Origin of the sequence: Chitinophaga sp. YIM B06452, assembly GCF_039655965.1 — a bacterium.
GTDB lineage: Bacteria > Bacteroidota > Bacteroidia > Chitinophagales > Chitinophagaceae > Chitinophaga.
Genome location: NZ_JAWLKY010000003.1, coordinates 346,029 through 461,371, shown reverse-complemented (window position 1 = coordinate 461,371; position 115,343 = coordinate 346,029). Strand labels below are relative to the sequence as shown.

112 protein-coding genes and 1 tRNA gene (2 of these 113 cut by a window edge) are annotated in these 115,343 nt (G+C 47.1%); 35 read left to right on the top strand and 78 right to left on the bottom strand.

Annotated elements, in window-relative coordinates:
* Together R3I13_RS18760 and R3I13_RS18755 are read right to left on the bottom strand one after the other, a co-directional pair.
* Positions 1-357, bottom strand: partial view of a TonB-dependent receptor gene (locus tag R3I13_RS18760; RefSeq protein ID WP_346319496.1) — the start only. The gene continues 2,010 nt to the left of window position 1, outside the view; 357 of the gene's 2,367 nt are visible here — the first part of the coding sequence; it begins with the start codon at positions 355-357; its stop codon lies off the left edge, out of view.
* A 104-nt stretch (positions 358-461) separates the two neighbouring features.
* Entirely contained in the window at positions 462-1,226 is a 765-nt protein-coding gene (locus tag R3I13_RS18755; RefSeq protein ID WP_346319495.1) for an alpha/beta hydrolase-fold protein, read from the bottom strand.
* Between the two features lie 73 nt (positions 1,227-1,299).
* Here R3I13_RS18755 and R3I13_RS18750 point away from each other — a divergent pair, with 73 nt between their 5' ends.
* From R3I13_RS18750 to R3I13_RS18720, 7 genes are all read left to right on the top strand, one after another.
* Positions 1,300-1,734 (top strand): DUF695 domain-containing protein, encoded by a 435-nt coding sequence (locus tag R3I13_RS18750; protein ID WP_346319494.1) that lies wholly within the window; start codon positions 1,300-1,302, stop codon positions 1,732-1,734.
* 87 nt (positions 1,735-1,821) lie between these two features.
* Positions 1,822-2,589 carry an alpha/beta fold hydrolase gene (locus R3I13_RS18745; RefSeq protein WP_346319493.1) on the top strand — a complete coding sequence of 256 codons (768 nt, stop codon included), beginning with the start codon at positions 1,822-1,824 and terminating at the stop codon, positions 2,587-2,589.
* 2 nt (positions 2,590-2,591) lie between these two features.
* A complete protein-coding gene (locus tag R3I13_RS18740) occupies positions 2,592-3,542 on the top strand; it encodes a hypothetical protein (protein WP_346319492.1) in 951 nt (316 codons plus the stop codon).
* A 34-nt stretch (positions 3,543-3,576) separates the two neighbouring features.
* Positions 3,577-4,680, top strand: a complete 1,104-nt coding sequence (locus R3I13_RS18735) for a carboxylate-amine ligase (protein WP_346319491.1) — start codon at positions 3,577-3,579, stop codon at positions 4,678-4,680.
* A gap of 178 nt (positions 4,681-4,858) precedes the next feature.
* Positions 4,859-5,683: a GMP synthase gene (locus R3I13_RS18730; RefSeq protein ID WP_346319490.1), complete on the top strand. Its 825-nt coding sequence runs from the start codon at positions 4,859-4,861 to the stop codon at positions 5,681-5,683.
* Positions 5,680-6,873 (top strand): hypothetical protein, encoded by a 1,194-nt coding sequence (locus tag R3I13_RS18725; RefSeq protein ID WP_346319489.1) that lies wholly within the window; start codon positions 5,680-5,682, stop codon positions 6,871-6,873. The genes R3I13_RS18730 and R3I13_RS18725 overlap by 4 nt, the downstream gene beginning before the upstream one ends.
* Before the next feature lie 11 nt (positions 6,874-6,884).
* The gene (locus R3I13_RS18720) at positions 6,885-7,277 is read left to right on the top strand and encodes a RidA family protein (protein ID WP_346319488.1); all 393 of its coding nucleotides are present in this window, start codon (positions 6,885-6,887) and stop codon (positions 7,275-7,277) included.
* 72 nt (positions 7,278-7,349) lie between these two features.
* On the opposite strand, the gene R3I13_RS18715 is transcribed toward R3I13_RS18720, so the two are convergent.
* The 4 genes from R3I13_RS18715 to R3I13_RS18700 all read right to left on the bottom strand — a co-directional run bounded on the left by R3I13_RS18715 (position 7,350) and on the right by R3I13_RS18700 (position 9,967).
* Entirely contained in the window at positions 7,350-7,658 is a 309-nt protein-coding gene (locus R3I13_RS18715; protein WP_346319487.1) for a rhodanese-like domain-containing protein, read from the bottom strand.
* Between the two features lie 31 nt (positions 7,659-7,689).
* Positions 7,690-8,514 carry a PASTA domain-containing protein gene (locus tag R3I13_RS18710; RefSeq protein ID WP_346319486.1) on the bottom strand — a complete coding sequence of 275 codons (825 nt, stop codon included), beginning with the start codon at positions 8,512-8,514 and terminating at the stop codon, positions 7,690-7,692.
* Between the two features lie 15 nt (positions 8,515-8,529).
* Positions 8,530-9,528 carry a D-alanine--D-alanine ligase gene (locus R3I13_RS18705; protein ID WP_346319485.1) on the bottom strand — a complete coding sequence of 333 codons (999 nt, stop codon included), beginning with the start codon at positions 9,526-9,528 and terminating at the stop codon, positions 8,530-8,532.
* A 91-nt stretch (positions 9,529-9,619) separates the two neighbouring features.
* On the bottom strand, positions 9,620-9,967 hold the full coding sequence (locus R3I13_RS18700) for a 4Fe-4S dicluster domain-containing protein (RefSeq protein ID WP_346319484.1): 348 nt from the start codon (positions 9,965-9,967) through the stop codon (positions 9,620-9,622).
* A 92-nt stretch (positions 9,968-10,059) separates the two neighbouring features.
* On the opposite strand from R3I13_RS18700, the gene R3I13_RS18695 reads away from it, so the two are divergent.
* Both R3I13_RS18695 and R3I13_RS18690 read left to right on the top strand, forming a co-directional pair.
* Positions 10,060-11,076, top strand: a complete 1,017-nt coding sequence (locus R3I13_RS18695) for an acyl-CoA reductase (protein ID WP_346319483.1) — start codon at positions 10,060-10,062, stop codon at positions 11,074-11,076.
* 245 nt (positions 11,077-11,321) lie between these two features.
* The gene (locus tag R3I13_RS18690) at positions 11,322-12,857 is read left to right on the top strand and encodes a trypsin-like peptidase domain-containing protein (protein WP_346319482.1); all 1,536 of its coding nucleotides are present in this window, start codon (positions 11,322-11,324) and stop codon (positions 12,855-12,857) included.
* 333 nt (positions 12,858-13,190) lie between these two features.
* On the opposite strand, the gene R3I13_RS18685 is transcribed toward R3I13_RS18690, so the two are convergent.
* The 3 genes from R3I13_RS18685 to proS all read right to left on the bottom strand — a co-directional run bounded on the left by R3I13_RS18685 (position 13,191) and on the right by proS (position 18,383).
* Positions 13,191-13,952 carry a LytTR family DNA-binding domain-containing protein gene (locus R3I13_RS18685; RefSeq protein WP_074237512.1) on the bottom strand — a complete coding sequence of 254 codons (762 nt, stop codon included), beginning with the start codon at positions 13,950-13,952 and terminating at the stop codon, positions 13,191-13,193.
* Positions 13,949-16,834: a histidine kinase gene (locus R3I13_RS18680; protein ID WP_346319481.1), complete on the bottom strand. Its 2,886-nt coding sequence runs from the start codon at positions 16,832-16,834 to the stop codon at positions 13,949-13,951. The genes R3I13_RS18685 and R3I13_RS18680 overlap by 4 nt, the downstream gene beginning before the upstream one ends.
* A gap of 73 nt (positions 16,835-16,907) precedes the next feature.
* Entirely contained in the window at positions 16,908-18,383 is a 1,476-nt protein-coding gene (gene proS / locus R3I13_RS18675; protein WP_346319480.1) for a proline--tRNA ligase, read from the bottom strand.
* Between the two features lie 321 nt (positions 18,384-18,704).
* Between proS and R3I13_RS18670 the strand changes: the two genes are divergently transcribed.
* Positions 18,705-19,739 (top strand): hypothetical protein, encoded by a 1,035-nt coding sequence (locus R3I13_RS18670; RefSeq protein ID WP_346319479.1) that lies wholly within the window; start codon positions 18,705-18,707, stop codon positions 19,737-19,739.
* 96 nt (positions 19,740-19,835) lie between these two features.
* The gene (locus R3I13_RS18665; RefSeq protein ID WP_346319478.1) at positions 19,836-21,419 is read left to right on the top strand and encodes a hypothetical protein; all 1,584 of its coding nucleotides are present in this window, start codon (positions 19,836-19,838) and stop codon (positions 21,417-21,419) included.
* 52 nt (positions 21,420-21,471) lie between these two features.
* Here the strand turns inward: R3I13_RS18665 and miaA are convergent, their stop codons facing one another.
* The 5 genes from miaA to R3I13_RS18640 form a co-directional block, all read right to left on the bottom strand.
* Complete coding sequence (gene miaA, locus R3I13_RS18660) at positions 21,472-22,377, bottom strand: tRNA (adenosine(37)-N6)-dimethylallyltransferase MiaA (protein WP_346319477.1); 906 nt, start codon at positions 22,375-22,377, stop codon at positions 21,472-21,474.
* Positions 22,378-22,503: 126 nt separating this feature from the next.
* On the bottom strand, positions 22,504-23,079 hold the full coding sequence (locus R3I13_RS18655; protein ID WP_346319476.1) for a hypothetical protein: 576 nt from the start codon (positions 23,077-23,079) through the stop codon (positions 22,504-22,506).
* Positions 23,080-23,114: 35 nt separating this feature from the next.
* Complete coding sequence (locus R3I13_RS18650) at positions 23,115-24,533, bottom strand: HD domain-containing protein (RefSeq protein WP_346319475.1); 1,419 nt, start codon at positions 24,531-24,533, stop codon at positions 23,115-23,117.
* Positions 24,534-24,565: 32 nt separating this feature from the next.
* The gene (locus R3I13_RS18645; RefSeq protein ID WP_346319474.1) at positions 24,566-25,138 is read right to left on the bottom strand and encodes an L-threonylcarbamoyladenylate synthase; all 573 of its coding nucleotides are present in this window, start codon (positions 25,136-25,138) and stop codon (positions 24,566-24,568) included.
* Positions 25,135-26,265: a glycosyltransferase family 1 protein gene (locus tag R3I13_RS18640; protein ID WP_346319473.1), complete on the bottom strand. Its 1,131-nt coding sequence runs from the start codon at positions 26,263-26,265 to the stop codon at positions 25,135-25,137. The genes R3I13_RS18645 and R3I13_RS18640 overlap by 4 nt, the downstream gene beginning before the upstream one ends.
* 192 nt (positions 26,266-26,457) lie before the next feature.
* On the opposite strand from R3I13_RS18640, the gene R3I13_RS18635 reads away from it, so the two are divergent.
* The 6 genes from R3I13_RS18635 to R3I13_RS18610 all read left to right on the top strand — a co-directional run bounded on the left by R3I13_RS18635 (position 26,458) and on the right by R3I13_RS18610 (position 31,239).
* Positions 26,458-26,640, top strand: coding sequence for a microviridin/marinostatin family tricyclic proteinase inhibitor (locus R3I13_RS18635; RefSeq protein WP_346319472.1), 183 nt, complete (start codon positions 26,458-26,460; stop codon positions 26,638-26,640).
* 70 nt (positions 26,641-26,710) lie between these two features.
* Complete coding sequence (locus tag R3I13_RS18630) at positions 26,711-27,673, top strand: MvdC/MvdD family ATP grasp protein (protein WP_346319471.1); 963 nt, start codon at positions 26,711-26,713, stop codon at positions 27,671-27,673.
* The gene (locus R3I13_RS18625; protein ID WP_346319470.1) at positions 27,666-28,655 is read left to right on the top strand and encodes an MvdC/MvdD family ATP grasp protein; all 990 of its coding nucleotides are present in this window, start codon (positions 27,666-27,668) and stop codon (positions 28,653-28,655) included. The genes R3I13_RS18630 and R3I13_RS18625 overlap by 8 nt, the downstream gene beginning before the upstream one ends.
* Positions 28,656-28,709: 54 nt before the next feature.
* Entirely contained in the window at positions 28,710-29,522 is an 813-nt protein-coding gene (locus R3I13_RS18620) for a 2,3,4,5-tetrahydropyridine-2,6-dicarboxylate N-succinyltransferase (protein ID WP_346319469.1), read from the top strand.
* Positions 29,523-29,661: 139 nt separating this feature from the next.
* A tRNA-Leu gene (locus tag R3I13_RS18615) sits at positions 29,662-29,748 on the top strand.
* Between the two features lie 378 nt (positions 29,749-30,126).
* Positions 30,127-31,239: a site-specific integrase gene (locus R3I13_RS18610; protein ID WP_346319468.1), complete on the top strand. Its 1,113-nt coding sequence runs from the start codon at positions 30,127-30,129 to the stop codon at positions 31,237-31,239.
* On the opposite strand, the gene R3I13_RS18605 is transcribed toward R3I13_RS18610, so the two are convergent.
* From R3I13_RS18605 to R3I13_RS18590, 4 genes are all read right to left on the bottom strand, one after another.
* Positions 31,234-31,467, bottom strand: coding sequence for a hypothetical protein (locus tag R3I13_RS18605; protein WP_346319467.1), 234 nt, complete (start codon positions 31,465-31,467; stop codon positions 31,234-31,236). The genes R3I13_RS18610 and R3I13_RS18605 overlap by 6 nt on opposite strands.
* 189 nt (positions 31,468-31,656) lie before the next feature.
* Positions 31,657-33,015 (bottom strand): hypothetical protein, encoded by a 1,359-nt coding sequence (locus R3I13_RS18600; protein WP_346319466.1) that lies wholly within the window; start codon positions 33,013-33,015, stop codon positions 31,657-31,659.
* Between the two features lies 1 nt (position 33,016).
* Positions 33,017-37,834 (bottom strand): hypothetical protein, encoded by a 4,818-nt coding sequence (locus tag R3I13_RS18595; protein WP_346319465.1) that lies wholly within the window; start codon positions 37,832-37,834, stop codon positions 33,017-33,019.
* Positions 37,835-38,624: 790 nt separating this feature from the next.
* On the bottom strand, positions 38,625-38,879 hold the full coding sequence (locus R3I13_RS18590) for a hypothetical protein (RefSeq protein WP_346319464.1): 255 nt from the start codon (positions 38,877-38,879) through the stop codon (positions 38,625-38,627).
* A 158-nt stretch (positions 38,880-39,037) separates the two neighbouring features.
* On the opposite strand from R3I13_RS18590, the gene R3I13_RS18585 reads away from it, so the two are divergent.
* The gene (locus R3I13_RS18585) at positions 39,038-39,457 is read left to right on the top strand and encodes a hypothetical protein (protein ID WP_346319463.1); all 420 of its coding nucleotides are present in this window, start codon (positions 39,038-39,040) and stop codon (positions 39,455-39,457) included.
* A gap of 281 nt (positions 39,458-39,738) precedes the next feature.
* On the opposite strand, the gene R3I13_RS18580 is transcribed toward R3I13_RS18585, so the two are convergent.
* The 3 genes from R3I13_RS18580 to R3I13_RS18570 all read right to left on the bottom strand — a co-directional run bounded on the left by R3I13_RS18580 (position 39,739) and on the right by R3I13_RS18570 (position 41,549).
* A complete protein-coding gene (locus R3I13_RS18580) occupies positions 39,739-39,903 on the bottom strand; it encodes a hypothetical protein (RefSeq protein ID WP_346319462.1) in 165 nt (54 codons plus the stop codon).
* A gap of 70 nt (positions 39,904-39,973) precedes the next feature.
* Positions 39,974-40,246: a hypothetical protein gene (locus R3I13_RS18575; protein ID WP_346319461.1), complete on the bottom strand. Its 273-nt coding sequence runs from the start codon at positions 40,244-40,246 to the stop codon at positions 39,974-39,976.
* A gap of 505 nt (positions 40,247-40,751) precedes the next feature.
* Complete coding sequence (locus R3I13_RS18570) at positions 40,752-41,549, bottom strand: hypothetical protein (RefSeq protein WP_346319460.1); 798 nt, start codon at positions 41,547-41,549, stop codon at positions 40,752-40,754.
* Positions 41,550-42,096: 547 nt separating this feature from the next.
* Here R3I13_RS18570 and R3I13_RS18565 point away from each other — a divergent pair.
* Entirely contained in the window at positions 42,097-43,008 is a 912-nt protein-coding gene (locus R3I13_RS18565) for a hypothetical protein (RefSeq protein ID WP_346319459.1), read from the top strand.
* Positions 43,009-43,152: 144 nt separating this feature from the next.
* Here R3I13_RS18565 and R3I13_RS18560 read toward each other — a convergent pair whose 3' ends face one another.
* Complete coding sequence (locus R3I13_RS18560; RefSeq protein WP_346319458.1) at positions 43,153-43,740, bottom strand: hypothetical protein; 588 nt, start codon at positions 43,738-43,740, stop codon at positions 43,153-43,155.
* A 268-nt stretch (positions 43,741-44,008) separates the two neighbouring features.
* Between R3I13_RS18560 and R3I13_RS18555 the strand changes: the two genes are divergently transcribed.
* Positions 44,009-44,539 (top strand): hypothetical protein, encoded by a 531-nt coding sequence (locus R3I13_RS18555; protein ID WP_346319457.1) that lies wholly within the window; start codon positions 44,009-44,011, stop codon positions 44,537-44,539.
* 245 nt (positions 44,540-44,784) lie between these two features.
* Here R3I13_RS18555 and R3I13_RS18550 read toward each other — a convergent pair whose 3' ends face one another.
* Positions 44,785-45,609, bottom strand: a complete 825-nt coding sequence (locus R3I13_RS18550; RefSeq protein WP_346319456.1) for a PoNe immunity protein domain-containing protein — start codon at positions 45,607-45,609, stop codon at positions 44,785-44,787.
* 25 nt (positions 45,610-45,634) lie between these two features.
* Positions 45,635-46,150 carry a hypothetical protein gene (locus R3I13_RS18545; RefSeq protein WP_346319455.1) on the bottom strand — a complete coding sequence of 172 codons (516 nt, stop codon included), beginning with the start codon at positions 46,148-46,150 and terminating at the stop codon, positions 45,635-45,637.
* Between the two features lie 648 nt (positions 46,151-46,798).
* Here R3I13_RS18545 and R3I13_RS18540 point away from each other — a divergent pair.
* Complete coding sequence (locus R3I13_RS18540) at positions 46,799-47,077, top strand: hypothetical protein (protein WP_346319454.1); 279 nt, start codon at positions 46,799-46,801, stop codon at positions 47,075-47,077.
* A gap of 403 nt (positions 47,078-47,480) precedes the next feature.
* Here R3I13_RS18540 and R3I13_RS18535 read toward each other — a convergent pair whose 3' ends face one another.
* From R3I13_RS18535 to R3I13_RS18525, 3 genes are all read right to left on the bottom strand, one after another.
* A complete protein-coding gene (locus tag R3I13_RS18535) occupies positions 47,481-48,857 on the bottom strand; it encodes a RagB/SusD family nutrient uptake outer membrane protein (RefSeq protein WP_346319453.1) in 1,377 nt (458 codons plus the stop codon).
* An 11-nt stretch (positions 48,858-48,868) separates the two neighbouring features.
* On the bottom strand, positions 48,869-52,414 hold the full coding sequence (locus tag R3I13_RS18530; RefSeq protein WP_346319452.1) for a SusC/RagA family TonB-linked outer membrane protein: 3,546 nt from the start codon (positions 52,412-52,414) through the stop codon (positions 48,869-48,871).
* Between the two features lie 162 nt (positions 52,415-52,576).
* Positions 52,577-53,167, bottom strand: a complete 591-nt coding sequence (locus R3I13_RS18525; protein WP_346319451.1) for a sigma-70 family RNA polymerase sigma factor — start codon at positions 53,165-53,167, stop codon at positions 52,577-52,579.
* 570 nt (positions 53,168-53,737) lie between these two features.
* Here R3I13_RS18525 and R3I13_RS18520 point away from each other — a divergent pair.
* A complete protein-coding gene (locus R3I13_RS18520; protein ID WP_346319450.1) occupies positions 53,738-54,874 on the top strand; it encodes a FecR domain-containing protein in 1,137 nt (378 codons plus the stop codon).
* Positions 54,875-55,496: 622 nt separating this feature from the next.
* Here R3I13_RS18520 and R3I13_RS18515 read toward each other — a convergent pair.
* Positions 55,497-56,429 (bottom strand): NUMOD1 domain-containing DNA-binding protein, encoded by a 933-nt coding sequence (locus R3I13_RS18515; protein WP_346319449.1) that lies wholly within the window; start codon positions 56,427-56,429, stop codon positions 55,497-55,499.
* 346 nt (positions 56,430-56,775) lie between these two features.
* Here R3I13_RS18515 and R3I13_RS18510 point away from each other — a divergent pair, with 346 nt between their 5' ends.
* The 5 genes from R3I13_RS18510 to R3I13_RS18490 all read left to right on the top strand — a co-directional run bounded on the left by R3I13_RS18510 (position 56,776) and on the right by R3I13_RS18490 (position 59,746).
* Positions 56,776-57,252 carry a MauE/DoxX family redox-associated membrane protein gene (locus tag R3I13_RS18510; protein WP_346319448.1) on the top strand — a complete coding sequence of 159 codons (477 nt, stop codon included), beginning with the start codon at positions 56,776-56,778 and terminating at the stop codon, positions 57,250-57,252.
* 112 nt (positions 57,253-57,364) lie between these two features.
* On the top strand, positions 57,365-57,802 hold the full coding sequence (locus R3I13_RS18505) for a hypothetical protein (RefSeq protein WP_346319447.1): 438 nt from the start codon (positions 57,365-57,367) through the stop codon (positions 57,800-57,802).
* Positions 57,803-58,099: 297 nt separating this feature from the next.
* Positions 58,100-58,534, top strand: a complete 435-nt coding sequence (locus R3I13_RS18500) for a hypothetical protein (protein WP_346319446.1) — start codon at positions 58,100-58,102, stop codon at positions 58,532-58,534.
* 275 nt (positions 58,535-58,809) lie between these two features.
* Positions 58,810-59,238, top strand: coding sequence for a hypothetical protein (locus R3I13_RS18495; protein ID WP_346319445.1), 429 nt, complete (start codon positions 58,810-58,812; stop codon positions 59,236-59,238).
* Between the two features lie 46 nt (positions 59,239-59,284).
* The gene (locus R3I13_RS18490) at positions 59,285-59,746 is read left to right on the top strand and encodes a hypothetical protein (RefSeq protein ID WP_346319444.1); all 462 of its coding nucleotides are present in this window, start codon (positions 59,285-59,287) and stop codon (positions 59,744-59,746) included.
* 157 nt (positions 59,747-59,903) lie between these two features.
* Here the strand turns inward: R3I13_RS18490 and R3I13_RS18485 are convergent, their stop codons facing one another.
* Positions 59,904-61,247: a redoxin domain-containing protein gene (locus tag R3I13_RS18485; RefSeq protein WP_346319443.1), complete on the bottom strand. Its 1,344-nt coding sequence runs from the start codon at positions 61,245-61,247 to the stop codon at positions 59,904-59,906.
* Positions 61,248-61,259: 12 nt separating this feature from the next.
* Positions 61,260-62,318 (bottom strand): TlpA disulfide reductase family protein, encoded by a 1,059-nt coding sequence (locus tag R3I13_RS18480; protein WP_346319442.1) that lies wholly within the window; start codon positions 62,316-62,318, stop codon positions 61,260-61,262.
* 800 nt (positions 62,319-63,118) lie between these two features.
* Between R3I13_RS18480 and R3I13_RS18475 the strand changes: the two genes are divergently transcribed.
* From R3I13_RS18475 to R3I13_RS18455, 5 genes are all read left to right on the top strand, one after another.
* A complete protein-coding gene (locus tag R3I13_RS18475) occupies positions 63,119-63,490 on the top strand; it encodes a hypothetical protein (protein ID WP_346319441.1) in 372 nt (123 codons plus the stop codon).
* 1,186 nt (positions 63,491-64,676) lie between these two features.
* The gene (umuD, locus tag R3I13_RS18470; protein ID WP_346319440.1) at positions 64,677-65,108 is read left to right on the top strand and encodes a translesion error-prone DNA polymerase V autoproteolytic subunit; all 432 of its coding nucleotides are present in this window, start codon (positions 64,677-64,679) and stop codon (positions 65,106-65,108) included.
* Positions 65,105-66,367: a Y-family DNA polymerase gene (locus tag R3I13_RS18465; protein WP_346319439.1), complete on the top strand. Its 1,263-nt coding sequence runs from the start codon at positions 65,105-65,107 to the stop codon at positions 66,365-66,367. Before umuD ends, R3I13_RS18465 begins: the two co-directional genes overlap by 4 nt.
* Entirely contained in the window at positions 66,364-66,591 is a 228-nt protein-coding gene (locus R3I13_RS18460) for a hypothetical protein (protein WP_346319438.1), read from the top strand. The genes R3I13_RS18465 and R3I13_RS18460 overlap by 4 nt, the downstream gene beginning before the upstream one ends.
* Before the next feature lie 273 nt (positions 66,592-66,864).
* Complete coding sequence (locus R3I13_RS18455; RefSeq protein ID WP_346319437.1) at positions 66,865-67,386, top strand: hypothetical protein; 522 nt, start codon at positions 66,865-66,867, stop codon at positions 67,384-67,386.
* Between the two features lie 20 nt (positions 67,387-67,406).
* On the opposite strand, the gene R3I13_RS18450 is transcribed toward R3I13_RS18455, so the two are convergent.
* The 13 genes from R3I13_RS18450 to R3I13_RS18390 form a co-directional block, all read right to left on the bottom strand.
* On the bottom strand, positions 67,407-68,000 hold the full coding sequence (locus tag R3I13_RS18450) for a hypothetical protein (RefSeq protein WP_346319436.1): 594 nt from the start codon (positions 67,998-68,000) through the stop codon (positions 67,407-67,409).
* Positions 68,001-68,025: 25 nt separating this feature from the next.
* A complete protein-coding gene (locus tag R3I13_RS18445) occupies positions 68,026-68,304 on the bottom strand; it encodes a hypothetical protein (protein ID WP_346319435.1) in 279 nt (92 codons plus the stop codon).
* A gap of 67 nt (positions 68,305-68,371) precedes the next feature.
* A complete protein-coding gene (locus R3I13_RS18440; protein WP_346319434.1) occupies positions 68,372-69,112 on the bottom strand; it encodes a hypothetical protein in 741 nt (246 codons plus the stop codon).
* Entirely contained in the window at positions 69,105-69,488 is a 384-nt protein-coding gene (locus tag R3I13_RS18435; protein ID WP_346319433.1) for a hypothetical protein, read from the bottom strand. The genes R3I13_RS18440 and R3I13_RS18435 overlap by 8 nt, the downstream gene beginning before the upstream one ends.
* A 12-nt stretch (positions 69,489-69,500) precedes the next feature.
* Positions 69,501-71,162 carry a hypothetical protein gene (locus R3I13_RS18430; protein ID WP_346319432.1) on the bottom strand — a complete coding sequence of 554 codons (1,662 nt, stop codon included), beginning with the start codon at positions 71,160-71,162 and terminating at the stop codon, positions 69,501-69,503.
* Between the two features lie 546 nt (positions 71,163-71,708).
* The gene (locus tag R3I13_RS18425; protein WP_346319431.1) at positions 71,709-72,518 is read right to left on the bottom strand and encodes a PRTRC system ThiF family protein; all 810 of its coding nucleotides are present in this window, start codon (positions 72,516-72,518) and stop codon (positions 71,709-71,711) included.
* Positions 72,515-73,228 (bottom strand): PRTRC system protein B, encoded by a 714-nt coding sequence (locus R3I13_RS18420; RefSeq protein ID WP_346319430.1) that lies wholly within the window; start codon positions 73,226-73,228, stop codon positions 72,515-72,517. Before R3I13_RS18420 ends, R3I13_RS18425 begins: the two co-directional genes overlap by 4 nt.
* Positions 73,225-74,328 (bottom strand): hypothetical protein, encoded by a 1,104-nt coding sequence (locus R3I13_RS18415; protein ID WP_346319429.1) that lies wholly within the window; start codon positions 74,326-74,328, stop codon positions 73,225-73,227. Before R3I13_RS18415 ends, R3I13_RS18420 begins: the two co-directional genes overlap by 4 nt.
* 64 nt (positions 74,329-74,392) lie before the next feature.
* Positions 74,393-74,614 (bottom strand): PRTRC system protein C, encoded by a 222-nt coding sequence (locus tag R3I13_RS18410; RefSeq protein WP_346319428.1) that lies wholly within the window; start codon positions 74,612-74,614, stop codon positions 74,393-74,395.
* Between the two features lie 19 nt (positions 74,615-74,633).
* A complete protein-coding gene (locus R3I13_RS18405) occupies positions 74,634-75,152 on the bottom strand; it encodes a PRTRC system protein E (protein WP_346319427.1) in 519 nt (172 codons plus the stop codon).
* A gap of 48 nt (positions 75,153-75,200) precedes the next feature.
* A complete protein-coding gene (locus R3I13_RS18400; protein WP_346319426.1) occupies positions 75,201-75,698 on the bottom strand; it encodes a hypothetical protein in 498 nt (165 codons plus the stop codon).
* Positions 75,699-75,797: 99 nt separating this feature from the next.
* Positions 75,798-76,175: a single-stranded DNA-binding protein gene (locus R3I13_RS18395; RefSeq protein WP_346319425.1), complete on the bottom strand. Its 378-nt coding sequence runs from the start codon at positions 76,173-76,175 to the stop codon at positions 75,798-75,800.
* A 41-nt stretch (positions 76,176-76,216) separates the two neighbouring features.
* Complete coding sequence (locus R3I13_RS18390; RefSeq protein ID WP_346319424.1) at positions 76,217-77,077, bottom strand: hypothetical protein; 861 nt, start codon at positions 77,075-77,077, stop codon at positions 76,217-76,219.
* 938 nt (positions 77,078-78,015) lie between these two features.
* Here R3I13_RS18390 and R3I13_RS18385 point away from each other — a divergent pair.
* The gene (locus R3I13_RS18385; RefSeq protein ID WP_346319423.1) at positions 78,016-78,489 is read left to right on the top strand and encodes a hypothetical protein; all 474 of its coding nucleotides are present in this window, start codon (positions 78,016-78,018) and stop codon (positions 78,487-78,489) included.
* A gap of 106 nt (positions 78,490-78,595) precedes the next feature.
* Here the strand turns inward: R3I13_RS18385 and R3I13_RS18380 are convergent, their stop codons facing one another.
* From R3I13_RS18380 to R3I13_RS18255, 26 genes are all read right to left on the bottom strand, one after another.
* Positions 78,596-79,177, bottom strand: coding sequence for a hypothetical protein (locus R3I13_RS18380; protein WP_346319422.1), 582 nt, complete (start codon positions 79,175-79,177; stop codon positions 78,596-78,598).
* A 772-nt stretch (positions 79,178-79,949) separates the two neighbouring features.
* Positions 79,950-80,195 (bottom strand): hypothetical protein, encoded by a 246-nt coding sequence (locus tag R3I13_RS18375; RefSeq protein WP_346319421.1) that lies wholly within the window; start codon positions 80,193-80,195, stop codon positions 79,950-79,952.
* Positions 80,196-80,522: 327 nt separating this feature from the next.
* Entirely contained in the window at positions 80,523-81,575 is a 1,053-nt protein-coding gene (locus R3I13_RS18370; RefSeq protein WP_346319420.1) for a hypothetical protein, read from the bottom strand.
* A gap of 93 nt (positions 81,576-81,668) precedes the next feature.
* Complete coding sequence (locus R3I13_RS18365; protein ID WP_346319419.1) at positions 81,669-82,169, bottom strand: hypothetical protein; 501 nt, start codon at positions 82,167-82,169, stop codon at positions 81,669-81,671.
* Between the two features lie 204 nt (positions 82,170-82,373).
* Positions 82,374-83,648, bottom strand: coding sequence for a hypothetical protein (locus R3I13_RS18360; protein ID WP_346319418.1), 1,275 nt, complete (start codon positions 83,646-83,648; stop codon positions 82,374-82,376).
* 50 nt (positions 83,649-83,698) lie between these two features.
* A complete protein-coding gene (locus R3I13_RS18355) occupies positions 83,699-84,763 on the bottom strand; it encodes a hypothetical protein (protein WP_346319417.1) in 1,065 nt (354 codons plus the stop codon).
* A 33-nt stretch (positions 84,764-84,796) separates the two neighbouring features.
* Positions 84,797-85,477, bottom strand: a complete 681-nt coding sequence (locus R3I13_RS18350; RefSeq protein ID WP_346319416.1) for a hypothetical protein — start codon at positions 85,475-85,477, stop codon at positions 84,797-84,799.
* A 39-nt stretch (positions 85,478-85,516) separates the two neighbouring features.
* Positions 85,517-86,257, bottom strand: coding sequence for a hypothetical protein (locus R3I13_RS18345; RefSeq protein ID WP_346319415.1), 741 nt, complete (start codon positions 86,255-86,257; stop codon positions 85,517-85,519).
* A complete protein-coding gene (locus R3I13_RS18340) occupies positions 86,235-86,798 on the bottom strand; it encodes a hypothetical protein (RefSeq protein ID WP_346319414.1) in 564 nt (187 codons plus the stop codon). The genes R3I13_RS18345 and R3I13_RS18340 overlap by 23 nt, the downstream gene beginning before the upstream one ends.
* 15 nt (positions 86,799-86,813) lie before the next feature.
* Positions 86,814-87,620, bottom strand: coding sequence for a conjugative transposon protein TraN (gene traN / locus R3I13_RS18335; protein ID WP_346319413.1), 807 nt, complete (start codon positions 87,618-87,620; stop codon positions 86,814-86,816).
* 78 nt (positions 87,621-87,698) lie between these two features.
* Positions 87,699-88,367 (bottom strand): hypothetical protein, encoded by a 669-nt coding sequence (locus tag R3I13_RS18330; protein WP_346319412.1) that lies wholly within the window; start codon positions 88,365-88,367, stop codon positions 87,699-87,701.
* 65 nt (positions 88,368-88,432) lie between these two features.
* Positions 88,433-89,755, bottom strand: a complete 1,323-nt coding sequence (traM, locus tag R3I13_RS18325; protein ID WP_346319411.1) for a conjugative transposon protein TraM — start codon at positions 89,753-89,755, stop codon at positions 88,433-88,435.
* Between the two features lie 14 nt (positions 89,756-89,769).
* On the bottom strand, positions 89,770-90,219 hold the full coding sequence (locus R3I13_RS18320; RefSeq protein WP_346319410.1) for a hypothetical protein: 450 nt from the start codon (positions 90,217-90,219) through the stop codon (positions 89,770-89,772).
* A gap of 3 nt (positions 90,220-90,222) precedes the next feature.
* The gene (traK, locus tag R3I13_RS18315) at positions 90,223-90,843 is read right to left on the bottom strand and encodes a conjugative transposon protein TraK (RefSeq protein WP_346319409.1); all 621 of its coding nucleotides are present in this window, start codon (positions 90,841-90,843) and stop codon (positions 90,223-90,225) included.
* A 71-nt stretch (positions 90,844-90,914) separates the two neighbouring features.
* A complete protein-coding gene (gene traJ, locus R3I13_RS18310) occupies positions 90,915-92,102 on the bottom strand; it encodes a conjugative transposon protein TraJ (protein ID WP_346319408.1) in 1,188 nt (395 codons plus the stop codon).
* A 22-nt stretch (positions 92,103-92,124) separates the two neighbouring features.
* A complete protein-coding gene (locus R3I13_RS18305; protein WP_346319407.1) occupies positions 92,125-92,760 on the bottom strand; it encodes a TerB family tellurite resistance protein in 636 nt (211 codons plus the stop codon).
* Complete coding sequence (locus tag R3I13_RS18300) at positions 92,760-93,416, bottom strand: hypothetical protein (RefSeq protein WP_346319406.1); 657 nt, start codon at positions 93,414-93,416, stop codon at positions 92,760-92,762. The genes R3I13_RS18305 and R3I13_RS18300 overlap by 1 nt, the downstream gene beginning before the upstream one ends.
* A gap of 8 nt (positions 93,417-93,424) precedes the next feature.
* The gene (locus R3I13_RS18295; RefSeq protein WP_346319405.1) at positions 93,425-94,105 is read right to left on the bottom strand and encodes a conjugal transfer protein TraI; all 681 of its coding nucleotides are present in this window, start codon (positions 94,103-94,105) and stop codon (positions 93,425-93,427) included.
* A gap of 85 nt (positions 94,106-94,190) precedes the next feature.
* Positions 94,191-94,583 carry a hypothetical protein gene (locus tag R3I13_RS18290; protein WP_346319404.1) on the bottom strand — a complete coding sequence of 131 codons (393 nt, stop codon included), beginning with the start codon at positions 94,581-94,583 and terminating at the stop codon, positions 94,191-94,193.
* A gap of 23 nt (positions 94,584-94,606) precedes the next feature.
* Positions 94,607-97,198, bottom strand: a complete 2,592-nt coding sequence (locus tag R3I13_RS18285) for a TraG family conjugative transposon ATPase (RefSeq protein ID WP_346319403.1) — start codon at positions 97,196-97,198, stop codon at positions 94,607-94,609.
* Between the two features lie 354 nt (positions 97,199-97,552).
* Positions 97,553-97,891, bottom strand: coding sequence for a DUF4133 domain-containing protein (locus tag R3I13_RS18280; RefSeq protein ID WP_346319402.1), 339 nt, complete (start codon positions 97,889-97,891; stop codon positions 97,553-97,555).
* A gap of 8 nt (positions 97,892-97,899) precedes the next feature.
* Positions 97,900-98,187 (bottom strand): DUF4134 domain-containing protein, encoded by a 288-nt coding sequence (locus R3I13_RS18275; protein WP_346319401.1) that lies wholly within the window; start codon positions 98,185-98,187, stop codon positions 97,900-97,902.
* Positions 98,188-98,328: 141 nt separating this feature from the next.
* Positions 98,329-98,880, bottom strand: a complete 552-nt coding sequence (locus R3I13_RS18270; RefSeq protein ID WP_346319400.1) for a hypothetical protein — start codon at positions 98,878-98,880, stop codon at positions 98,329-98,331.
* Positions 98,881-98,982: 102 nt separating this feature from the next.
* Positions 98,983-99,801: an RteC domain-containing protein gene (locus tag R3I13_RS18265; RefSeq protein WP_346319399.1), complete on the bottom strand. Its 819-nt coding sequence runs from the start codon at positions 99,799-99,801 to the stop codon at positions 98,983-98,985.
* Positions 99,802-100,041: 240 nt separating this feature from the next.
* Complete coding sequence (locus R3I13_RS18260) at positions 100,042-101,337, bottom strand: hypothetical protein (RefSeq protein ID WP_346319398.1); 1,296 nt, start codon at positions 101,335-101,337, stop codon at positions 100,042-100,044.
* A 988-nt stretch (positions 101,338-102,325) separates the two neighbouring features.
* Positions 102,326-104,143 carry a sugar-binding domain-containing protein gene (locus tag R3I13_RS18255; RefSeq protein WP_346319397.1) on the bottom strand — a complete coding sequence of 606 codons (1,818 nt, stop codon included), beginning with the start codon at positions 104,141-104,143 and terminating at the stop codon, positions 102,326-102,328.
* A 520-nt stretch (positions 104,144-104,663) separates the two neighbouring features.
* Between R3I13_RS18255 and R3I13_RS18250 the strand changes: the two genes are divergently transcribed.
* Together R3I13_RS18250 and R3I13_RS18245 are read left to right on the top strand one after the other, a co-directional pair.
* Positions 104,664-108,164 (top strand): SusC/RagA family TonB-linked outer membrane protein, encoded by a 3,501-nt coding sequence (locus tag R3I13_RS18250; RefSeq protein ID WP_346319396.1) that lies wholly within the window; start codon positions 104,664-104,666, stop codon positions 108,162-108,164.
* 88 nt (positions 108,165-108,252) lie between these two features.
* Positions 108,253-108,513 carry a hypothetical protein gene (locus tag R3I13_RS18245; protein ID WP_346319395.1) on the top strand — a complete coding sequence of 87 codons (261 nt, stop codon included), beginning with the start codon at positions 108,253-108,255 and terminating at the stop codon, positions 108,511-108,513.
* A 222-nt stretch (positions 108,514-108,735) separates the two neighbouring features.
* On the opposite strand, the gene R3I13_RS18240 is transcribed toward R3I13_RS18245, so the two are convergent.
* The 9 genes from R3I13_RS18240 to R3I13_RS18200 all read right to left on the bottom strand — a co-directional run.
* A complete protein-coding gene (locus R3I13_RS18240) occupies positions 108,736-109,074 on the bottom strand; it encodes a hypothetical protein (RefSeq protein WP_346319394.1) in 339 nt (112 codons plus the stop codon).
* Positions 109,075-109,132: 58 nt separating this feature from the next.
* The gene (locus tag R3I13_RS18235; protein WP_346319393.1) at positions 109,133-109,585 is read right to left on the bottom strand and encodes a hypothetical protein; all 453 of its coding nucleotides are present in this window, start codon (positions 109,583-109,585) and stop codon (positions 109,133-109,135) included.
* 15 nt (positions 109,586-109,600) lie between these two features.
* Positions 109,601-109,972, bottom strand: coding sequence for a response regulator (locus tag R3I13_RS18230; RefSeq protein ID WP_346319392.1), 372 nt, complete (start codon positions 109,970-109,972; stop codon positions 109,601-109,603).
* A gap of 28 nt (positions 109,973-110,000) precedes the next feature.
* Complete coding sequence (locus R3I13_RS18225; protein ID WP_346319391.1) at positions 110,001-110,669, bottom strand: hypothetical protein; 669 nt, start codon at positions 110,667-110,669, stop codon at positions 110,001-110,003.
* A 66-nt stretch (positions 110,670-110,735) separates the two neighbouring features.
* Positions 110,736-111,452 carry a hypothetical protein gene (locus R3I13_RS18220; RefSeq protein ID WP_346319390.1) on the bottom strand — a complete coding sequence of 239 codons (717 nt, stop codon included), beginning with the start codon at positions 111,450-111,452 and terminating at the stop codon, positions 110,736-110,738.
* 134 nt (positions 111,453-111,586) lie between these two features.
* Positions 111,587-112,255: a sigma-70 family RNA polymerase sigma factor gene (locus R3I13_RS18215; RefSeq protein ID WP_346319389.1), complete on the bottom strand. Its 669-nt coding sequence runs from the start codon at positions 112,253-112,255 to the stop codon at positions 111,587-111,589.
* Positions 112,256-112,663: 408 nt separating this feature from the next.
* Complete coding sequence (locus R3I13_RS18210) at positions 112,664-113,767, bottom strand: FecR domain-containing protein (protein ID WP_346319388.1); 1,104 nt, start codon at positions 113,765-113,767, stop codon at positions 112,664-112,666.
* A 5-nt stretch (positions 113,768-113,772) separates the two neighbouring features.
* Complete coding sequence (locus R3I13_RS18205; protein WP_346319387.1) at positions 113,773-114,303, bottom strand: sigma-70 family RNA polymerase sigma factor; 531 nt, start codon at positions 114,301-114,303, stop codon at positions 113,773-113,775.
* 180 nt (positions 114,304-114,483) lie between these two features.
* Positions 114,484-115,343 carry the 3' portion of a FecR domain-containing protein gene (locus R3I13_RS18200; protein WP_346319386.1) on the bottom strand. The gene runs 268 nt beyond the window's last position, so the window shows 860 of its 1,128 coding nt (coding positions 269-1,128); its start codon lies off the right edge, out of view; the stop codon is at positions 114,484-114,486.

Sequence of the window (115,343 nt, the reverse complement as noted above, 5' to 3'; positions counted from 1 at the left end):
GCCGCCGGTGATGGTAAACTCTTTCAGCTGGGTGCTGGATACCTGCAATTGCAGGTTTACGGCGGCGGTCTGGCCTTTTTCCACGGTTACGTCGTGGCGGAGCGTTTCGTAACCTACCAGCGACACTTCCAGCTGGTATTTGCCCGCAGGCACGCGGTTGATATAAAATTTGCCGTCTTCGCTGGTAATGGCATGTTTCCCGGTGCCTTTCACCACTACGGTCACCGCTATTGCCGGCCTGCCTTCATTTGTCAGTATGGTTCCTTTGATAGATCCATATTCCGGCTCATTATTCCCCTTGAACGCAAAAGCGGCCAGGGGTAGCAACAGGAACAGGGATTGTATAAGCTTCTTCATCGTTCGTAAATAATTTCCGCAAAGGTTGCTATCGCCGGAAGCGATAGTTTTAACATTCGGGAATTTTATTTACGCGATACGGAAATTTATAAGGGTAGACAAGTTCAGCTTTTCACCACCCACTCCAAAAACCCCGGCATTACGCCCGCCCAGGTGGCCATATCGTGCCGGCCGCCCTGCACCAGCTCGTAGCGGATGTGTTTCCCCTGCTCATACCCTTTTTCTTCGAGGAGGTGCACCAGGTCTTCGGTATCGTCTACCGCATCCACCACACCGTTCACATTGCGGTCGGATTCTTCGTCCTGCGTGCCTGCTTCGAAAAAGAAACGCAGGTCCGGGTGAAAGCGTCCTTCCTGCACCTGGCGGTGCATGATGCGCTGTGCGGGGTTACTATCTGAACTGCGCCACCAGAGCGAGCCCGAGAATACGCCTGCTTTGTGAAATTCCCGCGGGTTGTTCCACACGATGTCCAGCGCGGAGAGGCCGCCCATGGAAAACCCGGCGAATGTTTTATCCGGGAAATGCCGGTGGTAGCGGCTTTCGAGGAAAGGCAACAGTTCTTTCAGGATAAACCGCGTGTAAAGCGCTGCTTTACAGCCGCGGCCCTGGTAATCGATATGCCTTGCCGTGCCGTACTCCTGCATGCGCTGCGGGCCGGCGTGCACGGCCACTACCCAGAGGGAAGGATGGCTCGTGTCCTGCAGGTGTTCCAGCATAGCCGGGAAGCCCAGCTGCTCAAGGTCCTGGCCGTCGTTCATCAGCAGCAGGTGCGGCGTGTCTTTCGTATTGGCAGGCAGGTATACGTCGAAAGTGACCTCCCTTTGCAGGAAAAGAGAGTATTGTCCGAAGGATTCTTTTCTGGGAAGCATATGCGGCGGGTTTCCTTACTAAGTTAAGGAAATACGGCCAGAAATGTTATTTTACAGGATTGAAAGCTGTATTATGAAATTGTCCCATCTCTGCATATTGCCTTTTTTATTGTTGTTCCAGCCAGCCTTTGGCCAGAAGGCGCCGAAGTACGAAGCGGACCGTTCCCTGAAGGCCGGCGCGCCGGATGCAGCTTATCCCTTCCTGCTGGTGACGGACCTGACCATTCCCGGCTGCAAACCGGGAGCTGAATTATCTGAAACACAGGCGTCCATTGCAGATGCCGCCGGCACGCAGCTGCGGCTGCTGATGAGCAGCATACATGCGGGCGCCGTGATGCAGGAATGCCGCCGCACGGATTACTACTATGTGAAAGACACGGCAGACGTACGGGTGGTAATGGAAACCTTCTACCAGGACAACTTTTCCAGCTACCAGCGCAGCATCGCCATCCGCCCCGATCCCGCCTGGAAAGCTTACCTGGATACCCTGCTGCCGAACGCCAGGTAACTGCCGCCAGGCCGCTGACATGCATGAGAAAAATTCAAACTATGAAATACCGATTCCCTGACCACCTTTGAGAACCCGTAAATTTTCATGAAATTCGTAACATATCCTTCGCCGTACAGGCGTGTATCCATAAAACCCGAGCCGTTGACTGAAAACTTCCATACCTGGCACTCCCCGCACCTGGGCCGCGAATTCGAAATGCTCGTATTCGGCGATGCCGGCTACCCGCTGATCCTCTTCCCCACCTCCATGGGCCGTTATTACGAAGGGAAAGACCGGGGGCTGATAGACGCCGTGGCCTGGTTCGTCAGGAACGGGAGGGTGAAGATCTACTGCCCGGACGGGATAGACACCCTCAGCTGGTACAACAAACAGGCGCACCCGGCGGAAAGGGCGCATAATCACTCCCTGTACGACGCTGCTATCCTTCACGAACTATTGCCGCGCATTGAAGCCGAAACAGGCCACAGCCGCGTAGCCGTGGCAGGCTGCAGCTTCGGCGGCTACCACGCGGCCAACTTCGCCTTCCGGCATCCCGAAAAAGTAGCCTACCTGTTCTCCATGAGCGGCCTGTTCGACATCCGGAGCAGAACGGACGGGCATTACGACGACAACATTTACTTCAATAATCCCATGGACTTCATGCCGGACAACGCGCACCCCGACCTCTGGCGGATGGGCATCGTGCTGGGCGCGGCCGAGCGGGACATTACCCGCGGGCAGAACGAGCAGTTTTCCGGCATCCTTCAAACCAAATCCATACAGCACTGGCTGGACGTAAGGCCCGATACAGAGCACGACTGGCCTGCGTGGAGGCAGATGCTGCCGCACTATTTGTCTTTACTAAAGCACTGAGCGTGAAAAAGATCGGGATCCTTTACGGGCAGGAGAACACGTTTCCGCAGGCATTCACCGCCCGTGTGAACCGCTACTGCGGCGCGGGCATCATGGCCGAGCCTGTGCAGATCAGCAAAGCATTGCAGGGCGGCCAGCCAGAATATGCCGTAGTGATAGACCGCATTTCGCACGACGTGCCCTTTTACCGCGCCTGGCTGAAGAATGCCGCCTTGCAGGGCACGGCGGTGATCAACAATCCTTTCTGGTGGAGCGCGGATGAGAAGTTCTTCAACAACGCCATCGCATTACATACAGGCGTGCCCGTGCCCGCTACGGCTCTACTGCCCAGCTTCGAGCTGCCGGACGATACCACCGGCAACAGTTTCCGCAACCTGAGTTACCCGCTGGACTGGGAGGCCATTTTCGCGGAAACCGGTTTCCCCGCTTACATGAAACCCTTTGCGGGCGGCGGCTGGAAGCATGTGTACCGCATCAGGAACAGGGAAGAGTTCTTCGAGGTCCATGCCCAAACCGGGCGGCATGTGATGCTGCTGCAGGAAGAGATCATTTTCCAATCCTACTTCCGCTGCTACTGCATCGGCGGTAAACACGTGCACATCATGCCCTACGAGCCCCGCAATGCGCCGGACAAACGGTATGACGCAGATTTCCACCTGGATGAAAGACTGAAGAATACCATCACCCAATACACCCTGCTGCTCAACCGCGCGCTGGGCTACGATTTCAATACTGTTGAATTTGCCGTGAAAGAGGGCGTTCCCTATGCCATCGACTTTTGTAACCCCGCACCCGATGCAGACCTGCGTTCCGTTGGCGAAGCCAACTTTGAATGGGTGGTGGAGCATGCCGCCCGTTATGCCATAGAAAGGGCCGTGGAACAGGAAAACGGCAAAGACAACCTCACCTGGGGCACCTGGCTGAAGCATGCCGTGCAGCAGGATCACAAATAATTACGAACTTCACCACTGAAACGCATGATAAGACATGAATTACGGAGCCTTTACACTCGGAATTGAAGAAGAATACATGGTAATGGACCCGCAAACGCGGGAACTGCGCTCGCATGAACAAAAGATCGTGGAGCAGGCGCAAAAAGTGATCAAGGATAAAGTGAAAGCGGAAATGCACCAGGCCGTGGTGGAAGTGGGCACGCAGATATGCGCCAACATCGAGGAAGCCTACCAGGACGTGCTGCTGCTGCGCAAAACGATCACGCAGATCGCGGGAGACCTGGGCTTCAGCATCGGCGCGGCCGGCACGCATCCCTTCTCCAAATGGGAAAAGCAACTCATCACCGACCACCCGCGGTATTTTGAGCTGGTCAATGAAATGCAGGACGCCGCGCGCTCCAATCTTATTTTCGGACTGCATGTGCACGTAGGCATGGAGAACCGTGAAATGGCGCTGCACATCGCCAACAGCGTGCGGTATTTCCTCCCGCATGTGTTCGCGCTCAGCACCAACTCGCCTTTCTGGGAAGGCCGCAACACCGGCTTCAAATCCTTCCGCACCAAGGTGTTCGACAAATTCCCGCGCACCGGCATCCCCGATTATTTCACGAGCATCGAAGAATACGACAACTTCATCAAACTGCTGGTAAAAACGAACTGTATAGATAATGCGAAGAAAGTATGGTGGGACCTCCGCGTGCATCCTTTCTTCAACACCGTGGAGTTCCGCATCTGTGACGTGCCGCTTACGCTGCAGGAAACCATCACGCTCGCGGCGCTGTTCCAGGCTATTTGCGTGAAGATCTATAAGCTGCGCACGCAGAACCTCAACTTCATTATTTACAACCGCGCGCTGGTGAACGAGAACAAATGGCGCGCGTCGCGTTATGGGATAGACGGGAACCTGATCGATTTCGGGAAGGAAATGGAAGTGAATACCCGCGCGCTCATCTACGAGCTGCTCGATTTCGTGGACGATGTGCTGGATGACCTCGGCACCCGCTCCGTTGTAACAGACGGTGTGAACCGCATCCTGGCGGAAGGCACGGGGGCGGATAAACAGCTGAAAGTATTCGAAGAAACCGGCGGCGACCTGGTGAAAGTGGTGGATTACATACAATCGCAGTTTCTGCCGTAATTTTGTAAAAGTGCGTCATTGCGAGAAGCGGCGCAGGGGATTGTGCAGAAGGCGCGACGAAGCAATCCCCAACATAGCGCATATCAGTTCAACGCAGGAGATTGCTTCGTCGCCCCTCCCGCTTTGGCCCGGCTGCTCCTCGCAATGACGTAAGCAATTAAAAAGACATTATGAACGAATGAAGATCGCGATATTAGATATGTACGATGGCGTCCCCAACGAGGGCATGCGCTGCATCCGGGAGCTGCTGCTGCAATTCGCGGAGGCGGCGCAGGTGCCGCTGCAGATCAATGAATTTGATGTGCGCGGGCAACAGCAAACGCCGGACCTGCAATACGACGTATATATCTCCACCGGCGGGCCCGGCAGTCCTGTAGACAGTGAAGGCAGCGAATGGGAAAAGGCCTATTTCCGCTGGCTGCACAACGTGCTGGAGTGGAATGAAAAACCGGGCAGCCGCAAAAAACACATCTTCCTCATTTGCCATTCCTTCCAGGTGGTGTGCCGCTATTTCCAGCTGGGAACGGTTTGCCGCCGGCGGTCTCCCGCATTCGGCGTGTTCCCCGTCCACAAAACAAAAGCAGGCGAAACAGAACCTGTATTCACCGGCCTGCCCGATCCATATTTTATCGTAGACAGCCGCAACTGGCAGGTGATCCAGCCCAACGAAGCAAAGCTGGCCGCCATGGGCGCCGAAGTGCTCGCCATCGAAAAAGAAAGGCCGCATGTGCCGCTCGAAAGAGCCACCATGGCCATCCGCTTTAACCCGTATATGCTGGGCACACAGTTTCACCCTGAAGCCGATGCGCCCGGCATGCGCAAATACCTGCTCACGCCCGCCAAAAAACAACGCATCGTGGAAGAGCACGGGCGCGAGAAATTTGATAACATGCTGGAGCTGCTCACTGAGCCGGATAAGATCCTGCTCACGCACAACACGCTGCTGCCCAACTTCCTCGAAGAAGCGCTCGCGTACCAGTTTTCCCAAACCAGACCAACATGATCCCGGAAATACGCCAGGCTTATATACAGCAATTCTCACCCGCCAGGTATGCGGACCTCCTGGCAAACCTGACCGTGGAAACGGGCGTCACGCCTGCTTTCAGGGTAGCGGAAACGCCGGTGTTCGTTCCGAAAGAATTACAGGAACAACTCATAGCCGCCGGCGACGCGGTGATTGAAACAATCCTCCGGCCGGACCTGCTCAGTCTTACAGAGGCCTCCATTCCAGGCGGGCAGCTGGTGCCGAAAGAAAATCATCATCCCCAGTTCATCATCATCGACTTTGCCGTGACCCGCAACGAAGCCGGCGAACTTAGTCCGCAACTCATAGAACTGCAGGGCTTTCCCAGCCTGTTCGGTTTCCAGGAACTGCTGGCGCGGCAATACCGCCTGCATATGCCCGTGCCGGAAACATTCACCACCTTCGGCCCCGGGCTGGACCAGCAGGCTTACGTGGAGCTGCTGCGCCGATGCATACTCGGCACGCATCAACCCGCCAACGTGATATTGCTGGAAGTGCTGCCGCAGCAACAGAAAACGCTGATCGATTTTGTATGCACCGAGGCCATGCTGGGCATCCCGGCCGTTTGCGTGTCTGAGCTGATCCAGGAAGGGAAAAAACTCTATTACCTTAAAGACGGCGAAAAGGTGCGCGTACAGCGCATCTACAACCGCATGATATTCGAAGACCTTGCAAAATATAAAGAGCAGCTGGGCACGGTGATCAATTTCCAGCACGAGCTGGAAGTGGAATGGGCCACGCATCCCAACTGGTACTACCGCGTCAGCAAGTTCCTGCTGCCCTATATCCATGGCCCGTTTGCGCCCAAGGCCTGGTTCCTGCACGAGCTGCCCGTGCTGCCGCAGGACCTGGAGAATTACGTATTGAAACCCCTGTTCTCCTTCGCGGGCCAGGGCGTGATCATAGACCCCACGCCGGCGGATGTGGAGAAAATCGAAGACCCGGAGAACTGGATATTGCAGCAGAAAGTGCAGTACGCCCCGGTTGTTGAAACGCCTACCGGCCCCGCCAAATGCGAAATACGCCTCATGTACTGCTGGCCGGACGATGCGCCCGCGCCCGTGCTGGCGCAGAACCTGGCCAGGCTCAGCAAGGGAAAGATGATCGGCGTGAACTTTAACCGCGACCTGGATTGGGTGGGCGGCAGCAGTTGTTTTTTCGAACCTTAAATACACAACATATGCAAAGGTTAAACATCAGTTCAGGCGCTCCCTGGGAGGCCAAGGTGGGCTATTCCCGGGCAGTGCGGATCGGCAATGTGGTGGAAGTTTCCGGCACCGTATCGCAGGACGGCGATAAGGTGATCGGCATCGGCGATGCATACGAACAGACCAAACATGCGCTGGCCAAAATTGAAGCGGCACTGGTGAAAGCGGGCGCTTCCCTGCACGATGTGGTTCGTACGCGCATGTACGTTACCGATATAAAAAAATGGGAAGAGATAGGCCGCGCGCACGGGGAATTTTTCCAGGCCATCAGGCCCTGCACCACCATGGTGGAAGTAAGCAGCCTCATCAGCCCGGAGCTGCTCGTGGAAATCGAAGCCACCGCGGTAGTGCCGGTGAAAGGATGATCTTCCGAAAGGCATGCATAAAAAAAGCCACCCCTTGAAGGATGGCTTTATGTTGTGTGCAATGTAACCGTTTTATTGACCCACTTTCTCCTGCCAGGCCAGCATGCCGCCGGTAAGGTTCACGAGGTTGGTGAAACCCATGGTTTCAAGAACCATACATGCCTGCCCGCTGCGGTTGCCGCTCCTGCAATACACGATCAGTTCCTTGTCTTTATAGTCTTCCAGCTCGTCTACCTGCATGGCGCGGATGTCTCCCAGTGGAACATGTATCCCGCCGATGTTGAACTCCTCTCTTTCATGCGGCTCGCGCACGTCTACCAGTGTAACGTCTTCCCCGCTGTCCAGGCGTTTTTTCAGTTCTTCGGGTGTGATTGTCTGCATGATGCGAATATTTTTTACAAATGTAAAGATTCTATTGTTCCGCCGGCGGGTTTTGCACCGGGGCTGTGGAGTCTTTCACGGGCCTGGTGGCGCTCAGCCAAAGATCCACGCTTTCTCCCGCGCGTATCAGGTTCAGCTCGCCCAGCTCATTCCTGCGCGGAGGGCTCTGCCTGAACACGAATGCGCCCAATGTATCCGTCACCCCGCCGTCTATCAGCACGGTGCCGATGTTCAGGTTGCTGGCGGCCAGCACTTCGCGGGCTTCCATATAGGTCATGCCCACGGTCTCGGGCACAGGGTTTTCCATGCTGCCGGTGCCGCTGCTCAATACCAGCGTGATATTGCTGCCTTCGGGTATCTCCTTGCCCGGCTTGATGGGCTTGCCGTTGAGCAGTTGCTGCAAAACGGTGTTGGTGGCGAAGTCCGGCTTATAGATAGTATCCCCGATGTTCAGCCTGCGGGCGCGGAGCGTCATTTCGGCGCTGCGGTAGGTAAGCCCTTCCAGGTCCGGCATGGGCACCATGGGCGGTACCACTTTGTTTACCGTGAGGTAAATGGTGCGGTGGCTTTTCACAACGTCGCCGCGTTCGGGCGTTTGCTCGTATACCAGCAGGGCCGGCATCGTATCGATATAAATGGAGTCGCGCACTTCCACTTCAAAGCCCAGCCCCTCCAGCGCGGTGGTAGCGTCTTTGATGCTTTTGCCGCGAACGTCGGGCACGGTTACCTCTTCGCCATGGCGGGTGAGGAAGCCGAGGGACATGAAGAAAAGTATTCCCAGCAGCACAACCAGCCCGAAAATGACGAGGATATTGAAGCCGAAGGAACGCTTTGTGATATTGTGAAACATTTTCATATTAGCAAAGTATACTTAATTTTTTACAGCCGCAAGGCATTCTTCAATAAGCATGCCGTAAAAGGCCCTGAGTGTAAGGCCCGCAGCCCGCACCTGCTGCGGCACCAGGCTGTTCTCGCTCTGGCCGGGCATAGTGTTCACCTCCAGGAAATATACTTTGCCGGTGCCTTCTTCCAGGATAAAATCCGCCCGCGCAATGCCCTTGCAGTTCAGGCGGTTATACAGTTCCTGCGCCGCGGTCCGGATAGTGTCCGCCGCTGCGGGGTCTATTTCAGCCGGGGTCACTTCGTTGGTGACGCCGGGAGTGTATTTGGCTTCATAGTCGAAGAACTCCTTCGTGCTGCGGATCTCCGTGAGGGGCAGCACGGTCAGCCTGCCTTCGGCGCGGAAAAGCCCGCAGGTTACCTCGGTGCCTTTGATGAACTCCTCGATCAGCACCTGGCTGTCTTCGTTGAACGCTTTTTGAATGGCCGGTTCCAGTTCCTCCGCCTTATTCACCTTGCTCATGCCGATGCTGCTGCCGCCTTCGGCTGGCTTTACAAAAACAGGAAGGCGCAGCTGGCTGAGGATCTCCCCCGCATTGTAAGGCTGGTTCCGGAAAATATGCACGGAACGGCTTACGTTCACCACGTTGAGGGCCGCCACTACTTTGTTGCAATAGCTTTTGTTGAAGGTAAGCGCGGAAGTGACCATACCGCAGCTGGTGTAAGGGATGCCCAGCATCTCGAAATATCCCTGCAGGCGCCCGTCTTCACCCGGCGTGCCATGGATGCCGATGAACACGGCGTCGAAGCTGATCTTCCGGCCGTCCAGGGTAAGGCTGAAGTCATTCTTGTCCACCTGCACGGCGGCGCCTTCAGGGGAAGTGTAGGTCCAGCTTTCTTTGGTGATGATGATCTTGTAAACGTTGTAGCGCGCGGGATCGATGTTCTTTTCGATGACTGCTGCGCTTTGCACGGAAATCACGTATTCTCCGGAGTACCCGCCGGCTACCAGGGCTATATTCTTCTTCATAAATGGCAAAATAACAAAAAAGGAAGGCCCAACATACCGCTGGTACTTCCTTTTCGTTGAATTATTTCAATTTGAAAACTGTGTTTGCTGGTTAGATATGCAGGCGGGCTTTCTTTTCCATCAGCTCGTCCACGGTTTCCTGGTACATTTCATCGGGCACACAGCAGTCTACCGGGCATACCGCCGCACATTGCGGCTCTTCATGGAAACCCTGGCACTCGGTACATTTATTGGGTACGATATAATAAGTATCAACGCTGATGGGGGCATTGCGCTGGTCTGCATCCATGGGGCTGCCGTCCATCAGGGTATATGTTCCTTTTACAGTGGTTCCGTCTGCAAGCGCCCACTCAACTCCACCTTCATAGATCGCATTATTGGGGCATTCAGGTTCACAAGCTCCGCAGTTTATACATTCATCTGTTATCTTAATTGCCATATTGTAAACTTTTTGTTTAGGATGTAAGCCATTAATTTTGCTTCAAAAATAGAATTTCTACAATTTAAATACTCAAAATATTTTTCGGGGATATGATGGAATTATCGCAAAAATTAGCAGTACTGGGCCGGCTGGAGGCGTATCTGAGCGGGAAAGGCACTGAAGAGGAGCAGGAAAGCCTCCGTTTGGCAAAGCAGCGCGCTTTTGCGCATAACGGCTGGTTCACCCCCGAATTCATCGACCTTGCCCTGCACAACATCTGTAAATATTACCTGGCGCCTGGAAAGCTGGAGGCCTGGGTGACGCAATATCCCGGCTTCGGCAGGCCGGCCAGCCGGAAGAAAGTGGGGATCGTTGCGGCGGGGAATATCCCCCTCGTAGGGTTCCACGACTGGCTCACGGGTTTCCTGAGCGGGCACGAGATCAGGATCAAGCTGTCGTCTAAAGACAATATGCTGCTGCCCCATATTTTCGGAAAGATCGCGGAATGGGCGCCGGAAGCCGCGCAGGACACCGTGGTGGCGGAAATCCTCAAAGACTGCGACGCCTACATCGCCACGGGCAGCAATAATTCCGCCCGTTATTTCAACTATTATTTCGCCAAATACCCGCATATCATCCGCCGCAACCGTACTTCCGCCGCGGTGCTCACCGGCGCAGAGAGCCCGGAAGAGCTGGGCGCGCTGGCAGACGATGTGATGCTGTACTTCGGCCTGGGTTGCAGGAACGTTACCAAAGTTTACGTGCCGGAAGGCTACGATTTTGAACCCCTGCTCACTGCGCTGAAAAAATACGACCGCCTGGCGGACCATCACAAGTACAAGAACAATTACGATTACAACCTCGCTTTGTACCTGCTCAACCTCAGTCCGTACCAAACGAACGGCAGCCTGCTGCTGCATGAGAACGAATCGCTCTTCAGCCCGCTCAGCGTGCTGCACTACGGCTTCTACCGCAACCGGGAGGAACTGGAGGCGCAGCTGCGGGAAAACCAGGACCTGCAATGCCTCGTAGCGAAGGATGCCATTCCTTTCGGGCAGGCGCAATATCCTTCGCTGACAGACTACGCGGATGGCGTGGATACCGCTGCCTTCCTGGCTTCGCTCTGATTGGCGGAGTTAACAAAATGTCATTCCACATTGTTATCTTGACAGGCATTGCCATACTTTTGGCAGTGCCTGTGCCGTTTAATTAAGGAGCTTTTAACGATTGGTATAAAAATCTGTTAAATACTTCCGTGTTACAACTTACATCCTACGTTCTCCGTTAAATTTGTATGGAAAGGCATGTAATTTGACCTTAGGTTGTCTGAGAACATTAATTCTATCAACCCTTTTTAAAAACCAGTGCAAATATGAAAATTTCGCAAGTTGCGGGTACCATCCTGATAAGCGCGGCCACTGCGTTTGGGAGCATATTTGTTTACAGTAAGTACTTTCAGAAGGAGCAACAAGGCTTTTTCCAGAACGGCTCCGATACGATCCCTGTAAATTATGCCAGTTACATGCCCGGATCAGCCGGCAACACCAATCTCACGCCTCCTACTGATTTCCAGCAGGCAGCGAAGATAGGCACGCCGGGAGTGGTTCATATAAAAACGAAGATCAATCCCAAGCAGCTGGGGAATAATCTCCAGAAAAGGAGAAGCCTCCTGGAAGAGTTTTTCGGGGAGGATTTTGACGAAGGAGATGGCGGCCGCCGGTATTACACGCCGGGCCAGATGGCTTCCGGCTCCGGGGTATTGATCTCCGACGACGGGTATATCGTTACCAACAACCACGTGGTGGACGATGCGGATGAGATCTCCGTGACCCTGAGCAACAATAAATTCTATACTGCCACCGTGGTGGGAACCGATCCCAGTACGGACCTGGCATTGATCAAAATAAAGGCCAACGGCCTCCCCTACCTCCTGTACGGCAATTCAGACGATGTGCAGGTGGGCCAGTGGGTGCTGGCGGTAGGTTACCCGCTTAACCTGGAAACCACCGTTACGGCAGGTATCGTAAGCGCCAAAAGCCGCGCCATTGGTATCAACCGCCGCAACAGCCGCAGCGCGATCGAATCGTTCATCCAAACGGACGCGGCGGTGAACCAGGGCAACAGCGGCGGCGCACTGATCAACACAGCCGGCGAACTGATCGGCATCAACTCAGCCATCGCATCCCCCACCGGGGCTTACGCAGGGTATTCCTACGCCATCCCGGTGAACCTGGTGAAGAAAGTGGTGAACGACCTGATGAAGTTCGGCAACGTGCAGCGCGCCTACCTGGGGATTGAATATAAAGATCCCAACACGATGACGGACGAACAGCTCAAAACCCTGGATATGAGCCGCGATATGGCCGGCATCAAGGTACTGGGCGTGCCGTCTACCGGCGCAGCCGCGCAGGCAGGTATTAAAGAAGGAGACGTCATAACCAAGATAAATGGTGTAAATACTTCATCAATTCCGGAATTGATGGAACAGATCAGCCGATACAAACCAGGTGATAAAGTCAGCGTTAACTATTTACGCGGCAATAAAGAGTATACCGCGAACGCAATTCTGAAGAACCTCGACGGGAATACGGAAATTGTAAAGCTGGGTGTACTCGATTACCTGGGGGCTGATTTCAGATCACTGCCCAAAGAACTTTCAGAGAACTTTGGCGTTGAAGGCGGCGTACTGGTGGAAAGCATCGGCAGCGGCCTGATCAAAAAGCAAACGAACATGAAGCCTGAATTCATTATCCTGAAGGCAGGCAACACCAAGGTGAGGAACCTGGACGAGCTGAAAAAGGCCCTTAACGGCCAGAAGCAGGCAAGACTGGAAGGTTTCTACGCGCGCGACCGGTACGCGAACATCTACTACTACGATCTGAACCTTGCCAACAGCACTGAGTTCTGACGCAGTTAAATATTACAGACATTAACATGTGTTTTCATATAGGTTTTATAGGTTAGGATTAAAGGGCTCCTGTTTCCAGGAGCCCTTTCTTTTTGCGTTTCAGGAATCATAATAAAACAAAGGCCCCGGCATACGCCGGGGCCTTATTATGGCCATTGTTGTAAAGGCTCACAAGAATGACCATATATCCTATGAAAACCCTATACTAAATTTAGTATTATATGTAATAACCGTATTCCGCGAATTGGTAAACGCACAGAAATGGCTCGTTAACGATCGTAAAGCTGCGGTAAATGATATCCGGGTAAACGGTAAATGGACGGAAACCTGGGGTTACAGGTTGATCACACCTTTGAGTTGTGTGAAGAACTCATCCTTTTTGCGGGAGGAAATAGGGATATTCTTCTGGTCGCTCATGATCACGGCGGTGCCTAAGCCCTTGATGATCTTGACAATATGGTGGATATTGATGAGGAAGGACTTGTGCACACGGTAAAAACCCTTATCGGAGAGCATTTCTTCGTACTCTTTGAGGGATTTGGAGATCAGGTGGGAAACGTTGTTGATCAGCTGGATCTTGGTGTAGCTGTCAAAAGCTTCACAGTAGATAATATCTTTAAGATCAATGACATTATACCCGTCGTTGACAGGTATTACGATCTTGGAGAAGGCATTATCATTGTTTTTAACATAGTCTTTGAGAATGGAGGCCAGTTCGTTCAGGCGGCCTTTTTTGCTGCGCTTCACTTTCTCCAATGCATCTTCCACCTCGCTCACCTTGATAGGCTTGAGGAGGTAGTCCAGCGCGGCGAATTTGATCGCCTGGAGCGCGTATTCCTGGAAAGCAGTAATGAAAATCACTTCGAAGTTAAGGACAGGGAACATTTCCAGTAACTGAAAACCGTTATGTGGGGGCATCTCAATATCCAGGAACAAAACATCAATAGGGTTATTCTTGATCATTTCCGCGGCCTCATGGATATTTTGTGCTTCGCCTATCACCTTAACATCCTTGCAGTAATTTTCCAGAATGTTTCGCAGGATATGAATGTTGCGGACCTCGTCGTCAACAATGGCAGCTTTTATAATACTCATAACATCTTTACAATGGGAATCAGGATTTCAACCAAGGTACCTTCCTTGTTGCCGAATCCAGACTTAAATTTATCAATAATTTCTAACTTTCCAACGCTTCCATTAAAAGATTTAATAATCTGGAGCCTTTCTTTTATAACACTAAGCGCTGTAGATTCATGTTTGGCAAGCCTTCCGGTCTTAATGCTGTTCGCATGTTCCCAGCCTATCCCATCATCGTCCACCGCGCAAAACAGCAGGTCTCCCTGCATCTCCAGCCGCACCAGCAGGTGGCCGCTCCCGTTTTTGGGCGCCAGCCCATGCTTGATGGCGTTTTCCAGTATAGGCTGTATCAGCATCGGCGGGATATAGACCGTATATTCCTTTAATTCCTGGCTTAACTCGAACCGGTATACGAAAGAATTGGCGAAACGGATCTTCTCCAATTCCAGGTACCTTGCCAGGAAAGCGATCTCGTCTTCCAGCGAAATATAACTTTTCCGGCTATTGTTCAGCATTTGCCGCATCAGCGTCGCGAAATCGGCGAGAAAGTTCAGCGCCTGCTTCTCTTCTTTCTCTAAAATGAGATGCTGCACAGAATTGAGCGAATTGAAGATGAAATGCGGGTTCATCTGGTTGGTGAGCGCCTTGGCCTCCAGTTCCGCAATGCGCCGGTTGTATTCCGTTTTTCGTTTCTCCCCGCCCTTCACCCGGTTGATGATATACCGGAGAATAAGCAGGATGGCCATTACAGCCAGCAGCACGAGTATGCCCCTCGCCCACCATTCCTGGTACCATTGCGGCAGGATGTAGACCCGCAGGGCCACCGGCTTGCTCCAACCGCTTTTGTACTTGCGCGCCCTGATCAGCAGGGTGTAATCGCCGGGCTGCAGCTTGGGGTACGGCACGATGTTGCTCATGGTGGTGACCCAGCCGGAAGCGGTATCGCTGGAAAAATTATACTGGTACTCCACCATTTCGGGCAGGTCGTATGCAATGGCGCCGAATTCCACCTCGAAGGAGGCGCCGCGGCGGTAAATATGCTGAAAGTAAGCCCTGGGCAGGTAGTTGCTGTCGCCATAACGGATGGCGTTGAGGTAGACCGTCGGCGGCACCGTGTCTACGGGAATATGATCGCGGGAGAAATAACAGAGGCCGTTGGAAGTGGCGATGTACAGGGTATCTCCCGCGTGGCTCAGGCCGCGGATGTCGTCGCTCATGAGCCCGTCGTTGGAGGTGAGATTGCGCAGCAGTGCGCGCCTGCGTGTATCTATAACCGATACGCCGCGGTTGGTGGCCACGTAGAGGCGGCCATCGCCGTCGTAATAAAGCCGCTGGCAGATGTCGCTCACAAGGTTGTCCACCATCCTGAAATGGCCGATCACCTGGTTATTCTGCAGCACAAAAATGCCCTGGTCGCTGGTGCCGATCCAGAGGAAGCCGTCTATCCACTGCAGGTCTTTGATGCTCTGGCTCAGCCGCTGATCGCCCTGAAGGGGAACGGGCTGGCGGTTTCCCTCGCCGTAATACAGGCCGGTACCGGTGCCCAGGTAATAGGATGTATCGTTTATACAGGCCACGGAGGACACCTGTGTTTCGAGATTACTGAGGTCCAGGGGACGGGCATCCAGGCCGTTTACCACTTTGTTTCTCGCCACCACCCTTACTTTGCCGGAAGGCGTCACGTCCAGGTCTTTGATCCCCCGCATCCTGAGCGTTTCCCGCGGCTTGCGCATACCCGGGGCAAATTCATAAATGGCATTGTCTGTACCGATCACGGCGGCGCCCCTGGGCAGCGGCAGTATGCTGAGCACGCTGTTGCGCCCGCCGGTGGAGTCCAGCGGGTAACGCTGGATGCGGCCCGAGGGGTCCATGATGTTCAGCATGCCGGCATTCTCGCCGATGTAAAGCAGGCCATTGCGGCGGTCTTTGAACACGCTGTAAACGGAATGTGAATAAAGCCCGTTCGTATTGTCGAGGTAAGCGAAATAGAAATTCTTGAAAGGGATATGATACACACCGTCCCCATAGGTGGTGATCCAGATATTACCGTCGCGGTCGTTGAGGATAGAGGTGACAAAGTGATTGTTAAGCAGCTTGTTGAGCTTGCGTTCGCCTTTAAAGAAATCCTTGATATGGTACAGCGAGCGCGGGGTGCCTATCCAGAGGTCATCCTTGTCTATGCTCATGCAGCTGATCTCTTCGGTGATGCCCCACTCAGGCCCTTTGAAAAAAGGAATAATGTCTGCCGGGGTGAAGGAATACAACGTATTGTTCACGATCACTACCGGGTTCCGGCGGATGCGGGCACTGAAACGTTCGTCCTGCACGGAAAATGCGGGCGTGAGAAATATTTTCTGGGATTCGTTGGCGCTGTCTTTAACATTCTGAAGATGGAAATATTCCTGGAGTGGATGGAATAGCCCCGGCCTCCCAAGCAGCCACATGAGGTCGAAGGGCATGTTTCCCAGCTTATAGGCGGTTTGCCGGCCGTTGTATTGCGCTACACGGCCGGCGGTGTTGAGAAACCAGATGTTCCGCGTAGTGTCTTCGAAAGCATACTGCATGTAATGACTTCCACTGGCGTATACAAGGCTGGTATCGTTCTCGTCGTTGTGCAGGATGTGCCGGTAGTAGTAGGAAAGACGGCCGTTGTTGGTAAAAAACCAGATCCTGCCGCGCGAATCGGCGGCGAGCTTGATCACATCGTTGTCTGTAAGGCCGTCTTTTTTGGTGTAGTTGCGGAAACGTTTTCCGTCGAACTTGCTGACGCCGGTGGGTGTGGCGAACCAGATGAAACCTTCCTGGTCCTGCACTGCGCTGTATACCGTAGCGTTGGCAAGCCCATCCTTCACATTATAATTGCGTATCACCAGGCCCTGCGCAGTTGCGGAACGGGACAAAACCAGGCAAAAGAGCAAAAATGCTATGTAACGGATGGCTTGCATCAACAGCTGATGGCTTAAATATGCTTGATTAATACGCTCTTGCAAACAATACCCTTTCCCTGGAAGGTTTCCCTGTCAGGATGCAGCTGCCTGCTTCCTGGGGATTGTCCAGCGGAATGCATCGGATGGTAGCTTTGGTGCGTTCCTTGATGGCCGCTTCCGTTTCCTCTGTACCATCCCAGTGGGCGGAAATGAACCCGCCCTTTTCGTCCAGCAGCTTCTCAAATTCTTCCCAGGTATCGGCTTTCGTGATGTGTTCTTCGCGGTAGGCCTTTGCTTTGTTGAACATTCCTGTTTGTATCTCATCCAGCAGCGTGATAATGTGCTGCGCGATACCATCGAGCGAAACGCTGGATTTTGTTTTGTCGTCCCTCCGGGCAACCTCGGCCACGTTATTTTCCAGGTCACGGGCGCCGATGGCGAGGCGTACGGGCACGCCTTTCATTTCATATTCCGCAAATTTCCAGCCGGGGCGGGAATTATCGGAGTCGTCGTATTTCACGCGGATGCCGGCTGCTTTCAGCTCCTTAACGATGCTTTGCACTTTTTCGTCTATGAGCCCTTTCTGGTCGTTGCCTTTATAAATAGGCACGATCACGACCTGGAGGGGGGCGATGCGGGGGGGCAGGATGAGCCCGTCGTCGTCGCTGTGCGCCATTACGAGCGCGCCCACAAGGCGGGTGGATACGCCCCAGGAGGTGGCCCAAACGTATTCCAGCTTGTTTTCTTTGTTGGAGAACTGTACATCGAATGCTTTGGCGAAGTTCTGCCCGAGGAAGTGCGAGGTGCCGGCCTGGAGGGCTTTACCATCCTGCATGAGCGCTTCGATGCAGTAAGTGTCTACCGCGCCTGCAAAGCGTTCGGAGGGTGATTTTACCCCTTTGATGACGGGCACTGCCATGTAGTTTTCCACGAAATCGGCGTATACGTCCAGCATTTGCCGGGTTTCGGCGATAGCTTCTTCGGCGGTGGCGTGGGCGGTGTGCCCTTCCTGCCAGAGGAATTCGGCGGTGCGGAGGAAGAGGCGGGTACGCATTTCCCAGCGCACGACGTTGGCCCACTGGTTTACCAGGATGGGCAGGTCGCGGTAGGACTGGATCCAGTCCTTGTAAGTATTCCAGATGATCGTTTCCGAAGTGGGGCGGACGATCAGTTCTTCTTCGAGTTTGGCTTCCGGGTCTACCACCACGCCGCCGCCGTTGGGATCGTTCTTGAGGCGGTAGTGGGTCACCACGGCGCATTCCTTGGCGAAACCTTCCACGTGGGCGGCTTCTTTGCTGAGGAAGCTTTTAGGGATAAAAAGGGGGAAATAAGCGTTCTGGTGGCCTGTTTCTTTGAACATGGCGTCCAGCACGTCGCGCATATTTTCCCAGAGGGCAAAACCGTAGGGTTTGATCACCATGCAACCGCGCACGGCGGAATAGTCGGCCAAACCGCCTTTCAGAACAAGGTCATTGTACCATTGCGCATAATCCTGTGACCGGCTAGTAATCTCTTTACTCATATTAGACTTTTTCTTTTTCCGTTTTCCCCGATGGATCTGAATTTTCAAGTACCTGCAAAACAATCGTTTAGCGGGAGGTGTTTTCCGTTCATCCGTTACAGTTGCCATTCACCAGAAACCCTTTATTTATGGGGGTTCCGGCACAATTTATTGGCGTAATATTTGTTCTATATTTAACGGAAACTTCACAAACCTACGTCGAAAACAGCAAACCCTTTCAACCGGGTGTGCGAAGATAATAAAACGCTTTGTGGTGTAACCCTTTAACGATAAATTTCGTTTAAATTGAGTAAATTTACATTGTTAATCAAATATCATCAGATGAAACCTATGATATATAGTGCAGTAGCCGCCCTGCTTGTGTTCAGCAGCTGCTCTACCGCATATCAGACCGCACAGACGCCGGATGATGTTTACCACTCTCCGGTGAGGCAACAAACTGTGTATGCCAGCAACACTGCCAGAAATACCCAATCTGCATCCAATGTGGAAGAAACGTATGATGACGATGGCAACACCTATGTGACCTATGAGGACGAAGATGACGAGCGTTATGATTACGCGCGCCGGATCGACCGCTTCAGCAGGGGCTATAATGGCAGCTACTGGGATGGTTATTATTTCGACAGCTTTTACGGCAGCCCGTACAGCAGCTTCTACGGAGGTGGTTTCGGCTATCCTTATGTAGGTTCTTACTGGGGCCCGTCCATCACCATCGGCCTGGGTTATGGCTGGGGTTACAATCCCTGGCGCTACAATGGCTGGTACAGCCCGTATTATAGCGGCTGGTACGGCGGCCATGGTTGGTATGGCAGCGGATGGTACGGCGGAGGCTGGTACGGAGGCTACCCCGGCGGTTATTACCCTGGCGGCGGCTATTATCCCGGCGGATGGCATGGCGGCGGTGGTTATTACTCCACCCGTCCTTCCAATTCCTGGGGCCCGAGAACTTCTTCCAACACCCGCGTGTTCAATTCCCGAGATGGTTACACGACCCCGAGGCCGAATACCCAGGGCCGTTCAGTTCCCCGCAGGAGCTTCAACAGCAACGGTACTGAAGTGCCTGCCGGAACTGGTAATTATAACAGCGGCCGCGTAAACAACGCCAATAATGAGAATTCCCCGAGAAGGGTATTCCAGCGTTCCGCTACCGAGCGCCCGGTAAGCCAGCCCAGCAACAGCAGGCCGCAGCCGGAACGTTCCAGCAGAACTTACGAACGTAACTACGAAAGGAGCACACCGCAGCCGCAACGCTCAGAACCAGTTTACAGGGCACCCGAACCGCAGAGAAGCGCACCCAGCAGCTCACCGTCCAGCACGCCTTCCAGGACGTTCCGTCCGAGAGGCGGCAGGTAAGACAATACTGTTAACAGTCGCGTATTATCAATGTATAATACGTGACTGTTAATTCTTATATTTACTCTCGCATATTTTTTCACCAGATTTTTTAAGATGAATAAAAGGATCACATTTCTTTTGATAGCCATAGGTGTATCCAGCCAGGTCATGGCGCAGGATGAAGGGGATGCCTTGCGGTACAGCCGCCTCACCACCGGAGGCACGGCCCGTACGCAGGCTATTGGCGGCGCGGCAGGTTCTCTCGGGGGCGATATTTCCGCGACCCATGTGAACCCGGCGGGTCTTGGCTTTTTCAAAACGAGTGAAGTGAACGTTTCGCCAGGGTTTTACTTCCGCAATAACAGTTATAACTACCTGGGAGAAGCTACGGATGCGGACAAAAGCGGCGGCCTGCTGAGCAATGCCGGGGTCGTTTTCGGCCTGCCCAACCGGCGCAACCCGAACTCCCGCTGGAAAAACTTCGCCTTTTCGCTGGATTACACCAGGATGGCGAACTTCAACAACAAAACCTACATTGCTGGGGTAAACACCACCACCAGCTATTCAGACCGCTGGGTGGAAACACTGAACAACGGCGGAAGCCCGGTTTCTCTTGTTGAGGCTGAAGATAACTATCCCCTCGGCGCCAGCCTCGGCTACTGGGGTTTCCTGCTGAATGCGGATCGCGATCAGAACGGTAACCCGACGAAATATTATACCGTCGTGAATCCTACGAATCCCGGGGGCATCGACCAGCAGGATGTTGTGAAGGAAAAAGGCGGCCTGGACGAGTTTTCCCTCGGGTTCGGCGGCAATTTCAACGAACAGTTCTACATGGGTATCTCCCTGAACTTCCCTACTATCCATTATGAGCGCAACAGGACCTTCGCTGAAGACGACCTGTCTGGCAATAATGACAACGACTTCTCCTTCTTCGAGCATACCGAGAACCTGACGACGGACGCGGTGGGCTTTAACTCCAAGCTGGGTATCATTTATTCACCCATGCCCAGTCTTCGTTTAGGCCTGGCGTATCACACGCCTACCTGGTACAATATGCGCGACGCTTCCACGGCCACCTTCCTGGTGAACACCGAGAACCTGCCTGCAGACGGTCAGTCGGAGCATTATGTGACTGCGGGTTATTCAGAAAGAGACCTGACAGACGGTTTCCCCGTAGAATACGAATACAGCCTGCGTACGCCTGCCAGGGCCATGGCCAGCGTATCCTACATTTTCGGCACTAACGAAGATGTAAAACAGCAGCACGGCTTCGTGACAGCAGACGTGGAATATGTCAACTACGGCGGCACGAAATTCAAATACAACAAGGGCGCAGAAGGAGACCGGCAGATCTCCGACCGGCTGAACAACGTAATTGAAAACGCATACCAGGGCGCGGTAAACGTGCGCGTTGGCGGTGAAATGAAGTTCAACGTATTCGCCGTTCGTGCAGGTTTTTCCTACTACGGCAACCCGTACAACTCCGATTATGCTGATGTTGACGCCAGCATTAAAAAGGTAAGCGGCGGCGTTGGTTACCGCAACAGGGGTTTCTTTGCTGACCTGACGTATGTGCATACGCTGTCTACCAAAGACCTTTACGTTCCCTACACCCTCTCCGGCATGCCCGTTTCAGCGGCATCTGCGGATTTGAAGGGCGGGAATATCGTAGCGACAGTAGGTTTTAAGTTCTGATATCATCAATATCCAGGATACAAAAAAAGGAAGGGCCAGCGCTCTTCCTTTTTTATGCCTTCAACAGCTGCAGCACAGCGGTTTCAACAGCATCGCCCTCCCGCGCGTCGAACCATTGCATGGCAGCGTCGCGGCGGAACCAGGTGAGCTGGCGTTTGGCGTATTGGCGGGTGTGCGTTTTGATCGCTTCTATGGCTTCGGGGAGGGTTATTTTGCCGTCGAAGTGGTCGAATATTTCGGCGTAACCGACGGTCTGGAGCGCGTTGTGGTGGCGGTAAGCTTCCACGCTGCGCACTTCATCCACCAGGCCTGCGGCCATCATGCGGTCCACGCGCAGGTGGATGTTTTCATGCAGCAATTCTTTCGGCAGCTGCAACCCTATTTTGATCACGTTAAAATCGCGCTGTTGCTGCGTGCCGGTGCGGAATGCGGTAATAGACTGCCCGGTGGCTTCAAATATTTCGAGCGCGCGCAGCAAACGGTGCGGGTTGTGTATCTCAGCTCCTGCGTAGAATGCAGGGTCTTTCTTTTTTAAAGTCTCCTGCAGCCACGAAATTCCTTTTTCTTCATATTCTTTACGCAGTTGCTGCCGTATGTCCTCCGGCACCGGCGGCATTTCATCCATTCCTTCCAGGAAAGCGCGGATATAGAGCCCCGTGCCGCCGGTAACGATGGCAAAAGGCTGGCGGGAAAAGATCTCATCCGCATACCGCAGCGCAAGCTGCCCGTACATGGCGGCGTTCACCTCTTCTGTAATCGAATGTGAGTTGATGAAATAATGCGGCACGGCCTGCAATTCAGCAGCATCGGGCTTCGCGGTGCCGATGGTCAGCTCGCGGTAGCACTGGCGGGAATCAGCAGAGATGATCTCCGTTCCCAGCCGTTCTGCCAGGCGTATAGCCATGGCCGTTTTACCTACTGCGGTAGGCCCGGCGAGTACTACAACCGTATTTTTCATATGAAAGCAGGCATCATTTGGGAAAAGTGCCAGGAAATAAATTTATGCGGGCAGCCCGCCGTACGGCAGATGCTGAATGACCGGGCTTATTGAATGACGCCGGCTGAACCCGGCGCAGGCGAGGTTTTAATAGATGTTCTCTTCTTCGCCGCCGGATTCTTCCATGCCATCGTCTTCCCCTTCGGCTTCCTCTCCTTCTTCGCCAAAGCCGTCTTCAGACATCCCTTCGCGGTTCAGGTCATATTTCTCTTCCATTTCCACGAGCTTGTCGCCAATGAGGCCTTTGGTGCCGTACTGGCTGGGCGCGAGGCCTTCCTTGCGCACGCAGGCGGGATAGCTGAGCTTGGTGTTCTCGTCTTTGGCAACGCCGATCAGCTCAACAAGGAATGTCCAGTTTTTGGCGTAGTCGTAGAGGTAGATGAATTTCTGGTTAGGATCTTTTACCATGGCGCCTATCGGCGTATCCGACATCAGCAGCGGCTCCGCTTTGCGGGGCTGGGCGTCCTTTTCGAGCAATATCTCGCGGCCTCTCTGCCAGTTGTCGTTGCTGCGGAAAAAAGTAGCCTTATGCTTGGAGTCAAACTCATATGCGGTTAATATGGCTTGATGGAACTGCAAAAAATTCTGGCTAGGCTTTACCGCAATGTCTCTGTAGACACTCTCATCTTCCTCCCAGTAAACTCGGAACTTCAATACCGGCATATGAATTACATTAAGCGTAAGGCAAAAATACCAAATTATTTAACAGGGGTCAAGTCAAGTTCTTTGGCTTTCTGCAACATATACTGGTATGCTGCATCGAAGGAATTGGGAATTTCCCCGTCCAGGATGGCCTCCCGGATGGTGTTTTTGAGGTCTCCCACGATCCTTCCCGGCTTCAGGTTGAACGTTTCCATGATCATTTCCCCGGTTATGGGCGGCTGCCAGTTACGGATGCGGTCGCTTTCCTCCACTTCCTTCAGCCGCTCGCGCACCAGCTCGAAATTTTCCAGGTAACGCTTCACCTTGGCCTTGTTCTTGGAAGTAATGTCCGCCTCGCATAGCATCATCAGCGCATCCAGGTCCTCGCCTGCGTCGAACAGCAGGCGGCGTATAGCCGAATCCGTTATATTCTCCTTCGTAAGGCTGATAGGCCGCAAATGCAGTTCCACCAGCTTTTTCACCAGCCGCATGCTTTCATGCTGCGGCAGCTTGAGGCGTGCAAAGATGCGCGGCACCATTTTCCCACCTACTGCATCGTGACCGTGAAAGGTCCAGCCATGGCCTTCTTCGAAGCGTTTGGTGGCGGGCTTGCCAATGTCGTGCATGAGCGCGGCCCAGCGCAGCCAGAGGTCGCGGGTATGGCGGGAAATATTGTCGATCACCTGGAGGGTATGGTAAAAATTATCCTTATGCCCTTTGCCTTCCACCGTTTCAACGCCCACGAGGTCTACCATCTGCGGGAAAATAATTTTCAGCAGGCCGGCCTGGTACAGCAGATCGAGGCCGATCGAGGGTTTGGACGACAGCATGATCTTGTTCAGCTCATCCGTGATCCGCTCCTGGGTGATGATCTTAATGCGCTCCGCATTGTCTTTAATGGCCTGGAATGTTTCCGGATGTATCCTGAAATGCAGCTGCGACGCAAAGCGGATGCCCCGCATCATGCGCAGGGGGTCGTCGCTGAAGGTGCGGGCGGGGTCCAGCGGGGTGCGGATGATCTTATCTGCCAGGTCCTGCTGCCCGTTGAAGGGATCGAGCAGCTGGCCGTAGTCGGCTTCGTTGAGGCTGATTGCCAGTGCGTTGATGGTAAAATCGCGGCGGAGCTGGTCATCTTCCAGTGTACCGGGCGCCACTTCGGGGTTGCGGCTGTTTTCGCTGTAACTTTCCCGGCGGGCGCCAACAAATTCAATTTCAATGTCTTTATACCGGATCTGGGCGGTGCCGTAGGTCTTGAAATAGTTCACTTTAATGGCCGGGTCCAGCAGGGAAGCCACCCGGTGTGCAAGCGCGATGCCATCGCCCACGCAAACAATATCCATGTCTTTGGTACTGCGGTTCAGCAGTTTATCCCTCACAAAACCGCCGATGAGATAACAGGGAACGCCAATCTGGCGCGCCGCCTGTGCCACGCTTCCGAACAACTCCTTTTCCCGTGCTGTACAGGGAATCTGCATATACTTTCTACTGGTTTAAGGCGCAAAAGTACTCAATTACGGATGATTTCCAGTGCGCCATCTTTCGCGATGCGCACAATGCGCGAAGGCCGGGCAGGCGTATTGTCCTGCTGCCGGTACTTCACGGTATAGTCTACGCCCTGCCGGATGGCTTCGCTTACTTCGCTGAAAACAGCTGGGGAAGGCTCTCCGCTGAGGTTAGCCGATGTGGATACCAATGGCTTGCGCAGCCGTTTGATAAGGTGCCTGCAAAATTCGTCCTGCACGATGCGGATGGCAATGGACCCGTCCTGGTTCACTGCGCCGGGCGCCAGGTGCAGCGCGCCTTCGTAGATGACGGTGGTGGGGCGGTTGAAGGTCCTGAGGGTCTGTTCGATATCCGGCGGCGGATGCGCGAGGTACCGCACCAGGTCTTTCACATCGGCCATCAGTATAACGAGGCTTTTGGCTTCACTGCGCTGCTTGAGCGCGTAGATGCGCTTTACAGCCTGCTCGTCCGTAGCGTCGCAGCCGATGCCCCAGATAGTATCCGTGGGGTAAAGAATAATGCCGCCGTTGCGGAGTGCGGTGAGGCTTTGGGTGATATCGTCTTCAAATTCCGTCATGCTGTAATGGTTTCATACACATTCATCACTGCCGCCGCGCATTTATCCAGGGTGAAGTGCTGCGCGTGAAGGATGCCTTTCTGCTGCATATCGGCCCTGAGCACCTCGTCTGCCGCCACCTGTTCCATGGCATGGGCAATGGCTGCGGGCTGGAACGGGTCTACGTAGAAAACGGCGTTGCCGCCGGTTTCTGCGAAGCAGCTGCCGTTGGAGGTAACAACGGGCGTGCGGCTCCAGAGGGCTTCCAGGATGGGAATGCCGAAGCCTTCGAACATGGAGGGGTACAACAGCGCCAGGGCGCCCTGGTAAAGGGCCGGCAGGTCGGCGAATGCGAATTTATGTGTTTCGTTGAGCCAGATCACCCGCTGCTCCAGGCCTTCTTTGCGGAGGTATTCCTTTACTTCCTTCTTATAGCCCGTGCCATCGCCGAGCACCACCAAAGGCACGTCCAGCTTACCTTTCAGGGAGCGCATGGCCTGCGCAATGCCCATCAGGTTCTTGCGTTCTATCACGGAGCCCACGTACAGGAAGTAATCCTGCGGCAAGGCGTACTTTGTTTTCATGTGCCTGATGCCTTCTGTGGTATGCTGCAGCTGGAAAGAAGGGTCGCAGCCCTGGTAACACACGCTGATGCGCTCTTCCGGCACGCGGTAGAACTCCATGAGGTCAGCTTTGGTCTGTTCGCTGATGGCGATCACGCGGCTTGCCTGGCGGCATGCGTACACGGCCTTGCGGCGGTATGTATATACGTCGATGGGATTATATTGTTTCGGGTAGCGTTCAAAGATCAGGTCGTGCATGGTAACCACGCTTTTGACGCCGCTGTTGTGGATGCCGAAGGGCAGTTCGGCGCTGAGGCCGTGGTAAACATCGATATGATGATGCCGGAGATCGTTCACCACCCAGCGGCTGCGCCATACCGGCTTCAGCCAGCGGTGATGGGGCTTTTGCGGCAGGATGGTGCGCATGCCGGCTTCGGGCCTGAAAAGCGGTTTGGATTTGGGGGCGAACAGGAAATACTGATGCTGCGGATAGTACGCTGCCAGCGACTTTACGAGGGTGCGGCTGTAATTGCCCAGGCCTGTGCGGTTCTGAAAGGCCCGCTTGGCGTCGAAACCGATGTTCAAAGCAAATAGTTTGATTCGGGGGCAAAATACTGAATTTGATTTTTTTCTTTCCTGTAAAAATGCTAATTTAATTGTCCGCTTAGAATCACCGGAACTTATTGTGATTGGCTTTCGACAATTTTTTTGAAAAAATTAGTACTGTATAACCGTAACCATATTTTCTTCCATTAAACCACTAAAACGTTAACAGGTATGAAGCCCAATGAAAACGTACTAAAGCCGTTCTTTGCACAATTCCTTGAGTCACAGCAAAAGAACGCGCTTCCCAAACAACAACAATCAAACGAAAATAACTGGACCAGCAAGCTGGCCGACGTTCCCGATCAGACGCATAAATATCCTTCCGACGGGGACGAGGAATGGTGGCTGTTATAAATTCCACCGGCATTCATTCATCATTGCAAGCAATGGCCACGGCCGTTGCTTGTTTTTATTTGTCCGCTTCATGATTCTTTGCATTACGCATTCACAGGACACCTACACCATTGATCTCGTGCAGCAGCGGCTGCAGCAGCTAGGTTACTCCGCTTTTCGTTTTAATTCAGATGAATTCGGTACCCGGTACCGCCTCCGTTACCGGCTTACTGCTTCAGGTCCCCAATACCAGCTGCAATGCGGCAGCCAGGTGATAGACGCGCGGGACATTCAGGGCGTATGGTACCGCAAGCTCTGGGCTTTGCAGGTGCCTCCTTCGCTGGATCCCGCCTATGTTCCTTCATTCCTCAAAGAATACAACACTTCCCTCAACATATTCCTCGACGCGCTGGACGTGCCGTGGATCAACCGGCTGGACCTGGACCATGCCGTGGGCGGCAACAAGCTGCTGCAGCTTTCCGCTGCGCAGGCCGCCGGCCTGCACGTTCCGCAAACACTTTTCAGCAATCATGCTGAAGACGCCATCCGGTTCTATGACGACCACCAGGGCGAAGTGGTCGTAAAGCTGCATGGCGCGCTGTCCAAAACTATGGACGGCCGCGGCGACTTCTTCCCTACCACGCGCCTGCGCAAGGAAGACGTGCCCATGCTGGAATCGCTTTCCGCCTGCCCGATGATATTGCAGGAATATATTCCCAAAGACCGCGAGCTGCGCGTCGTGTACATCGACGGCGATTTTTATACCGGCAGCCTGCGTGCGCCCGAGCTTACGGACTGGCGGGCCGGCAGCACCACCCTCATCCAATGGGAAGCATACGAGCTGCCCGGCCATGTAGAAGAAAAGATAGACGAGATGATGCGCTTGCTGGGTCTGCAATTCGGCGCGATAGACATGATCCTTCAGCCCGATGGCGAATATGTGTTCCTCGAAGTGAACCCGCAGGGCGAATGGGGCATGCTGGAAAAATACCTCGGCTTCCCGATAGCCGCCACCATAGTGGAAAAGCTCGTCAACCGGATCACCAATGAATAAAGTCCTGATCATTACCCATACGGCGGACAATGAAGCAGTGGCCTCCGTGATACAGCATATCAAGGCCCTTGGCGGCGAAAGCATCCGGTTTGATGTGGACCGCTACCCACTGACCACACGTCTCACTACCCAATATACCGGCGGCCGCTGGCAGCTGTGGCTGGAAGATGAGTATGGCAGCCATTCGCTGGACGATATTACCGCGGTATGGTACCGCCGCAGCTATAATATTGGCAAAGGCCTGGAAACTGTGCTGGATAAGGAGTTCCTCCCCTCTTCCATCGGCGAGGTGCGGCGCACGCTGTTCGGCATGCTCGAAGGCCTGCCCTGCTTCCAGCTGGAACGATACAGCGTATACCGGCGGCTGGACAGCAAAGAAGAACAGCTGCGGATCGCGGCCGGCTGCGGGCTGGAAGTGCCGGCCACCTGCATCACCAATTCCCCCGTGAGGCTGAAAGCCTTTATGGAAGCCATTAACAGGCCGGTAGTCGCAAAGATGCAAAGTTCCTTCGCCATTTACCGCGAAGGGCGGGAACACGTGGTATTTACCAATGAGATCAGCAGCCATCACCTGGAACAGCTGCAACAGCTCAGCTATTGCCCTATGACCTTCCAGGAAAAGCTGCCGAAGGCGCTGGAGCTGCGGGTGACCGTGGTGGGAAAAGAAATATTCGCTTTTTCGATAGACAGCCAGCAGCTGCCTGAAGCGCAGACAGACTGGCGCAAGGAAGGCGCCTTGCTGGTGGAGGACTGGCAGCCTTTTGGCCTGCCCGAACCAGTAAGCGCCGGGCTTTTGAAGATAATGGATTTTTACCGCCTTAACTATGGCGCTATAGACCTGGTGCTGACGCCTGAGGGGAAATATTATTTCCTGGAGCTGAATGCGGCGGGGGAATTCTTTTGGCTGGACAAGCTTTGCGGGCATTCCATTTCCCGGCAGCTGGCAGCGATATTGCTGGGGCAGGCAGAAAGAAGAGAATAAGGGGGAACAACTGTGCGGTATTATATTATTTTTGCGGAAATTAATTATTAGACAATGGACGTACAGCAACAAATACTGGCTGCATGGAATGACCGCAGCCTGTTACAGCAAACACAGTATTCCGATGCCGTGAGAGCAGTGATAGAGGCCGTGGATAAAGGAAAACTCCGTGTAGCGGAACCGGGAGAGAACGGGTGGAAAGTGAACGAATGGGTAAAACAGGCCATCCTGATGTATTTCACGATACAACCGATGGAAACCATGACGCTGCCTCCTTTCGAGTTCCACGATAAAATGAAGCTCAAGACCAACTATAAGGAACTGGGCGTGCGCGTAGTGCCCCATGCAGTGGCCCGCTACGGCGCGTTTATCGCCAAAGGCGCTATCCTGATGCCTTCTTATGTAAATATCGGCGCGTATGTAGACGAGGGCACCATGGTGGATACCTGGGCTACGGTAGGTTCCTGCGCGCAGATCGGCAAACACGTGCACCTGAGCGGCGGCGTAGGCATTGGCGGAGTACTGGAGCCTTTACAGGCCAGCCCCGTGATCATTGAAGACGGTGTGTTCGTAGGTTCCCGCTGCATCGTGGTAGAGGGCGTGCATGTAGAGAAAGAGGCGGTGCTGGGCGCCAACGTGGTGCTGACCCAATCCACCAAGATCATTGACGTGAGCGGCGCTGAACCGATCGAATACAAAGGCCGCGTGCCTGCGCGCAGCGTGGTGATACCCGGTACGTATACGAAGAAGTTCCCTGCGGGCGAATACCAGGTGAGCTGTGCGCTGATCATCGGTCAGCGTAAAGCCAGCACCGACCTGAAGACCAGCCTGAACGACACGCTGCGTGAATTCAACATTGCCGTATAAACATTTTCCATATACATTTGGAAGCCGTGCTATGCGCGGCTTTCGTTTTTTACGGCTGTTTTTGTTGAAAAAAAGCTGATGGGAATTTGGAAATAATGAGAAAGTACGTACTTTTGCAATCCCTAACACGGAAAAAGATGCCCAGATGGCGAAATTGGTAGACGCACTGTGTTCAGGTCGCAGCGCCCGCAAGGGTGTGCTGGTTCGAATCCAGTTCTGGGCACCACAAACGGTTGTAAGTCATTGATTTACAACCGTTTTCATTTTATACGTGTGTCATTTCTTCCCCCTTTTTTGCGGTTTTTACCACCATTGTTGACACACAATTGACACACCAAATGACACACCAACATGCGAGCACACTACCAGCACGTAACCAGCACCACACACCGCAAAAATTAACCAAAAAAATCGCCTCAGCATACGAAAGTCATTCTGACACTGACACCTTCCATGGCCTTTGGCACTGCCTGAAAGTGACACGAAAAAAAAGTTCCATTCATATCATCCCACATTTTACCATTACAGGAACATGGCCTTTCCAACCTAACGGTACGGCATATACATTGCGGATGGATTTTACTCACCCTTTAAATGAAGTGGCATGAATTTCCTGAAAAGAATGAGTAAAAAAGGGGATAAAATTACTTTCTATTATGATTACGGCCGGCAAAAAGGGCAAAGGCCATCCACGGGGATCTGGATTTACACGAAACCAAAGGACCCCGCGGAAAAAAAGCATAACCAGGAGGCCATTTCCCTACTGAAGGTGAAAGACAGCCAGCTGACCATCGAACGGCAAGCAATCGGATCCGCCTATATTCCTAATCATAAATTCAAAGGAAACTTCCTGGACTACTACGCGGAATACGTGAAAAATCACACCCGTGAAGGCAACCGGCATTTATCGAACAGCTTAGTCCAGTTCAAATCTTTTCTCAAAAAAAACTTTATTTCACCTGTCGATATTACCGAGGAGCTTTGTAAAAGATTCAGGCGTTACCTGCTCGATAAATACCATGGAGAAACACCTTCTGATTACTTCACCCGGTTTAAATGGGTACTGGCGGCTGCAACATCAGACAAGTATTACTTATCCAGCCCAGCTGAAAAAGTAAGCGCAAAATCCAATCCTTCAACCAGGTTAAAAGAGATTATCGAGGTGGAAGATTATTTGGCGCTGTTGGCCACGCCTATTTTAAATTGGGAGGTGCAGGAGGCCTTTATCCTTTGTTGTTACACAGGCCTGAGATGGTGCGACGTTGTAACTTTAAGTTGGGATCAAATTAAAGGGGATACGCTTGTAACGAGGATTATACAGCAAAAGACGGGGCAACCGATTACCTTGACGCTGCACCCGATTGCCAAAGCCATCCTCGTGAAACGCAGGAACCAATTGCAGGGTCTTAGCGATGCCGAGAAGTTCACCAGGAAGGTCTTCCAGCTTCCCGGTGCGAACGGCGCCAATAAAATTCTCAGCCAATGGATGAAAGCAGCCGGAATAATGAAACATATCACTTGGTCATGCGCGCGGCTTAGCTTCTCTATTCTACTGAAGGATAAACTGGTAGATGATCCAACTATTGCCTACCTACTGGGCCATACCACAACAGCACAGGTTCAAAAAGTATATAAAAGGCATCGCCCGAAGGATCAGTCAGAATCTATTAGCTTGCTGCCCGAACCGGAATTACTTCCGTATTTCCTGCAGCTATAATTTCTCAGCAGCGGATATATACCTGGAAGGTTTCCCGGCCATTATATTATCGAGGTCCTCCTTCTTGAAGTATCCGCTGCTGGTTTTTAATATGCCGAATTCAGAACATTTCAAGGCAAACTGGGTCCTACCCAGGTTTGTATAAATATATGCCTCCTCAGGCTTCAGGTACGGCTTGAAACAAAGGGCTATAGCTCGCATCACGGTCAACTCATCACTTTTAATCATTGCACTTCATTTAACAAAATTATTAATAGAAATTGGCGTTACCAATCTAACTATATCGTTTGTGTTGATTACCTCCAAGGAGGATCGATGAAAAAATTTGAGTTACATGCGAAGTCTCAGGAAGATCGAAGGCCCTTACGCTTAACAAAACACCAAGTGACGGCAGGCTTTCATATCCCCCCAAAAGGTCTAAAGCGCAGGACTAAGCGCTCCCCTTTCGAGAATGTACTTTAAGAACATTGCGCTTATTCGAGCTGCATACTTCTTAGCGCTGTCATCTTTTACAGTCATATTATCCATTACAGCCTTGAAAATTAGCCATTTAGTAGAACCATCATTAGCAATTTCAGTGGATCGAGCAACCCCATAGCTCTCCATCTCAACCGCAGCCACCTTTCGATGTACTGGCATTATATGATCCTCGAAATATCCCTTCTTATTAATAACCATTGTACTACAAGCGATTGGCTCAAAAACAATTTTAATCTCCTTACCGAAGGCCTGGATCTCTTTATTGATTAATTTTTCAATTTCGGGAATTTCAGGTTCCAAATGATCTTGTAAGAGCGAATCAATAGACAACACAGAATCCTGTTCTCCCTCAAACTTCTCTACACTTATAGCAATTTGTTTTCCGCTTTCGTCATACAGATGATCATAGTCAATTTCAACCTGATCCTTGTTATAAAGCTTAACCTTCTTTCCGTCTTTGCCTGCAATATCACTTACTTTCCCCTTCTGAAAAGTAAATACTTTTTTTGCTACAACGAGGTCTCCGAAATTCAACCCCTCTTTCCCCCCACAGACACCTGACATCATCAAAATCTTGGGTTTAAACATGTTCAACATTTCCGTAGCAATTATTGCAGTATCAACCATGCCTGTGTCAGATGGAATCCCGACCACAATTCGCTTATCAGGCTGGCCGACGAAATGACCGGTCCTATAGCGTTTTGTCCTTGTATTAATATCAAGTTTTGGCGTCCAAATAAAATAAGGCTCAATTTGCTCAAATTCATTCGAAAAAAGTGCTGTAATTATTGCATATTCAAAAACTAAGGCGTTTCCCCCATTTTCACTTAACACAGATCCCGATGCACTGCCGTGATGCTCCTTGGACAATTCGCTTTTTGAATAAACCTGAATTCGTCCCGCTTTAACCTCATCTCTCATGGTAGAATAAATGTAAACAGGCTTCGGCGACTTTTCCAAATCATAGAGAGCTTTCATAACGCTTCCAGCATCCCCAGCTGAAACAAAAACCGGGATGACACCATAGTCTTCATATATTCCAGTATTGTTAAACTTTAAAACGCCTCGCAAGGCTACCTCACTTTCACTTTTCGCGGCATGAAAGACGTGACAAATCAACAAAAACTTCTCATTTTGCTCAAGATTCGTATATTCTCGATCAAATTCTTCTCGTGATTCAATCAAAATGACCTTCTTGAATAAAGCGCTTCCGATTCTATCTTTTGTAGTCGGATTATTATAATTCTCACGCTCGTCAAAAACAAACAATACTAAATCCTTTAGAGATAAAGACATATTAAATCGATTTAAAGATTATCGTTTGGACAAAGTCATCCTTAGAAGTTCTGGTGGCCTCATCATCAACACTATCCCCCTTTCTATAGTTGACAACATTATTAGGCATTCTATTGAGGTTTTCTAACTTTGAAATTCCAGATCCACTTCCTCCGTTCCTATTATTAGGATCAATTTTATTCTCAATTCGCAAAGTTAAAAAGCCGTAAGAATAACTCCAGGTAAAAAACACAGGAAAATTGATGTGAGCGTGCCTGAAGTTCAGACGAAGCTCCTTAAACAACACCTCTTGTATAAAGTATAATGGAACTGCTACAGAGCCTTGGGATATATTATGCCGTTGAGGTTTAAGGTCAAGTTTCGGATGATCATCTCTGGAAGCACTCAAAAACTTCTGAAATTCGAGAAAAATATCCGAAGTTGAAATATTAATAAAAATTCGATAATAAATTGTGTTACTGCCAATAAATCTTTCAAGCACCCGTTTTATCCAATTCCTAATTTTTCCAATTTCGGACCGTTGTGTCAAACTAAATATTTCATCGGATATAAAGCCATGCAACTCACGTAGAGATTCATTACTATACTCCAGTCGGCTGTAAATTTTATCATCGCAAGGCGCAAAAAAAAGGGGGTAGCTTCGACTAAAAGATAAAACAGATTCAATAAAAGAAGAAATATCCTCTTCCCAAGTTTTTAAAATTTGCGGAACTTTAAAGGTATCAAATTCCTCTTCCATTACCTCTAACAAAGAAACTATCACGTCTACCTTAAGAGTAATAGATCGATCATGAAATTTTTCGTCAGTAACGTTGCTGTACAAATTATTCAATAATGAAATCGCAGTATCAAAATCACTCTCATCAGCCGGTAAGGTGGCGATAAATGACCTATATCTTTTGAGCTTATTGACTAAACCTCCATTTAACTGCCTATTCTCTATTGCCGCATTAACCAACCATCGAGCTTTACCAGCATATTTCATTTCATACTTGGTCGTTGAATTATGAGGCAAATATTTTAAAAGACGATAGAATAAATAATTTAAATCTCCATCCTTGCCGAGACAAAACCTATTAATTAATTCAACAAATTTTCCGACTGTCAAAAAGTCGAATAGTTCGTCATTCTGGTACAAAATGAAAAACAAATGGAATAAATTTTTGTTAGACCAGATGTAATACAAGCGCTTTTTGCTCAGGATCGGTTTATTTGGTTTTGTAGGGTTTCCAAACAAGATCGTCTGAATAAATAACTCTAGTCGCTCAGTAAGATCAGGAAGCACTTCTTTGACTTTCTCATATAAATTTGGTTCGTGTAAAAATACCGCGGAAATTAGTTCAATTGTTTTATATCGGTCGTCAGTAAATTCGGTATTCTCAATTTCAAGAATAAATTTGTCAAAAAACTCGAAATATTCTTTATAAAACCTATAAGTTGAGATCCGACCTATTTGTTCCTTGGTCAGTAGCAAATCCTTTAAAAATTCACCATCTTCCGTCCTTGGCTTAATAAGATACTTGTTATTTAGCGCTTCGATCTCCTTTAACTCTAATTCCGCCTTTACGTTTTCTGCGATTTCTCTTATCCCTATCGGAATGTTCGAATGATTTAGAATATCATCAAGCCAGGTTTTCTCTTTTATAACCGGGCTTTCTTGTATATAGTAGGTGGGAACATGCCAGTGACTTCCAAAAAATACCGAAATTGAGACTTCACCGTGCTCGCTTCTTATCAACTTTAACCGTGAAAAAAAATCCTTTTTATGATCATTAACTCTCCCTATGATGGATAAAACAATAATCTCTCGTACATTTAACGTGGCTACTTCATCTATCATTTGAATCACTGATTCGCCCGAACATGACCCATCATCGAGAATCATGACCTTTTTATTTCCAGCAATATCGTATAAGAATTCCGGCGGGTGAGGAAATCGCCATCCCTCATTAGTGGAAAAGCGCTGCAATTCTATTATAGTTAATGCGTGATTATTCAGGATAGAGTCTTTAAGATATTCTAGGTCTAAATTGCCAACACCGGACTTTTTTGGAAAGAAAATGATCTCCAAATCCTTAAGTAAAACTGAGTCGATTTTATTAAACAATTCTCTGAGAAGGAGATTGCTTCTACTTCGGTCCATTAACAGCTTATCCATATCGAAAAAGTATGGATGAATCAGGTTATTAAACTTAAAGTAACCAACTTTAATATACGATTCATCCAGAATTTTAATAAACTGCTTGTTACCTAGCAACGACGAATGTAAGTAAGCATTTCTAATATTGCTTTGAGTTATTGGCGTATTTGTATACGGGTTAATCCTTCTGACATGCAATGCCTTTTTTAATAATAGTTCCCGAATTTGATATCGTCTCCTTTTGCGCATTGGAAAAACGCTCAAGGCCACAATGTCTTTTGAAAACAAATCATATCGTTGGATGGCCGGTTCAAATTCAAGGTCGATTCCGTTAACAATCACCCCAATCTTTGCGATAGCGATTTCGGCTTGCAAAAGGGCTAACCGCAATTTATTCCACATGTAACCTGTTGACAATACATCACAGACCAAAACAAATTTGCTGGATTTCGGCAGCTCCTTCTTTTTAACTGCTCCAATAAATTGTGAAAGACCACCTTTCGCAGAAAAGTATCGACTACTATCAAAAAATCCCAGAGCAATCAATTCTTCGACTATCTTCTCACTGCTTTGTGTATTACAAACAAAATAATAGGAGGAAAGATCCCCAAGCTCTTCAATCAATTTATTGGCTAATGCGGAAGCTAGTAATCGTACGTTGTTTTTATTCGTTAATAAGTCGAAAAGTTGAATATATTTTTCCTGATAGTAATTCCCATTGCATAAATACACAAACCCTTCTTCTGACTTTACACAATCTAAAATAAGTTTCTCCACTTGCTCATATTCCAATTGGTCTTTTTGTTCCTTAAGAATATTCGAGATGTTATTTTTGTCAACAAGTGAAATAAGGTTGCGGTGCTCATCATAGTAGTTGACATTCCCTATTACCCCGTCTGGATTTGCAAAGTCACTGGACCGCAAATCACTTACTTCAAACAACAATTCATTCAGCTTAAGAATATCAGAATGCAAAAATACACCCAACCAAAAAATTGAAATCTGGTCCGTTGCAGCTTCAATATAAATAAACGGCGTAGGGTGAATGTGAAATTGTTTGGAAATTTCAGGAAGAAACTGAATTTCTTTGTTAACATTCTCTAAGTAATCAATTGGTGGAGGGTCTAATATGATTACACTGTTACTAATATTAATTCTATAGTCAAATGCCAAAAAATATATGAGTTTCTTTGTAACTCTATCGTCAATCTCAAATCCTTTAAAACTTATATAAAATAGATTGTTTCCAGTACTGGTATCAAAAATCGAAACAAATTTCTCAAACAGCTTATCGTAGAATTTTTCTTTCAAAAAGTTCATACTTTTCACTTCAACCTGCAAGTCAAATAGACTGACATGTATTATCTTTTTCTTAAAAAAACTGCGCTTATCAAGGTGATCTATTGGCTTAATTGGGATGGTAGTAATAGAATTCTGTTTGTCACGTTCAGGCAAATAGATACTTATAAGTGTTCCAGGGAAATTCTTGCTACTGTCTCCGAACCGGGATACAGCTTGTGAAAATGTTTGACCTTGTGAAAAATTAAAAATAACTTTACCCCTATTGCTACGAGCTACTAACAACCCATTGAATCTTCGAACAATTGTAAGTAAATCAAAGAGTCCCCTTGGTATGTTCGACCGCTCAAGGTATCGCTTGTCAATTGGATCTTTTGAAGAATCAAATTGAAATGCGTATGCCAGAATATTATCATCAAGGCTCCCAGCTGTAAAAAGTATATCTTTTTTTTGATCATCCCTGGCTTGAAGAAATTGCTTTTCCAATGACCTGCAGATTCCTTCTCCAAAATCCACGAATGAAAGTTGAAGCAACGATCGGTTAATATACTTTTTTGAACTATTATCATAGTAAAAAGATGCTAGTTCAGGCACCTGCTCTTCAAGAAAATTCTTCTTCAAGACATGCTGAATAGTATCCGGCTTATTTGTCGATTCACTTAACCTTTTTATTAGTGAAATATTAAAAAAAGAAAAATTCTTTTCTACATTGAAAATACCTTGCTTAAAATGGTCCAAAAAATTCTCATACAGCTCCCTTGTAACAATTGAGCTCAATGTTTTATTATCAAATGGCATTGTACAATTGTACCTTTGGAGAATTTCAGTTGTAGCTTTGCTCAATTTGTAAATTCTCGCTAATTTTTCCGATACTCTTTGGTCGTCGTAATTTTCTATTTTTTCTAGCTCAACAAAAGGGGTGACGCCATATCTGTCATAAATATCAAGACTATCCGCTGGGATATTATATTTTATTTTGAGTCTCTGGACAAGGCCATATGATATATCAAAATATTTCTCAAACTTAGAACCCGGCACAACACTATCAGCGATATTGTCAGGAATAACAGCTCCAATCTTCCATACTTCCCAAATCTGAACAATTTGACTTGCTAGGCGTCTATCGACGTTTTCTGGAATCCCCACTTTCAGAAAACGTACGAAGAATTCAATTTCAGCCTCAAAAAAGTATCTTAAAAGTGCAGTAAATACTAATAATTCCTGGTTAGAAAACCACTTACAAGCGGAAAGGTCAAATACGACCCTAATTTTCCTTTGTAGAGCAAGGGGCAGTATCTTTTGAACATCATTGAGAAAATCGTCAAGGTGTTGTTCACTAACTTTCTCACCAAATGAAATTATGCGATCAACGTGATCCATAAAGTATAGAGATTTTTAAAATACGTTTTGGACCCTCATGTAATATCCCATACAGACTTGCTTATTTGCCATCAGGTCAGCACAAACGTCTTGGAGTCAGCTGTTGCAATTAGCTGTTAGGAAGCTTACTATTCGAGGTACGAAAAATATTGTATTTTACTTATATAGCCAAAAAAAAATGAGACCCATTAAAATTGACCGGAATCCGCAACTGGCCTTCCCTAGATAGAATTGAATTTATTGCGAACAAAAGCTGATCGAGGCTGAAGACTATTGCGCACTACTGGCCACCCCGATATTCCATTGGGTGCTACAGGAAGCTTTTATTTTTTGTTGCTATACAGGTCTCCGCTGGTGCGACGTCCTTACACTGAGCTGGGATCAAATCAAGGGCGACTCCTTGGTAACGAGGATCATTCAGCAAAAAACAGGGCAACCGATTACCCTGACGCTGCACCCGATTGCGAAAACAATCCTCGTGAAACGCAGAAGCCAGCTAAATGATCCAGACGATGCTATAAATTCCGGGAGGAAGGTTTTCCGGCTCCCAAGTAAAAATGGGGCCAATAAAATTCTTAATGAATGGGTAGCCGCCGCGGGCATAAAAAAACATATCACCTGGTCCTGCGCAAGATTGAGTTTCTCGATATTATTGAAGGACCAAAAAGTGGACGATCCGACGATCGCATACCTCATGGGGCATACCACCACAGCGCAGGTACTAAGAGTATACAAAAGGCATCGCCCTAAAGATCAATCCGAAGCCATCAACTTACTATCAGAACCAGCATTACTTCCGTATTTTCTTCAGTTGTAGATCATCGGCAGCGGATAAAAATCTGGAAGGTTCCCCAGCCATTAGTCTATCAAGATCTTCCTTCCTGAAATATCCGCTGCTGGTTTTTAATACACCAAATTCAGAACATTTCAGGGCAAATTGAGTCCTGCCAAGGTTTGTGTAGATATAGGCTTCTTCAGGTTTCAAATATGGTTTGAAACAAATGGCTATAGCACGCATCACAATCAACTCATCACTTTTTATCATAGCACTTTACTTTACGTTATGATCAATAGAAACTGACTCAAACAATATAACAATTTAGTTTGTGCTAATTACCTCCAAGGAGGATCAGTGAAAAAATATTGATGACCCATGAAGTCCTCAATAGAAAAATGCACTAATTTTCCACGAAAATAAATTTCATGCATTTTAAAGAAGCAGAACAACTCGTAAAAGAGTTCAACATCGCAGAGGACGGAACTCGTACTTTTATGGCAGCTGCCATCATTTTGCACGGTATAGAAACAGGAGAATGGAATCCAGTTAAGATTAGTAAAAAATCAGGCTATCACGATATAACCGTACGTGCGATGATCAGAAACCTAAAGAAGTATGAGTTCCTTGTCGACGGACAGATTTGCATGGAATCAGAACCAGATTCTCCGGATTTTGCGCCGGAATTCATATTAATGGCCATGGCAGTTGCCGGCAAACTGAAGGTACAAAAAGTGACGATTACCAATCCTCTCCCGCCCTCCATTGAAGATAATGTAAGAAATCTTCCAGCCATTATTTATGACATCCCATGGCTACCGGAACAATCAAGCTTCATCAGGAAATGATTGCTACTTCCCTTCCAGCCATCACTAATAATTCAAGTAACCTCCCGTCAGTTATTTATGACATCCCCAGGCTATCTGCATTTCACTCTTCAACAGCAATTATGTCATAACGGGCCCCGGTTAATTCAACCATCCAAAAAATATTAAATTGCCCATGTGGAGCGGCTTCTCTAATACTATAAGCGAAGATTATAAGTTTGCGCACTTATTTTTTTCTTCATCCATTGATCACTACTTGTCCCAACCATTCATCTATTCGAAACCACGATTTATTTTACAGTTTAGGTAATGGCTAAATAATCATTCCCGTTACCATCTTCATATTGTTTAACCTCATAGTCAGATACACCTGAAATATGAATATTGAGCTGCTGACATTGCTTCAGTAAAGCCGTAAGCTGTTCAATGACCGATATTTGCTCTTCTGAAAATTTGCTGTTTGTCATTTATATCTGCATTAATATATGCTAAAGGCTATCAAAGCTTTTTTAATTTTGCTTGAACTAAAATACTTTCCTAAGAAATGAAAATGGATGGCTTGCCCCGATCAACATCGTAGGCTGCAAAAGTCAAAGGAGGTGCGGGCCAAGCCGAAACTGCCTTCATCTCTAACAGGATGTTTTTAACTCCAATTTCCGAAAGTTGGTTCGCAAAAACTGCTTTACGCTGTTGTACATATTGCAAACGTTGTTGCAGGGCAGGAATTGCATCCAAAATGTGCTGTTCTTCCTGTAAATACCGATCTCGCAAAAAAGTCAGTTCTCTAATATTTAAATGTGCTATTTTCAAGGCAGTAATATTTGGTGACGGGACCATAAAAATACAATATTCCATCAAACTTCCCTGTCTCTGAAAAACTCAGTAAAAAAGGCTATATTTGTCTCTCAAAATAACCATTCAACACCTTTTAGCAAGTTGGCATGCAAACAACCAGTAATACTAAGGAATTCCCCGATATCATTACGTTCGACATAGCGATATTGGATGCCAAAATCAATGAATTGTCGGCAAAACTCAATGATGAGCAACAAAAGCTTGATCAATTAAAATTACTACGATCAAATATCATAAAATACGCAGAAAACGAGCGTCACAGTTAATTTCCAGCATATTCACATCAAAACCAATCAGGTACAAAGGTTCTCGTTCACCGAAGTTGATTTCCCCGCGACAAAAAAGTAGAAGTTAGGCCATGGGGTCGTTCAAATTGCGTAACCTACTGTACATCCTTAACTTCAATGGAGGATCTTTTAAAAAAAGTATCATTAAAAGTAAATTATCAAAAAACACCTAACTAATCTTCTTTTAACATCTTCGCACGAATCGTATAGCCTTTTTTCCAAAAGGATTCTATGACTTTTTCCTTCACTAAACTAAATCCAGGACCATGCCGCTGCTTGCGTGTAAAACCCTCCACCCTGAAAGGTTCACTGCGGACAATGGTAGTATACCAGCGAGCGTCGAGTACATCAATATCAAATGACGTCCCGTTTACAATCTTTTCTTTATTGATAGTTTGAATTTTCCCCTTTGCGGGAACGACATACTTTGTTTGAGGCTCTACATTCTGCACAAAAAATAAAGTGGCCAAGATCTGAGCAAAAACGTTGTATACTTCCGTACGATGGTGAACATCAGCTATGAACGGATCGGCCAAGAAAAATAGTTCGGAGGATGGTTCAGTAGCAGAATTTTCTAACAACAAAACCGACCGCAAACACAAATTTCCTTGGTACGGGAAAAATTCGAACACGCAATATCGCCCTTTTTCAGCATCTGTATAAATACAAAACGTGCGATTTTTTGACATAAACGTCGCACTTCCGCTAAAAAATGTCGTTCTCTTTTGCACCTGAAAATCTTTTAAAATATCTGCACTCCACGTGAAAACATCCTTCTCCATAGCCTTTATAAAAGTATCGGCCATAAAAAATATATTCTTGGAAAACTCACTGGAAAATGCTTGCCATCTGCTATTAATAGTAGGGAAAAGGGCAATAAGATGTGATGAACCCCTAAGTTGCAAAGGCCAAATATCCAATGAGCCTTTTAACATCTCTAAAACAGGAAACGTCCTATGCGTAAATTTCATTGATCGAAAATAATTCTAAAGACACAGTTTACAAAAAAAAGACAGGATAAACTAAATCATCCAGCTACCTAATAATATAAGAGGAGAAAAAGATTAAATAGGGTGAAAATGTCTAACAGCATCTTACTAACCAATTATTAACATTCACTTTCCAATTTTTCATGTAATATTAGAAAATAAGGGTTTCATCGGCGCCGTAACGCTTTGAAACCCCAGGTGGAAATTAATTTCTCTCGACCCGACTTTAATTTCTATTGACAAAATTTTTCCGGCTACAATATGTGCTGGAGTTCCGGCACTGTCGTGTGCCGGAACACTTCTTATGCTTCTAGTCCCCAAAACGTCGCATTGACTTGAACGCCTGTCGATCGCCTCCCCATTCAATAAGCCACTCTTCCCAGCAGATGGCCTCCAAAACACTTGATATTCCGCGACCTTGCCATTAAAAACGGCTCATTTCCCGAAGAAAGCTACACCAGCTTTCTCAGGAGGAAAAAGTGTGAAATTAGCTGCAGTCTAAATGTCATCTTTCAGGAAATGAAAGAGCATGAAATCTGAGCACCTATTTGGAATACAGTTCTCCTCAACAGATACATTCAAAGACTTTCTAGTACTCGATTTTTCAACGTGGTTAACGATACGGGCTTTCGAGGAAAAAAGAAGGACAGAAGAAAAGTTGATCAAGCTCGGCGAACTTCTTGGCGTTAGTCGCGAGCGCGCCGAGCACCTCGTAAATAAATACGACCCAATCGCGCTGGAAGTCCCTGATGTAACGGAAGTCAGTGAGTTATTGAGTGAAAAAGATATTCACCAATTTTACATCACTAAAAATGTGTTGGATCATTGCCAGAAGATAAAAGTAAAAGAGCCCTTTGACTTAGAATGGCTCGCTCCAATTCCAGACGGAAAAAAGCAACTGAACTTTGGGGATAAATTTGTCCGCTATAATAAGATCGGATCAAAAATAAATGCGTTGGTGGCATCTGGAAATAAATCAGATAAAGGATCAAAACCAATCCGGTATAGTTTCTTTAACATGGACCTGAGCAGTAAGGAAATTTCTACACCAGAAATGGAAGACTACTATGATCTTAAGCAGGAAAAAGAAAGCTTTTTGGATTTTGATGCGGCTTCCCGGAAACTGTTCTTTCAATTAATCACCTTCATTAAACTGGCGGAAGTAGAAGAAATAATGGTAAAACCCAAAAGTAAACATGGCGTAAAAAAAGCCCCCGCGAATTTGTTAAACCAGGAGACATTCCCGATCAGGGTGATTGATATCAACTGGAACAAAACGATAATCACAGAGGGATTTGGTGTTAAATTTCATTACCGCCTTCAGCGTTGCGGTCCTAATTTCTCAAAACGGGAGCTGATCCCAATTCACCCGTATCAAAAGAAAGGTTATAATTTAAAAGCCAGAAAATTGGATGACAGAAATAGGGGTCCACGGATATAAATTTGGTTCCATTCTCAAACAAGCTTCGTTCGGGTTGCATCAGGAACTACCGGATTTTTTGTATGCCATGCTGAGTCCCATTCAGGTACGTATCCCGCCTCCTTTGAAAAAAGCTACAGCTTTCCAATCCAAGCCGATAAAATTTCAGGTACTGAAACAGACTTCAAAAAACTCAGCAAAAAAAGTAAGCTCCGATATTGCGTTTTCAATGGCCTCCGCCCATTCAGAAAAGCAAAATGTCTCGTCCCAATTTTCCAATAATTCGATTTGATTTTTTTTGTTCTGGCAAAACCACTGTACATGCTCGTCTAAGGTTATCAAAAGAGTTTGCACTTCATGTAGCCGATCTTTAAAGCCACTGTAATTCTGAATAACATTAAAAGGGTTCACAAGGGCGGATTCAGAGAGCCGCTTATCTGTTGCCAGGTATCGAAGATCTGCCATTGGCTTCATAACACGGTTGGCTAACGCTAACTGATCCCGATAAGTATTTAAGTCGTTATTTTTCCCAGTGAGCGGAGTGTAATTGATTAATAAATTCACCCGGCGTTTGATGCCGAAGAGTTCCTGATCTAGTATAGCGAGGGAAATCTCAATCTCGTAGAATGACATAGGCGCTATTGGTTTTGCAAGTATATTAAGTTCTTCAGAACAGATCCTTTGCTGTAAATAAACATTGCCGGCAATTTTGGAAATAGCTAAAATTGACTTTGTAATTTTCTTGTTAATCATTGATAATTAGAGATGCCAGTCTTTCATAGAAAATTATTGCAGTTGATCAAAGCACCAATTGAGATGGGTTTACAGGGAGAACTAACATCACCGTAGGTACAGGTAAGATATTTTAAATGTAACAGTCATTATTGGGTCATAAAATTTATGACTACGAGTTAGAATATACTCTTACAATCTCTGATTTCTTATTATTTTTACTCGGTAGTGTTTCCTTGAAAGTCCATTCAATTGACAAGTCTGATAAAGTAAAGCTAAATAAATTTTTATGATGACTGCAATTACTATTCCCTCGATTTACGCACTCACTGGCATTGTACTTATCGCTATCGTATTAGTGAGGCTATTTTTAAAAAACTATTGGCTCGCCTACTTTCGAAGGCACAGTGATTCGACCGCAAAATACTATCAAGCTGAAGCGGAAAAGTTGGCATTAAAGGCCCAGGCACTCAAAGAGAATGTTCAAAAATTAGAAACCGACATCGATCTGCTCTGGATGCAATTACTTCAATGGCGTGAATTCGCGGAAGAAAATCGATCTTTTCGTCACGGGATACTTCCATCAGTGGAGAACAAGAACTTCCATAAATTGGCTGCTGAATTGGATCAGCATTTCGCGTATCTCTATGAAATATCCGAATTGGATCGGCAGCAGTACATACAGAGCCTCCGTAAAAAGGAAGATTATAGGGCGGAGTTTAATAAAGTGATTACTAAAATCGCGAACAAGTTTTCTGGAATGAATTTGGGTGAAAATGCTGGTGAGACGCCCATTTTGAATAGCAATCGAGAAAATTAAGACGGTGGTAGCCAGCTATCTCTTAAAGATATATTCAATTAATGAATCTAATAAAATCGAGTAAAATAAATTACAAATGGTACTGCAGGTGTGCGATTTTGTAGAGGATTGCCCCGTCCTAGTATAGCTATGAGTAGATGACACCTGTAAGATTAAAGCCTAGCGGCAATTTGACCATCGCAAGATCAAATTCAGTCTTTTACATTTTATAATTCTAAAATCCCCGGTACCCCTTCTGACTTAAATTACCAGAATTTCCACCAACTTCGTCTGACCTTCAAGTCGATAGGTTCTCGCTTCTGTTGTTCGGCAACCGGCATAAATTCGCTCAGCGACGGGAAATTATCAATAGATCTGTTATCGCCATGTCGCAGATCGTAGGGGTAGTATGGATGGTTCTCAAGTGAATCATCGTTAAGACCCATTATTTTTGCAATGGCCGCACTTTCGAAGCTCCAGTAGCCTGTATAGCTATTATCATTCCTTTTATGGGAGCCGTAATCATCTTCCAGGTTGTCGGAAGTGTAGAAATAGTTTTGAAGATAGTCCATCAAACTATCACTTGCGGTAGCCCTTTCGGACAATGTTATCTCCCGCAGTTTCAGGCAAGCTACATCCTGTGACCATTGCAGCTGAGGCATCAACTCTATTGCGGGAACTGCAAACCGGAGGAGAAACGAGATTAAATAATCGTGATAACCAACGGCCTTCAGTTTACCGGCGAGATCACCTAGCGCATCGTTGGCATTTAATAGCACACCTTTTGCGATTATTTCGAGAAGATCAGCGTAGATAAGCCCCCCGCCATCAGAATAATCCACATCAGGATCTATGGATAGCGTGTAATTTTTCAGCATTTCATTACCTGGTGCAACCAGCTGTGCAACCGGCCATCCGAATGAATACCCCAGGGAAATATAGTCGTTTAAGCCATCTGCCAACACGTAGTATTCATTGAAATACGGCTGTTTTCTTTCTGCCATGGACCGCCGCCTCTCATTCAATGAAGATTGCAGCCTGGCCACTAAATTCCCAAAATACTGTTGTGACTTAAAGTGATCTCTTATCATGTCGAATTTAGTTATAGTGAACCCATTATTCAGAAACCACCGGCCATTTGGCATAATAGCTAATCATCTTGAACTCCCCTTCGACCTGGCCAAAGACAAGGCCGAAAAAAGAGTCCGCGGTTTCGTTCTTCTCAGGATACTGTATATACACTTCATAGATCACTTTGCCGCTATCAGTCCGCGACTGCAGGCGCCGGTAATAGTCATCTGCATTATCGTCGATCACCTCGATATTGTCCAATGAAGCCATTGGCAACAACCGCAAGATATCGCTGGTGAAAATTGCACCATAATGCTCCATAAACTCCGGCTGTTTTATTTTATCCGTTGAAGAGCTGTCATGCTCTAAAGTCAGCCCGTCATCCGATGGTTTAGGGGCAGTGGGCAGCGGAAAGGAAATCATCGATTGTACCTTAACAACGTCCTTTTGAACCACCGCGGCTTTAAATTCGTTGAGAAACCCCAGAAATCTTTCGTCCACCAGGATTTCCGAGGAAAGACCGCCATTCACCGGGCCGACAGGCGTATCCTGTGCTGCCATTGACACGGGTGCTTTAGCCCTTCCCGATCGATGATTACAGCTAATAAATGTTACGTAACCTAAGCATATGATAACCCAAAAGATCATTGACTTCTGAGTCATCGTCGTACGACGAAGCGTACTACTGTACATGCTGATTGACCTTATCATTACAAATGCATATTTCCGGGGCCTTCTCATTTTGCTATTCCTATGATTAAAACAAATATACCTTTCACTCACGACAATTTCTCCTAGTATGACTTAAAAAAAGGAACAGCATGACATACCGCTCAGCTTGGTACAACGATTTGAAAGCACCTTCAAAATTGAATCTTCTTATACCACATCCTCATCCAACATGAAATTTGCCAGTCGCTTCTTCATACCACCAGTAATGAAGTGGAATCGAAAGCACCTCTTGTATGCGGCGGAAGTACGCTTGATGCCATCCTTTCATCTGTTCCTTTGATATAATTTCAAGACGTTCCATTGTAAGCCCCGGGTACCAGCAGGCATAGTCCAGGAGCTGGCCTAAGGCATCGCGAACGTTGAATCGTAGATTAAAGGAAGTTTTTATTTCGAAAATAGAATAGGTGGTATTATGATGTCTTATCACCAAATCTGCGGTGTGCCAGCCAAAATGACACCAGTAATATCCCAGTGTCTGTGCAACCGGATCAGTTTGTCCATGCTATCCGCCTTTTAACCGAAACGGACTGCAGACGTAATGCCGATTCGGGTTCGGATTTCAAGATAGTCCGTACGGGCTGGGATAACGTGCATAGCGATGGACGTTTTGAAGAAATTGCACCTTTACCTGGCGCACATTATCATGAACTGCCCCTGACCAAGCAGCAGGGCATCGCAACGTTCTGCCGGGCGGCGGCTATGGCCCTTCCCCTCCAAATGGATCAGCGATACCCGTTTGCCGCCAGCAAAGCGTAATACCAAGTTAACTGCTGGCTTAGAACGAATCCCCGTGGCACTAAATTTACCTCGCAAATGCTATTAAGGCCGTGCGATTATCGCACCGGCCGAAAAGTACCTCGGTCACGAGCATCGTCACAATAAAGGGGTAGCCATTTCTCAGGTTTTAACCACGAGGGCCAAGTTCATATGTCGAGAAAGAAGTATGTATCCAATAGCCTCAATCTTTTTCTGCCGGGAAAAAATATCTACACATCAGAACCCGACGGTCCAAAGCTTGCCAGGGTTTCTGTTGAACAACGGCGCTTTTAGAACTCAAATAAAATGGCCACCCTCTTCCTACCCCGACCTGTAAAAAAAATCTCTGAGCCCCGCTTATCCCAACCGGGTCTCAGAGATTCGTAATAATCGACGGTGTTTGTTATTCCCATCCCGGATTTTGGGGGATACTGGATGCACGAATTATTTCAGCCGGAACGGGGAAATTATACTTGTAGCTATTGGGCTCCAATGTATACGTCTGTCCAGCTATCGATCTGGAAATGGTGATCGCAAACTCGCTCTCAAGATTCAACCTCTTAAGATCAGCCCACCGAATGTTTCTTAATATTAGTTGCTTACGCCTCTCTAGGAATATTTTCCTTAATGCGTCAATTTTATCAACGGCAGTCTGATCGACATAGGTGGTCGTGCCATCCTCCTTTTTTGCATAACGCGTTCTGACCAAATTGTTCAGGGTCTCCATCGCCTTTTCAACCTTATTTTCTCTTGCATAGCATTCAGCGCGAATTAAATAAACTTCATCAACAGCCACCCCTGCAAAAAGATCACTGCCAGAATTCCCGTATGTACCGATAAACTGGAAGCCGCCGCCTCTTTGGACAAAAAACTGCGATCGGCGCTTATCGTTTTCTTCATAGAGATCGACAAGTGATTGGTCAATCAAATAGTCGCGGGTGACTTCCCGCGCCGCTGGAACCAGACACACTAATAAGACCTCTTTATTAACACCAATAAAACCCTTTCCTGCCGGTAGTGAATCGTAGGTCAAAAGTTGATTCGCCAGCTGCAGGCATTGATCAGCGTACTTGCCGGCATTGCTGTAGTCCCCCATATACAAATAGGTTCTCGCCAGCAACGCTAACGCGGCCGGTTTCGATGGCTGTGTAATTACCGGCGCCACCGTGGGTAGGTTATTGATGCAAGCATTTAAATCGAACAGGATTTGCTCATACGTTTTTTTAACGCTACTGCGCACGGAAGGTTCATTGACATCATCGCTTAGCCGAATGGGGATTCCTACGTCGCTTCCAGCTGAAGATTCCTTGTAAGCTGGCGCATAAGCTACCGCCAGGTTCAGAAAAGCCATCGCTCTAAAGAATTGCGCTTGTGCTTTAATGTTGGGTATGCGCGCATCGCCAGCAAACCGCTCCGCTTCAGTTAAAACAACATTACAGTTCAGGACGGCGAAATAAGGACCATTCCAGTCTGTCACGGTTTCATATAAAATGGCATTTGTCCAGGTGTAGCGATTCTGATTAATGGTTCCACGGTACCGATTCCAGGTTGCCTCTGTAATATAATGTCCATCTGCTGCGATTTCGGGTCCCAGGGGCGTTGTATTAATATTGAGATTGACTCCATTGTCCAGTAAGGCCTGTAGGTCCTGGGCGGTGGCAATGGTGGACGTCTTCTTGTCACCTTTTTCTTCCATCCAGTCCTTACCGCAGGATGAAAACATCAAGCAGGCAAAAATCGAAAAGACACCCGATAAAACGTTTATTTTTGAAGTACTCATTTTGGTTGTTTTTAGAACACAATATTTATTCCCAACGCGATACTTTTACTCAAGGGAAAATTTTGAGCTTCAGGATCCAGGTTCAGGTCATTGGCAACCCATATTTTTCCAAGCTGGGTAGCGTATAAGAAAACGGAAGCTGCATTTAGTCTCAATTTTCGAAGTATCGACATGCCCAACGAATAGTCAAGGCGCACATCTTGCAACCTTATGACATCTGCCTTCATGACCAGAACTTCGGAATTTCCATAAAAATCATAGCGGTTATCCGTATTACCGGGCATGGAAGGTACATTCGTAGTTTTTTCATCTCCAGGTTTTTTCCACCTTTTTTCATAATCACCATGTCCACCGCCATAGTAATAAAGTGTGTTATAATCTATGGAACTCCTTCGAACATAATGTCCGAATGAACCAGTGATGTTAAAAGAAAGCGATATGCCGTTATAGGATACGGTGTTCAGAAAGTTACCAAATGCCGTGGGTAATCCGGGGCCATGGTAGTGAAGGTTTTCAGGCTTCGTATTCTTCCCACTGAGCACTACATCATAACGAGCGATGGTATCAGCGACATAGCCCCTGGGATCGCCAGTAGACGGGTCTAAACCCGCCCACTTGTAACTGTAAATTCCAAACATTGGCCGGCCGACAATGGGAGCCTCCCCACTTAAATAAATGGAAGGATTCTCTAACTGCTCCTTGGGTAAATCGTATTTAACAACTTTTGATCTATTGAAACTAAGAATCAAGGTTGATTTCCATTTTACCTTTCTATCCAATACCAGCCCATTCAAAGTAAGATCTAACCCTTTCCCTTTAATCGCCCCAAAATTGCCAAGATAACGGTTAGCCCCGGTTGTTCTGTCTGCTCTTACTTGACTGATCATATCCGTCCCTTTCTTGGCGTAATATTCTATGCTCCCAGAGATACGGTCATTTTTTAATCCAAAGTCAACTCCCAAATTTATAACCCGCATTTTCTCCCACGTTAACCCGGGATTGGGAGGACTTGTTAAATCTGCGTATGTAGGGCGCCCGTAAAAAAAGCCGCTAGGCATGTATTGAATTAAAGCATAGGAGGTCGCCCTATTATTAATATTCCCATTAAATCCATAGGTCGCACGCAGTTTGAGCCGCGGGATCACTTCACTGGGAAAGAAGTCTTCTTGCGCAATATTCCATCCTACGCCAGCTGACCACAGTGGCTTTCTACGCAGGTTTGCTTTTACGCCTAACATGTTACTCTCGTCAACGCGGGCACTTCCAGTAAGCATATACTTTTCTCTATAAGTATAGGCGAAATTTGAAAACGCACTTTTGTACCGGCTAAGACTACCCTCCAGCAGGCTGCCGTCCGGTATTCTACTCATAAACCCCTCCCCTGGGCGAATATTCAAATTCGTATTAAAATCCATCTGCGTACTGTAAGTATAAGTATTAGGATCATACCCATATTTTCTAGACCGGTTATAATCATAATTGGACTCCCTAACATCAGCGCCGGCAATGGCTACCAGATTATGAATCCCCCAGTCTTTGTTAAAATTCAACTGGCCTCGTACATTCCAGCTTGTCTCGGTAGCGGTTCCCTGGTCCAGGATACCACCCAGGGGAACCGGGTAAACTGGATTGCCGTTGAAATCGTAGTTCAAAAAAGTGTTGATCATATTCCTGGCAGTATAAGACTCCAGGCTATAAAAATTTTCTTCATTGGTCGTCGCACGTTCATATTGCCCCAATACTTCCACACTTAATCCTGGAATTATCCGATATCGAACGTTGCCCCCCAATCGGGTACTGTTGAGTTTTGCCGTATTATCCAAGATCCGCTGTTCTTCCAAAGGCTTATAGTGCCAGTCTACCATACCTGGTAATGAAAGGGTATCGAGGTATGCAGTGCGAATATTCTGATTGCTGGTACTCATATGGACGGGTAGCCCATTATCATCGACCAGTCTGCTGTAGGGTGAAACCGCAGACGGACTGCCGTTTGGGATGTAATCGGAAAATGAAAGGGAGTTATTGAAGGTATTGGCTTGGGTGTAATAAATATACGAGCCAAATTCCAAATTTAGTATCGGCCGGTACGTGTTGGTCATTTTAAAAGTGATTCTATCATCCAGCCTTCCTTTTTCATTGCCTGCGTTTCGATCATACCCTATTGATGCATAATAGGAGGCTTTATCAAAGCCGCCACTCACATTGACATTATACTGCTGGTTGACGGCTGTCCGCATTAAGTATCGAGAAACGTCACTTCGAATCTCATTTCTCGAAAGCCGCTCTAACTGCTCGTTAGCCTGACTTTCCGTAATTTCACCACTGCGCTGTTTCATTAAAATCTCCACTGCATCCGGCACTCTCGGATAGTTATACCAGGAGGGGAAAGGCGGGCTATTGATATCATAGAACCCAGTGGAAAAGGCCTGCCGTTCAAATGCAATAACATCCTCAGAACTCACTAGACTTTGCTGATGTATTTGCGGCTTTTCAATGACATTTACGTTCGCATTGAGCTGAACGGACATCTTTCTATTATACGCGCCTTTCTTGGTATTGATAACAATGACTCCGTTGCTGGCTCGCGCGCCCCAAATGGAAGCAGCCGCTGCGTCTTTCAACACAGTAATGGATTCAACATCGTTTGGATTAATATTTTCAATTATAGCCAATCCGGGGCCAGATTCATCTCCCTCGTAATAGGGAAACCCATCGACCACAATAAGCGGACGCGCAACAGCAAGTATCGTATTGATGCCACGGATATTGATATTTGTTCTTCCTTTCGATGTACGGTTGTTGTATAGCCCGCTGGTCACATTCAAGATCCGATCCATAACATTGGTCGAAACAGCACGGTTGAAAAGTTTGTTATCGATATGAGAGAAGGAGCCTGTTGTTCGTTCCCTGGGAATGTTCTGATACCCGGTTGAAACTACTTCAACCGCGTCAATATCCCTGATCAGCGAATCCAGCACCACCCGAATATATGCACGGTTAGCGATTTTTATTTGCCGGGTTTCGTAGCCAATGGAAGAGACGAAAAGGGTTCCATTCGAAGGTATGTTGTAGAAAGCGAATTTACCGTTATTGTCGGTACCCTGCCCTCGGGGTTGGCCTTTTACTGAAACTGTTGCCGATGGTATGGGTCTTCCTTGTGGGTCAGTGACAACGCCTGAAATAGAGATGTTGGGAATGGTGTCGGTTAAGTTTACCGAGCTATTCGCGCCGGTAGCCCTGCTGAGCACAATTCCGTTGTCGCGAATGCGCCAGTTGATATTCCGCCCTTTTAGTAAAATGCTCATGACATCGGGAAGCGTGCCCCTTTGTATATTGATCGACGCCAGGCTGTTGCCGTCCAGTGTGGATTTACTGTAATAGAAGGTAAGACCTGTTTGTTTTTCGATTTCCTTAAAAATGCTCTCAATTGGCTGATTACTAACACGTAATGTGATTTTAGTAGAATCATCCAGTGCATCAGCTTGATGATAAAAGGCAAATAGTAGACATAAAAACATCCACATGCCCTTCCAAGGGAGAGGGTAGTGTATTCTCATTTTGGTTAGTATTTAGCTTAAAAAGGATCTCGAACGCATTATGGAAATAATAAAGACGCTGGCCCCGTTGACTGTATGAAACCAGCAACAAGGTTTTTCTAAAAAAGTTCATTGCACGACCTCATGCTGTATGCAGCGCGTTGGTTGATAAATCCGCTTAACTTATGACAAATAAAACATTAAGGGCAGAGGAATAAAACGCAATAGATGTCTCCATTTCAGTAAGTCTTGCCTGGCCAGGGAAAGGTGCGTTTTGACTGTATTTATACCACGTTTAGGCAATCCTAAGGCAGTGGACAATTCGGTATAGGTCATGTCTAGTAAATAATACATCTTAAAAGCTTCCCGTCGCTTGCGGGGAAGTTTTGATAGCAAGAGCTCAAGCTTTTCCCACAAATCATGTTGTTCTTCCTGATCATACTTCATATAGGCTTCTGGCATTTCCGATAAATTCAAAAGTTCAGACTCCAGATCTACCGCGCTGACCCACTTTTTATTTTTCCGTATATACTCAAGGCTGCGGTTTTTCAACGCGATAAAAAGGTAGGACCTGACATTTTCAATTCTAGCCCATAATGCAGAGTCAGCGTAAAGTTTGGTGAATACGTCCATGGCGACATCCTTCGCCGCATCGCCATCCCCTAATATTGTGAAAGCGTATTTACTTAGCGGTTGATAGAATTCATTAAAAAGCTCTGAAAATACCGCCTTGTCCCCAGCCCTAAGCCGGGAAATATAATATTTATTATTCATGCAGGTCGCATTAAGTAAGCTAACAAAAAAGGGAAGTGGATCTATGACTTAAGTATAATTGCGAGAGTTTCAATCGTACAAAAGTAGCAAGCAATATGTAAAGCATTTCGCTGGGTCAAAAATGCAAAAAACCTACCTATTTCAGGTTAAGAATTTGTTAAGCGAGTAAAAAAAGCATCATAATTTGAACACAAACTTGCTTGAACCAATACGATTTGCAAACAATTATAGTTATATGGAAGTAAAATTGATAAAATACTGCAATCAAAAGCAATTTTTCACCCTTTTTTTCTCGCACTGCATCCCTTCTATTCAGTTCCCGAATACGTTTGGAAGGGCCAGTTTCAATATAAAAAAAACGGTTTACCACCCTAAAATAGCTCTCGGGTATTATTAAACTTTGTTAACGGGTTACAAACAAGATTGTGTAAGAAATAAAATCCCAAAGAGGTGTATTGGATAAGGTTAAGACTCCCCGACCTGGCCGATCTTCCACACAGGATACGACCATTAACAATTGAATTTTCGGAATTTTCACCCTGAAAGGGGTAGCTTTGCGTCTTATAAAAGATGAAAGACGATACCCACGCATATACATTATTAATCAAGCAACACTTCAATGGATTAACGCCTGACGAGGAGAAGGCGTTAAATGCCATGATAGCGAATGACAGCAGGCTGTTGGCAGTGCAGGATGAAATTCGGAGAATTTCCCAGGAAGAGGCACAAGCATTTGCCGGCCAGCTGAATAACGAAGTTGCGCTGGCTGAAGTATACCGTCGCGCTGCGAAATTAAAACGACGAAAGACAATTGTTAAGACGGTAAGCATTTCTGCGACAGCGGTCGCGGCGGCTTTCGCAGCGGTGATCATCCTCATTCCCTCAAAAACTTCGATACCTCTTACTGCTTCTTTTCAAGATTCCCTGGAGAATAAAGCCGTGCTTGTCCTGGCAAACGGCGAGTCCATCGCCATGGAGGATACAGGTAGGCAGCAGGTGGTGGCGGGAGCCATTCCACTAAATAACAATAATCGTAGTTTAACATTTTCGACGGCCGGACAAAAACCGCTCACTGGCCTGAATACGCTCAGCGTCCCAGCCAAACTGGACTTTCAAATTGAGTTGGTAGACGGTACAAAGGTTTGGCTGAACAGTACAACAAAATTTCGTTTTCCCTTCGAATTCGCAAAGGGAAGCCGGGAGGTATTTATTGATCATGGCGAAGCCTATTTTGTGATCGCACCTGATGCGAACAGGCCATTTACCGTACATACCTCTGCCGGACCGGTTCGCGTTTTAGGCACAGAATTCAACATCAATGCCTATAACCACGGCAAAGTAATCACCTCCCTGATTTCAGGTAAAGTAGCGGTGTCGAACGGCACCAAAACCATTGAATTAAAACCTGGCTCGGAAGTCATCGCACAAAATGGCTTATTAACTGAAAACAAGGAATTCGATCAGCTGAACACCCTAAGCTGGAGAAAAGGTGTTCACTATTTTGATAATGCCACCATAGCAGAAGTAGGCATTATGCTGAAACGATGGTTTGACCTTAAGTTGATAATCGATAATCCCCAGGCTGCACAAACGGAGTTTCGCGGGAAACTTTTCCGAAATCAACCGATCGACAAATTCATACAGCAAATCAACGATACCGAGGACGTTACTTTCTATTGGGCCAACGGCGAGCTCCATTGCAAGTAGTTCACAAGCAAACTTTTCAATCCTCCATTCATTTCCATCGCTTTCAGACGCCTTCCGCTACAGGAGAAGGCAACCAACAGGCTTCCAGTAATTTCCTCTCAGTAGCCTCCGACGCTCGGCCCCCTCACACCCAAGGCCGTACAAAAAATTGGGAAGCCAGGCCGTAATGAAATGGGATAGCGCTAACCTCTGACTGGAGGTAACTTATACTTGAAACACGACCAGTATTACATCCCAACCATAAATAAACGGGCCCAAAGCTTGACAGCTCCGGGCCGAATTTTAACCATTAAAAGTTAAAAACTAAAAATGTATCTAGTAAGCTTGCGAAATTTTCGCTGATATAAATTTAGTAAAACCTTCCTGAAATAATATCGCAGTTGGTCATATCCTTCGAAGCTCCTCTAGTCTAGCACCATCTGAAGATCACCACATTCCCGTAAAGAAAGCTCCAGGGGCCACCCGGCATGCCTACTTTATTCTTTGCATCCAGATTCCTACAGAAAACAATAGTACAGCTGAGAAAAGACGATCCTGCTTTTTCGTTCACCTCTTGCAGATATCCATACCTTCAACAACCCCGCTGTTCGCACTGCGCCTCCCTCACCAATTTTTAAGGAATCTACCGGTTGCCGGCGAGGTGATCCCCTTCCCGCCAAATATACCCACCCGCACTGTCTACGATTCCCTGAATATTCATGGATATATAGCGATGACTGACACCAGCCTTTCTTGCGGCTTCCGATTTGGTGGCAAAAACAGCAATAGGATTCCCCAAAAGGTCAAACTGTGTCACTTTTTTTCCTCGTTTCTCCCGAAAAGATCTCTTCCTTTTATGAATGGCCTCACTCACTTCCTTCCAGTTGATTTTGCTGGCGCTCCCCTTACGCCAGTAATAGCCGCCTGATTTTCTCGCGCTATTTTTTGATGCAGCGATAATCCCGGAAACACTGATCCCAAGATGCTTTGCAGCGTCTGAAATGCTGTTGAAAGTATCAATAAGACAACCTTTATCATCATACCTGGAGACTGCTATACTTGTAGCCGCTTTAGCCGCCAAATTTGCCTCGATTAGCCTAAATTTACTCACCTGAAATGGGCTTAATTGTCGGCCAGCGTCATAAGACTTTTGATTTTTCACGCCATACGTCACCAGTTCAAGATTCTCAGGAAATACGTCCAAACCATCGCCACTTTTCGCTCTAACGACCCAAAATTTGTCCTCCAGGTTAAATTCCTGTACAAAACAATAATAAACAAGGCGATTAATCTGGAAGTGATATGCTATCTTATCAACGTGAACGATCACTTGTAAGCGCAAAGACCAATCTTTCATCAGCATGTTGCGATCCCTGTTGATCTGCGGTAAGATAACCTTCTGTGAAATGGTCCTCGGACGACCCAGGACATCATTAATAATCCTTTCCTTGCGCATTACCCTACCAAAATTCGAAATTTGGTACAATCCATCAAGTCCAGGAATATCTGCCCACAATTCCCCCAATCGGTCGCTTGTGTCCGTGTCTCTGTAAGACGGTGTTTCTATTCTATCCATAAGGCACGATTGATGTTCGACATAAACGTAAAACAATATACAATTACTCACTGCGGAGACACTGCGCTAATTAGGCGTTTTTTCTTTCAGCTGACCATTTCATCAGCTCCATTCACTAGTAAAATGCGAGAAAGTAAAATTTATTACCTCCCTGATGTGGATTTGCAGTATAGTGTTCTAGTTTTGAGTCATTGAAAGAATGAATGCTTTAAAAATAACTATGGATGTTGCCCAATCCTAAGTAAATCACATATCTAACGTTATTTCTATTACCAGATTTTCTACAATTGTCATGCAGTTTCAATAAGTCTGTTACAACTATTCCGCAACATAAACACTCATTAAAATGGCACAGAAATCAGTGACACTGAATCCCCAATATCCCAGGAAATCAAAATGGAAAAATATCTTTATTGAAGCAGTCAATGCCATTCTTATCATCACCTGGTTGCATACAGGCATCAGTAAATTGATCACGCACGTAGCATTCTATATTCAAATGCAACAATCACCATTGTTCTATAAAAATGCGCTGGTTGTGTCGTATGCAGCACCGATTCTGGAAATAATCATCGCGGCCCTGCTAATTGTAAAGAAAACGAGATTCATCGGGTTCCTCTCTTCATTCATACTAATGGCCTTCTTTACATTTTATGTAGTATACCTGATGGTGAATGTCCCTAGTCTGCCCTGCAGTTGCGGAGGGGTTGTCAGTTGGATGAACTGGCCGCAACACCTGGTGTTTAACATTCTGTTGACTGGGCTGTCATTTGTAGCATCCATACTATATAGAAAAAAAATAAAACAGGAAAGCATCTTATAAAATACGCAAATAACTTAAGACACTAAATATCTTCTACTGCGCACTAGAGCAAGTTTTCTGTCTTGATAAAACAGAAATAAACCATTTAGTTAACATTAAAATTGACAAACAAATGAAAAGCTTCAAACTTTCTTTTGCCCTTATTATCGCCGTTTTAGCAGTTGGCGTAACTTTTGCCACTAACGCAAGTGCACTCGCCGGTAAAATCGTTACTGGCTGCTGGAAAGCAAACAGCCTCACTATCCAGGTACGTGATCTCGCAAACCCGAGTAGCCCGACCAGCAGTGAAATTTTCTCTCCGGTTTATGATGTTACTTCTTGTACCACAGTTGACACCGAAGTTTTCACCAACGGAAAATCTTTCCTGCGTGTTGCTACCGGTTCCCCCGCGGCTCAGGTAGGTTGTGACCTGGTTTCAGCTGATTTCTGCTGCTTAACTCTCCAGGAAATTGCTTCTCCGAACGACCCCCTGTATGCTGACGTACCCTTCATTAACCTGGGCGACGGCAACAAGAAATACGAAATCTCCGAAGTTAGGTGCAAACCCTAATCGAACGGTCTCTTAAGAGAATGCTGCTTTTTTCGAAAGCAGCATTCTCTTCTTCCATTTTACAAACTGAAATTTCAAATATCCGTTTGGTACATTGTTTTGTCAATCAGATTAATATCCTCCAATAGCTACGAATACGAATGATAGAAAAACGTTGGTTCGAAACAATATATTGATGTCACCCAATAAATTGAATGATCTAAGTTCCAAAATATATTCTATGGCGCAAGAGAGAGCAAGCTAAATGTTTTTATAAAACAGTGCTAAACGTTCTTGAAATTATAAATCCCCAAAACAATGAAAAGCTTAAATTTTTCTATTCCCCTTGTTATCGCCGCTTTAACAGTAGGCATAACATTTGCCACTCACGCAAGTACGCTCGCTGGTAAAATAGTTACTGGATGCTGGACAGCGAACAGCCTCACCATCCAGGTACGTGATCTCGCAAACCCAAGTAGCCCAACCGCGAGCGAAATATTTTCACCTGTACATGATGTTACCAGTTGTGCTACTGTTGACGATCAAGTTTTTACAAATAGTAAAACTTTCTTACGGGCTGCTTCCGGCTCACCTATATCCCAATCTTGTGATTTAATTTCAAACGTCTTCTGCTGTTTGACTATACAGGAAATTGCAAATCCTAATAATCCTTTGTATGCCGATGTGCCCTTCATTAACCTGGGAGACGGTAACAAGAAATACGAAATCACCGAAGTTAGGTGCCATCCATAAACGCTCGGCATATTTAGACCATAAGGCTCTCTCGTAAGGCTATTCACTTTTCCTTTTAACAAATTTAAACTTGTGCAGTCGATTCATACTTTTCCGGATACTCCGATATCGACAGATCCTAAGTTTTATTTCGAACCAATCGCCAGTTCAACATCAACTTTTCTATTCTCCTATCGACCTATAATAATGGACTGCTATTCCAACTTTTTATTATCAATAATTTTTAAGGAAATGGAAATGGTTTGCTAAGGTTACATACCTAAAAATAGTTTACCATGAAAGCTATATCTATGCCGGCAATGACGGCCATTTTAGTTATCATAGAATCTTTTGTCGTGAACTCTCAGGTATTTAACAGTAAGATTGTCACAGGATGCTGGAGTGGGGAGACCATAACAATTCAGGTACGCGATCTCATTAACCCTGGCACACCTTCTTCCTGGGAGATCTTCACCATCGTAAACGACGTTACAACGTGCTCCGACGCCGATGAAGCAGTTTTCTGGTGGAATAGAGAATATTTGAGAGCAATCGTTGCTCCCAACCAGGAACTGGGTTGTGATCTGGTAAATGAGAATTTCTGCTGCGTGACCTTGCAGGAGATTAGTTTACCTTCAGACCCACTTTATAGCGATGTTCCATATATAAATTTGGGAGATGGAAATAAAAAGTATAAGGTGATCGAAGTCCGGTGCAGGCCCTAGTCCGTCAAAGCGACAACGCCGATTCAGGATGGCTAGATAGCAACTCATGACGATAACAATAATTCCGTTCAATATGAAAATGGGTGTCATCAATATTAGATATATCGCTGCAGCTATCGCTTTAACAGGTTCTATTTCAACTACAATTGGCAATGGTAGAGAAAGGCTAATTTCGGGTTGCTGGGTTGCTGATTCTATTACACTACAGGTGAGAGATCTTGCAGATCCCGGTTCTCCAACGCCCAAAGAAATATTCTCCCCAATACAACACATTACAAAATGCAGTGATCTAGAGAACCAGATATTCTCGAATGAAAAATTCTATGTCAGAAAGTTGAGGGGTGACCTCGAAAAAATAACTCCAGGCGATCTTTTAAACGGGGTTTTCTGCTGCCTGATCATCCAGGAGATAGACTCCAGCTCGAGCCATGCTTACAAAGACCTACCGGCAATTAACATTGGAGAGGGAAATAAAAAATACAGGGTTATGGAAGTACGATGCCATTAACAGCTTTTCCCTCCTTCATAGCTGAGATTAAATTTGGAGGGGTGGACTAGCTTTGGCCACCCCCTGAATTAGCTAATTCCATACCCTCGGCAGGAATTGCGCATTGATGCAAAATATGATTCCAGGGTATAAATAGTTAACCTAAAATGATAAAGAATTATAGTTTTCCGATATCTTTCCGGGAAAGCACTAAAACTTTTTTTGAGATCTGAGACCATTTTAAACCTAATCCAAATTTAGTAAGAGATTGATTTATTGCCTCAATGGACCGTCCTTCAAAAGTTACTTCAAGATCAAATCTCCCACCGACATTCGTTTTATCCACAATAGGCGTACAATGACACTTCTTACCGTTATTGATTATCTCATTGAGCCCGTCTGTCAATGATCGGCCGTTTCCATTTTTCATTCTAAAATTCAAATCATTCATTTCTACAATTGATTCATCGTCATCAATATCCTTGTAAATTTTAAAAGGTAGCTTATCGCTTATTATTATTAATTCAAGTGACTGAAGTATGGTATCCTTCATTTCGGCGACAATTGACAATTTCTCTTCCAGATCCATCTGGAGCGCCTTTCGTAATTTCAGATCATTAATAATATTGGCAAGGCTATCAGAAAAGATAAGGTAGTCGTAAGTAGTCTCCAGCTCCCAGGTATCGAACCCATGTTGATAGGCAACACATGGCTCCATAATATACATCAAAGTTGGATCACTGGATACTATATCGGTCCCCGATGATATTCCCTGCGTGCCGTATGCCAACAGGTAAAATGCAATTAATGGGCGATTCCACATTTCCGCACCGATCACTTTATTGCCGTCCAGGATCATTCTCCTGTTAGTTTTACCCAACATGTCCGGATTGGACTTTTTCAACCTCGAGTTATACTTAAAATCGCCGATGGATTTGGCGGGCTTTTTATCAATAAAAAAACGTTTTGTACTTTTTAGAAACTCAAGATCTTTGGACATATTATAACTCCAAAAATTCCCATTAATGTAACTCGCGATTGTTGAATCATTAAAATGCGAAGGAGGAACTGCGGCATCTAATTTTCTCTCCGGGTCCACCCATATGTAGTATGGAACTGCCGGCAGCGGAAGTAACCTCTTTAACATGGAGTCTTCCACCGCAAAGATAAGCTTAGAAGTATTGATATTCCTATATTTTTCTCTTAATTTCTTAAAGTCGGAAAAGCTGTCATCAGTAATGGCAATAATAACAAGTTCCTCTTGATATTTTTGTCGCAATTGATCAACCTTTGGAAACCCGGCAATACAGGAAGAGCAGGTCTTATCCCAATAGTCGAATACCACCTTCTTTCCTTTAAAATCTGACAGTTTTCTATGAACGATACGATTCCCCTCTGCTAATTTTAACGGGATATCCGGCATGATCTGACCCGTTTCAAGGACCGGTTCCTGATACTGCGCATTCGCGGCAAATACGGGAATCCACAGACTGATATTGATGATGATAGCTATAAATTTCATGGTTGGATATTTTTACGGGAGTAATTGACTGATTACGGCATGAAGATTTTCTGAAAGCAATTTTTCGTTATTGGTGTTTAAAGCGTTGTTGGCGGTAAACATCATTTTCTTAACAATCTTCCCCTCCTGATCCAGCAGGATGTACGCAGGAATGGCACTAAGGGAAAAAATATTTTGACCAGCTGCATCTACATTATCCAGGGTCTGTATCCAGGGTACATTTTCCTCCCCTACGGCCTTTTTCCAGTGCTCGATTTTTTTGTCAGTTGATACACCTACAATACCAAATCCCTTCTTTGCGAAATCCTGGTAGACTTGTTTCATCCCCGGTATTGCTTTCCTGCAAGGGCTGCACCAGCTGGCCCAGAAATCGAGTAATGTGTATTTGTTTGCTTTAGCCAGCTGCAGTATACTGACTTCCTCTCCTTTCAGGTCGGTGACTTTAAAATCCAACAGCGTGTTCCCAATCTGAATTAATTTGGAGATCGAGTCAGTTTTAATATTTTTCCCCAGCTGTTTGCCCCAATAACTGGACTGAATGTGGGGCTCCAGGTGCGTGTAGAGTTCCAGTACCTCTCTGGAATCCGCCAGCTGCCGGAGGGTATTTATGGCATATGGAGCGAAGAACGACGTGGAGTATGCTTTTGTAAACTGCACCAAACTTGTCAAGTTACCCCGGTTGATGATGGAATCGGAGATTTTCATCCAGGCTTCATAGACTCTTTGCGATGGGGAACCCGAAAGTCTGAGTTCCTTAATGCTTGAAAGATCCCCTTGCAGCGTTAATCGTTTGTTTTCCAGCCATAATGCGTTACTATATTTTTTTGTGACGGCAGTATCGAAGCATAGAAAATAAAAATCCGCCCCGTCCACTTCGCCTTCCATTTTAAATGTATTCCCACTGGAAATGGCCTGATTAACGGTATCTCTATTGGCAGTAATCAACGTAACCGTCGTCTTATCCGGCAACCCGGTAATAGCAGCTTCCAGTAAGTACCCGGATGACTGAGCAGAAGCAATAGTCCCATAACAAAGCATGGCTACGGAAAGAATGTTGTTTTTTATATTCATGTTTTAATTAATATATATTCCATACTGCGGTATTTTCGCATGGAAATTGGTTTTAGATTAAATATTTTCATAATGAGTATTTCCGATAAAGGTGCATGGCAGTCTCTTATAATGACGCAGCTCCAATCAAAATGGGGGAAAAGGAATCAAAATATTTTCAAATATTATTGACTATCATTCAGTTATAAATTAATAGTAATAAAACTCCAGCAATTTTTGGGTGCGGCCAGGCTTCGCCAGGTCTAATAAAGGGGGCAGCGACCTCTGATCGGCAGGATCGTAAAAAAGGTAGAGGATAATTTCTTTATTCTATCTACCAGGTCTTTCAAGCCTGCGAATGTTCGATCAAAATGCCACATACAATACAAACAGAATACATTGTGCTTCTAAGAGAAAAACTCCACGTATCAACTTTCCAAAATTCTCTAAAAAAAAACAAACATTGTTTTACCCCTTTTTTTCAATAATCTCATCTTACTAATATACAAGCGTAAATAAGGTGCATGACATGAATCGTGTGCAAATTCTCGAAGGATGGATATCTCTTTGAAAAGACTGCCTGGGATCCTGCAGGTATGAATGTTAAAGAGCTGCAAATACCTTCCTTTAAAGTGCCTGATAAAGGGCATTGCCTTGTGAATGCACCAGAGTACGGAGTGATATTGAAAATAGTGGCTTATGCCTTGAAATGATTACTGGAATAAGAAGACAACTCCAGTAAACAGGCTTAACGCCTATCCGGATGGAAGTGATTTTTATACGTGGATCTTCCTCCCCTTGCATAGACCAAAAACGGCACAATGAATAATAACACAGAGCTTTACTCCCTGGAGGTTGTACGACAGCTATTCCTTCGGCAGCTTGCTGGCGAAAAATTAAACCACTCTGATGAATTGTATCTACATAGCGCCTGCGAAATAAAACATTGTAAAAAAATGTGTGAGGAACTGAAAGAGATATATACATCACCAGACATGCTCGCACTTTTACGTGAGCGCCCTAATTCTGCGAGGTGGGACGAGATAGTGGAAAGACTGATGGGGAAAGATCAAGAAATAACATCCGTTGACTTTCTAAAGCCTGTCATCGCTTTATTTCGACCCATATGCAATTATTTTAAAAAAACCAGCAGTGTGCCTGAATCGATCAACGAAAATCAGTTACACTCTTAATATTTACCTTCTTTTTGATAATAACATGGATGTATGTGGAAGCGTATGTTCATACGCTTCCCCTTTAAAAAACAACAAAATTCGAACTCTAATAAATATTATAAATTTCTCATTTAATGGTTAGGCCGGAAATGCATGTCTATGCATTTCAACCATAAATCATAGGACTTCATACACCTACTTTTTATAAATTAACTTTAAAAAGCTTCAAGGTGATTTCTTTCAGACTCAAACCACCCATTCAATATAACATCGATGATATATTCGATATTTCTTAGTGCGCTCAGATGGCTAGACAAATTCCTGGATAAGGAACCTAAAGATAAAACAGAAAGTAAATGCACACATAGCCTTCATGAGATTATTGATGATTTCTGTAAGAGCCTATCGCCCTTTGATATCACATTCGTGTCGATTCACATTACAGGAAATGAAAGTATACTCTTCCAAACAACTGACACTTCATTTTTTGAACAAAAAAACAATGATTATTGCCTTCAATATTACAAACCGGAGCAGTCAATAGTTATACATGTCTACTTACAAGGCTACTATACGAATTAGACCATTGCTTTGATAACGTATATGAATATTAAAAATGCGCTCCAATATATATTCGACCTTAACTGTAATTCTGAACTGCAAACCCAGTAGTACAAATGTTAATTCTGCCCTTGGAAGATGGGGCGAATTACACATCCGACAAGCTGGCCGGCATTATAAGATGCCGGCCTTTTTTTAGGGTGGGGAGGTGTTCAAGAGCAAAAACCTATTTTTTTCTATTGTATTGCCGGGCAAGCTTGCCCGGCTTTCCCCCAGAGGCAACTTACAGGTTGTTCATCTAAATCTCCCTTCATTCTTTGTTGCAGAAAAACAGAAAGCTACCGGACTGTGCCATCTTCCGAATAGTGTACCGCAGCGCGTGTTTTTATGGCACCACTTCCGTTCGTTTTTTTATATTGCCAGCGACGGTACCAGGTTGCATTTTCCAGCCATTGCGCCAACTATGTATTGATTTTTTATATTGGAAATGTAGATTGATAGTTTGGGAAATCCCGGGCCGAGCCCGTTTTTCTACTATGTGTCCCCCTGAAATTGTTAATCGGTAGTTATAAAATCAGCTCAGGGACACAAATTTGTTTGGATTTTGGCTAAATTTTGTAGTATTGCTAAAAATATTAGCAACATGAGAGCGATTGAAAAGCCTGTGCAGGACCAGGTAAAGAGCCATTTTGCCCGCAAAATCCCTTTTTTTGACGGCTCTGTTAATGCTGGATTCCCCAGTCCGGCTCAAGACTATCATGAGGAAGAAATTTCAGCGGAGGAACTACTCGGATTAACGCCTACATGTTACCTCAATAAAGTAAATGGCCCATCGATGGAGGGCGCGCACATACCTCACGGAGCTGTTCTCGTTGTGGATCGGGCTAGAAAGCCATCTTCAGGGGATGTTGTTGTAGCCTTATTGAACAACGAGTTTGTAATAAAACGCTTCGTAAAAACCCCGGCAGGATTGGTTTTGCATCCTGAGAATGCAAATTACCAGCCTTATCTTATAAAAGGCGACGATCAGTTTCAAGTTTGGGGCGTCGTTAAGAAAGTAGTTATCTCGTTATGATCGCCTTAGTTGATTGTAATAACTTCTACGTCAGCTGTGAACGGCTATTCCAGCCCCATCTCCGCGGCCGCCCGGTCGTCGTGCTGAGCAATAATGACGGGTGCGTCATATCACGTAGCGAGGAAGCGAAAGCTTTAGGCATCGAAATGGGCGCGCCAGCCTTTTTGATGGAAGATTTTCTGACGGTTCATAATGTCGCTGTGTATTCTAGTAATTACACGCTGTATGGCAGCCTTTCCGACCGGGTAATGAGTGTGCTGCAAGAGTACTGTGGAACGGTCGAGATCTACAGCATTGATGAAGCTTTCCTTTACCTGGGCGACATGCCCGATCTTAACCTGGAACGTTATGCCGCTGATCTACGCCAGGCGGTTGCCGCCGTAGGCATCCAAGTGTCCGTTGGGATAGCACCAACGAAGACGTTGGCGAAGATGGCGAACCGGTTCGCCAAAAAAACAAAGAAGGACACTGGCCTACATGTTTTGGATACTCCGGAAAAGATCCACGAAGTGCTGGAATATACTCAGGTGGCTGACATCTGGGGGGTTGGCCCGCAATATGCATCCCTGCTTCAACGCCACGGTTTTACTACGGCCGCAGCGCTGGCCGGAGTGTCGGCTGAATGGGTGCGAAAGAACATGACCACGGTAGGCCTTCGGCTCTGGAATGAGCTGCATGGAATGCAGTGCATAGAAATGGAAACCGGGGTGCCGGATAAAAAAAACATTTGTGTCGCCCGGTCATTTGGCCAGCTCCTCAGCCGGCGGGAAGATGTAAAAGAGGCTTTAGCGAATTACACCGCAATCGCAGGGCGGAAGCTGCGTAAGCAGGGCAGCTGTTGCCGTCGTATTCAGGTATTCATCCAGACAGCCATTTACAGGCTTCAGGATCGCCAGCTAAGGCATGCCACCACAATGGAACTTCCAGTTGCCACTGCCAGTACTGCAGAGTTATTGCACTTTGCGGAAGAAGCGTTAAGCCGGATATGGCGCGACGGGTATAAATTCAAAAAGGTGGGCATCCTCCTTCTCGACCTGATCCCCGCCGGCCAGGTTCAATTCGGACTCTTCGACCAGGTGAACCGTAGCAGGGACGAAAAGTTAATGAAAGCTATGGATTGCATTAACCAGGCTTTTGGTAGGCAAGACCTAGTGAAATTTGCCGCGCAGGGGTATGGCCGGAAATGGAAATTGCGCCAGGAACGGCTCTCACCGTGTTACACAACCCGATTATCCGATATTTTAACAATCAAAATATGAGGGAGATAGGATACCGGGTAACTTTTAGTCAGGTAAAAAACGTTGTGGTGAGTGAGGTCAGCGGCGCGGGAGGTGTTTGGTATGTCTACATAGACAATTATTACCAGGGCCCGGTCTTCAAGAGGCGTGGAGAATGGGTATTTGAACCACAGCTTCCAAAAGATTGGCTTTGGGAGGATATGCTTATAATAACGCAGCTAGTCGCCGAAGCTACAGGAGAGTAACCAGGCAGGATTTTTTAACCGCCAAAGTCGAGAATTTTTCACCTCTCGCGATTTTCATAACCCCGACATTCACTTTTGAGCCACCTGATCACCATATTCAGCTGACGCTATACTCGAAAGGGGAACCTTCGTAGGCCCCTGGCCATTTTATTTTCACTCCTGTCACTTGATGTTATAGGATCATTCATTTAGCAACGCATCCTCATAGGATTACCAGTGTTCTTCCTAGCCGCAGGTAGAGTTAATTGCAATAAAAGCAATTGAATCTCAACCATGCATCCTTTATTTTATTTAGTTGGTCAACCATTTCCGGATGAGCGATACATCAACGTTGAGTTTGGCGCTGTCATTGATTTTAAGGATACCACCTTTGATCTGAATATCTTCATCGATGGCCCAAGCAGCGCTGAAATAGCAGCTATCCAGTCCGGTGCATTCACCTATGGACTATTCGACAAAGACAATATTCCAATTTTAACGCTGGAGTTCAATGGATTACTATTTGATTGTTCATTCAATATTCTGAAGTTAAACGAAGCTGATTGTGAAAAATGGCTGGCCAGCAGGGACAATGCCATGAACATTTTTGTGGTAGACTCATACAACTACCAATTGATGGCGATCAGAAGCGTCGGGCTGCATTTAACATTCATCGATGAATTAAAAAAGACGCTGGCTGCCCAGAAATCACACTTTCAACACATGCATGCGGTGGATCATCACATAAGGAGAATAACTCAACAGCATAGCCTGACTGATTTAAACCGCCTTTCAAAGAAGTTTAGAATAGGCTAATTAGTTTTTTAGTCGTCCTTTTAAATGATGGTGGCGAGATGCCGAATGATAAAAAAGTAAGCCACCGCGGTACAGGCCACCTTTAAATAAAACATGATCGTGATGGGCCATGATATACCGTTGGGCGCTTCAATGTCCTTCGCAAAATCAGCCCGATAGCCGGCACGTTTCCATTGTCCGTACTTGTGCTCATAAAACCGGTCCCATGCGATCCCGCCGAATACATATTGCAACAGGTCCAGCGACAGCGACAATGCCAGGAAAAACAAAGGCAGGTTCAGCAAGCCCGTTATAAGCGGGCCATCCTGGTCCGGCTTTTTGAAAATCCAGATGATAGCGATCCCCCCGAGGGCAAGGCTGCGGTTGGAACTGCTGGCCTGTGTCGAATAGAATCGCGCAAACTCCAGGAAGCCGCTGAGCGGGATCCCTTTGGGGGGAATTTCCGGGGCAGCGGGCGCCCCGGCGCCGGTCCCATTGCCGGAAATGCGCCGGGCCAGCAGTTGAACGGTTTTGTCGGCCACCGCCTGCTCCATAGATGCCATCTGCCCGGCGATCAATTGCTGTACTTCTTCTTTTGTCAGGCTCGCAGGCGCTGGACTGTGCTGTTCTTCCATAGCGAAGGTAATTTAGTAACCGATATCATCCGAGTCCCCCATTGCCGCCACTACGAGGGCTGGCGCTAGACCTTTTCCTGCCAGCTGCTTTCTTTTTAGGAGCAGCCCTCTTGGCGGCCGCTTTCTTTTTGGGAGCAGCCCTCTTGGCAGCAGCTTTCTTTTTGGGGGCGGCTTTCTTTGCGGCCGCTTTCCTTTTTGGGGCAGCCATCTTTGCCGCTGCTTTCTTTTTGGGGGCCGCTTTTTTCGCCGCCGCCTTCTTTTTCGGTGCGGCCTTCTTTGCGGCCGCTTTTTTCATTGTAGCCATACTGGTTCTGTTTAAAATATGTTTTTGTCGCCCGCTGGCTGTTGCCGGCAGGTAACGGAGCAATGGATCACTGTTTTACGACCAGGCGATAAATGCTTGTCGTTATACGGTTTTGATTGGTCCCGGAAGAAAAGGCCACTTCGACCACGTGTGAGTTATCCAGGTCGCGGGTGTCGGTATAATACTGCAGGCTGATTTTACCGGCAGAATCGCTCCGGTTGCTTACCAGTCCCGCAAAACGGCCAACGTCCACCGTGTCAGTCCCCCGCAGCTGGTATGCTCGTGCCGATATACTACGGGCGAGGCTTACAGCTCCTCTTGTTTTTCGCAGGTAAACAGAAAACGTCACAAAGGAGTTGCTCGTCGTATCCGCCATGCTTTTATCTGCCTCCACCAACAAGGTGTCCGGTAGCGATGGTGCCAATGTAATAGAAAAGTGGCGGGCATACTGAACGTCGTTGTTGAGGAATACCGAAAGGGAATACGTGCCCGGTACCAGGCCTGCACGTAGATGGGCTGTGGCCTCATCATCCTTCAGGAACAGTTTGCCCTCGCGAAGCCCAAGCACCATGCCGCCAGCGGCAGCATAGTCAAACTGGAAAAAGGCAGAATCTGCCACACTGTTAAGGCGGCAAAGAATGGGCACACTGTCCACACCGTTGGCAAGCGGGCCTGGGGGCGGGCTTACAGTGACCGTCAGGCTGTCATTGAGCGTGATCTTCATCAGGTCGCCATCACGGTCGGTCTCGCAGGCCGCCCAGCAGAGAAATAAAAGCCCAAGCAGGAAGCTTGATAAATACCTATACATAAGCAAATCGGTGTGTGCGTGGTTCAGGACCGGAAACATGCGGTGCCGTTACAACAAATTCTAAGGAGACTTCGCCCAGGGGGCCAGGTAGATCGCCGTCCTCGATCAGGATAAATTCCAGGCCTACATCGCGGAAATTGTCAATATTCTCAAATACGAGTGCGTCGACATAGCGGCCATTCTCCGTCAGAAATGAAAAGCTGTCCGTTTCGACGATATAGATCGTCACGGTCATGTTGGAAGGGTCATTGGTGCCGTGAGGATAAATAATCGGCAGGAAATAACAGGTCTCCCCTATCCGGATGGCGGGGATCTCATTTTGCAGGTCGTCATCACTAAAGACCTTTGGTGGATAAGGTATCGAGAGGTAACTCATGGTTTTGGGATTTTATTGAATGATCTTTAAGGCTTTGCCAACATTGGTAAGTCCGCCCAGCAGATCAGCATCTACGGTCAGCGAAACACAGATCTTGCCCGCTATAGACCGGTCGTCGACTGCCGGGTCATATGCTTTGCGAAAATAGAGCGCGCTGCCCACATTGATCTGCAATGCGCGGTTCAAACGGTGTCCTACACCGATCATCAGGTCATTGCCGCTACCCAGCAAGGGCTCATAGCGTTTACCGTTGGCGTTGCTCTCGTAATAATTGTGGATGATGCCAATGGTCAGGCAGGTGCTTTTCAACGCATAGATCAGTGGGTGATCCCTGTAGTTCCTTAAGGGTACTCTCTTCTTTACCGGCAGCAGGTACACGTTCACGCCGTACAACGCAAAAAAGTTGCGGAAGCCGCCATTGTAACCCACCCCGGCATTCAAACCGATATAAGGAGAGCTGCTGCTGGCCATATCAATGCTTACCTCGTCTTCAAAAGAGATCTGCTCGGCGACATAATAATCTGCAATCAGGTCCGGGAGTGTTGATTCGAGGTTTGCCTTTGTTCGCAAGGCGGCCATATACTTCAGTACACTGGAAAGATAAATATTGATCAGTTCTCGAAGTCCTAATAGGGTGGCGTCGAAATGTGTCGGTTTTTGGCCAGGCTTAAATTCTGTTTGTTCCAGTGCGGTAAAATAGTTGTACAAGAAGTTCAAGAAAGCAGTGTCATGGACCTGGCTCGGTTCCAGGAACCGGCCGTTAAACGATCTGCCGCCATCAAGGATATCGTCAACGGCCAATTGATCGCGCAGAATTGTCTGCAGGTACGTTTTAAAATTGCGGATCGTATGCCCGGCAAATCTTTTGTCGACGGTATCAATCTGTCTGTCAAGGATCTTTTTACCATTTTCAGTCAGCATGGCCGGGTTTGTCGCGGCGTCCAGCAGGGAAGCAAGCTGGGGCTGGGGATGAGTGAGCATGGAGTCAAGTTCCTTTCGTACCGCGGTACTGCTCTTAAAATCGCGAATGCGATTATACCCGTCTCTTAGCAGGTCGTTAACCTGTTGCCTGATAGCGCCCAGCCGGAAGATGGTATCACGGTTGTCCAGCATATCTATTTCAACGGGTAGGCCGGGCCATTTCTCGATTTTAAAATAATGTTTTTTTGATAGGGCCACTTTGATGGCATTGTCAATCTTGCGTTCCAGTGATAATAATTGTTGGCTTGAAAAATCTTGCCGGGTGCTATCCAGGAAGGAACGGATATTGCTTGCGATAACTTTTTTGATGCTTGCTTTCAGTTTTTCATCTTTCAGCGAGGAATAGATCAGGAACGTGAACGTATAGGTATGATTAGCCGTCACACCTTCGCAATCCACGGTAAAGGTGACACTATCTGGTTTAACGAGGGTGATCATTGGTGCAGAGTTCCCCCGGAACCGCTTATTCACCCAGAAAGCATGCTCCCCTTCTTTGAGTTTGTACCGCAATTCAACAGCTTCTGCGCCTTTCCACTTGGAGAGGTCCCCTGTGATCCGGAACGGCTCATCGTAGGGTAATACCTTGTCAAAGGATTCAGAAATCAGATTAACAGTTAATACCTCCTTCTTAAATACCTGCGCATGCGCAAGGGCGCAACCAAAAAGAAGAAAAAGCGTTAAATATTTGGTCATATAGGGATGCTTTCATCTTAAGATGCAGGAGTTCAATTCAAGAAATGGAAAATAATTTTTGCACGTTGGGGTGCGCGCCGGCAATGGGGCATTATGGAATTAAAAATAGTAATTTTTTGAATACAAAGTATAGAACGTAAATTTTTAATCACAGTAAGGCATAAAACTAAATGAATACACTAGTTATCCTGAAAATATGAACGTGGCGTAGTTAGAATAAATAATAACTCAGCCCAAATGCAGAACGGTGGGCTTTGATTGCGCAACTACGTAATTCCAGTTACCACAGGAGCATTTCCAAAAAATGCCGGTTATCCTACTACGCTGGGCCATCCTGGGCAACGTCTTAAAAGATCTGACCAGCGACCGGCCCCATAGGGCCGGTCGCTCCCGGGCTTTGGCAGGCCAGCTCAAACATCTTTGCGCCCGATGCATGCAACTTTATTTGTGCCTTCGGTCCCATAAAATAGCATCCTATATCTGGCTGATTTCACCAGCGTTGAGCAAATGGCCTTGCTGCTTCTGTTCAACGCTGGTGACCACTTACTAATCCACCATAAGGGGTTGCAGCCGGTAAGTCGCCAGATTGAGGAAAAATCCCCTGACATCGGACATGCCCTGCCGAAATAGTTTCCAAAGCAGTGAAGTACCTAGCGTAGCCAGGGATGGATTGATAAAAAGGTCCTGTTTGGTAAGTGCAACAGGTAGGGAGCAGCTTGGGCTGTCATCCTCCTGCGTGGATTGTGCCAGCAGTTCACGATATTCATCGGTCAGCAGGGGCAATGTTGCTACGGGCCGGTATTTTTTCGACGCGGGCTGTTCTATTTCGCCAACGGTTGATAATATGACCTGCCCCGTATACTGACTGTTGCCAAAATCAAGGTGATACAGCGGCTGGTGGGCGTGGTGCCCTGCCTTTCCTCGAATATCTTTCAAAATGTCGATGATTTCGAGTCGGGGTCTTACTTTGTCCACGCATGTAATAGTTACGCTGGCCAGTGCGCGATAGCCGATCCTTGACAGGGTATCATACCCAAAGGAAAAATCGAAGGCTTTCCAATCGGTGCCCATGCTGCGATTAATATTGTTGACCAGCAGCCCTGCTTTATTTAACCCGATCTCTCCTTTCAAAAATCCGCGCCCTACATTGGCGGCGCTGACGGTATCTTCATCAAACACGTATACGCTCATACCGGGATGGCCAAAGGATAACAAGGCATAATGAATGCGGGCCAGTTCGTCCAGAACCCGGCTACCGGTGCCTCCACATCCGATCAGGTTCACGCGAACCGGGTTAGTGGGCTGCAGCAGGCCAGCGGGTGTAAAATGCATTTTCTTTTTTGATGCTTGTTTCATGTTAAAATATTGAAAAGAGTTTTACCCATACTTTTTAATGAACCCTCCGGGAATGGCGTACCGGAGCCGACCAGTTTCTTCCATAGCTGGACGATATTACCTTTAACGGGGCTGGCCGAGCCATTCACATGGCTGAAATAACTCCGCCAGAAGGTTTGCTCCCAACCGGCCATGAACCGGTTCAAGGTGGGAGCAAACCCTTCCGGTTCTACAGTACCCATACAAACCGAACCATTGTTGTACAGGTTAAAAAATGGGGCATGATACAACGGTGTTTTTGCTTGCGGCTTGTCCTTCCCTAAAAATGCAAACACTTGCAGCGCTTTCGGTGTGGCCTTCCAGATGAGGCCCGGTACATAAGCCTTTCCGTTGGGAATGCCCAATTTTTCGATGAATAGCAAATTCACTTCCTGCGGAGGTGTATACCAGATCACCATGCCTTCCCCTATGGGGGAGAGATATAATACGTTTTCCGGCAGTAAACCCTCCGGGCATAAAAAGCCTCGCTGTAAAGCGTACTTTACATCCAGCATCCTCGACAACCTGCTGGCCTCGTCCACAGAGAGTGGACGGGCATTGACCGGCCTGCCATGATCATTGAAGTCATAGGTTTCAACGTATAGCTCCGGGGCATGCGTCCGTGATTGGTAAATGACCATGGCACATGCCGGAGCAAAAATGTTTTTAAACGCTTGTGTGATCTCTTTCATGGCAATTCATATAAAAAGGTGGAAAGATCGGCGATCAATGAAAACAACCGAACACAGAAATCCTGATCGTGGAAAACGGCAGCTTGCGGGCTGTTGAATACCTGGTAATTCACCGGCTCGTCAATGGCGGAGTTGTTTTCCAGATCGCAGTTGACGTAGCTTTCGAGTTGCTCGGCCAATGCGCCCCTGCTGCTCCAATAAAAAGAAAGGTATTGATCCAATGTAGTGACATAATAATTGTCATCTTCCGCGAGTTCTTCATCCCGGTCGGGGATGAGGCCGAAGATGGATTGGGTTGGATAATCTGCATACAGGCTGAGTGCTGCCTGCGCAATTTTTCGCAGTTGCCTGTCCCCATTGCTTTGGGGCCGAAAAGTCTTTACCCGCCGTTCAAATGCCTGCAAATGGGCGACTTCACGCATTTGTGCCATCATCTGTTCACCAATCTTTTCCAATTGGTCCATCTCCGCTAATTCCTCGGGATAATTCTGTTCGCCGTCCCCGGTTTCCGTATCATCCATCCACTGTCGGATGCTGGCGTATGCGCCACAGACATAATCCATCCCGCCAGTAAAGGTGGGCACCATCACCACTTGGAGCAGGTAGGCGCAGATAGACAACAACAAGCCCACTTGCTTAGACAGCCCCTGCTGTTCCAGCAGATAAATGGGTTTAACAGGGATATAGTAGAGTGTCCAGTTGGTGTCGTAAGGTACAGTAGTGACCAATGCCACCTCATTACCTGTTATGGCGTAGATGCGCAGACTCAGATTTCCCGTTTGGCGGGAAAGCACCTCTTTGGCATGTTCATAGGCCAGTGTAATGTTGAGCGGGTAGGTAATACCGGTGACATCTCGTGGCGTAAAACCGTACAGTTCTGCCAGATGGTGGAGCGAAGCAAAAAAAGATCGCTCCACGCCCATCCGCTGCTGATGCAGCAGCGGATGGTAAGGCATGACCGGGGTAAAAGCATGCTTTAAAAAATTTTGGTCAGCAAAGGCAGCGGAGCCGTCGCCAGTTTTTCGATGGTTACAGCCGCCGCGTCTTTGGGCCGGTTTAACATGTCGAGCATATCTGAAAATTTTTGATACATGGTCCATTCGGATGAATATTTATTGAGCTTACGAATTCGTGCCTGTTTTTTTGTTTTCATAATTTCCCTATTTATCCTTTGGTGCCGAGCGTTGGAACAAACTGGTAGATGACCTGATCATTATCAATCTTCGGCCCGACAATTTTAGCTGTCGTAAGTTCCGGGTAATTGTTGGCATAAAAATTCAACACGTCCTCCGGGCTGAGATCGCCGCCGATCTCCGGTAATTCGATGGCCTTGCCTTTCAGCTCCATTTTGAATATGCGCGGCATTTCATTGATGATAAGTTCCATATTGATACATTATTAAAGGTTAAAACATAGACAACTGCCCGTGCAGGCTACGGAGTTCTTCATGTAGAGATTTGATCTCGGCTTCATGCTCGGGGAAATCCGCAGCCTTGGGCAGCTGACCAATGGCCTCCCCATATTTCTTCTGCTCCCTGAGTTGCTTTACTTTGTCAATTTGTGTCTCGTACTTCTTTTTGCGTTCAGTCTGCTCTTTGGTTTCTTTGTCTTTCTGGTCTTTTTCCATCCGGGATTCGGTGCGGTTTTTTTCCAGCGCTTTGTCATACGCTTTCAGGTTGGTGATCAGTTCGACGGTTTTTTGTACGGGTTTGGCAATCGTGGCAAAAAAACCTTCATCCAACATCGCGGGGGTGCCGGTTAACACCAATGGCACCGCCGGAATATCGGATTGCCGCTGACCGTTCTCCCCGGTCAGCATGATAGAAACCTTCATTTGATCACCGCCATTGGTTTTGACCACTATCTGAAGGTTACCCTTTGGTAAAAGCTCATATATAGACTGAAAAAAATTAGCGGTTTGCATGTGCATGTTTTTTTAAGTGAATAAAAATGCTGATGGCAGCTACAGGCATCATCCCTGTGCTTTGATCTGCCGTTGCAGGTGTTCCACCGCCTGCTCGATTGTTAGCAGCGGGATAAACTGCGCATCGGGATAGGAATCAGCCAATGGATCGCTGGTATCGAACAACAGCTCCCCTTTTTCCAGATCACCCGGGCGCAGGCAGATATAAATACTGTTGCTGGCTTCCATCCGCTCCGGCAGGGGCAGCGATAGGTCGCGGTAAAAAAAGAGGCCAACCTGCGGCTCGGCAGGACTAAAACTGTAACTGAGCGGATCGGGCAACCATTCTGGTAGTTGCCGGGCAATGGCTTCCATCACCGGAATGACCAGTTGGCGCGTCCAAGCCACCGGCTCCCGTTCAAGAGAAGCCAGTTGCTGTTCCAGCTGCGCGACTTTGGTTCTGCTATCTTCAATAGATTTCAGCAGCTGCGATCTGTGCAGACTATACGCGGTATGAAGTTGTTGAAAATCTTCGCGGATCGTATCCAGTTTGTGCGGTGTGTTCATCGTCGTTTTTGCTGCCCGTAACCCGGCAGCGGGGTAAAAGATGGTGAGAGAATACCGGCCACGAGGGTGGCCGGTGTTTACAATCGAACCTCGCTAACCTTAAAAGGGCAGGTCATCGGAAACGGTTTCTTCTACAGTGTGGTCGGCGGTGGCAGGCTCCTTCCTACCCTTCCCATTGCCGCTGGTCCGGCCATGGAGCTTCAACTTGTCCAGATGACAAATCAACCTGGCTTTTCCGCTGTCCTCGTTGATGTAGAGTTCCAGCCATCCGGCTACCTGCACCAGTACGCCTTTGGTGAGGTACGGGGCAATGGCGGCCCCTCTCCAATATTCGCAATCCAGAAACAAGGTTTTATCTACCCATATTCCTTTGTGCATATAGCCCTGATCGACGGCTATACGAAATTTTGTGACACTCTTTTCTGTGCTGAATGTCTTTACCTGCGCGTCTGCGGTTAATCTTCCTACCATTTCCATAACTATTGATTTTGATGTGAGTGAATAAATGACGAGATATTTTAAGTGTTGGCAGCCGTTTCCGGGTATTGCCAGCCCAGCTGCTGGGCGATCTTGTTCACCTGTCTGACAGGGATGGTATGGCAATTGATAATAATGTGAGTAGCTGTGATCTTGGAGACGTGATAAGACAGCAAGGGAATATCACAGACATATTGCTTCCGGGCAATATGTTCCTGTATGGATCGCCAGCATCGATAAGCCAGCGCCACCGGCATTTGTATTTCTTTGCTGGTTTCAATCCTATTGGTGAGATCATTAAAGCGTAAATAAGCAATGTCCGCTAATTCCTCAGGGCAAGCTGAATATGAAACGACAGGCAGGAAGCCCTTCTCCCATGCCGCTAATTGTCGTAGAAAATGTTGTTTGAGGCTGAGGGCCTTTGGTGCTGTAGTAAACAGGCGGCCCTTTACCTCCCGACGAAGGAACACCGACAATTTCTTGGCATCCACGGCTTCCAATAAGGCCGCAAAAGATTTAGTGGGAATAATCCCCAATAGTTGTATAAACTGACGGATATAGTCCGCGTATGCCCTGATTTTCTGCTCCAGCGAACGCCTTTTCGGGTGCTGGGCCAGCTGCTGCCAACACGCCTTCATCTCCTTTAACCAGTACTCGACATTCCTTTCCTGAAAGCTCCTGTCATGTCGGGGGTCACGATCCACCGGGAGTACCTCCACAGGTATGACCTGTTTATGTTTGATCTCATTTCTCACCAATGATTGGTGACAGGAGGTCGTAACAGAATATTTGCTATGATTAAAAAAAACAACGTGACCGAAAATCGTTGCTATCGGGAAGTGCATGCCATAACTGAAAATGGTGTTCCCATCAAAAAAAAGATGAGAAGCATGCCCTTCCATGCATTGTTGGTTTGCCCATGCCCTTACACATGCTGCCTGATCGTTGAATCTAATTGACCTTCCCATAAACCTTGTTTTTGATTTTTCCTTGATCTGTTAAAAATGTTTTCCCTCGACGGCCGAGAGGCCCTCTCACAAGCAGCGTGGGTGATGTCTGGAATGGATTTGCGCAAAAAAATACGCCCGCGGCCATTGGTCGGATTTCAACAACGTGGGGAAGATTTTTTTGGGCAAACGCGCAAGGCCCGACGGACAGGCGGGCCGCAGTCCATGGAAGACATGCGTGGAGCTTAACTTCGCCGCTTCGGCGTCGAGGGAAATAATCACCCTTCAGCTGTTGCCTACATTTTTATTGGCGCCGCAAGAGAATAACCTTGTAAAAAAGACCAGGGAGTTTTTGCAGGTCATGGCCATGAGGATTAGCATCTTTCGATGTTGTATCTACCAACCTGCAGGAAAACATAGATTGGGGGAAAATCACCTATAAGCGCCATTCAGCCCGTTGAGTGCATCGGAGGAGTGGTATGATAGAACTTTACTGGAAATTACCTCGAATAGCTTTTTATATACAGGCAATAACAAATATGAGATTGCGTATTTTCGTGAAAATTATTTTCAAATACCCCTAGGATTACTTCGCACGAAAATTATAGTACATTGGGCCATCATTTACCCGCTAAACGCAAGGTAATTAAGTTGGATGTGATAATAATTGATGGAGCCAGCAGGCCACTGATCGGGCTTACACTTATTATGATATGTCGTCCATTCGACAAACAACCAGTAATTGCCGTCAACCAGCAATAGGCGGACCTATTTGCGACAGAATCAAAAGAACCTATTGCCCCAGTGAAATCCCACTTGTAAATTTTATACAGTGACAGCTCCATATTTCGGGAAATTTTCATGAAACTGAAAATAAAAATGTATTATTAAGAATGATTACCATATTAGTTCATGAATTGGGTTTTATACCTGGTAGCAACCGGCTTTGGGTGGCAGCTAAATCCGGAAAAATTCTGATGGAAGTGTTTTCAAATGTCTCGATTGAGATCGGGGAAACCCGCTGTGAAAACCCCGTTTGTCATGCTGATATGGTAACCAGCGAGGATATAGAAATATTGCTGCAGCAGCCGGGTTGCTGGGAAGGCACCAAAGATCAACGCAACGACGAAATTATCATTCCCGCTGGAGCCATTGAATTTAGTCCAATAGGTAACACCATATGGGTGCAATCACCGATCGGTGCCACCATTTTGCGCATCAAGTCGAAAAATTCTATTAAGCTAACAGACCCGTTGTTAGAAGAGTTGGACGGAGAAGATGAACGGTTTTATTGTAGCATACATGTTGATCAGGTAATCGACATCTGCCTTGTAGAATCAATTGCTGCCAAGTATAACCTTTTGTAGCCCTTTTGTCAATAATTCCAAATACCAATAAAAAAGTTCCCGGAATTGCGATCACATTCTTCCCGGGAACTGTCAATTGTCAATTAAAAATATAATGATTTCCTCATTACACTTCCATAGTGGGAAGCGTTTTATCAGCATCCAGTGCGCTTCGTACAACATTGCAGGTATGAAGGACGTAGGCGGTATCTATGAGTTTGTTGATGGCCAAAAACAATCTGAAAGGGTTTACACAGGACTCGGTGGTTTGAAGCTGGCTGGTCGTCAACGCATGCTCAAAAATTTCCTTCATATCATAGGTCCATCCCGCCATCTCATCAGTGAATATACCCCTTAATACCTGATAGGGATTGCCGCTTTCCTCTGCGGATAGGTACCGAAGCGGCGAAATTTTTAAATCACAGACAGCTACTCTGGAACGTGCTTTCCTTTTCCTATTCTCAGGATTGCTTTCGAAAGTCAAATGAAGTTCAAGGCCTGCCTCGATTAACGATCCAAAAAGCTTGGCGAAAACGAGTACGTCCCTTGGCTGACCCTTTTTATAAAGATTAGTGGAATGGGCTGCAATAAAAATGTCCTCTATGATCTGATGGGCTTCCTCTACGTTAAACGTTGAAAAAAAATCGGCGATGCTCAGCTCCGGGTCATTTTCCAGGGAGCTTGAATAAATTGATGCTTGATTTTTCATATGAAAATTGGTTTTGGTGAAGTTGAAAGCCTTAACGTTTGAAGCTAGTTCAACCTGGCAGTTATTTCGGGGAGTACTACTTCGTGATAGCAAGCGCCTTTAGCGTCCATCAACTCCCAAACACGGCTAGGGGTTTATGGTCCGCTGATGGCCGAATCGCTTTAGGGGCCAAAGCTATTAAAGCCCACGTGATGGAGATGAAGCAGGACCATAACATAAGTTGATATTCCCGAATTTAGATTAATCTTGTAGACCTGTTTCTCCTTATACATTCCGGCAGTATTTTTTTTTTGCGAAATTAGGCCAGCTATCAAAACCCACTGTTAATTTCAAGTTAACGGACAAAAAGACAAATCGCTTTGATTTTTGGGATGTAGAAAATGACAAGGGACCCAACATAATTCCCCATCATAATCTAAGAATATTCATAAGTCAAAAGGAGTACACCAGGTGAAAAACGCAAGGCTTCTCTATTCACTCGAAAATACAGCCCAAAAAAAGCTGACCAGCTTCACGCTATTCTACGGCTTTTTCCCGCTTTGGTGGAGCGGGGGATTTCGGCCCACGGTAAAATTCATACACGTGAATGTATATTGCAATCGAAAAAATAAGTCCGATAAGCAATAAATATCCTATTACAAAGAGCACAGGATGGGTTTCAATGAAGTGATAAACTTTCGCCATATACTAAAAACTTTATGAAATCGGCAGTTATAGCCTAAAATTTACGAAAAACCTCAAATATAAAATGTAAGTATACTGGGAGGACATATTATAACCCTTGTCTCACATGCTTGTCATCGTCTATTTCAAACGATCCATCTTGATTCCGGCGAATTATAATATATGATTCCTTCCCGGTACCATCATAAAACTGCAAATTTATTGTATCAGCCGATTCATCAGGATAGATAGTTAATTCTACTTCATACTTTTTTGCGACGATCATTACTTCGATGTACTCTTTATCAGGCAAGTCAACTTTAACCTGCTCGTTGTCATTAACGTTCTGTTTCATATTTTATGAATGCATTTATTAAAAGAAAATGAGCATCCTGGAATAGCATGTTGCTTCGCCATTGTCTATCCTGGATAAACACGGCCACGGTTCAACAACAGGAACATTGGCCAATTTTCAACAACTAATCTAAGTGTTCCCATACTACATGGACGAAATAACATAAAGTAAAAAAGTATGAATAGCCCCCGCTGAGGCGGGGGCTATAGGTCCATCCCCATGATTAACCCTATTACCTCGCAAAGTTGCTCTCCAGCAGCGCCCTGCTCCGACTTCGGGCTAATTTTTTCCAGATAATCAGTATTACTGTGGGCAAAGTACCTGTATTCAATGATCGGGAGATCCTCTCTTAGGAGGATGCTTATTCATGGCGCGATTCTTTCCCTTATTGACATTCTTCACTGTAACTGGACGGTTAGTTTTTTGTATTGGGGCTCCACTGTCCGCGAAAATATCCGGACTGTAAGTATTGTGATGATCATCTTCAATCCTCAGGCTGATATTGGCGGCATCAATGGACATGGTAAATAATTTATCATTAACATATGCAAATAAAGGCTTACCGGCATGTAGCCGATCCAATGCTATTTGTAGTCCGGGACCTAAATAAAATGTTAGGGGTTCTAACAATACAGGAAGATCAAAATCAGGGTAGGCTTTTAAATGACACTGATCATTATTCCGTTCTTTTTGTGATAACTGATACCATTGATATGCTACCCCCTGTGGTACAGTATAAACACTTTTGCGTACAGGCCGAAATTGCAATAGCTCTTTCGCCTCCTGTATGGTAAATTGTTGTACTGAAAAATCAAAATCATAAGTGATGCCCGGAGACAGTGTAAGGCTATCCCTATTTAATCCTACATGTTGGCCAAAATGCTGGCCAAACCAGAAATTTTGTTGCAGTTGTAGGGATATTCCGACCGCTTGCGTATTCCCGGACTGCATGAGAGTGATCACATCCAAATAAATCTGTTGTACAAAGCGTTCCTCCTCATTCAAAGGCCTTTCAGCCGACTTTTGCAAATGGAAGAAGGAAGTGGTGTCTTGATCATTCCAGAAAACCGTTGCCATTCGTTGTTGAAGTTCAAAGGTATTGATCCCTTTATATTCCATATGCTCAATCACAGAAATAGGGAACGATCGCGCCTGCATACCAGGAACATGGTATATGCCGCCTTCACATTTACAGGTAATTTTACATCCGAATATTTCGCGTGTGCCCTGTCCATCCTGGTCTAGAAAGACTAAGATATCAAAAGCCTGCACGCCTTCCAGTATTTTTTGAGTGATCCAATTTTTATTGTTCGGTCTATCTGGCAATCCAATTTCGAGTAACTGCGCATAGACTACATCGATGTTCTCCTGCGTGTTCATGGCTATGGAATTGAAGAATAAGCGTGTCTACTATCATAATTTCTTCCCATGCTATAGAAAATAAGTATACTTCCTCAGGTCTTCTGAACCATATTAATGAATGGTCCTTCCTCGTCTTGGATTCTTCCTACCGATCCCGATTAAGCGACGAATGCGTTCAAATATTCCTTTTTGTTGCAACACGACTGGCGCGCCTGCCACCAGATAATACCCTGCTTTTGTGGCGCCGGCAGGGCCATCTGGCAATTTAAATCCGGTCATTTCTTCAAATTGATGCCGGGTCAACAGTTTGGGGTTGATCCGGAGATATACGCCTGGTGGCATACCAGTTATATCATTGGCCCGAAGAAAATGTTTAGCTGCCATTACCAATTTGGTTTTCGCGTCTAACACCATGGCATCGTGGTAAATCAGGCTGTTTTGATTTTTGGCGGACTGACCCTCTTCAAACTTTTCGTTGTCTAAAGCAACCAAAGCTTTGCAAGCATCCTTTAAGTCACGATACAAGCTGGTACGCGAAAATGTCGAGAAAATGCCATAGACCTGATCATCACAGAGAACGATCAACTCATACCTATCATTCGCATTACTCATATTGCAAACTTTTACGTTAACAATTAACTACCTGGGCGGTAAAATATCTGCCTTTGTGCACGGACAAAGGACCAAAATTGAAATAACCCTGGTATACACCTAAGCCACAGCTATATCGTCACCATTCAGCGTTCATTGAAAAAGCAAAGGATCAGCAAGCCGGTGAGCCGCCGACCCTGACTTTGCTCTAAACGGTAGTAAAAGTCATGTAATACCGTTCCCCTTACCTCGTCCTTTGGTGGGCCTATTATTGTTCTTACCCTGATATCCCTGATTGGCCTTCAACCGGCGGTTGTGGTCCTTCGAATTTTTTTTTTCAGGCGATAAACCCTCTTTGCTGGAGGTATCGGTATCATCCTCCCTCGTTGGTGTACCAGGCGCAATGATCCCTTCCGGCACTTCCAACGGTTGAGCAGCTTCCTGGATCACCAGTGTTGTTGTTTCGGCTTTTTCCGGCACCCTGTAGGGACCATGCTTTTCCAGTTTCATCAACATGCTAAAGATCTGTAGGGAATCATACAGGGGGTTGGCGCCCAACCGCACCTGCAATAACGCGGGATTTACCGGTGTCACCACCGGCAGGTCCCCTTGTCTGATCTGGTTGCAGATTTGATGGATTGCTGCCTGCCTAGCCCTCGGATCCGGAAGATCAATTTCCTGGAACGCATACCTGGCCAACACCTTTTCGAGATCATACTTCATGGCATCGTGTGCTTTGTGGTACTCGTGGTTGCCAGACGGCGTTAGTTTGTTAAAGTTGATTTTATGCCATGAACCATATTCTTCACCCGTTTGTTCATGTTGAAGCTTCAGGTAGACCCAAACCTTATGAGCCAGCATCCTGGTAGCCTGCTGGATGTTAATGCCATATTTTGTCTTAAAATACTGGAAAGGTTGGTGCCTGTCGCGGGTCTGCTGTTGCCTTTTCAGCATTTTGTCGGGAATATCAAAATCGACCGATGGCTCATATTTGACCAGCAAACGATTAAAGATGCCGGGCTCCTTGGTCATCAGCAGCTGTAAATCGCGTTCGATCTCTTCAATCCCCCTTTTGAGTTCTATTTGCCTATGTTGCCCGGCCAACTGCATTTTTAGTTGGGAAACAGGGTCACTGATTTCCAAGGAAAGACGTTGTTGTTGCAAAATTGAAAGCTCCACCTCCAGTGTTCGGGTATCAACATATAGGTTATTACCCCCCTCCAACACTGAATAGGGACCAATTAACCCGGGTGGATGTTTGATAGAAATCGGGCGATAGGCGGTGGCCAGGTAGCCGTTGTAAAAATAGTTCTCCGGTTTATCTCCCTGTTTAAGCACGGCTTGCGCTATGACTGGAATGTCACTGTGCTCTTGTAGTTCCACAATTTTCACTTCTGGCAATCCCGCTGCCAGCTTCTCCGGCAGGTCCTGCAACACGGCATCTCCAAAACCGCTAGTTTGCAGTTGCTTCCTTACATAATTCACATTTAAGTCACTCATATTAAACATATTAATAAGATAAACAATACGATATTTTTTTCAGGTTCTGATTACTGGCGGGGAGGCCCTCTTTTGCCAAATGGGTTCCGTAGTGGAACGCCCTTTAACGTCCGCGGGAACCTGACATTTCGGAAAACGGGCGGCCCTTTTTTCTGCAGGAAGACATTTGTAGGATCGAACCGCCTCAATAGTGCAGCATGACTGATCGGTTCCAAATAGTCATTTAAACCATAGAGTACCCGCTGTGCAGGGTCCACAGTAACAGTAACCGGTCCAGCTGGAGAAGTCAGATAGAGCAGATCGCCGGCATGCAGAATCCGTTTACATTGGTGCAAAAGAGGGCCGTTGATTTCAGGGCAGGGTAACTTTGCCAATTGCGGTAGTAAGTTAAAGTCAGGGTACTGCAGCATTTCACTGGGGTCACCGAAGCCCCGGGGATCCAGGTTCAGCCGGAACCATTGAAAATTGGTCCCCTGCACCGGATCATGTATTTTCTTCCGGACCGCCCGGCTGCTCAACAGGTGATAAGCCTCCCTGAATGTGAAAGGCTGGGCTGTCATATCAAAAAAATGGCTGAGCGGTGGACTCAATTGCAACATATAAGCATGAAGGTTGTGAGCCACGCCGTTCGGTCCAGCCATCACGTATCGTTGTATCAATTGCAGGGAAATGTCTATGCCACGATCACCGCCGGTTGATTGAAGGGCCAGTAGATCATCGAGAATCGCGGTCACCTTTGAAAGGGTCTTTGCCACTTCCGGATTGTTTCCGTTCGCTTTATGCAAGGCGCCGTAATCCCGCATCCAGTCAATGGGTTTCATGCGCTGTTCAAGCTCGCTGGTATTGAGCCCGTTAATGGTGCAATGACGGATCGGCAAATTTCGGTGCAGCACTACAGCTGCGCCGTCCCAAACATACCCCTTACGATACCTGCTGACTGTTAGCATATAATTTACCTGGTCGTCATTGATTCTAAACCCACCATCGCGAGGAAACAACTCTATCAATTGCTTACCATTCTGCATATCAATGCGCAAGTCCTCTTTCAAATGCGGATCTATGTAGCCATTGGCCTCAATTTGCCGGCATAGTTCATTGTAATTGGTAAGCATCATTTCTCCCAGTATTTCTGGTTACATATGTTAAGTTTATGGTTGCATTCCTTTGGACTGACCTTTTTGCTGCTTAAGAAGGCGGGGGCGCCGGGGTACAAATCGCCCCTTGTTCATCTCCTTAACCAATTCCTTGTATGCAGTACTGAGTTTAGGGAGATTTTCAGCGGAATATGTTTTCTGAGCGGAAAAGCGATTTTTTAAGTGGGATAAGTCATGATATTTTTCAAATGGTGTTTCTAACAGAAACTTGAACATTAACTTGTCCCGAAATTCAATCCCCGCAGGGTCGTCGTTGTGAGAAAGTTTCCACAGGTCTTTTAAAATCGCAATAATCGGAGAATTCTCTTTTATTTTTTCAAGCGTATCATCAAAGAAGTGGAGGTAGGCATCCTTAAAGTCTTTGCCCCAATTCACATTTTCCATCCTGTTATGCAACGTTCTTACTGAAATGCCGTTTATGGTAACATCCGGAAAAACCATGGGTTGCTGCACATGCACCCGATATCTATCTATGTGGTACTTCCCCGTTAAGTAATCGATGCTAAAATTCAATTCTGTCAGCAGGGAATTGCCATCCTCCTGATCAGTCACGGCGCAAACTATAATCTGCGGCTTTCCGTGTTTTACTTGATCTTCAATGAACGCCCGATGCTGTTCACCCTCCAGGCCAATGCGATTTACCGACTTAACGATATCGTCAACTTGTTTATTCATATAATTGTAATATCTGCGTGACAAAAAGCTGTTTCTCCACTAATGGTGCATTCCCGGAGGGCTGGCGCGGCCTGGAACACCCGGAAGACGGCGAACACTGATCAACTGGCGTGGTTGATAGAAAGACTGGCGGAGTGTTAACGCGGCTTGCGTAACATGAGGCATATTGTCAGATGTATGAAAATGCCGTGTGATTTCAAATTGCTGTTTGACCTGTTGACAATCGATATACCATTCGATACCGGTGCCCAACAGAAAGTTGTAAATGAAATGGTCCCGTGCATGCATCCCCTGCGGATCGTATCCTTTTCCCAAGCTGAATAAATCTGTGAGAACATCCGTCGTTTTTAGGTCGGTGCCTGCACGGCCAGAAAAAAACGACTGATAGAGCCGCGGTCCATTCTGATGCCAGTCGATCTGATCCATCCGCCGTTGCAACAGGGTCGTATCAATGCCATTGATGATAGCCCGTGGCAGCGCCATGGCAGGGACCCACCTGGCCGAATAACATTCCAGGTACAAGCCCTGCATGTGCTGATCCGTATTCATAAATAAATCGAGATGCATTTTACCATCCAGCTCATCGCGCCGTTCCTGCAGCTGAAAAGCCAGTTTCTGTATTTGCAGGTTTATAAACAGGGCAGGAACATGTTGCTTCGCTTGAAATCCTTTATGTTCCAGCATATTAATTGCACGAGCGACTTTTGCTTTTATCGACATGGCTAACCATTTATTTGAGTGATATAACGGCATCGTATCAACCGGATATTGACGGCCCATCTTTACTCCTGCCCTGTTTATTGAGCTTTATTATCCTTTTGACAAGGGGCTGGATGAGTTGGATCGGCTCTTCTGGCACGGTCACTGCCGATTGTTTGCGTTCCGCCTGTAGTTTACTCGCCAGATCCTGTCCTGTCGGTTCCTGAACGGCATGCCCTCGTGCGAACAACCGGCGCACCTGGTCGTCCAATGCATCTTTAAGCCGATCGTATTGCCCCCGCGCCATCCTACCAAGGGGCCGCACCAGCGGCATAACTGGCATCTTTAACAGGTTCCAGGCGCCGCGAATGATTCGCTCTTTTCGTGAATACAATTGTTTATTCAATTGATCGATTTGTCCTTTCAGTGCCTTGAGGTCTTCTTTATGGGAAGGGTCTGTCAAATGCCGGTTATCGCGATAGATTTTTTTGTAAGCCGCCAGCCTGCTTTTGAGGAAAGCCTTACTTTGGCCCATACCTGTGTTAAGGACTGACTGGCGGGCATCTTCCTGCGATTTCCAATCTTTGAGTGCGTCGATGACAGGAGAGCTGTATTGTGGCATGTGGTACGTTTTTTGCTACCTAACGACAGGCAGCGGTTTTACAAAAGGTGTAGCTGCCAGGATATGGCGCCCTTTTATGCGTATTTTCAGGAGCCGGTCACCGCCTTCTTCATATACCTCTATGTCGAAATGCTTTTTCTCCGCGATTGTAAATTTGTCGAAAGCGGCTACCACGGTGACGGGTTCGCCTTCAATGATCGTGCTGTCGGTACTGAAATACACATGCCGGGGCGCTATCTCTTTTTCCAGGGCGGTCGTCCTTTTGGCGCGGGCCATATCGCGGACATAAAAACGGGTGAAATAAACGTCGTATGGAATCTGAGAATGGTTTGAAATAGAAAAAGCAAAAAACAACAATCCATCCTTGATGTAGATATTGCGCAGCTGGACTTTCATTCTGTTATCACTGAAAACGGGACGACGCAACCTGGGCGGGCTGATCGATACCTGCTGGGCATAATATTCAATCTCCGCCGGCGACATGGCTTCATCAAAAGCGACAGTTGGCACGGTCCCGGACTGGGTAAAAGTATCATAAGCCTGTACAGGCGGATCTTCGTCATAATAGACATTGATGCTATAAAGTTTACCACCTGTCGTGATCACGCTAATATTGGTGGGTTCGAATGCTTTCCTGGCAGCTTTAACTTTCAGTACATTCGCCGTCCGCTTTGGCTGGCGCACGATGATGTCGGCGGAGCCAAAATCTGCATCTTTGATGTTTTGCGGGAAAACGAGCATCGTTGTCTTCTGGTAACAGACTTTGATATTGTTGGTTTGGCCGCTGGCACTGGCGCATGCCCATAATACCAGGATGACCATTATGCGAATGTTTCTGTTAAAAATTTTCATTACACCCTCCATTTTCTCATTACTTTTAAAATTTGAACAATAGTTACCTCAGCCTTTACGAGCTTGAAGTGTTTTTCTTGCACCAGGTTTGTCGCGTTTAGCCGTTGACGGATGACCTCCTCTCCGGGGGATCAGCAGATCATAGGCTTTGTCCACCGGAACCAGCCCCTGGCCGCGGGTAAACGTTCGGGACGGAAAATACTTGCGGCACAATTCTTCCAGGTTACCACCATCGAGATATTCGCGGTTAAAGCTGCTGTCGTACCAGTATTTCAGTTGTAAGCGCTCGCTGATTGTCCGTCCCTCCTCTCCCGCTGCCATTAATTGTTCCATGGCTTTGAGGATGATACCGAGCCTGGCTTCCAGTGTTTCATCCAGTTGCCCATATTGCAGCAGATAACCTTTGGTAAATGCCGGTGCATTCCAGTTGATCTCCTGGAATAGTTTTTCCAGGTGGCGGGAATTTACCGGGTCGGCGACCAGGTGCTCGATTAATAGTTCTGTTTGCAACATAGCTTCATACTGTATCAGCATGGCATGATCCGCTGGTGGCTCTAATTGGAACTCCAGCAGGCAGCGTAGGATTCCCGCATCATAGGTCAGCTTGTCTGGAAGGTAAAACCGACGATAGCCGAGTCTGACGCGATGCGAATATGCGTCCTGGAGTTTCACTGAAAAACCTAAACCGCTAATCTGGTCCAATCCTGCTTTAGACATGTTTGTTTACTTTTCCCGATGGATGTTGGATTGTTACGATCGCAAGCCCCTTCACCGCCATTACCCTACATCGACTGCTGATCTACCAGCAGGACCGGATGGTCGGCCTTGAGCGTCATTTTGATCAGTTTGGTCTTCTTCCTGACGATGCTCCTGACGGTTTCTATGCCGGCAGCTGCTGCCTGCTGGGTAATAGAAGGATCCATGGCTGCCAGCTGCAGACTCTGTAGCGCATCGGAGGCGCCCTGCCGGGTGGCATCGCCGGTAATGGAACCCTCAATATGAATGCCTTCCAGGCCATCCAGTCCATACACGCTTAAGGCGACCGAATAGACGGTATTGCCGTAACGGACCTCTTCTATGGGGATCACCATCCGATCCCCATTCATCTTGCATTTGCCGTATACAAATGTGCCAGCTGGTATCAATTGTCCCTGGATATATATGGACTGCTCCAGCCGGAGTTTCACCGTCGCTTTTTCTGTGACGGATTTAGTTTCGTGGATCACCGCAGCGATCGCCGTCGCTGAAGGAGGAACGCTGCGATCCTCCAGGTCATAAAAGCGGTTATAAGATCGTGTAGGCACTACCGTTGAATGGGTAGTCGCTAAAGGGGAAGTCCGTTGATGACCGCTGTCGGCGGCGAAGGTGTCCGTGACTGGTACGGGAAGGCCACCGCCGAAAAAATCTGTGACATCTTCCTTTCCGGTAACTACGACAGGGAATACACGGGTTTTATCCGCAGTAGATGCTTTCCGTGCCTGTTCATGGGCCATTTGCGGGTTGGTGATCCGCATCACTTTATCCAGCATGTCGTTGAGTTGAGCCATTTCCGGATCAGGGGCACCAGCAGTGGGTAGCCCCAATGGCTCCTGCGGGGAAGATTCCATACCGCCATATAAATGCCCAGGCAGTCCATTGGCTGCAAGACCGGGGGCATGGCTGGTATCCATGCTTCGCAACTCTCTTTGCAGTGCTGCCATTTTTTCCTCGATCCTTGCTTCCGTCTGCCGGGAACGGGAATAAGCAGGCGTTGTACCGAGGGAGGAATGGCCATTGCCGCCGCTAAAAGGACTTGCGACTGCGCCATCCGGACCAATGTCAGCCGGCGGATGCATGTCAGCAAAAAAACCGTCACTTTTCAAGAGTTCCCGCTGTTTAAGGGAATCGCGTTCTGCTTGTTGATAAATGGACAGTTTATCCACCGGATTGTCAGGAGACAATTCCGCAGATGGAATATTGGTATTGATCCCTTTAGTGGCTGTCGCCTTTGCGTTAGCAGGAGCACCACCACCCAGGCTGTAAAACAGTAAGGCCAGGAAGGCGACCACGGGCAGTGGCATCACCAGCAGTATTTTTCGTTTTCTTCTGATTTGATCTTCCATCATATTTTATGTTTAAGTCAACGGAAATTTTGTTCGGCATTTTTAAAGCTGTCCAGGAATCCCGGCCGCCCGGCGAAATATTTTTCCAGGGTGGCCCGGCCTTCCGGCGTTTTTTCCAGGCTGTCGATAATGGCGCGGAACCGGTGCATGCTGGCTGTATCGCTATGGGAGAACCGGGGCACCTCGGTGGTTGGTCGGTGAAAAGGCACGGGCATGGGCGTAATAGTTAAGGCCGCAGTATCCTGCTCTCCGAAAAGGGTATCGGCCAGGATATACGTACAAGCTCCGCATGCGAGCGTCACGAACACAAAAAAATAGCCCTTGCGTTGCCGGATAGATAATTTGGACTCTTTATGATGCAGGTAACTGGCACATCGCCGCTGTACTTTTACGCTTGTCGCCAAAAAGCGGCTACGCAGCTGTTGCTGCAGATCCTGGAAAATGGCTTTTTTCTTTTTCCACCACATCGGTTATCGTTTTATTACTTCAATATCTTCATTGGTTACAATAGTCCATCTTTCGATCAGCAATGCATGAGAATTCTGATCCGTACGAAGTTTTAACTCGCGGAGATTGCCTTCAGTCACTAAACTGCGGATGACAATTGCCGTGGGTCTGACGATGCGCTGTTTACCATAAAACCGGAATTGATAAGGGTTGCGATTTAATTGCACCACAATGGAATCCTGCATCACTTCCTGGCTAATATTGGCACTGATGATCTGGGCGTAATAACCGGATTCCCGGAGATTGTCATATTGCTGCTTGGCAGTTTTGTCAGCCAGGTACAAAGCGCGACTGATATTGGCATCAATCGCCTTCTGGTCCGGCGTGAGGGTGAAGAACAGGCGGTGAAATTCGTCCACATGTTTTCTGGCTTCCACCGCCAGGTTCTCTTCCCGGCTACCTGCCTGTGCTTGCACGATCTGGCCGTTGATCATCACATAAATTCGTTTAGACACATTGTCCACATACAACTGGCTGCGGTAAATAGTATAGCAGCATATCACCGTTGTGGCGATAACCAGCACCAGGCAGAAAAGTTGGATGTGTTTAAAAGCGGTATCGATATTTTTGAGCTGTTTGAACATGCCGGATTATTTTTCATAAAAACTGGGAATGAACGGTTCGACTAGCGCTGATACGCCATCAGCCCGCTCTGTCAGCCAGACAATTTGTCTTTGAAATAATCGGAGCCCATCCCCGACATACCGGAATTCATCATCCTACTATCATTGCCGAAGCTGTCACGGGCCATGCTGCTGAGACCAGCGGCTCCCATCGCCCCACCTGTGCCAGCGCTGGCGACCGTGGTGGCAGTTCCCATCGACATCTGGGTTACTTTATGCTGCAAGGCGCCGCCTCCGCCCGCCATCACGATCTGGTCGGCTATGCTGGGAACCGTAGTGTAGGCGATAATACCGATCAGCATAAAAATCATATAGCCGAGATCGTAAGAGTTGAAAAAAGACTGGCCGCCCCGGATGATCTGTTCCATATCCATTTCCAGCATGTTTTGCTGAATCTTGCCCAACACGCTGGATAAAATATTGGCAATGGGTAACCAGAGGTACACGTTGATATAGCGGGCCAGGTACACGTTCAGGGTATGGTGAAAACCGTCAAAAACACTGATGCCCAGCACCAAGGGCCCCAGTATCGCCAGGATAATGAGGTTAAACGTTCGCAGGGTGTTGATGCACAGTGCCGCTGCGGCATACACGAGTTCCAGCACCACGGAGATAATATAGCGGACATCGTTTTTGAAATTATATGCCATCTTATCCATGACAAATTCCACGCTATGGCCGATGGCATCGATCCAGCCTTCTTCTGTAACCTCCGGGTGGGCATATTTCAGCCACAGTTCGCGGTTCCCTGTTTCACTCTCTCCTACAAGGGCTTTCCACTGATCCGATTTTTTCATTTCCTCCTCTTTCTTTTTGAACAGTTCTTCAATCGTCTTATTGGAATTATCTGCCAGTTTCCCGGTTCCTGATACGGTTGGCTGCAAAACGCCATTCATCACGGCCAACACGCTGGGGAACAATATAATAGCAAGGCCAACGGCGAAAGGTCGCAACAGCGGATAGAAGTCTACCGGCTCGGCGTTGGCGATATGGCGCCATACCCGGTTGGCGATGTAAAAGGTCGCCGCAAAACCCGCAATGGCCCGCCCTACGCCAATCAGGTTAGAACATAATGGTAACATCTCCGTATAGAGTTTGTCCAGTACGCCTTGCAGGCTTCTGATCTCCCCTGCTACACCGCCACCGCTCTGGGCCAGACAAACCACTGGAATCCCGGTCACTGCCACCAGCATCAGCGTGGCCCAAACACATCTGGTCATACATCTTCATTTTCATGCTTCACTACTCTTGTTCGTACATCCGTCTCAGTGACTGGATGGCGGACTTTTCCTTCATTTTTTTCATAGCATACAGCCGGGTGGACTCGTTAAACTCCCGCAAGAACACCAGCTTGTTTTGCATCTGGTCAAACACCCGGTCGATGACCGCCAGCCGTTCATCATCGCTCATCCTGGCCTGGCCTGCTGTTATGACCACCAGCAACTCCTCCATATTGACGGCTGATTCTTTCAACAACCCGTTGTACACCGCCTCCAGGTAGGCCAGGTCTTTGGCATTAAAGAGGTCAGCGTCCTTAAAGGACTGGAAGGCATGGCGGTATTCGCTGAGTAACTTTCCCTGGTAGGTCACGATATCGGCGATGCGCCGGTATTTGCGGACGGACGGATTAACAGCATAGAGTCCATCCAAAAACACCTGGTGGATCTTGTAGTTACCGCTGGCGATATTTTTAATCTTGCTATAACCTTCCGTGAGGATTTTATAGCCGTTATACATGTTGGTCAGGATTTTCTTCAGCTGGGATAACTTTTCTATGTTGAGCGCCAGCTGGGCCAATTCCTCAGCCTGTGCTGCGCTCCGTAAGGGAAAAAGGGTGATAGCGCCCCATACTGCGCACACAAATACCAATCGCCTCATTATTCACTTCTTTTCAGGTTATACAATGCGCCTACCCCTTCCAGCTCGGAGGCCAGGCGCTCTCGGTCCGTTGCAGCCAGGGTAATATCGGTGTACAACGCACGGGCGGCCTGCCCCCGGACGGACGCCTGCGCATACAGTTTATCAATACGAAGGATGCGCTGGTTATCTTCCATTTCCAGCTGGTCATCTGTCAGCACATCGATCAGCTCCTCCAGGCCGGCCGCGGCATCATCGAGCATGCCGGCAAATACGTCGCCGAACATGTCCAGCTCCTGGCCGGTAAAATGACCACTGGTGCGGGCGCGTAGCATACCTGCCCGATGCGTCCGGATCAGGGCAGCCTGTAGTGCGATGAAATCTGCGATGCGTCCATATTGCCGCACCTTCGGGTTGACCTGTCGCAGGGACTGTAGGAACGCATCATGCAGGGAGAATTCCCCATTGGTAATTTGGCGAATGACACCGGTGCCTTCCCGGGCAATTTTATAGCCTTTAGAGAGGTAACCGACATAGAGACGGAAAGCAGCGATCTGCTGGATCAGGTATTGGCGCTGGGTCTTCTTTTGCCGGAACCACTCATTAAAAGTCTGAGCATGGCAGACAGCCTGGAAGCTGATCAAACAGCCTATTATCAACCACATCTTTTTCATCATCACAAAGGCTATTTTTCTATTTCTTCAAAATCATACAGTACCCTCAAGCTGGATATCTCGTCGGCACTCTTGGCTCGCTGCATGCTCAGCAAGGCGTTGGAGCGATTGAACTGCCGCAGGTCTGTCAATACCTCATCCATCCGGTCGCCGGCTTTGGCAATGACAGCCAGGCGCTGGGCATCAGACATTTCGGTAGCGAAGGAATTGATCACCATCAGCAGCTCTTCCAGGCATTTGAGGCTTTCCCCCAGCATGCCTTCGTATACTGCGCTCATCGCTTCCAGTTCTTCCGGCCGGAAGTGCTGATCACGTTGGAACAACCCATAGGCTTTGCGATATTGGTCCACCATCGCCACCTGTTTGTCGGCAATATCACGGATGCGCTTGTAGTAAGCAATGGCAGAACGCACCTGCCAGAGCTCTTTATAATAATCTTCGTATTGTTTACGCTGTTTTTCCACCCACTCGGAGATCTCGCCGAGCTTCATTTTGCTCATGGTGTTCTCAAGGGCTTTCTGCGCGTTTTGAAGGCCTATGGTTTTATTCTGCAGCCGCTGGACCTGCAGGTCCACGGCTTTAATGACTTTCTTTGCAGCCGCTTTGATCACCGTCCAAATAATGGCATGGCTCTTTTGCGGTACAAACGTCAGGCTGATACAAGTGATTCCCATCACGATCCACTTCCACATAATCTTTCACTTGAATTTTAGACAATAGCATCTACCTGCGCCTCAAAGAAGCGCACGGGGTGGGGTTACAAAATGATGAATTAGCTTACCGCTTTAGGCTTCCCACTTTACGTAACGTATCGCTGGCATCCATGATCAGCTGCTTTTGCAGGTTGACGCGGTAAGTTTTGCCACGCTGCACGAGGTACAGTTCTTTGGATGCAGGATTATAACGGGCGGTGAGTTGCCGGGATTCTTCCCGGGGTACCCACTTGCCTTTTCTACGTTGTTCCACCTTTACGTACTGTACCACGGGAAATTCATTTAAGGGGCCATCCGCCCGTCCGATATGCAGCGTTTCTGTCACTTTAGCGTTATCGAGTTCGTGATAGCGGCTATATTGACCTGGCAATACGGCTTGAACATCGGCGGCCTGGTCATGGCGACAAGCGCCGAACAACATGGTAAAAGGCAATAAAAATTTTAATCTGTGCATCATATCTGTTGTATTTGTGAGGATGATCAATCAATAGGTGAACCCAGTAAGGCCAATCTTTTCTGCTCAGCTAGGTCATGGATCAGGGCGCGGATGCCTTTAGCCATGTCGCCAAATTTTGCCGCATATTGTTGGACCATCACTTTCTCCTTTTCTTCCGTCGTATAACAGTAGTACTCTTCGCGGGAAACTTCCACACCAAACACCTTGCTGTGGGTGCTGCCCATGCCGAACCAACCGTCTTTATAAATGCGGTCACCAGTTTTGCCTTTGTTCATGGAAAGAATTTCCGATTTCTGTTTTTCAGTAAGGCTGAGCAGCTCCTGCAACATGCCGAACTTGTTGACATGCTTGCTTTGATCCAGCAATATCTTGACGTCGGAGTTATTAATGATGGCCTGTTTGACAATACTGGAAGAGACAATATCCTCCACATCCTGCGTGACGACCCAGGCTTCTCCGAAAAATTTCCGCACTGTCTTGAACAAGTACTTGATATACTCGGCGAAACCAGCCTTCATCAGTGCTTTCCAGGCCTCCTCAATGAGGATGATTTTACGCACACCTTTAAGTTTGCGCATTTTTGAAATAAAGATTTCCATCACCATCAACGTGACCACCGGAAAAAGAATAGCATGGTCTTTCAAGTTGTCCAGTTCAAAGACAATCATGCGCTGGTCCAGCAGGTCCAGGTTCTCTGTCGCGTTAAGCAAGTAGTCAAACTCCCCGCCGGCGTAAAAAGGACGCAGGACGTACATAAAATTGTCTGCGTCAAAATCCCTTTCCTTAACATTGTCAGCTTTAAGTTGATCGAGATAGTGGTCCCGGAAAAATTCATAAAAGGAATTAAAACAGGGAAATACCTCCGGGCGTAGATCGAGGTAGGCAAAATAGGCAGCCAATGCGTTGGACAAAGCGACATATTCAGACCGTTTAAACACCTCGTCATCGCGTTTCCATAGGGCCAACAGCAAGGCTTTAAGGCTTTCCTTTTTTTCGGTATCCAGGATATCACCCGCAGAGACAAAAAATGGATTGAACCGGATCGGGTTCTTCTCTTCGTAGGTAAAGTAATATCCGCCTACCAGCGTGCACAATCCCCGGTAACTGTGCCCGACATCCACCAGTACGATATGGGACCCGGTTTCATAATAGCTTCTAACTAAATGATTAGTCAGAAAACTTTTCCCAGATCCGGAGGGCCCCAGGATGAATTTGTTGCGATTTGTTATGATTCCTAACTGCATCAACTCATCCGATAGGTCTACCCATACCGGCTTTCCGGACAAGCGGTCCGTTAACCGAACCCCAACCGGCGAAAGGGAGGTCCTGTAGTTAGTTTCCTGGTTAAAAAAACAGGTCGCTTGTTCGGCAAACGTTGAAAAGGTATCGTTTAGGGGGAAATCAGCTTCATTGCCGGGCAATCCGGCCCAGAATATCTGCGGGGCGCCCTTTATTTCCTGTCGGGGTGTGGCGTCCATTGTAGCCAGCGCGGCTGAGGTAATATTGCGGATATTCTTGAGATCATCCAGTTTATCCGTCCAGGTTAGCAGATTAAAATGCGCTTTGACCGGCAGCCGTTGCTCGGTAATGGCCTCGTTTAAAAAAGCGTTCACGGCGTCCCTGCTGATCGCATTTTCGCGGGAGTAGGCAGACATAGATTGCAGCCGCCGGCGTTTGCTCTCAAACTGTTTGAGGGTCTTTTGGGTATCCTCAATGAAAATGAACTGGTTGTAAATATGATTGCAGTTCAGCAGCCCTCCAACGGGGGCGGCAAAGCTGACCGAAAACTTCGTCTTATCTGTGGAATACCGGTCATAGGTGATGCGAGAGCCACATAAAGAAGGCAAATCGTCAATATCCCCCATGGAATAGAGTTGGCAAAATTTTTCACCGATGCTCCACTGGGGTTTAAAAATAATATCTTTAACCACGGGTATTTCACCTTGCTGCAATAGGAACAGGTATTTTTCCAGGATGCCGGCATGCAGGTCAGTGCCTGTCAATTCACTTTCCTGCAGCCGGTCAATGGTAATGAAACCTGCATCGGACAATAACTTTTCGAATTGGCCGAGCTTATCCTGGAAATCCAACATGGCTTGCGGATTGATCGTTTCCGGCGGAAGGAAAGATTTTCGCAACAAGTTGGAAAATACGCTGCTGGCTGGTTTTCTGCCGGTTGCCTTTTTGGTGATCATCAGGTAACATTCATGGGCCAGGAAAGGCCTTTCATGAAAGAAACGATCACTGGCGGCGGACAGAAAATCCTTGTCCTGGCTAAAATCAGCTTGAAATTTGTCTTCGGTAAACCAGTCCTGCTTGTGCAATACCGTGGCTGGGGGCAATATCTTAATAGCTTTCACCCAGATATGGTGCAATGCCTCATAGTCCTCGTTGGACAGGGTAAAAATCTCGGGTAGCCGCAGCCGGTAGGCGACTGTGACGTCGCCCTGCTTGCTGAGCAAATAGCCGTTCTCCACCTTATAGATGGGCAACTGGCTTTCCATATCCCTAGATCTGTCGGGCGCTTCCCGAAGATGTAAAATGAGTGCGGATAGCACCACCATCACAAGAATCAACGTCACTACCATCCTTCGCTTCTTTAGTTGAATGAGCATATTCACTTATGTTTAGCGGCCCGTATCCAGCAGTGGGCAAAGGGCGCCTTGGTGTCTCATTGTTAAAAAGTAAAACTTCACCGTCGGTGCTGCCCCCAGTTAGTCAGGGCGGCAGTCAGCATGTCGTACTTACAAGGGACTTGAAAAGCCGGATTGTAACGTATGACCACCCAATTTTTTTTAATAACCCCGTGCGGGCGCCACCGGCAACGGTACGCTACCTGGCTGAGACACGTGCACCGTGCCGGGAGGGCGCCGCTCGGGTTGCTTTGCCATAGAAGATTCAACTTTTTAGTATTACCCAGGATACGTTGAACGCGGTGTTAACCGCTTTGTCTCCTGAGTGGAAATACCCTACACAGAGTTGTCAGGTATCGGCGCGAGTGTTAAAAACAATCGCCTGGTACGGCAATGAATCGCCGGCGGTACCTGTCTGAATCCGGCCGCTTTCAGCAGGCCGTGTTCCCCATATTTTGCGCTCAACCGGGCTACCCATGAGAACAACACAAATCCAGACACTCCGACCAGGATCAAGCATATGTAGACAGATATGCCGACGATATACATTACCGCGAAAAGAATAAACAAGGCCAACAATCCCACTGCCAAGTACAAAATGTACTGGGCTCTGATTCCACGAAATTCCAGTGGCCTGTTTATCCCTTTGTTGATTTCGTACACACTGTTAGCCATATACGAAATCAGTTTAAGAAAAAGGCACGCAAAACAGTGGCTACCACCACCAGGAAGATGCAACTACCAAACCAGCCACTGGCGACTTTCATAGTATCCTGGTCGCCTGAGTTCCATTTCGTGTAGACCTTGACGGCACCGACAAGCCCTGCGACCGCGCCAATGGCGTAAATCAAGCTCGTCCCCACATCGAAATAATTGGAAACGCGGGTTGTGGCATCCCTGATACCTGCATCCCCGCCGTCCTGCGCCTGCGTTTCTAACGCGAACAGCATCAGCATAACCGTGGTTGCCATGATGGCTGCCTTATACCGTAGAAACGGGTTACCGCTCCCACAAAATCTCCCTACACATATCCGTTTCATACACAGTATTTATTATGGAATTCAAAGAACTTATATTAATTACCAATGGATCAAATAGCAGATTTCTGTGAGTTACTCACTCCATAAATGCTGCACTTGCTCCTCGCCTAGTTTCACCTTTTTCATCACAAAAGCCTTCTGCACAATTAACCTATTGAGGATCCCCTTATAAGCAGGCTGCGATAATGGCGTATTATTCGAAATCGCTTCCCGCAAGATTGCCAGCAGGACCTGAGGATCACCATTATGATCAAAACTGCTGATGATCGCATCCAGGTAGGCTTCCGCCTGATCAAGGATGGTATTGACCGCCTGGCCTTCAACTGGCTGTTCTGATATTGCCGGCTTCAGGTCGTCCGGTTCTTCTTTGAAATGATCCGTCAATAGCGGCGCATGATCCGGCCCGAGTCCCATGAAGGGATGGTGCTCAGCTGGCGGTTGATGCGTTACCAGCGGCTGTTCGTCAACATGCCAAACTTTTTTAATAGCTTGCGTTGAACCTTCTCTCGGCTTGGGGGCATGTTTGGATTTTGGACGGTATAAAACCAGGATGGACACATAATAGAGAAGCAATAGCGTTCCTACATATATCAAGAAATCTTCCCACGTAATCCCATTGAGCATACCTGCATTTTTGTTGTGTTGTCTGATTGACATTACAAAATTGGCTTCTACAACGGGGCTTGTTTCACTACATCTCCTAGTAGGAAAAAAATTTTGTTGGAGTTAAATATCGTGTTCCATTTGCCGTTCTAAGGCCATGCGCATTTCTTCGGTAAAAGCGGTCCGGTTTTTTTTGCGTAACCGTATCTCCTCAAAAACCTTATATGGATTGGCAAACTGGACGTTGAAGGCAGCAGTTACAGCTTTGACGGTTTGCTGCAGGCTGATATTGCCAAAAACCTTCAACGCATGCAATCCATAGATCAATTCTGCCAGATCCACTTTTTGTGCCCGCCAGGTTAATCGAAAACTCTTTGTTTCATCTGCGGTCCCCTCTCCTGTCAAATCCAGCATGGCATCCTTGATAAATTCGCTAAGTAGCTTGCAGGCGCGCATTTTACCAGCCTTGTAACTCAGTCGGGTATTGCACTTAGGATCGTAAGCATGGTAGAAGTCATCCATGTAGGCAGGGTCAGGCATGTCAGTTCTGATGAAATAATACTGATCTAAATTGGTGGCGCCGGTCAGCAAGTACCGATAAAAATCTTTATAGTGTCGGTAATAGGCCTTGATCCGCCGGAGCTGGCGACGTAGAAATTGTAGCTTCTCCTTTCCGCCTTCTGGCATCCTTGATTCAAGGTCAATCAACCGTAAATAGTAGATTAAGCGACCATCGAACTGCGGCCTGATATGTTTGAAAAAGTGGATTTCCTCCTCGGGGTCCGAAAAGGTGTATTCCATCAGACGTGTTTCCAGATCGCGGATGGCGCGAGACACTAATTCAACGGCTTGTATATAATCTTTGACTGGATTTTCTGCATTGGGCACAATGGTTTGCAAGCCGGACAACATCTCGTCCAGAAGGGCAGATAGATTCTTCATAACAGCGATGATTATATGGTTACAAATGGGGCGCTAGCGCATGGTTAACCGGTTATGTTCCCAGCAAAAAAAAACAATCACGCGGTAAAAGTGCAGGGAAAACGGGGACCTGGGGTAATTACCCCGACATAACTAGTTGTATTTCAAAAAGATAAACTCAACAACTTCTAAAATGGCTGAAAATAAAAATCCGGGGTACGTACCCCGGATAATTATTTGATTATTAATATTTTATAAATCTTAGGTCACTTTTATGTCCTTTAGCCATTGCCGGCAGGAATTATAACATGCCAGGAAATGATCCGCACATTCTTCGAGGCTTTGGGTGACTTTAAGTGGAACACTTTTTTGATTTTTAATATTGCGCAGGGTGGATGCCTTTGTGCGCAGACTATCAAAACTTAATTCCTCGGCGCCAGGCGTATAGACGATAGCGGCGACCCCTTTGAGGGTTTGGTTATAGGATGTTTGGGAATTGGGAACGAAAATCTTGTTTTTAATAAAGGCTTCGGTAAAAATAGCCAGTTTCCAGACCGTGAGGCCCGTCGCAATTTTAAAAGGGATTTTATTGGCACCAGCAGTGTTCTGTTCCATTGTGTGGACATACTCAAAATATTCTGCCTCCAGCTTGATCCATGCCCGCATTTGGTCGGGTGTGGACGGACTATCCGGTTCCGGGGCAAGTTTCCCGAGGGCTTGCAATCGAGCGACCGCGGATGAAGTAATGGCGGTGGAAATATGGAGGCCATGTGTTTTTTCCACCTGCGTGATGCTCTTAATATACCACCGCAGTTTGGCTAACTGTTCTTCCATCGACTCATTTTTCATCTTGAATTTTAACCGTTCGATCGAAAAGGTGATGTATTGGGAGTAATTAAAGTTGAGATGAGTACACACAACATGGATATCGTTATTGGCTTGCTTTTCATCATTGGCTTTTAACTGGAGCAGGACCTGGATTAAATGCTGATAATAGAAATACAGGCGATAATTGATCGTTACATGCGTGTTGTCCAAAAAGGGCCTGATGGGCAACACGATGACATCCAGCAAACTGTTCAGCTCAGGCAACCGGCTAAAATGCTCATAGAGGTTTTCTACCCAATCGGTAAGCTGCGATCGAATCGAGAGACTGTACGAATAGGGAATGTCCGACTCAAAGTTGAAATAGTCCTCAAAATGCCGTAATAAATAATCGATGATCCTTTCGAAACTTTCGCTGAACTGTTGGTAGAATGTACTGAGGTCCGGTCTATCCTGAATGGCGGGGTCGGCGGCCAAACTTCGGATCTTATTGCTTAGGTAGGAAGCGGTTTTTTGCTGATGCTGGAAATACCGTGTCAACAGGTCTGCATGGGTAGACTGATAATAAACTTGATGAAATTGACTGCAAATACGGAGGCTTTCCTGGTTGGCTGTTTCCAGCCATTCTTTTTGCCTGGCAGCCAGTTCCGCCTCAGGCATGGTTGTTAATAGCAGTGGTTGCGTTGAAGCGATTAATGCTTCGAGGGTATCAAACTCATAGTTCATAGTCATAATCTTTTTTTATAGCGGCGATTTAAGTGACGACATTGGGTGTGCTTTCGGCTGACAGATCATGCTACATACACCACTCCTTGCTGGGTAACAACAGGCTCATTTATTTACGGAATTAAGAGGAACATAACTACTTATGAATTTAATGAATTTTAATCATTTATAATCAAGGCATTCCAACAGGATTAAATGATACTGCCCATGACGTTCGAACTCAACAATAGCTTCCCTCCTTCCTCTTCAAAGCAAAAACGGGAATCAAGATTGAAACCCGCTTTAAAATTAAAATGGCGAAAGAACGATTCCCGCAGGTATCCTGGGCATACGCGTAAAAGAGACAACGGAAACTAAAATATACTTTTTCCATACTTGCGGTATTGTGATACAAAGAAAGCGATAAAGCTACCGGGTCCAAAAGGGCTTTCGATGAAACACGCCGGCAATCCGTTGAAATGAAGCCCCGGACATTTCGTCGATAAAAAAGCCGTTTCGACGAACGGGAGGCCTCCCAATATGTCAATTTTGCCAGCAAGAAGTTTTTGGGGCTCACTGGACGAAGACCTTTTAAAAGGTAGAATGGCTCAATATTACTTTCTGGCGATACTCACATGGTAACGCGCTAAGAACTGCTCTGATTAATTTGTACCCAACCACGCCTACTCTACTGCATTCCATCCCGTCAGTCCATCAACTGCCTTCTGCTCTTGCAATTTGTGCTGGCTATATTGACGTCAGAGGCCCAGCGCAATCCTGCATAATTTATAATGGGTAATGCCGCGCCTGGTACTATTTCGAAAATTCAGTCGTCCGGATTTATTAAACCGGACAGTCATGGTAGCAGGTAACTGGAAAGAAACCTGCCTGCGGTAACAAAATCTAAATCGCTGCTGATGAGGTTCCTTATACAGGGCGCTCACCTTTTTAAAAATGGTTGGTTACCAGTTAATCATCGCTATTGAAAGATACTATCTTCACCCATGTTCATTCCTCAGTTATTTGCGATGATGTTATTACCTATTCGGCCATCGAGTTTTTTTTTATCTACAATGCTTTTGTTGAGTGCACGGACTTTCTCTACCGGTATCTTAAACACTGCCCGGTCGTATGTCACCAACCCGTTTTCCTCTATTTCCACGTCGAAAGGTTCTGTAAAGATGGAACCGGTCAACCCCTCCATTTCCAATATCTTTAAATGTTGTGTCATATGCTCATAACGCTCCAGGAAGGTAAATCCAGGCGGACTGCTATGGCCAAAACCTTTTCCCGCCAACCACTCATGGCCTGGTACAGGGGCGTAAGTCCCACCGAATTCCCCACACACCATCGCTTTGCCTTTCTGATAAGGTGGCAGTGTGGGGTCAGGATAATGGTGGAGATCGGTCAGATCGGACCCGACCCAGTTGCGAATAAAACTCCCAGAATGGGCATTGAGAATCCTTGATGGATCCAGCACCCGCATCCAGGCGGCCAGCCGCTCCTGGTCGAAACTGCCCCAGTCTTCATTAAACAGGCACCACATGATTATCGAGGGGTGGTTGCGAAGGGCTGTCACGTGCCGACCGGCCTCCGCTTCGAATTGTACCTTTGCCGCCACGGGCATTTCCCGCCGTTGATACCAGCTGGGCATGTCCTGCCATACGAGCATCCCCAAGCGGTCGCAATGATAATACCAACGCGCAGGCTCTATCTTGATGTGTTTGCGGATTGTATTAAAGCCCATGTCTTTGATGGCCTGGATATCAAAGGCCAATGCCTCGTCCGTAGGGGCGGTATATAGGCCATCCGGCCAATAACCCTGATCCAATACGCCTAAATTATAGGTGTAGCGGTCATTGAGAAATATCCTTTCCATCCCTTTCTCATCTTTGCGGATGGTTATTTTCCGCATCCCAAAATAGCTCCTGACGGCATCAGTTATCTTTCCTTTATATCGCAAGTTGATCGCCAGATCGTATAAATGAGGGTCGTCGGGGCTCCAAAGCCGCGCACGGGGTATGGATAATTTGAAGGACGTCCCCGGTTTAGCGGTAGCCCGGCTGAGGATTTCGCCGCCGTCTTTGGCGGCCGCTTCAACAGTATATCCGAATAATTTTCCTTTGATTTCTACCTGCAGGTGTACAAAGCCGCTGTCCACCTCCGGCATTATGGATAAAGCGGCAATAGCAGTGGCTGGAACCGCCTCCAGCCATACCGTTTGCCAGATGCCGCTAACTGCGGTATAAAATATCCGTCTTGGCTGTAAAGTTTGTTTGCCATGGGGGCCTTCTCCCGTGTCGCTGGGGTCCCATACGCCTACCATCAGCTCGTTGTTGCCAGGTTGTAGCAAACCGGTGATGTCCAATTCGAACGGATCATATCCTCCGCTGTGCGTACCGGCTTGCTTACCGTTGACATAAACAACGGCCTGCTGGTCTACGGCTCCAAAATGTAACAATATCCTTTTCCCCTCCTGGACCGCATTCATGTGGAATTGACGCCTGTACCAGAGCTTTTGCGTGGGAAGCAAGGCTTTTTTTACACCGGATAATGCTGATTCCAGCGGAAAGGGGACTAATATCTTCCCCTCGAAGATGGCGGGAGCAGATGCATCTTTGCTCTTAATGACATACTCCCAGAGGCCATTTAAGTTCTGCCAACCGCCCCGGATCATTTGGGGGCGGGGGTATTCCGGCAAAACACTATCGGCCGTTACCTGGTCTGTCCACCTTGTTTTTAGCGAGGACGGTGGAACCGGCTCCGGGCTCTGTGCATAAGCATTCAATGCCTCACCCAAGACGATCAGCAGTGTATAGACGGCAAGTTTCATAACGATTAATTGATTTTTGCATCCAATCCGAAAACTAACAATAACACAGGGACGAGGTAAATATATACCCCAAGAGCCGGCACTTATTTTTTAAAAAAGGATGTTTGTCCGAATAAAATCCACCGGCACATGGATATGGTTATCCAGCATTCTATACCGGTGCAGCCCGTACATACCCTTAGTGGCGTCGAGTTTTGAAAGCCCGCCTCGGTACCACATTTTGTTGGATAAAGACAGTCGGACCGGCAACTCATCGCGAAATATAGCCGGGGAAAGAGCGCTTCATAAAGCGACTTCTCACAGTAGTGCGGGCAGCGCTGACATTTTTGAACTCATTTCCTGATGTTGTAAGCATTCGATATCACGCTAATTATAGCGTCCAGGAATGCTTATCGTCCCCGCTAATGGTAGCCCGCTGCCAACCAGCTGAGTGTCCTCACTATACCATCTTTTTTGCTTGCAGACATCCAGATCAACGGTTCGGATTGTATAAATGGTAGACACCTAATTATCAGCCCATATGAAACCGCACCCAACTAACCCTATTAAGTTGACGCTTGCAGGATCGGCCATTCTATTTCTTTGGCCTTTGCTGATGCAGGCCCAAGGAGGCCCAAGTCAAAGAAAAATTACCTGCAACCATGCTGCCATCAGGACCGATGAATTTTTTAACCTAGTCTATGAACAAACAAAAATGGTCGTCTCCTATCACAAGACTGCCCTCCGACCTGATGAAAGGATCAATGTCCAGTTTGATGGCGTACCCCTGGATCTGGTATTGAAAAAGGTCTTTCATAAAAAGAGGGTGGTCTGGAAGTTCCGGAAAGACACCATTGTCTTCACTTCTATTCCACCAGGAGAGCTCTTGGTTACCTGGAAACAGGAAAATATCCGTGCCGCGGACTTCTTTAGCATCATTTACGATCAAACACGATTTCAGGCCTTTTATAACGATGAACAATACAGCAGTGATCAAAGAATTTCTGTCGATTTCAAAGACGAACCCCTGGACAATGTGTTGGCATCTCTTTTACGGAAGCGGCGTCTAAGCTGGTATTACCGGTCTGAAACATTTGTCATTTACCCTCAAAAACCGGGTGAACCGGTGCTGGGTAAACTACCAGAAGATGATCTCATCCACATCCATGGCGTCGTTACTAATAAAAATGGCGAACCACTTGAATACGCCACGGTTGCCTTAGCAGATAACAGAAAAGGCACCCAAACAGATCATTCTGGTTCTTTTTCGATGACTGTTTCCGGTCCCAGAGCGAAGATTGCGGTCAGCAGGCTGGGATTTGTCACCAGGCAGCTGGTAGTAGGAATTGACCCGGTAAAAGTTATCCTGGACAATGCAGTTAGTGGCCTGGATGAAGTAAGGGTGATCGGCTATGGGCAAACCAGCAAGAGAACGACAACCGGTGCTATCAGCAGGATCACCACCCGGGATATTGAGCGCCAGCCGGTGACCAACGTGCTGGGCGCTATGCAGGGACGGATTCCTGGTTTGAGCATCATACCGCTCAGCGGACTGCCAGGTTCCAACTTCAAAGTGCAGCTGAGGGGCCGAAACAGTATAGGGAGTGGTAATCAACCATTATTTATACTGGACGGCGTGCCGCTGCCGTCCAGTAGCCTGGCCTGGGACTTTAATGCCCGTGCGGGTTATAATTTTCTACCCGTAACTGCCATGGGATTGGGTGCGAATCGAAGTTCCAGTCCGTTAAACGTTGTCAACGTCGCCGATATTGAAAGTATTGATGTGTTGAAGGACGCAGATGCAACCGCCATCTATGGCTCCAGAGGCGCCAATGGGGTTATCCTCATGACCACTAAAAGAGGGAAGCCCTCCCCGCAACCGGTGTTAAACGTGAACGCCTATCAGGGCGTCGGTATGGCCACAGGCGGCATACAATACTTAAATACGGCGCAATACCTGGAAATGCGCAACGAAGCATTTCGCAATGATAACGCAAAACCGACGGACGCCGATCCGGATGTCAACGGCAGCTGGGATCGTACCCGGCATACAGACTGGCAGAAAGTCTTCATGGGCGGAACAGCCCATATCACCGACGGACAAGCGGCTATTTCTGGGGGGAACGATCGTTTGGGCTATAGGATCAGCGGCGGGTTCAGACGGGAATCCACCGTTTACCCCGGTGCTTTTGATTACCGCAAAGGCGGGGGAAGGGCCAATATACAGTTTGCGTCCCCGGATAACCGCTGGCGGGTGATGATTGGGGCAGCCTATCTTTCCGATTGGAACTATCTCCCGTCCCAAGACCTGGCGTTTTTTTCGGCGACCATCCCCAATGCACCGGCGCCACGGAATAGTGACGGCAGCCTGCAATGGCAAATAGGATATGACAATCCCTTTGCAGCTTTGCTCAGGGTCTACAAAGCCAGCACCGATAACCTGTTGATTAGCGCCAACGCGAGTTACCAGCTTACCCATAACCTACAGTTCAGATTCAGCACAGGATTTAACCGCATGACGGCGGATGAGATTCAAACAGATCCAGCAGGAAGTTATAATCCCGTTTTCGGCCCGTTGAAAGGTCAGGCACGTTTTGCGGATGGCCGTTTGAAAAACTGGATCATTGAGCCCCATCTTATCTATGATAAAAGGAAGGGACCAGGCGCTGTAAGCGTTTTGGCAGGGGCCACCTTTCAAAAGGAGGGCCGGTCACAGCGGCTGTTGCTGGGGACCGATTACAACGAAGACAGCCAGTTGGAGGACATAGCTGGTGCCGGCAACTTATCGGTTGAAGGCTACCATAAAACCAATTACCGCTACCATGCCTTCTTTGGACGAATCAGCTACGACTATGATGGCAGATACCTGATTAATCTCACCGGCAGGCGGGATGGGTCTTCAAAGTTCCTCCGTAAGCGCTATGCCAATTTCGGCGCCGTTGCAGCCGCGTGGATATTTATCAAGCAACCGCCTAACGGTGGGTTATTCCGATTGATCAGTTTTGGAAAAATCAAAGGCAGCCATGGCGTAACCGGCAATGACCAGATCCCCGACAACCATGGGCTACCAGGGGCTAACCGTGGAAACTATACTTGGGAACGGGTCACCAAAACCGATCTCGGGCTGGACCTTGGCTTTTTAGAAAATCGTTTACTCATTTCTGCGACTTGTTATCGAAACCTGACCCGTGACCAGCTCGTAGAAGACCAACGACAGGGATTCAACGGTCCGGTGTCTTACTTAACCAACATGGATGCGACCGTCGAAAACAAGGGCCTGGAACTGGAAATTACGATGGCCATTCTCAAGCACACAAAATGCAGCTGGGAAGTATCGGCTACTTATACGCTGCCGAAAAATAAATTGCTTACCTTGCCTGTCACTGGTCAACAGTTATACGCACGGTTTTATACCGTTGGCCGCTCATTGGATGACCTAAAAGGGCTTCGAGTGGATGGAGTCGATCCGAGCAGCGGATTATACCAGGTATCAGATTGGAATAATGACGGGAAAATAGACGGCATGGATCGTCAGTCCAGTACGACCTTCGGAATACAGTCCTATGGCGCCCTTTATAACAAACTCACAGTGGTTGGCTTTGAACTGGATTGCCAATGGCAATTTACGCAACAGAAAGGCTACAATCCACTTTTCAGCAGCCTGGCGCCGGGCCCGGGTATTGCCATTAATCAACCGGTAGCGGTCATGGGCAGATGGAAGCGGCGGGGCGATATAACCACTATCCAGCGCTTTAGCCTGGGTGGAGCAGCCGCAGCGGATGCCTATGCGTTCGCCGCCAGCAGCAATTACCGGGTAGTAAGGGCTTCATACCTAAGTATGAAGTCGGTATCCATCTCCTACGCTTTGCCGGAAAAATGGTTGCGAAAAACCGGCTTAAATAGTGGTAGACTTTATTTCCTAGGACAAAACCTGTTCACTTTCTCACGGTTTGCCGGACGATCCCCCGAGCAGGCTATTATTGACAGCGATGTTTATCCAACCCTCCGGGTTTTGGTGGTTGGGCTCCAGGTCTCGCTCTGAGAGGTGATAAATTCTTCGCATACAAAAAAGGGAAAGCTGACGCCCGTACAATGACGCAGCATCGTTCTGAATCGACAAATCGACTTTTATGAAAGGACATTTCATCACGTTAACAATGCTGTTGTTCGCTTTGGGAACATTAGCGGGAAAACAATTCTATAAAAAATTGCCTATCCTGGCAAAATACAAGCTAAGTAGTAGTCCGACCGTATGCAGGGGGCCGGAAGATTTGCCCGCAGACTGTTCCGCGGTAAATACCGGGGTTATTTGCGAGCTGCCATTCGGTCTGTATTTCAAAACCTACTACCAAAACGTCAACTGCATCACCCCTTATTACAAAATCGTCTGAGGGGATCGATGGTATCCGAAAATAGCAATGGTGGCCAAATGCCACCATTGCTTTGCAGGTTCAACAGCTCCCATGTTCAAACTGGAAGCATTATTACTGGCCATTTTTCTTTCGTACTTTATCATCAGCCGGACGCAAATCCTTCCATCATGTGGCTGCCCTAGCAAGCATCCTTCTACGCTGGCCACAATTCTCGGCTGTGCGAATGGCAGCGGAATGGCGCTATAGTTCCATCAGCTCTAAAGATGTATTTTTAAACTTTTCGGGTTTAACAAAAAAAGTAGCATAAGCCCTTTGCTTTGCCTCCAATTTTTTATGATACTTTTCACAAACCTCGCCCGACACATACAACCACACATCCCGGCCGTCGATTGTTCTCATTAATAGCACCCATTTTAAAACCGGTTCTCCATCAACACCTCTCTTTAAGACGCCCTGTGCCAGACACACTTCTCCAGTGAACGCCGCCATGGACGGCTTCTTCCATCCATCAATGAGGTAATACAATAAAAATCCTGATACTGCCAACAGAAAAAGAGAACCGCAAGCTTTTCGCTTCATAATATTGATTGTTTTGATGTAATGATCGCGTGCAAAATCCGCTGCAAACCCGCCTAAGCTACCATTGCTCTACCCCCAGAATATTTCCTTCCTTTTTAAAATAGATGATATAGCTATCCGTAAGCGACAACACTTTAAATATCGGCTGCTCTTGTCGTCCATAATCACTCGGTGGCTCCTTCAGAAAAGTGCCAAACCAGAAATCATAGTCAAAGAGCAAGGGGATCTGCCTGTCATTCACCAATAAAACACCGTGGGCAAGGTCAACCCACGGATTTGGTGGGCAATCCGGATCAAAAGCAAATACCGTCAATCTGAAGGTTTGCCCAGTATCAGCTTCAAGCAAACAATAAAAATCCTTTTTGTCAGTTGTTGTTAAAATGCCAATGATGTGCTCCTGCACCTTCATGCCGACGCTATCCGGCACGCTGAGCACCATACGGCGATTTTGGGCTTGAACGGACAATTGGAGGACCACCAACAGGACGAATGAAGCAGTCATTTTTTGCATATAAAGATTAGTTCTTCATGACTTTTTTCCCAGTTGATCGCAGAAATTGTTCAACTCCGTTATCAATCGATCTTTTCTGATATAGGCTATAGCACCTAACCGAATGGCATCCTCTTTATCCTGATCTTGGTAATCCGTAGATAAAATGACGACCGGGGTGCCGGCCATCTTAGGATCGGCTTTAATCAACTGCAGAATATTAAGACCCTCAATCCCATCATAACCAATCAGCATATCAAGCAGAACAAGGTCTGGTTTATTTTGCATTATCGCCTCCAATATATTTTCTCCGCTCCTTACTACCGAATACGAAATCTTAAAATGAACCAAGGACATGGTGATAATATTTATCCACCCTGGGTCGTCCTCAATTATCAATACTTTCATACGTCAAATATGAAGAGTAAATTATTAATTATGGGTTCCGCCTGACTGCCAGTAGCTGCCGCGAAAAAGGCGCTCCTAAAAAGAAAGGCAGCTCATTTCGTTGCGGGCTTGTTACGTAGCGTTGCATCAACAAGTAACTGGTGAATGCATCGGGCTTGCTGAATAATAAACTCATAATGCCATCGAAATCAACATCCTTCTCATATAATCCGGTATCCCCCCTTTTGATGACATTAATCAGGGCATCCTGCTCAAAATCGGCGATGGCCTTTAGTGATAACGGTCCCTCTTTTAGTTTTTTCCATTCTCTCCACCCTTCCAGCCACGATCGCCGCCGCATATTGAATGTTGATCGCATGACAGCTTTCTTATTGTCCGAATGCTCACTCGTCTCCAACCCGAAATCAGCCCGCGCCATGATCCGCCCTAACTGCTTCCAGTACATGCTACTGTTTTTCCCATACATCCCGTAATCAATCAGCCCGATCATCACCAGTGTTCTGGAAATTTCACTGTTGTAGGTGAGATGTTCCTCATTCATATAGGCATGCAAGTAGTTTTCAGCGGTTTCGTCGCTGAATGCCGCTCTTACCTGACAGTCAGGGTGCAGCGGCGCCACACTGGCCGCCAGTTCCCTTCTAACCTCATCAGGAAGCCGCATAAAATAATGGTCGATGACTTTAAGAGGAGCATACATAGAAATTATTTTCAATTACTATTTGGACGTTATCTTAATGAATGTCCATGCAGACTTCCGACAGGATCACCGTATTGGTAACGGTACTAAACGAAGCATGTGCCGCCTGTTGGGAATTCTTATGATCAGCAGGTTGACACGCTCCAATTCCTTTCTGGCTTTATATAAAGCCGATCTCATCGAAAACATGATTTCAGGCTCAAATTTCCCAAACATGTACTGTGCAATATCCTCTTCATGCAGAGGCTTTTCCGGATGGAGGAAAAATATTAGCAACAGACGGTAGACGAGCCCACTAATAGGAATGGTTTCATTTCGATAAGTTAGTTGTTTTACATCGAGTACAACATCCTGGTATGGAATCGCTGTATCTAAATTCCGGATGTCCGCCAGTGGTGACGTCGGCGAAAATTCCAGTGCTAATGTGTAGCGTAGGCCCATCCTTGTCACAATATCAGGATCATTTGAAAGAAGGGTCCGCATTCTTGTCAGTGCAGCGTTGATGGAAAGTCTATTTTTAATTTCGGGCTGGGCTTGCATGATCTCCAATATCCGCTGTCTGTTCAGGATGCTCCCAAGCTTGCTGAATAGTTCTTTGTACAGCGCAAGCAGTGATGGAGACAGGGCAGACAAACGGATCAGCCAAAATATATACCTGGAATTCAGCATTCGGTTATACTCAACATCACCCATACTGGCAGGGAAGTTGGGAATTAACGATGGGGGCAATTCCTGGGCCGCGTTATATTTCTCCCTTTTTTTTCTGACGACAATGACTGACATATAATTATATTTGGAATATTACAATAATAATCTATGGGCTTAGTCTTCACCCATATCGAGCGGCGGGGTAATTCTGAAATAAACCCTGGGCATAAACATGCCCGGTTTTTTATTTCTGTTCTGAACCGTCAGGGTCATGCTAGCAACCCTGCGTTAACCACGTAAAATACGCCATAATATTTCCAGGTAACATGGTTGCTGATGGCTTTATACCTGGAACTTCGCTTTGCCGTTATGAAACAATCGCGCCTACGCACTGACTCTTTACCTTCGGATATGATCTTCAGTTTTTGTAAGATTTTTCTGTCCCGACTTTTCAGCGTTCCCAATTGCTGTTTTAATTGCAGCGTGGTTTCCTGCTGGGTCAAGCCCATGAAATACCGCCAGTAAACGATTTCCATTTCTTTTTGATTGAGGAAAGACAGTAGCATCGAAACCTCCAATTTAGCGAATAGCCGATCCGGGTACAGGAACTTATCCGGAATACCGCTGCCTGTCAACACTAAAAGTTTATGCCTGGATTTCTTTTGCCTTAAATGATTGATAGAAGTATTGAGTGCTATCCTCTTTACCCATGCACTGAAACTCCCTTTACATGGATCATACAAGTGAATTTTTAACCATGTTTTGACAAATACCTCCTGCAATATATCTGCAGCACCGCTACTGCCTGTCACTCCTTCAATGAACTGGCGGAGGGGCGTAGCATACCGGTCATAAAGCTGTTGGTAGGATCGATCTGCATTTTTTCTGAGTCCGTCCACCAAGTTCGCTTCAAAATGGTCATTCATAGTCTCGCTCATGTGTAAAAACTGGTTATTGCGTGCCTACAACTAAAATGGTCATCCCGAGACAAATCAGGGGCATGAATTTCATAGCCCTACAACTTAATCATGTTTTCAGTTCGCTTCTGCCCGATTATTGCGGGTCTTGCCAGCTTGCTATGTTAACCTAAAGTATGAACGATTGAGAAAAGAGCCAGCCCGAGAAGAATCAAGAGCCGGCCTTTCATCCATTGTTTGTTAACCCCAAATAACTCCTATTGTTTGGGGTCATTAACACATCTTTCATCTTATATTTATAACCAAAATCTTGTCCCCAAAAAAGTAACATATTGACCTCCTTTCTACAAGCTGGTATATAGATGGTGTCAATGAATGCCCTAAAAGTGCGACACGGGAATAAAATATTTTTTTACTGGAAAGGATGGGTTAACGAATATGCAGATTTCCATCAGCGTCCAGTTCCCAATGGAAACGTTGGCTGTCGCTGGCAGCGTTGGCATTGTGCAGAAATTTCGAGATGGGTTTATCAAATTCCATGATGCCCCTAAATTCTACTTTTTCGATTTCTTTTCTTTCAATAAATACCTGGATATTATAGTGGCGCTCTATCTGGACAGCCAGATCTTTGATGGACGTGCTGTCGAAATGTAAAACTCCTTCTCTCCAGGAGAAACGTTGATCGGGATCAAAATCCCTCACGAAGAGTTTACCGTTTTTTTCGTTGAGTACAGTTTCCTGCCCAGGTTTGAGCAAAACGCTCTGTTGATGACTGTTTACGGAAATGGCGCCATTTTGAAGAGATACGGTGAGCGGACCGTAACTATTTACATTGAAACTGGTACCCAGGACATTTACTGTACCAGAGGGTGTTTGCACGAGGAAAGGACGGGACGGGTCAGGTGCCACTTCCAGGAAAGCTTCACCATCGATATAAATTTCCCGTTGCTTTTCCTGGAATATAAATGGGAATTTGCAAACCGTGGCAGCATTTAAATACAGGATCGATCCATCCGAAATTTGAATGGAATACCTCTTAGCCTTGGGCACCGTCAGGGTGTTGAGGGCATTGCTAGAGCCAGTGCCTTCTACCTGGTAGGAGGCGGTGCCTCCGCTGACGCGAAAGAGCGCAGATCCAGCTTTTACCATGCCACTGTCCGTCAATACTACCTCTTCTCCTGAGCTGAGTTTGATGGCGACTTGCGACGGCGTGGTCGCCGTCACACGGGAAAAAGGCACTTTCCGGGCAGTAAAGTAGTAAAAGACCCCTGCAAACAACAGGACCGCCGCGGCCAACGACATCGCCCAGGTCTTCACCCGACTACGTTTGTTGACAATTTTTTGGAAAGTACGATCCAGCTCTTGATTATCGAGGCCTGGCTGGAATTGCGGGTGATGGTATATGGTGAGCAGTTCGTCGTATTCCTTTCGGATAGTCTGATCTGTTGCCATTAGCCGGCGGGCATGCGCCTCTTCCTCCGGAGTGGCGACTCCAGAAACCACTTTCAACAATAGATCTGTGATATTTTCCATGCTGCTTATAGAGGGTCGATATAGATGTTGGCCAGACTTTTCTTTGCGCGTTCAATGTGCGTTCTTACTGTCCGGACGGAAGTACCCATAATGGCGGCCGCTTCAGCATACGAACATTCCCATAGTACCACCAGTAACATGACCATGCGCTGTTGCCGTGGCAGCTGGGCTATATGCCTTTGGGCGTCGCCCCCGATGTGAGGGTCCACGACAGGTGCTATTGTCTGCTCAATGTTGCGCTGATGCGCCATTCTTCGATTCTTATGTTCATTGTGTTTCCAGCACCTCATCCTGCACCGGTTGAACAAAAATGATGCAAAAGAACGGATTTCTTCCTTGACATATGGACGTTCGTTCCAAAACTCGCTAAATACGTCCTGGGCAAGATCCTGCGCCATGGTAAAATCATTCACTAACCTGACCGCCAATAATTTAACTGGAGTAAAATAGGTATCATACAAAAGCCTGAATGCAAGGTCCCGGGTCTCTTCACAACGTAAATCTCTCAGCATTACACTGTCATCTATACGGTTCATAGAAAAGGGGCGGATTTTGGTGCAACATGACAAACTGTATTAGGAATCGAATGTAAACAATATTCCTAACATTGTGCATCCTGTGTGCAGCAAAACATAAATGTTACGTGAAATTATAAATCTTTCACATGACAATCCCAAGAATAGTATATCTAAATTATTAGTTTTGTATAATTCTTTTTATCTGAAGTGCAAAACCCCGTCCTTGATATAATACTCCAGGTCTGTAGTCTCTTTAAAGTTTTCCAGCTGCTGCTGGAGCGATTTATTCCTGTCCAGTTTGCCGGTAAATACCCTTCTGGCTATCGCAGGGTTATCCATTACCACTTCCATTCCAAACCAGCGGGGTAAAACCTTGCAAATGTCCTCCAGCGGCGTATCAGCAAACTTATAGATACCCTTTCTCCAGGCTAAAATAAAGTCTTCATCGAAGGCATGGGTCTGAATGGGGGTTCCGTAGGCGTACACCGCCTCAAAACCTGGCTTTACGATCTTAGTTTCAGCCAGGGCCTGCATTTTTACGGCACCACTCACCAGCGCCACTCGGATCACCCCGGAATCGTAAGTATTCACGTTAAATTCTGTCCCCAGCGCCTGCACGCTGGCCCCTTCCACTTTGACTAGGAAGGGGCTTTCAGTGCTGGCCGCTACTTTAATATAGGCCTCGCCTTTGATGGTTATTTCTCGTTTTTTACCAAAAGCAAAGGGAAACTCTACCGTGCTCGCAGAGTTCAGCCAAATTTGCGTTCCATCAGAGAGCTGCAGCTGGTAGTCTTTCCCTACCGGTACCCGGAGGGTAGCAATGCCGCCAGCTGATGCCCCAGATACTGTATAACTCAGCGTTTTATCTTCATTATTGAGGGTAGCGCCTGCAACGGCTACCTGCCCGGAAGTTCTGGAAAGATCCATAACTGAGCCGTTGGGCAGGATCAGCTCAATTCCCTTTGAGGAGCTTTGCTGCGCGAGTTGACCGGCATTTTTGCGGGCAGGCAGCATCCAGTACACCAACATGCCGACAGCTACAATGCCTACTGCCGCCA

Excerpts from the sequence above, each read along its gene's own strand:
- R3I13_RS18430 (WP_346319432.1), bottom strand. The coding sequence starts at position 71,162 with ATGACCAAATATTTAACGCTTTTTCTTCTTTTTGGTTGCGCCCTTGCG.
- miaA (WP_346319477.1), bottom strand. The coding sequence starts at position 22,377 with ATGAAAAATACGGTTGTAGTACTCGCCGGGCCTACCGCAGTAGGTAAA.
- R3I13_RS18535 (WP_346319453.1), bottom strand. The coding sequence starts at position 48,857 with ATGAGTACTTCAAAAATAAACGTTTTATCGGGTGTCTTTTCGATTTTT.
- R3I13_RS18500 (WP_346319446.1), top strand. The coding sequence starts at position 58,100 with ATGAAAAGCTTAAATTTTTCTATTCCCCTTGTTATCGCCGCTTTAACA.
- R3I13_RS18730 (WP_346319490.1), top strand. The coding sequence starts at position 4,859 with ATGAAGATCGCGATATTAGATATGTACGATGGCGTCCCCAACGAGGGC.
- R3I13_RS18705 (WP_346319485.1), bottom strand. The coding sequence starts at position 9,528 with ATGAAGAAGAATATAGCCCTGGTAGCCGGCGGGTACTCCGGAGAATAC.
- R3I13_RS18505 (WP_346319447.1), top strand. The coding sequence starts at position 57,365 with ATGAAAAGCTTCAAACTTTCTTTTGCCCTTATTATCGCCGTTTTAGCA.
- R3I13_RS18485 (WP_346319443.1), bottom strand. The coding sequence starts at position 61,247 with ATGAAATTTATAGCTATCATCATCAATATCAGTCTGTGGATTCCCGTA.
- R3I13_RS18225 (WP_346319391.1), bottom strand. The coding sequence starts at position 110,669 with ATGTATGCTCCTCTTAAAGTCATCGACCATTATTTTATGCGGCTTCCT.
- R3I13_RS18735 (WP_346319491.1), top strand. The coding sequence starts at position 3,577 with ATGAATTACGGAGCCTTTACACTCGGAATTGAAGAAGAATACATGGTA.
- R3I13_RS18235 (WP_346319393.1), bottom strand. The coding sequence starts at position 109,585 with ATGCAAAAAATGACTGCTTCATTCGTCCTGTTGGTGGTCCTCCAATTG.
- R3I13_RS18355 (WP_346319417.1), bottom strand. The coding sequence starts at position 84,763 with ATGATGCTTACCAATTACAATGAACTATGCCGGCAAATTGAGGCCAAT.
- R3I13_RS18265 (WP_346319399.1), bottom strand. The coding sequence starts at position 99,801 with ATGAAGAATCTATCTGCCCTTCTGGACGAGATGTTGTCCGGCTTGCAA.
- R3I13_RS18530 (WP_346319452.1), bottom strand. The coding sequence starts at position 52,414 with ATGAGAATACACTACCCTCTCCCTTGGAAGGGCATGTGGATGTTTTTA.
- R3I13_RS18280 (WP_346319402.1), bottom strand. The coding sequence starts at position 97,891 with ATGGCTAACAGTGTGTACGAAATCAACAAAGGGATAAACAGGCCACTG.
- R3I13_RS18625 (WP_346319470.1), top strand. The coding sequence starts at position 27,666 with ATGAATAAAGTCCTGATCATTACCCATACGGCGGACAATGAAGCAGTG.
- R3I13_RS18510 (WP_346319448.1), top strand. The coding sequence starts at position 56,776 with ATGGCACAGAAATCAGTGACACTGAATCCCCAATATCCCAGGAAATCA.
- R3I13_RS18665 (WP_346319478.1), top strand. The coding sequence starts at position 19,836 with ATGAATAAAAGGATCACATTTCTTTTGATAGCCATAGGTGTATCCAGC.
- R3I13_RS18570 (WP_346319460.1), bottom strand. The coding sequence starts at position 41,549 with ATGAAATTTACGCATAGGACGTTTCCTGTTTTAGAGATGTTAAAAGGC.
- R3I13_RS18620 (WP_346319469.1), top strand. The coding sequence starts at position 28,710 with ATGGACGTACAGCAACAAATACTGGCTGCATGGAATGACCGCAGCCTG.
- R3I13_RS18415 (WP_346319429.1), bottom strand. The coding sequence starts at position 74,328 with ATGGACCATGTATCAAAAATTTTCAGATATGCTCGACATGTTAAACCG.
- R3I13_RS18390 (WP_346319424.1), bottom strand. The coding sequence starts at position 77,077 with ATGGAAGGGCATGCTTCTCATCTTTTTTTTGATGGGAACACCATTTTC.
- R3I13_RS18465 (WP_346319439.1), top strand. The coding sequence starts at position 65,105 with ATGATCGCCTTAGTTGATTGTAATAACTTCTACGTCAGCTGTGAACGG.
- R3I13_RS18240 (WP_346319394.1), bottom strand. The coding sequence starts at position 109,074 with ATGAAGCGAAAAGCTTGCGGTTCTCTTTTTCTGTTGGCAGTATCAGGA.
- R3I13_RS18595 (WP_346319465.1), bottom strand. The coding sequence starts at position 37,834 with ATGGATCACGTTGATCGCATAATTTCATTTGGTGAGAAAGTTAGTGAA.
- traM (WP_346319411.1), bottom strand. The coding sequence starts at position 89,755 with ATGATGGAAGATCAAATCAGAAGAAAACGAAAAATACTGCTGGTGATG.
- R3I13_RS18700 (WP_346319484.1), bottom strand. The coding sequence starts at position 9,967 with ATGGCAATTAAGATAACAGATGAATGTATAAACTGCGGAGCTTGTGAA.
- R3I13_RS18255 (WP_346319397.1), bottom strand. The coding sequence starts at position 104,143 with ATGAAACTTGCCGTCTATACACTGCTGATCGTCTTGGGTGAGGCATTG.
- R3I13_RS18365 (WP_346319419.1), bottom strand. The coding sequence starts at position 82,169 with ATGAGTAATGCGAATGATAGGTATGAGTTGATCGTTCTCTGTGATGAT.
- R3I13_RS18645 (WP_346319474.1), bottom strand. The coding sequence starts at position 25,138 with ATGACGGAATTTGAAGACGATATCACCCAAAGCCTCACCGCACTCCGC.
- R3I13_RS18360 (WP_346319418.1), bottom strand. The coding sequence starts at position 83,648 with ATGAGTGACTTAAATGTGAATTATGTAAGGAAGCAACTGCAAACTAGC.
- R3I13_RS18690 (WP_346319482.1), top strand. The coding sequence starts at position 11,322 with ATGAAAATTTCGCAAGTTGCGGGTACCATCCTGATAAGCGCGGCCACT.
- R3I13_RS18545 (WP_346319455.1), bottom strand. The coding sequence starts at position 46,150 with ATGGCAGCACAGGATACGCCTGTCGGCCCGGTGAATGGCGGTCTTTCC.
- R3I13_RS18455 (WP_346319437.1), top strand. The coding sequence starts at position 66,865 with ATGCATCCTTTATTTTATTTAGTTGGTCAACCATTTCCGGATGAGCGA.
- R3I13_RS18525 (WP_346319451.1), bottom strand. The coding sequence starts at position 53,167 with ATGAATAATAAATATTATATTTCCCGGCTTAGGGCTGGGGACAAGGCG.
- R3I13_RS18450 (WP_346319436.1), bottom strand. The coding sequence starts at position 68,000 with ATGGAAGAACAGCACAGTCCAGCGCCTGCGAGCCTGACAAAAGAAGAA.
- R3I13_RS18585 (WP_346319463.1), top strand. The coding sequence starts at position 39,038 with ATGCATTTTAAAGAAGCAGAACAACTCGTAAAAGAGTTCAACATCGCA.
- R3I13_RS18220 (WP_346319390.1), bottom strand. The coding sequence starts at position 111,452 with ATGTCAGTCATTGTCGTCAGAAAAAAAAGGGAGAAATATAACGCGGCC.
- R3I13_RS18495 (WP_346319445.1), top strand. The coding sequence starts at position 58,810 with ATGAAAGCTATATCTATGCCGGCAATGACGGCCATTTTAGTTATCATA.
- R3I13_RS18375 (WP_346319421.1), bottom strand. The coding sequence starts at position 80,195 with ATGAAACAGAACGTTAATGACAACGAGCAGGTTAAAGTTGACTTGCCT.
- R3I13_RS18305 (WP_346319407.1), bottom strand. The coding sequence starts at position 92,760 with ATGAGGCGATTGGTATTTGTGTGCGCAGTATGGGGCGCTATCACCCTT.
- R3I13_RS18405 (WP_346319427.1), bottom strand. The coding sequence starts at position 75,152 with ATGCAAACCGCTAATTTTTTTCAGTCTATATATGAGCTTTTACCAAAG.
- R3I13_RS18440 (WP_346319434.1), bottom strand. The coding sequence starts at position 69,112 with ATGTATAGGTATTTATCAAGCTTCCTGCTTGGGCTTTTATTTCTCTGC.
- R3I13_RS18215 (WP_346319389.1), bottom strand. The coding sequence starts at position 112,255 with ATGAGCGAGACTATGAATGACCATTTTGAAGCGAACTTGGTGGACGGA.
- R3I13_RS18580 (WP_346319462.1), bottom strand. The coding sequence starts at position 39,903 with ATGACAAACAGCAAATTTTCAGAAGAGCAAATATCGGTCATTGAACAG.
- R3I13_RS18755 (WP_346319495.1), bottom strand. The coding sequence starts at position 1,226 with ATGCTTCCCAGAAAAGAATCCTTCGGACAATACTCTCTTTTCCTGCAA.
- R3I13_RS18330 (WP_346319412.1), bottom strand. The coding sequence starts at position 88,367 with ATGTCTAAAGCAGGATTGGACCAGATTAGCGGTTTAGGTTTTTCAGTG.
- R3I13_RS18745 (WP_346319493.1), top strand. The coding sequence starts at position 1,822 with ATGAAATTCGTAACATATCCTTCGCCGTACAGGCGTGTATCCATAAAA.
- R3I13_RS18555 (WP_346319457.1), top strand. The coding sequence starts at position 44,009 with ATGATGACTGCAATTACTATTCCCTCGATTTACGCACTCACTGGCATT.
- R3I13_RS18260 (WP_346319398.1), bottom strand. The coding sequence starts at position 101,337 with ATGACTATGAACTATGAGTTTGATACCCTCGAAGCATTAATCGCTTCA.
- R3I13_RS18565 (WP_346319459.1), top strand. The coding sequence starts at position 42,097 with ATGAAATCTGAGCACCTATTTGGAATACAGTTCTCCTCAACAGATACA.
- R3I13_RS18435 (WP_346319433.1), bottom strand. The coding sequence starts at position 69,488 with ATGAGTTACCTCTCGATACCTTATCCACCAAAGGTCTTTAGTGATGAC.
- R3I13_RS18720 (WP_346319488.1), top strand. The coding sequence starts at position 6,885 with ATGCAAAGGTTAAACATCAGTTCAGGCGCTCCCTGGGAGGCCAAGGTG.
- R3I13_RS18600 (WP_346319466.1), bottom strand. The coding sequence starts at position 33,015 with ATGTCTTTATCTCTAAAGGATTTAGTATTGTTTGTTTTTGACGAGCGT.
- R3I13_RS18340 (WP_346319414.1), bottom strand. The coding sequence starts at position 86,798 with ATGCCACAATACAGCTCTCCTGTCATCGACGCACTCAAAGATTGGAAA.
- R3I13_RS18635 (WP_346319472.1), top strand. The coding sequence starts at position 26,458 with ATGAAGCCCAATGAAAACGTACTAAAGCCGTTCTTTGCACAATTCCTT.
- R3I13_RS18475 (WP_346319441.1), top strand. The coding sequence starts at position 63,119 with ATGAATAATAACACAGAGCTTTACTCCCTGGAGGTTGTACGACAGCTA.
- R3I13_RS18420 (WP_346319430.1), bottom strand. The coding sequence starts at position 73,228 with ATGAAAGAGATCACACAAGCGTTTAAAAACATTTTTGCTCCGGCATGT.
- R3I13_RS18490 (WP_346319444.1), top strand. The coding sequence starts at position 59,285 with ATGACGATAACAATAATTCCGTTCAATATGAAAATGGGTGTCATCAAT.
- R3I13_RS18400 (WP_346319426.1), bottom strand. The coding sequence starts at position 75,698 with ATGAACACACCGCACAAACTGGATACGATCCGCGAAGATTTTCAACAA.
- R3I13_RS18590 (WP_346319464.1), bottom strand. The coding sequence starts at position 38,879 with ATGATAAAAAGTGATGAGTTGATTGTGATGCGTGCTATAGCCATTTGT.
- traN (WP_346319413.1), bottom strand. The coding sequence starts at position 87,620 with ATGGTCATCCTGGTATTATGGGCATGCGCCAGTGCCAGCGGCCAAACC.
- R3I13_RS18560 (WP_346319458.1), bottom strand. The coding sequence starts at position 43,740 with ATGATTAACAAGAAAATTACAAAGTCAATTTTAGCTATTTCCAAAATT.
- R3I13_RS18520 (WP_346319450.1), top strand. The coding sequence starts at position 53,738 with ATGAAAGACGATACCCACGCATATACATTATTAATCAAGCAACACTTC.
- proS (WP_346319480.1), bottom strand. The coding sequence starts at position 18,383 with ATGAGTAAAGAGATTACTAGCCGGTCACAGGATTATGCGCAATGGTAC.
- R3I13_RS18290 (WP_346319404.1), bottom strand. The coding sequence starts at position 94,583 with ATGATGCACAGATTAAAATTTTTATTGCCTTTTACCATGTTGTTCGGC.
- R3I13_RS18410 (WP_346319428.1), bottom strand. The coding sequence starts at position 74,614 with ATGGAACTTATCATCAATGAAATGCCGCGCATATTCAAAATGGAGCTG.
- R3I13_RS18710 (WP_346319486.1), bottom strand. The coding sequence starts at position 8,514 with ATGAAAATGTTTCACAATATCACAAAGCGTTCCTTCGGCTTCAATATC.
- R3I13_RS18285 (WP_346319403.1), bottom strand. The coding sequence starts at position 97,198 with ATGCTCATTCAACTAAAGAAGCGAAGGATGGTAGTGACGTTGATTCTT.
- R3I13_RS18715 (WP_346319487.1), bottom strand. The coding sequence starts at position 7,658 with ATGCAGACAATCACACCCGAAGAACTGAAAAAACGCCTGGACAGCGGG.
- umuD (WP_346319440.1), top strand. The coding sequence starts at position 64,677 with ATGAGAGCGATTGAAAAGCCTGTGCAGGACCAGGTAAAGAGCCATTTT.
- R3I13_RS18205 (WP_346319387.1), bottom strand. The coding sequence starts at position 114,303 with ATGAACCGTATAGATGACAGTGTAATGCTGAGAGATTTACGTTGTGAA.
- R3I13_RS18300 (WP_346319406.1), bottom strand. The coding sequence starts at position 93,416 with ATGATGAAAAAGATGTGGTTGATAATAGGCTGTTTGATCAGCTTCCAG.
- R3I13_RS18670 (WP_346319479.1), top strand. The coding sequence starts at position 18,705 with ATGAAACCTATGATATATAGTGCAGTAGCCGCCCTGCTTGTGTTCAGC.
- R3I13_RS18515 (WP_346319449.1), bottom strand. The coding sequence starts at position 56,429 with ATGGATAGAATAGAAACACCGTCTTACAGAGACACGGACACAAGCGAC.
- R3I13_RS18250 (WP_346319396.1), top strand. The coding sequence starts at position 104,664 with ATGAAACCGCACCCAACTAACCCTATTAAGTTGACGCTTGCAGGATCG.
- R3I13_RS18445 (WP_346319435.1), bottom strand. The coding sequence starts at position 68,304 with ATGGCTACAATGAAAAAAGCGGCCGCAAAGAAGGCCGCACCGAAAAAG.
- R3I13_RS18345 (WP_346319415.1), bottom strand. The coding sequence starts at position 86,257 with ATGGGCCGTCAATATCCGGTTGATACGATGCCGTTATATCACTCAAAT.
- R3I13_RS18550 (WP_346319456.1), bottom strand. The coding sequence starts at position 45,609 with ATGATAAGAGATCACTTTAAGTCACAACAGTATTTTGGGAATTTAGTG.
- R3I13_RS18350 (WP_346319416.1), bottom strand. The coding sequence starts at position 85,477 with ATGAATAAACAAGTTGACGATATCGTTAAGTCGGTAAATCGCATTGGC.
- R3I13_RS18725 (WP_346319489.1), top strand. The coding sequence starts at position 5,680 with ATGATCCCGGAAATACGCCAGGCTTATATACAGCAATTCTCACCCGCC.
- R3I13_RS18245 (WP_346319395.1), top strand. The coding sequence starts at position 108,253 with ATGAAAGGACATTTCATCACGTTAACAATGCTGTTGTTCGCTTTGGGA.
- R3I13_RS18275 (WP_346319401.1), bottom strand. The coding sequence starts at position 98,187 with ATGGCAACCACGGTTATGCTGATGCTGTTCGCGTTAGAAACGCAGGCG.
- R3I13_RS18750 (WP_346319494.1), top strand. The coding sequence starts at position 1,300 with ATGAAATTGTCCCATCTCTGCATATTGCCTTTTTTATTGTTGTTCCAG.
- R3I13_RS18480 (WP_346319442.1), bottom strand. The coding sequence starts at position 62,318 with ATGAATATAAAAAACAACATTCTTTCCGTAGCCATGCTTTGTTATGGG.
- R3I13_RS18650 (WP_346319475.1), bottom strand. The coding sequence starts at position 24,533 with ATGCAGATTCCCTGTACAGCACGGGAAAAGGAGTTGTTCGGAAGCGTG.
- traK (WP_346319409.1), bottom strand. The coding sequence starts at position 90,843 with ATGTTCAAACAGCTCAAAAATATCGATACCGCTTTTAAACACATCCAA.
- R3I13_RS18320 (WP_346319410.1), bottom strand. The coding sequence starts at position 90,219 with ATGTGGTGGAAAAAGAAAAAAGCCATTTTCCAGGATCTGCAGCAACAG.
- R3I13_RS18295 (WP_346319405.1), bottom strand. The coding sequence starts at position 94,105 with ATGTGGAAGTGGATCGTGATGGGAATCACTTGTATCAGCCTGACGTTT.
- R3I13_RS18605 (WP_346319467.1), bottom strand. The coding sequence starts at position 31,467 with ATGATTAAAAGTGATGAGTTGACCGTGATGCGAGCTATAGCCCTTTGT.
- traJ (WP_346319408.1), bottom strand. The coding sequence starts at position 92,102 with ATGACCAGATGTGTTTGGGCCACGCTGATGCTGGTGGCAGTGACCGGG.
- R3I13_RS18460 (WP_346319438.1), top strand. The coding sequence starts at position 66,364 with ATGAGGGAGATAGGATACCGGGTAACTTTTAGTCAGGTAAAAAACGTT.
- R3I13_RS18230 (WP_346319392.1), bottom strand. The coding sequence starts at position 109,972 with ATGAAAGTATTGATAATTGAGGACGACCCAGGGTGGATAAATATTATC.
- R3I13_RS18370 (WP_346319420.1), bottom strand. The coding sequence starts at position 81,575 with ATGAACACGCAGGAGAACATCGATGTAGTCTATGCGCAGTTACTCGAA.
- R3I13_RS18210 (WP_346319388.1), bottom strand. The coding sequence starts at position 113,767 with ATGGAAAATATCACAGATCTATTGTTGAAAGTGGTTTCTGGAGTCGCC.
- R3I13_RS18385 (WP_346319423.1), top strand. The coding sequence starts at position 78,016 with ATGATTACCATATTAGTTCATGAATTGGGTTTTATACCTGGTAGCAAC.
- R3I13_RS18610 (WP_346319468.1), top strand. The coding sequence starts at position 30,127 with ATGAATTTCCTGAAAAGAATGAGTAAAAAAGGGGATAAAATTACTTTC.
- R3I13_RS18630 (WP_346319471.1), top strand. The coding sequence starts at position 26,711 with ATGATTCTTTGCATTACGCATTCACAGGACACCTACACCATTGATCTC.
- R3I13_RS18685 (WP_074237512.1), bottom strand. The coding sequence starts at position 13,952 with ATGAGTATTATAAAAGCTGCCATTGTTGACGACGAGGTCCGCAACATT.
- R3I13_RS18380 (WP_346319422.1), bottom strand. The coding sequence starts at position 79,177 with ATGAAAAATCAAGCATCAATTTATTCAAGCTCCCTGGAAAATGACCCG.
- R3I13_RS18695 (WP_346319483.1), top strand. The coding sequence starts at position 10,060 with ATGATGGAATTATCGCAAAAATTAGCAGTACTGGGCCGGCTGGAGGCG.
- R3I13_RS18655 (WP_346319476.1), bottom strand. The coding sequence starts at position 23,079 with ATGCCGGTATTGAAGTTCCGAGTTTACTGGGAGGAAGATGAGAGTGTC.
- R3I13_RS18395 (WP_346319425.1), bottom strand. The coding sequence starts at position 76,175 with ATGGAAATGGTAGGAAGATTAACCGCAGACGCGCAGGTAAAGACATTC.
- R3I13_RS18425 (WP_346319431.1), bottom strand. The coding sequence starts at position 72,518 with ATGAAACAAGCATCAAAAAAGAAAATGCATTTTACACCCGCTGGCCTG.
- R3I13_RS18270 (WP_346319400.1), bottom strand. The coding sequence starts at position 98,880 with ATGCTCAATGGGATTACGTGGGAAGATTTCTTGATATATGTAGGAACG.